A 112024-nucleotide genomic window follows, 5' to 3' on the forward strand; every position below is an offset into this window, starting at 1 on the left:
CCCGATTCCGGTCCCGGGTGACGCGAACGGCAAGCCCTACCCGGGTAACACCGGCCGCTGAGCCGCCGACCATACGTGTGGCGGGGCCGGACCGGAGCCGGCCCCGCCGTACTGCTGATGTGAACGAGGACAATGCAGCTCACCCTTGCCCTGCCCTGGTGGGCCCGGCTACTGCGCCGCGCCCGGACGACCTCCTCCGCTCCGGCGTCGGGCGCGCCGCACCCCGGCCGACGATTCCGGCACCTGCGTTCGGTGGCCGACCGGGACGGCGAGGAAGATTCCCCCACACTCGCCGATCTGTACCGGACCCGGCGGCTCGACATGGTCCGGCTGGCGGCCTTCCTGGTGGACGACCTGCACACCGCCGAGGACGTCGTCCAGGATGCCTTCGCCGCCGTCTGCCGTCGGCACGGCGAACGGCTGGACGACCTCCAGGACGCGCATGCCTACCTCCACACCGCGGTGGTCAACGCCGCCCGCTCGGTGCTGCGTCGGCGGCGCACCGCGCGCGCGTACACCCCGCCGTACCAGGGCCCGGGGGCGTCGGTCGACGAGCTGCTGCTGCTCGCCGAGGAGCACCGGGAGGTCTTCGACGCGCTGGCGCAGCTCACCGGACGCCAGCGCGAGGTACTCGTCCTGCGTTACTGGTCCGACCTGACCGAGGCGCAGATCGCAGAGACCCTCGGCGTGTCCCGTGGCACCGTTAAGTCGACCGCGAGCCGCGCGCTCGCCACTCTGGAGAAACTTTTGGAGGAGGACCGATGAGTAATCGGGCGCCGCTCGAGGAACGGCTGCGTGCTGCGCTTGAAGCGCGCGGGCGGCTCATCAGCGCCCACGACCTGTCACCGGCCCGCCCGCCCACCGGAAGTACCTGGGGCACACGCCGGGTTCGGCAGGTGCTGTCCGTTGCCGTCGCCGCCACCGCGGCGGCCGCAGCCGCCGTCGTCCTGCTGCTGTCCTCCAACAGCCCGGACCGCCTCCGCCCGGCACCGCCCGCACGACATTCCAGCCCCACCGTCGCCCCTACCTCCACCGTCCCGCACCCGGTGCCCTCCACTGTCCCGCACCCGGTGCCCTCCGCCGTCGCGTCCGGACCCTAGTGCCCCTCCCGGCAAGCTTTGCCCCGTCGCGCCGTCCAGCACGCACGCTCGCGGCGTTGGCCAAAAATCCTGGTAGCTCCGCTACAAGGACTTCCGGCCGCCTTGCGATCGCACGCACTGGACGACACTCCTTACGGGGCAAACATTGCCGGTCACGGCACTAGTACTACAGCCGGTTGTTCACGTGACGTGACGGCGGGTGCCTCGTTGCTCCATTCGTGGGACTGATGTTGACGCTGGGCGTGGTGCAGACGGGTGAGCTGCACGAGTTCGAGATCCGGTCACTGGATGGGGAGTTGGAAGCGCCGTGCGCCTCGGTGGACGATGTGTTCGCGCGTCCAGCCTCGCGGGAGAACCTGCGGGCGATGGTGCGCGGGCTGCTGAGCGAGGTGCCGCGCGAGAACATGTCCACCGGCCCCGGCGCGACTCTGGCCGCGCTGGTGACGGCCGCCGGGCAGCGCTGGATGGTGGAGGAGTCGTTCCAGGTGGCCAAGGGGCAGGTGGGGCTGGACGAGCACGAGGTGCGCAAGCGGTGCTCCTGGTAGCGGCACGCAACCGTGTGCATGCTCGCCATGGCCTTCCTGGTCGCCGTCCGGAGTCGGCTGATATCCCGGCGGCCGCCGACACCCGGGCTCCGACCGTGAATGAGATCCGCCGCCTGTACGACCGAATCGTCCTCGCCCCCGCCCGCGCCGCACGGACCTGGTCGGCCATGCACTGGCACCGCTGGCGCACCCGCCACCAGATCCTGGCCCGGACCAGCCACTACCGTGCCCGAGCTGCACGAACTCACTCACCGTGAAAACACCGGCCGTAACACTAAGGGCTGTCCCGTAACCCCTGGTGGAGCAGCGCGCGGCGTCGGATGCGGTGCATCGCAAGGCGTAGGGACGTCCGCATACTGGATGTATGCGGATGTTCCGACAACGCGGCGAGGTGCCGTAGGTGTCGTCGTGCGCCCGCCAGGGGTTACGGGACAGTCCTTAGTGGTGCCAAGCTTGCCCGCCCGTGTTATGGATGAACCGCTGCAACACCTTGAGGGTGGTCAGGTACTCCTCGTCGGAGATACCCGCGTGCCGTTCCGCCCAGAGCTCGTTCTGAAGGGCCGCGGCCTTGTCGTAGAACCCCCTGCCGTCAGCCGTGATACCCAGGCGTCCCTCGGCATCCTCGGTGATCCAGCCCTGGGCGATGATCGTGTCGATCTCCGACTCCATGGTTTCCGGGCCGACGTCGAGGTAGTGCCGAAGGAGGCGGGACACTTCGTCACGGGTCTTGACGGAGTCGGCCCTTGCCACCTGTGCGAGGGCCCACCATTGCGGTTGGGTGGTGCCGATCCCGGCGAGGGCGGCCCGGGTTCTGGCGATGACGGCCTTATAGGCCGCCCAACTCCAGTAGCCGATGGGCTGCTTGACCAGGTCGGTGTCACTGTGCGAATACTTCATGGCCGAAACCCCTGTCGTTGTCTGAGTCGGTTCGACGAGATCGACCGTAGAAACTCAACTGGACTTGAGGTCAAGGGCGTACCGGTTGATTCGTCCGAGAGGTCGCCTACTTGTTGCTCATGGGCCGGCAACCGGTCACTGGCGCCCCGCCCTCCAGCGCGGCGAGGGGTGCGGGACGGCGACCTTCGGCATGCGTTTGGACCGTATTGACCACCGCAGGAGGCGTGGGTGAGGTGCCGGGCGACATAGCCGCCCGTGTACCAGGCGTCGACATCAGCTTGTGTGCAGTCGGTGAGGGCCCTTCCACGCTTGGCAAGTTGATCGAGGAAGGCGGTCGCCAGGTGGATTTCACTGCGAAGCCTGCTGGATCTGCTTGCCGGTGAGTGGGCCGCGGCCAGACAGGGTGTTCAGGCGGCGCTGGATGTGCCAGGTGGCGAAAGGTGTGTCATTCGTTGGGGAGTAGGGTGCCGGTCGGCCGGCCGGTCGGTTTCCGTCTGGGGACGTGGGCGCGGTAGGGGCTGACGGTGGGGTCGCCGTCAATCCAGAAGCGCCAGGGGGTGGTTGCGCCCGCGCCGGAGACGCCGGTGCGCGGGCCAGTGCGGATGAGCGCGGTGGCGGCGGGTGTGCCGGTCAGAACGTTGAAGGGTATGCCGTCTCCGCAGGCATCGGCTCCGTTGAAGTTCCCCTTGACGCCGAGGGCCACGGTCAGTCTGGCGGGGCCCCGGGCGAGTTCATGGTCCCGGCGCGCGGTGGGGCGACGCTTGCGGGCAAGTTCGACACCGTCCAGGACCTCGCCCGCGCGCAGTAGCACGGCCGAGGAGTGTCCGTCCTGGCTGGTGACGAGGTTCATGCAGAAGTGCATACCGTAGGTGAAGTAGACGTAGATATGGCCGGGCGGCCCGAACATGACCTCATTGCGCGGGGTGCGGCCCCGGTAGGCATGTGAGCCGGGGTCGTCCCGGCCGTTGTACGCCTCGACTTCGGTAAGGCGCAGGGCGATCGTTCCCTCGGGCAGCGTGCAGACGAGGACGCGGCCCAGCAAGTCGGGTGCGACCTCGGCAACATGACGGTCGAAGAATTCACGGCCGAGCGGATGGTAGCCATCCGCCAGTGCGTCCTCACGGCATGGGCCACCGCTTTGAAGATCGTCAGACATGACCGAAAGGGTAACCTCCGCGCAACCTCAACCAACCCGTCTCAGGCGGGCGCCGGGACCGAAGCTGCGTACTTCCACGTACCCCGTGTCCCGTGATCAGGCCCCGACCCTGTACCCAGCCAACCCACGGCGACCGCACCACGGGTGCGGTCGGCTCTCCGGCGGGCGGCACGTTCCTGCTGTCCCTGGTGACGCGTGCTGTCCACCCGATCCGGCACTACGGTGTCTGCTCGGGCGCGGTCAACGGGGCGGAGAAGAAGGCGAATTCCCTGTCGAAACCGACCAGTAGCCCGCTGCCTGGCACCACCAGCAACGCCCCGACAGACTCGGGGAAGGACCAGAGGCGGGAGGTGACCTGCTCGCCGGTGGTCAGGTCCCACACCCGGACCATACGGTCCCGGCTGCCGGTGACGGCGACCGGCCGGCCATCGAGCACCGCCGTTGTCACGGAGCGTACTCCGCCGGTGTGGCCGGCAAGAGGCTCGCCGATCTGCTGGCCGGTGGTCAAGTCCCACACCCGCGCCGTGTTGTCCTTGCTGCCGGTGACGGCGACGGGTCGCTTGTCGATCACCGTCGTCGCGAGCACACCAACCATGTCGGTGTGGCCGGTGAGGGGTTCACCGACCTGCTGCCGGGTGGTCAAGTCCCATATCCGCACCGTATGGTCCTCGTTGCCGGTGACGGCGACGGGCCGGCCGTCCAGCGACGCGGTCGCCAGCGCATCCACCGAGCCGACGTGGGCGAGGGGTTCGCCGGACGGCTTCCTGGTGGTCAGGTCCCATATTCGCATGCCATCGAAGCTGCCGGTGACGGCGACGGGCCGGCCGTCGACCATCGCCGTCGCCACCCCGAGCACGATGCCGGTATGCCCGGCCAGGGGCCTGCCGAGGGGTCTGCCGGTGATCAGGTTCCACACCCGCACCTTCTTGTCCCAGCTGCCGGTGACGGCGACCGGTCGGCCGTTGACCACTGCCGTCGCCACCGCGCACACCCAGCCGGTGTGACCCACAAGGGGTTCACCGACGGGCCGGCCAGTCGTCGGGTCCCACATCCGCACCGTCTCGTCGGCGCTGCCGGTGACAGCGACGCAGCGTCCGTCCACCGTCGCTGTCGCCGCCCCGAGCACCGCGCCGGTATGGCTGGTCACGGGATTGCCAGCGGGCTGGCCAGTGGCCAGGTTCCACACTCGCAACACGTCATCCCGACCGCCGGTGACGGCGACGGGTCGGCCATCGACCACTGCTGTCGCCGCCCCGAGTACCCAGCCGGTGTGGCCGGTGAGCGGTTCGCCGACGGGCTGCCCGGTGGCCAGGTCCCACACCCGCACCGTCCCATCGACGCTGCCGGTCACGGCGACACATCGACCGTCCACGATCGCCGTCGCAACCGCATACACCCAGTGAGTGTGGCCGGCGAGAGGCTCGCCGACCTGCTGGCCAGTGGTCAGATCCCACAGCCGCACCGTGGCGTCGTCACTCCCGGTGACGGCGACCGGGCGGCCGTCCAGGACCGCGGTAGCCACCGCACGCACCACGTCGGTGTGGCCGGTGAGAGGCTCGCCCACTTGCTGGCCGTCAGCCAGATCCCACACTCGCACTTTCTTGTCACCGCCGCCCGTGACGGCGACCGGGCGCCCGTCCACCATCGCCGTCGCCACCGCCCACACATCGTTGGTGTGGCCGGTCAGGGGTTTGCCGATGGGCTGCCTGGTGGTCAGGTCCCACATTCGCACCTTCTTGTCACAGCTACCGGTGACGGCGACCGGGCGCCCGTCCACCATCGCCGTCGCCACCGCCCACACCGGGTGAGCGTGGCCCGTGAGGGGTTCGCCGATCTGCTTCCCTGTGGTCAGGTCCCACACCCGCGCGGTATCGTCATCGCCGCCGCTGACGGCGATGGGTCGACCGTCCAGCACCGTTGTGGCCACGGCACAGACCGTGCCGGTGTGGCCGGTGAGGGGTTCACCGATCTGCTTCCCGCTGGCCAGGTCCCACACCCGCACCGTTCTGTCCCAACTGCCGGTGACCGCGACCGGACGGCCGTCCAACGACGTGGTCGCTACCGCCTGCACGAAGTCGACGTGGCCCGTGAGGGCATGCCGGAACCGCGATGAAACCAGGCCACCCGTGGCCCATTCCACCCCCCATGGCGCTGTCGGTTTGCCCGCCACCGGCACAGCCGCGATCCGCGCCGACAACGCCACGTCTCCGTACCGGGCGGCGTCCAGCCCCAGCAACTGCCGCCGCACCCAGCTCTCCGCACCCTGGTGCAGGTGCGCAGAAGCCCGGTACACCGCCGCTGCCAACAGCTCCTCCGGCCCCAAGGCACCGTCGAGCATCGCCATGCCCCGCTCCGGATCGGTGTTCACCAGCCACTCCGGATCGGCCAACCACCCACCCGTCACGGCAACTTCATGACCCGGGCTATTGCTTTGGAGTTCGTCAGACATGATTGGCACGGTACCCGCCCCCACGCACCAACCCGCCCCCCAAGCACGCACCGGGAACGAAGTCGAGTACTTCTACGCACCCTTGCTACCAGCCACCAGCCACCAGCCACCAGCCCGGCCACGGGCGTCAGTACCGTACCCCCAAGCCTACAGCGCTGACCGCCCCAACCACACGCAATGATCACATTGAGTAACGACTGCCGGACTGCAGCACGGCCCCAATCGATCACCCCGACCGGCCTATTCGCGCGAGTTGTTACTCGTCCAGGTCAGGGCGCCCTTCGGGCGGCGCGTCTGCCGCAGGGCGTCAAACCTCGGAAACAGCTCGGCGCGGATGGAGCCGGTGCCGCTGTCAAGGAGGTCGTGGAGGCGTTCGGTCAGCACACATTGGCCGCAGATTCCTCGCCGGTAGCGCCTTGCTTCTCGTCCACACTGTTCGCAAGTGAAGTCGCCGAGGCTGCCGGCGCAGTCGGTGCAGAGCTTGCCACCGTCCGGCGCGAGGCCGGGAGTCAACCGCTCAGCACCGCAGGTGACGCAGGCACCGAAGGCCTCCAGCGCGTGGTCGTAGCAGGCGGCGCAGAGGTGGCCTTCGGGCCAGTGAGCCGTCCCGAGGCGGACGGCGCGGTGGCGGCGGGCGCAGAACAGGTCCTCGACGCGGAACCTGCCGCCCGCGAGCGGTCGGGCATTGCGCCAGGCCAGGCGGTGGTCGGACCTCTGATCAGCGTCTCCGACGGCACCCCTCGGGCCCGGTGACACCCCCCAGGTCATCAACTTCGACAGGGGGCAACAGCCGTGCCGGGCCCGGAGGCCAGCGGTCCTCTCGCAGGACCGCGAAAGACATATCGGGTCCTCCATGGTGCGGGCGGTCCGTTCGCAGGGCTGGCTCCGCAAAATCCGGTAGTTCTGCGGGACTTGGCGTTGATAGGTTCTTCGACGTGGCGAAACTCAATCAGATCATCGCAGTGGAGAAGGGCGTCAAGGCCAAGGCTCACCAGGACCTGACGGCGGCGCATCACGGCCTCCAGAAGACCGGTCTGCTGGCCGGGATCTCCCGGACGTATCAGCCCAAGGACGAGGAGGGCGAGCAGCTGCCGCCCGAGTCGACCCTGGTGCAGATCAAGGCCGAGGACGTGCTGCGGGAGACCGCGACGACCCTGACCCGGCTCTTCGATGTGACCGCCACGAAGGACTGGGCGAACTGCTCGGCCCGCGCGGACGTGAAGGTCGACGGACGGGTGCTCGTGAGCGAGGTGCCGGTGTCGTACCTGCTCTTCCTGGAGAAGCAGCTGACGGACCTCACCACCTTTGTCCGCAAGCTTCCGGTGCTCGACGCCTCCGAGGCCTGGACGCAGGACCCGTCTACGGACTCCTGGAAGACCGAGCCGGTGAAGACCCTCCGTACGAAGAAGGTGCCCCGCAACCACGTGAAGGCGGAGGCCACCGACAAGCATCCGGCGCAGGTCGAGGTGTACTACGAGGACATTCCGATCGGGTACTGGACGACGGTGAAGTTCTCCGGAGCCCTTCCCGCGCGACGGGTCAATGAACTGCTGGACCGGGTGGAGAAGCTCCAGCAGGCCGTGAAGTTCGCCCGTGAGGAGGCCAACGGCATGGACGTCAGCGACCAGCGGGTGGGTGATGCGGTATTCGGTTACCTCTTCGGGTGACCGACCATGGATTCCCCGGCCGTTCATTACGGCCGGGGTGCGCGAGGAGCGCAAGCTGAAACTGAGGCTTGTCGTGACGACGCGGTTCCAGTGGAGGTTCGAGTCCTCCCCCCGGCATTCGGTGCGTTCCCCGCACACGGACGGGCCGGGGTGGCCCAAATGGCAGAGGCAGACCGCGATCAATCTCAGACTCTTGCTCCAGACTCAGCATTCGCCACCGATCGCCGAATCAATCGGGCCCGTGCCCATGGGCGTCGAGATGCCGGTTCGACTCCGGCCCGCGGAGCTTCGATCTGCGGTCGTCTAAAGGCAGGACGCGACGACATAAACCTGACACGGGTCCTTAAAAGTGTCGGCGTGCCGTATGGGTGGCATCTACAGGGCTCGGGGGCCGGCTACGCCCCCGGGCCCGCTCCCGTTTCCGCGGGCGTCCCGCTCACGCCACCGCGGGCATCGACACACCGCGCCCCGCGAAGAAACCCTCGAAGTCGGGCAGCGCAAGCTCCCCGGCCCGCGTCCCCGCCGTCGTGCCGGACGGGTTGTGGAAATGGACGCCGGTGCCGTCGGCCGTACGGGACGTCAGCAGCACCAGATGCCCGCCCCGCCCCGGAGCGGGCCGCTGCGGATGCCGGATGCCGGGGTGCACCGAGGCCATGACCGTCCGGCCGCCGTCCAGCAGGCCGAGGATCTCCTGCGTCGAGAGATGGCGGTGGACCGTGGCGTCGAGGCCGTGCGCCTCCCGTGCGTACTGCGCGAAGGGGGCGTAGATCAGGCCCCGGATCACCCCTTCCGCATCCTCGGTGTACGCGCCGTACTTGAGCGCCCCGTCGCGCAGTGCGAACAGGGACGGGGCCCCGGCGCCGAGCGCCATGCGCAGGCAGGTCATACCGCAGAGATGTCCCGACCAGCGCGCGTACTCGGCCGGTGATGCCGCGCCCGAATCCGCCCAGGCAGGATCGGTGGCCGGATCGAGTCCGCCCTCCACGATCGGGCCGACGAGTTCGGGCGAGGCGAACTGGGTGTGGACGGGAACACGGCAGGCTGGGCAGGTCACCGGGGGCATCCGATCACTGGCGGTATCCGGTCAGGAAGCGGCCGATGCGGCTGATCGCCGCGTCGAGATCGTCAGCGTACGGGAGCGTCAGGATCCGGAAGTGGTCGGGGCGCGGCCAGTTGAAGCCCGTGCCCTGCACGACCTGGATCTTCTCCCGCAACAACAGATCCAGGACGAACTTCTCGTCGTCGACGATCCGATGCACCTTCGGGTCGATGCGCGGAAACGCGTACAGCGCGCCCTTCGGCTTCACGCACGACACGCCGGGGATCTCGTTCAGCTTCTCCCAGGCCCGGTTGCGCTGCTCGTAGAGCCTGCCGCCGGGCGCCACCAGTTCCCCGATCGACTGCCGGCCGCCGAGTGCCGCCTGAATGGCGTACTGCGCGGGCGCGTTGGGGCACAGACGCATGGAGGCGAGTGTGGTCAGCCCCTCCAGATAGCTGCGGGCGTGCTCCTGCGGTCCGGAGATCACCAGCCAGCCGGAGCGGAAGCCCGCCACGCGGTACGTCTTCGACAGGCCGCTGAAAGTGAGGCAGACCAGGTCGGGAGCGAGGGCCGCCACGCTGTGGTGCTCGGCGTCGTCGTAGAGGATCTGGTCGTAGATCTCGTCGGCGAACACCATCAGGCCGTGCCTGCGCGCCAGATCGAGGATTCCTTCGAGGACCTCGCGAGGATAGACCGCGCCGGTCGGGTTGTTCGGATTGATGATCACGACGGCCTTGGTGCGGTCGGTGATCTTCGAGGCCATGTCGGCGAGGTCGGGGTTCCAGTCCGAGGCCTCGTCACAGGTGTAGTGCACGGCCTTGCCGCCCGCGAGGGTGATCACCGCGGTCCACAACGGATAGTCGGGGGACGGGACGAGCACCTCGTCGCCGTCCTCCAGCAGCGCCTGGACGGCCATGGAGATCAGCTCGGAGACGCCGTTGCCGAGGAAGATGTCGTCGACCCCGACGTCCGCCAGCCCCATCGCCTGGTAGCGCTGCGCCACTGCCCGGCGGGCGGACAGGATGCCGCGCGAATCGGTGTAGCCGTGGGCCTGCGGAAGCATCCGGATCATGTCCTGGACGACCTCCTCCGGCGCCTCGAAGTCGAAGAGTGCCGGGTTGCCCGTGTTGAGGCGAAGGACGCTGTGGCCCGCCTCCTCCAGGGCGTTGGCGTGCTCGATGACCGGGCCCCGGATCTCGTAACAGACCTCGTCGAGCTTGCTGGACTGCCGGAATTCCATGCGGTGGCCTCCCCGACCTGATTGCGATACTTGGTTTTACCAAGCTCGGGCTTGGAAAGTCCAACAACATGTCTAGACTGCGTCGCATGCCACGTCAGCCACAGTCCCCAACCCGCCCGGCCCGCCGCCGGAGTTACGACCAGTTCTGTGCCACCGCACGCTCCCTCGACTTCGTGGGCGACCGGTGGACCCTGCTGATCGTCCGTGAACTGCTGGCGGGCCCCCGCCGCTACACCGACCTCCACGCCGACCTGCCGGGTGTCAGTACGGACGTCCTCGCCTCCCGGCTCAAGGACATGGAGCAGAGCGGACTGGTCACGCGCCGACGGCTTCCGCCGCCCGCCGCCGCCTCGGTGTACGAGTTGACGGAGCGCGGCCACGGGCTGCTGCCCGTGCTCGCCGCACTCGCCGAGTGGGGCGCGCCCGCGCTCACCGACCGGCGGCCCACGGACGCGGTGCGGGCGCACTGGTTCGCGCTTCCGCTGCTGCGCGCGCTGGACGGGCTGACCAATCCGGGAGTCGTCGAAGTCCGGCTGGACGAGGGCGTGTTCCATGTGCGAGCGGGTGGCGCCGAGGGCGGTGCCGCCGTGTACGGGGACGGCCCGGCCGCCCATGCCGATGTCCGTATCGCGCTCGACGTGGAGGTCTGCCTGGCGCTCGGACGGGGTGAGCTGACGCTCGCCGGGGCCGTCGAGGACGGACGTGTCGAGGTGTCGGGCGATGGGCCGCTCGCCACCGAACTGCGTGGCGGGTGACCGTCGATCAGCGAGGGTTCCGCCGATCAACTCAGGGGTAGCGTTGGGGCGTTCGGAATGTCCTGGGCACTTCCGGGGACGCTGAGGCAGAGGAGTCGCACATGAGGGACGGCGGGCGGCGGGGGAGCCGAGGACCGCGGATGAGGCAGGGGCGACTCGCCAAGTCCCTGGTCGTGGGCGGCTGTGTGGCCGCGCTCGGCTTCGTGCCGTCGGCGGCCGTCGCCACACCCGGCGGCGGGGTGAGCGGCACCGTGCTCGCGCAGGGCACATCGGCGGGGAAACTGAAGGTGAAGACCCCGAACGGCCCTACGGATGTGACCTTTCGGACCATCACCGTCGAGCCGGGCGGCTCCACCGGCTGGCACACCCACGGCGGACAGCTGATCGCAGTCGTCAAGTCCGGGACGCTGACGCGCACTCTGGACGACTGCTCGGTCGAGGTGACACCGGCGGGCTCGTCCTTCATCGAGCCGTCCGGCACCGGTCACCGCCACATCGGACGCAATCTGGGGACCGAGCCCGTCGTGCTCTGGGTGACCTATCTGCTGCCCGAGGGCAGCGCGCTCTCCGACGACGCCGACGCCGCGGACTGCGGCGCGAAGAAGCAGTGAGTACGGGGGCGAGGGGAGCGCACGGCCGTGGACGCGCGCGACGGGAGCGCACGGCTGTGGGCGCGGCGAGCCCGGAGGGCGACGCGAAGAGCGCGGATGATCTGGATCCGGCGCGACGCGACGCGTTCGCGCAGGCGCTGCTGCATGCGCTCGCCACCCACTGCCCCGGCTCGCGCGCTGAGCTGAAAGGCTCCCTCGCCCGTGGAACGGCCGATGCGTACAGCGACATCGACCTCGTCTGGACGGTGCCGGACGACCGCTTCGACGCCTGTGTCGCCGCCGCCGTGGAGGTGCTCGAAGCCGTCCGGCCCCTCGATTCCCTGCGTACGGATCCCGAGTTGCGGAACTCCCGTGAGCGGCGGCTGCTCTTTGCGGCCTTCCGCGGGCTTCCGCTCTTCTGGCGTGTGGATCTGGAGATCGGGGTGGCATCGGTCGCCCGGCCCGCCGGCCACGACCGGGACGGTCTCACGACGGACGATGACGACTGGTCGCGGCCGGCGAGCGCGCTGGCCAACGCGGTCGCCGCGACAAAGGCCGTACTGCGCGGGCAGCCGCAGACCGCCCGGGACCTGTTGGAGCGCGGCTACCGGCGTATCGACGCGCCGGACGCCGTCACCGGACGGTGGTGCGCCGACATCGGCCGTCTCGCAGAAGCCGCCGCCGACCGCGAACCGGGCCTGCGCTCCCTCGCCGATCGTGTGATGCGCTTGGCCGGGGATCACTTGGCGGGGGCCGATGAGGAAGAACGTGGCCAGGGGGACGGCCGGGGCCGGCGCACGGGGCAGGGGTGATGATGGTCGAGTGCGATGTGAAGCGATCACCTGGGAGCGGCTGGCCGAAGAGTTCGCCGCGCACGCCGACGGCCTGGGACCGGCCGACGCGAGCCCGTGGCTGAAGGTCGCCGTGGACGGCGCTCCGGCGGCCCGTACCGGGGAACTGGCCGGACAGGTCGCGCAGGCGCTGCGGGTCCGGGGACGCGCGGTGCTCGTCGTGTCCACCGAGGGGTTCCTGCGGCCCGCGAGCCTACGGTACGAGTACGGCAAACAGGACCCCGACTCGTACTACGACAGTTGGTTCGACACGGGCGCGCTGTGGCGTGAGGTGTTCGGGCCGCTGGAGGCGGGCGGGAGCGGGCGGGTGCTGCCCGACCTCTGGGATCCGGTGACGGACCGTGCCACGCGCAGTCCGTATCGGGCCCTGCCCGAGGGCGGTGTGCTGGTGGTGCACGGCCCGCTGCTGCTGGGGCACTGGTTCCCGTTCGATCTGAGCGTCCATCTGCGGTTGTCGCCGGGCGCGCTGCGGCGACGCACCGAGGAGGGCGAGCGGTGGACCCTGCCCGCCTTCGCGCGGTACGAGGACGAGGTGGCGCCCGGCGGCCGCGCGGCCGCGGTCGTACGGGCCGACGACCCGCTGCACCCCGCCTGGACCGGGTGGCGACGGGAGGAGTAGGGGCCGGGAGCCGTGGTGCGCCCGGTACGTCACGGACCGGGGCGGCCCCCCACGGTGGTGACCGCCTCCGCCCCCGACCGGCAGCCCGCCGCCACGGCCGAGGCGTCGTCCGCCCCCGACAGCCGGGCCGCGAGGAATCCGCCGGTGAACGCGTCGCCCGCCCCCGTCGTATCGACGGCGCCCCGCATCGGAACCGCCGGGATGCGCCGGGTCACCGCGCCCGCGGCGGCCAGCAGGGCGCCGTGGGCGCCGAGTGTGACGACCACCCGGGGCACCTGAAGGCTCAGCTCGGCAGCGGCCTCCGCCGGTTCGGGGAGTCCGGTCAGCAGCCGGGCCTCGTCCGCGTTGGGCAGCAGCAGATCCACGCCCTCCACCGAGGCCAGGAACCGGTCGGCGCCCAGCTCGGCGAGGAAGCCGGCCGAAGCCGGGTCGACGCTCACCGTGATCCGCCGCCGCCGGGCCTCCCGCAGGGCGAGCAGGGCCGTGGCCCGGCTCGTCGCGGCGAAGAGAAGGTACCCGGAGAGATGGAGATGGGCGATGCCGTCGAGCATCGACGGCGACCAGTCGTCGGGGGAGAGCCGGAGCACGGCGCCGCTGTCGGTGAGGAAGGTGCGCTCGGCGGCGGAATCGACGAGGGCGACGACGGTGGCGGTCGGTACGTCGTCGTCCACGGCCAGCAGGCAACGGACCCCTGCCCTGCGCAGTGCGTCCCGGTGCCAGGCCGCGCTGTCGGCGCCGACCCGGGCCAGCAGCCGTACGTCGCGGCAGCCCGAACGCGCCGCCCAGCAGGCGACGTTGGCGCCCGCCCCGCCGGGGAGGGTACGGATCCGGGCCGCGGTGTCCGTGCCGTGGATCAGGGCCCTTCCGTGGCGGGCCACCACGTCGGTGACCACGTCGCCGACGACGAGGAGGCCGCCGTCGGTCATCGGCCGGCCGCCGGACGGCGGGGCGATGCGGAATCCCGCGCGTCCGGGTGCGTCGCCGTGTCCTGGGCGGTGGCGGCCCACGCCGCGGAGATCCGCGCGGCTAGCGATACGTTCCCGCGCACGGCCGCCAGATTGGCCTCCAGCGAGGCGCCCCCGGTGCCCCGCATCAACCGGTCCAGCAGGAACGGCGTGACGGCCTGGCCCGCGATGCCGCGTTCCCGGCACGCGGCGAGTGCCTCGGCCAGCACACGGTCATGGAGTGCGGGATCCAACTGGTCCTCGACGGATACGGGGTTGGCCACGATCAGTGCCGAGCCGGGACCCTTGAGCGCGTCCTGGGCGCGCATCACCTCCGCGACCTCCTCGGGCGTCCGCACCGTCCAGTCGACCGGTTCGCCCGAGCTGTTCAGATAGAAGCCGGGGAAGCGGTCGGTGCCGTAGCCGAGCACCCCGACGCCGAGCGTTTCCAGACGCTGCAGCGTGGCGGGCACATCCAGGATCGACTTCACCCCCGCGCACACCACGGTGATGCCGGTCCGCGCGAGGAGCCGGAGGTCCGCGGACTCGTCCTGGGTCCGCGTCCATTCCCGGTGCACACCGCCGAGACCGCCGGTCGCGAAGACGCGCAGGCCCGCGCGCGCGGCCAGGAACGCCGTCGCGGACACGGTCGTCGCCCCGCTCGCTCCCGTCGCCAGGGCCGGTGCGAGGTCCCGGTGGCCCAGCTTCCGCATCGCCGGGTCGGCGGCGACCCGTTCCAACTGGTCCTTGCCCAGACCGATGTGGGCCCGGCCGTCGAGTACGGCGATCGTGGCGGGCACCGCGCCCGCGGACCGTACGAGCTCTTCGAGCTCCTCGGCGACCCGCAGATTGCGGGGGCGCGGCAGACCGTGGGCGATGATCGTCGACTCCAGGGCCACGACGGCGTGGTGCGTGGCGAGGGCGGCCCGGACCTCGGCGGAGAGGACGGGGGCGTAGGAGGACTGCGCGCCGTGCGACGCATTGAATGACATGTCCACATCCCTGTCGCGGGTGCGCCGACCTCAAACGTGCGGCCGGGACACCGGCCGGAAAGCCCACCGTCCGGCAGCGTTTCCCGGTCCTGGGGCGTGTTTCGAAACCGGCGTCGTCCGCCCGCAGGGCGGGCCAGGCGGCGTCCGGTGCGTGTGATCGCAAGGCGGAGGGTCGCCCCGATACCGGTCGTATCGGGGCGAGCCAGACAATGCAGCGAGCGTGCGTGCCGGACGCCGCCTGGCAGGCGGGACTTTCGAAACACGCCCTAGTGCCGAGCGGCCTCGAAGCGGTCGCTAGGGTGACCGGCCATGACCACATTTGATCAAGCTCCCGCCTCGTTCGCCGTCCACATTCCCGACGCCGAACTCGAACCGGAACCGCTCGACCCGGCACAGATCGTCTCGGGCGAGCCCGTGGTGACCGGCAAGGTGCTCTGGGAGTCGCCCGACGGCAAGCAGGTGCGCGGGATCTGGCAGATCACGCCCGGCGTGGTCACCGACACGGAGGCCAACGAGCTGTTCGTGGTCGTGAGCGGGCGTGCGACCGTGGTGGTCGAGGGCGGAGCGACGCTGGAGATCGGGCCGGGGGACGCCTGCGTGCTGCGCGAGGGCGACCGCACGACGTGGACCGTGCACGAGACGCTGCGCAAGGCGTATCACATCAGCCTCTGAGCCCTCAGGGTTCGGTGGGCGCAGTCGCTGCTGTCGGTGTGTCGGGTGTGGCGGGCACGGCCGGTGCGGCCGATCGTGTGAGCACCCGGCGCAGTGCGAGTGCTGCCATCGGAAGAAGCAGGCATGCTGCGACCGCGTTCAGCCAGCCGTAGCTCGCTCGGGCGACGATCACCCCGGCGATCACGCCGCCGACGCCCGCCGCCGTGTTCATGGTCAGGTCCGACAGGCCCTGCACGGCGGCGCGGGCGGGCTGCGGTACGGAGTCGGTGAGCAGCGCCGAGCCGGCGACCAGCCCGGCCGACCAGCCGAGCCCGAGCAGGAACAGGCCTGCCGCGGTCCGGCCGTGGCTCGGACCCGCGGTGCCGGCCAGAAGCGCGGCACAGGACAGCAGTCCGACCGCCAGACCGATCACGGTGAGCCGGCCGAAGCGGTCGGACAGCCAGCCCATCACCGGCGAGAACGCGTACATACCCGCGATGTGGCCGCTGATGACCAGGCCGATGAGCTGGAGACCGGCGCCGTGATGGCCCAGATCGACCGGGGTCATCACCATGATCGAGACCATCGCTGTGTGCGAGACGGCCACCGTGACCAGGGCGAGCCGCGCCGGCGCGGACGCCCGGACCGCCGCGATGCCGGACCGCAGTGAACGGCCCGAGGTGGACTCGTCGTTCTGCGGCGCCAACGCCCGTGCAGTGAGCAGTGGGTCCGGCCTCAGGAGCACCCCGACCACTACGGCGGCCAGCAGGAAGATCCCTGCCGCGAAGAAGAAGGGACCGGCCTTCTCGGATATCGCGGTGCCGCGGAAGACCTGTCCCACCGGCGCCGCTATGTTCGGCCCCAGAACCGAACCGATCGTCGTGGCCCAGATGACGGTGGAGATCGCCCGGCCGCGCCGGCCGGGCTCGACCAGATCCGCGGCGGCGAACCGGGCCTGCAGATTGGCCGAGGACCCGGCACCGAACCCGGCCATGCCGAGCAGCAGCAGCGGGAAGCTCTCCACGAGGGTGGACAGGACCACGAGTCCCGCACCGAGCGCACCGATCAGATACGCCAGTACGAGACCGGGGCGTCGGCCGCGCGAGGTCATCAGCGCCGCGAGCGGCAGTGAAAGCAGTGCTGTACCCGTCACCGACGCGGTCGGGGCCAGACCGGACAGTGCCTCGGAGCCGCTCACCTCCGTGGCGAGGACCGGGGCCAGGGCGATCCCGATGGGCACGCCGAGGCCGCCGAGTATCTGGCTGGCTATGAGTACCGCGGATGTTCTGCGCCGCAGCCGGGGCAGCTCGGCCGCCGTGACCCGGCCGGGGCCGTCGGGGGTGTCAGGTGCGTCGGAGGTGTTGGTCACTGACGCAGTGTGCCAGCCCGCACACGGGCACGAAACCGGGGCCGGGCCGCCGGGGACAAAGGATCAGGAGCGGCACGGTCGCCGGAGCCCGGATCGGAACGGTGGCGGGTGGCCGGGATCCCGATCGGGCAGCGGCAGGTCACCGGGATCCGGATCAGCACAGCGGCCGGGTCGGAAAAGCGGCCGGGTCGGAGTGCGGCCGGGTCAGAAGAGCGGTTGGGGAAGCACGCCCTCCAGCGCCAGCAGCTTCCGTTTGGTTTCGCGACCACCGCCGAACCCGCCGAGTCCGCCGTCGCTCTCCACCACGCGATGGCACGGCACCACCACCGGCAGGGGATTGGACCCCATGGCCGCCCCGACCGCCTGTGCCGCCCCCGGCTGCCCCACGCGCTCGGCGAGATCGCCGTACCCGACGACCGTCCCGTACGGCACCCCCGTCGCCAGCTCGCGGAGCACCTGGCGGTTGAAGCCGGACGTCAGCGACCAGTCCAGGTCGAGCGAGAACTCCCGCGACGCGCCCGCGAAGTACTCCGTGAGCTGGCGTATCGGCTCGGCGAGCCGCGCGGAGCCGGGACTCTCCTCCGGCTCCGCACCGAGTCGCGTCCGCAGCTGCTCGACCGCCCTCCTCCGCACCTCGGGACGGGCGTGGAACACCACGCTCACCAGGCCCGCGTCGGTCGCGGCGAGCAGCAGCGGGCCGATGTCGCTCTCGACGACGGCCCACTCGACGACCCCGTTGCTGTTCATGGGGACCACCGTACGACCGGCCACTGACAATGCGCTGTGGTGGCGGGGCGGTGGCGCTGTCAGCCCGTGGCCCCGCGCACCACGTCAGGGGTGTTGGTGATGATCCCGTCGACGCCGAAGCCCGCCACCCTGGTCGCGTTCGCCGCGTCGTTGACCGTCCAGGTGTTGACCCGCAGCTTCTTGCCGTGTGCGCCCTTCAGGGCGTGCACCGCCTTCACATAGTCGGCGGAGATCGATGTGTACGAGGGGTTGATCTGGTCGGTGAACGCCGCGTACGAGGGCAGATCGGTCACCGGGGGAGTGCCGAGGAAACCGGTCGTGACGTCCGGACGCCGCTGGTGCACCTTCTTCACACTGTCCGCGCCGAAACTCTGGATGACGAGCCTGTTCCTGACGTGGTCGCGGTCGAGCCACCCCTTCCGGCTCAGCACCCGCAGGGTCTCCTTCTCGATGCCCGGGTAGAGCTCCGGGCTCTTGATCTCCAGCAGCAGCTTCTGGTGATTGCGCTCGATCCGGTCCAGGTACTGCTTGAGGGTGGGCACCCGGGTTCCGGCGAACTGCGGACCGAACCAGCTGCCCGCGTCCAGCCGGGCGATCTCGGCGGCCGTGAAGTCCTTGACCGCCCACGGCGCGCGGTCCGGGAAGACCTCCTCCACATCGGTGGTCCGCTTCAGATCGGTGTCGTGCACGACCACCAGCACGCCGTCCTTGGTGAACTGGACGTCGTTCTCCACCCAGTCGAAGCCCAGGGCGTCGGCCTTGTCGACGGCGGCCAGGGTGTTCTCCGGCGCGTAGGCCGAGGCACCCCGGTGGGCGACGACGACCGGGGCGGCCCCCTTCATGTCCGTGGTCCGGGCACTGACGGTCCGAAGACCCGTGACCGTGCCCGTGTGCCCGGCTGCGGCCCGGCCCGTCGTCTGCGTGTCGGCGGTCGACATCAGCAACGCGCCGGCGCCCATGAGGGCGGCGGCTGCGACGGCGGCGGTGGCGGTGCGTGCGTACACGTGTACTCCTCGCGTCAGAGTTACGGACGGGCCGAGAGTGGCAGCCACCGCCGGACAAAGGACAGACGAAGGATGGCCACAACGTGAACGCCGCTGTTGAGACCGGGTCACGGGCCGATTTCCTTGTCGATAAAATGCGGCTGATCTGTTTGTCTGCCGGGCCGCGCGCCTTAGGGTCACCCCGAACCCGGGCTTCCGCGAAGGGCGTACGAGCATGCAGGGCACGATCGACGGTTTCAGCTACGGAGCGGTGACGCCCGTCGTGGCCTTCCTCATGGCCTGCCTCGGCGCGGCCCTCGGGCTGCGCTGCACGACCCGTTCGGTGCGCACCGGACGCTCCTTCAGGGCCGGCTGGCTGGCCCTCGGCGCGACCTCCATCGGCTCCGGCATATGGACGATGCACTTCATCGCGATGATGGGCTTCTCCGTCGAAGGGGTCACCATCGGCTACGACAAGCCGATCACCTTCGCCAGCCTCGCGGTCGCGATCGGCATGGTCGCCATCGGCATCTTCATCGTCGGGTACCGGGGCGCCACCCGTATGGCACTGGTGACGGGTGGCACGATCACCGGGCTGGGGGTCGCCACCATGCACTACCTGGGCATGGCCGGAATGCGCCTCGAAGGACAGTTCGAGTACGACACCGTCACCGTGGCCCTCTCCGTCGTCATCGCCGTGGTGGCCGCCACGACCGCGCTCTGGGCGGCCGTCTCCATCCACGGCTTCCTGTCCAGCCTCGGCGCCGCGGTCGTGATGGGCGTCGCGGTGAGCGGCATGCACTACACGGCCATGGCCGCGCTCAGCGTCCATCTGCACCCCGGCGCCCTCGCCGGCACCGCTTCGGCCGAGGGGCGCGGCGCCTCCCTCGTCCCCCTGCTGATCGGCCCGGGCTGCTTCCTGTTCCTGGCCGCGGTGGTCGTGATGTTCGACCCCCTGATGGTGATGGGCACCCCGGACCGGGACGAGCCCGGAGCCGCGAACGGGGCCGGACGCCCCCTCGGGATCCCGGCACAGCGGCACGTCCCGCGGTTCGGTACACACGCCGATCCGGCGTCGTTCCATTCCCGGCCGCGCGATCCCGCGCCGCCGTCGGAACGGTGACCCCGCTCCGGCACGACGGCTGACCCGGCCCGGTTGTCAGTGGGGGGTCGTACGGTGGTTGCATGCGGCCCGTTTCGAAGATCGAACGTTCGGTGGCGCCTTTCGAGGTCGTCAGTCCCTACCAGCCCAGCGGCGACCAGCCCGCGGCCATCGCCGAGCTGGAGCGACGCATTCGCGCGGACGAGAAGGATGTCGTCCTGCTCGGTGCGACCGGCACCGGCAAGTCGGCCACCACCGCCTGGATGATCGAGAAGCTGCAGCGCCCCACCCTCGTCATGGCGCCGAACAAGACGCTCGCGGCCCAGCTGGCGAACGAGTTCCGCGAGCTGCTCCCCAACAACGCCGTCGAGTACTTCGTCTCGTACTACGACTACTACCAGCCCGAGGCGTACGTCCCGCAGTCGGACACCTACATCGAGAAGGACTCCTCGATCAACGAGGAGGTCGAGCGGCTGCGTCACTCCGCGACGAATTCGCTGCTCACCCGGCGCGATGTCGTCGTGGTCGCCTCCGTCTCCTGCATCTACGGCCTGGGTACGCCCCAGGAGTACGTGGACCGGATGGTCCAGCTCAAGGTCGGCGACGAGATCGACCGCGACCAGCTGCTGCGCCGCTTCGTCGAGATCCAGTACACCCGCAATGACCTCGCGTTCACCCGCGGCACCTTCCGGGTGCGAGGCGACACCATCGAGATCTTCCCGGTCTACGAGGAGCTCGCCGTCCGCATCGAGATGTTCGGTGACGAGATCGAGGCGCTCTCCACCCTCCACCCGCTGACCGGCGAGGTCATCAGCGAGGACCAGTCCCTCCATGTCTTCCCCGCCAGCCACTACGTCGCGGGCCCCGAGCGCATGGAGAAGGCGGTCAACGGCATCGAGCGGGAGCTGGAGCAGCGACTCGCCGAGCTGGAGAAGCAGGGCAAGATGCTGGAGGCCCAGCGGCTGCGGATGCGCACCACGTACGACATCGAGATGCTCCGGCAGATCGGCACCTGCTCCGGTGTCGAGAACTACTCGATGCACTTCGACGGCCGCTCGCCCGGCACCGCCCCCAACACCCTCCTCGACTACTTCCCCGAGGACTTCCTCCTCGTTCTCGACGAGTCGCACGTCACCGTGCCGCAGATCGGAGCGATGTACGAGGGCGACGCCTCCCGAAAGCGCACCCTCGTCGACCACGGCTTCCGGCTCCCCTCCGCGCTCGACAACCGCCCGCTGAAGTGGGAGGAGTTCCTCGGCCGGATCGGCCAGACCGTCTATCTCTCCGCCACGCCGGGAAAGTACGAGCTGTCCAGGGGCGACGGCTTCGTGGAGCAGATCATCCGTCCCACCGGTCTCGTCGACCCGGAGGTCGTGGTCAAGCCCACCGAGGGCCAGATCGACGATCTGGTGCACGAGATCCGCACGCGCGCGGAGAAGGACGAGCGGGTCCTGGTCACCACTCTCACCAAGAAGATGGCCGAGGACCTCACCGACTACTTCCTGGAGCTCGGCATCCAGGTCCGCTACCTGCACAGCGACGTCGACACACTGCGCCGCATCGAGCTGCTGCGGGAGCTGCGCTCCGGCGAGTACGACGTACTGGTCGGCATCAACCTCCTGCGCGAGGGCCTGGACCTGCCCGAGGTGTCGCTCGTCGCCATCCTCGACGCGGACAAGCAGGGCTTCCTGCGCTCCGGGACGTCCCTGATCCAGACCATCGGGCGCGCCGCCCGAAACGTGTCGGGGCAGGTCCATATGTACGCGGACAAGATCACCCCGGCGATGGCGCAGGCCATCGACGAGACCAACCGCCGTCGCGAGAAGCAGATCGCCTACAACACCGAGCGCGGTCTCGACCCGCAGCCGCTGCGCAAGAAGATCAACGACATCGTCGCGACGATCGCCCGCGAGGAGGTCGACACCGAGCAACTGCTCGGCACCGGCTACCGCCAGGGGAAGGGGACCAAGGCCCCCGTACCCACGCTGGGCGCGAAGACGGCCGGAACCAAGAAGGCCACAACCAGGAAGGCCGGGGCTGCCGGTGCCGTGGTCACCGACCGTCCCGCCGCCGAACTCGCCGGGATCATCGAGGAGATGACCGACCGGATGCGAGCGGCCGCCGCGGACCTGCAGTTCGAGGTGGCGGCCCGACTGCGCGACGAGGTCGGTGAGTTGAAGAAGGAGCTGCGGCAGATGCGGGAGGCGGGTCTCGCCTGACCCTGCCACGTCCTGTGTGTTGCAGGACCGACACAAAAACGCCCCGAGCGGCCGTGCCTCCGGCGCGACTGCGTAGGGTGCTGGAAAGCCGCGCACGGACGGGCGCGGGGAAAGCGGAGAGGGGACAGCGCGTGACGGTCAACATGACCAAGGGTCAGGCCATCAGCCTGCAGAAGAACGACGGGGGGACCCTGACCGCGGTACGGATGGGGCTCGGCTGGCAGGCGGCGCCACGCCGTGGTCTGTTCGGTTCGCGTACGCGGGAGATCGACCTCGATGCGTCGGCGGTGCTGTTCGCCGACAAGCAGCCGGTCGACGTGGTCTTCTTCCGTCACCTGGTCAGTGACGACGGTTCGGTCAAGCACACCGGTGACAACCTGGTCGGCGGCGCCGGTTCGGGCGGGGACGACGAGGCGATCCTCGTCGACCTGCAGCGGGTGCCGGTCCACATCGACCAGATCGTCTTCACGGTGAACTCCTTCACCGGCCAGACGTTCCAGGAGGTACAGAACGCCTTCTGCCGCATCGTCGACGAGACCAACGGCCAGGAGCTCGCCCGCTACACGCTGGACGGCGGCGGGCAGTACACGGCCCAGATCATGGCGAAGGTGCACCGCGCGGGGAACGGCTGGCAGATGACCGCCCTCGGCAACCCGGCCAACGGCCGCACCTTCCAGGACCTGATGCCGGCGATCCTGCCGCACCTGTAGGCACGGCCGGACCGACCGGTCGACATCGGTACGCGCAGCTCCCGGAGGCATCGGCCGCCGGGAGCTGCATCACATGGCACCACGCCGCACCGCACCGCGCGGCGGCGACTCATCGAGGGGACAGAGCAATGACGGCCGAGCTGGTCCGAGGGCAGAACCACACCTTGCCCCAGACCCGTCTGGAGATCCGGGTATCGGCCGGCACGCCCGTCGTGGCCGGTGCCACGCTCGGCGACGAGCACGGCACCGTGCACGGCACCGAGGCGGTCGCGCACCCGGGGTCGCCCCAGTTGCCCGGGCTCGAAGTGTCCAGGCAGGCGGCGGCGGACCACCGGCTCGCTGTGGACCTCGATGCCCTGTCCCCTTCTGTGCACCGGGTCACCGTGCTGCTGGCCCTGCCCACGGGCGTCGGCGGCCCGGCCCGGTTCGGCGCGGTCTCCGCGCCGTTCGTCGCCGTCACCGGCCTCGACGGCACCGAGATCGCCACCTTCACCCTCACCGGCCTGGACACCGAGTCCGCGGTCTCCGCACTGGAGCTCTATCGCCGCCAGGGCGCCTGGAAGGTCCGCGCCGTCGGCCAGGGCTACGCGGGCGGCCTCGCCGCCATGCTCGCCGACCAGGGCCTGGCCCAGGCGGCCGAGCTGGCCCGCTCGATCCAGGACGCCGTCGCCCGGGGGATGGCCCGTTCGGTCGCTCCGCCCCCGCCGCGCACCCCGGGCGCGGACAGGGTCGGCCACGGCACGGGCTCCGTACCGCCCTCGGACGGCCGCAGGCCTCCCGTCGCACCGACGACGGCCGCGCAGCCCTCCCAGCCGCTCGCCGAGCCCGCCACCCCGACGCCCACGGCCGCTACGGGCGGCCCCATCGACTACACGCACCCGCGCCGCCAGACCTCCGCGCCCCCGCCGCCCCCGCCCACCGCGCCGCCCGCCGAGCCGGGCCGCCCCGCCCGACCCGTCGCCGGAGACGCGACCGGCTGGTCCATGGAGGAGCGCCTCTACAACCAGATCTGGGGCATGTTCGAAGACCTGGCCCGCACCACCGCCGCGTACCGCAGCGCCGTGGACTTCGCCGAGTCCCGCATGGACCAGGAGCTCGACCGGACGCTGTCCGATCCGCGCAACCGGATCGGCGGCGCCGGTGACCGGGCCCGCGAGCAGGCCCGCGCCAAGCGCGACGAGCTGACGGCCCGGGCCCGCGAGGTCCTCGACCGGGACCTCGCCCAGCTCGCGGCCGAGTCCGCCGTGGTCGAACCCGCTCTGCCCGCCGCGTTCGCGGGCTGGGACAACCCCGTCTGGCACGCCTATCGCGTCCCGATGGAGATCCCCATGGCGCTGCGCATCGGCGACCTCCATCTGCCCGAGAACACCGGGCTGCGCATCCCGCTGCTGGTCAGGCTCCCCCTGGAGCGCGGGCTCTGGATCGACAGCAGCCGTACGGCGTCCGAGGCCGCGTCCGTCATGGACAGCGCCCGACTGCGCCACCTGGCCATGGAGAACGCGGTCGCGCACGCGGCCCGGCTGCTGGCCGTGTACCCGGCCGACGAGTTCTCCGTCCACGTCATCGACCCCGCGGGTTCGGCGGCCGGAGCCCTCGCGCCGCTGGTCGGATCGGGGGCCCTCGCCGGGCCGCCCGCCACCGGAGCCGGGGGAGTGGCCCCGGTCCTCGCCCAGCTCACCCGGCGCGTCGACCTGGTGCAGATGGCGATCCGGGCCGGCGCCGCCGATTCGCTGCCGCCGGACCTGGACCTGGGCCAGCAACTGCTGATCGTCAACGACTTCCCGCACGGATTCGACGACCGGTCCGTCACCCAGCTGCGCTACCTGGCCGATGAGGGGCCCTCGGTCGGCGTCCATCTCCTGATGGTCGCGGACCGGGCGGACGCCAGTGCGTACGGGCCGGTGCTCGACCCCCTGTGGCGCTCGCTGCTCCGGATCACGCCGGTCGCCGACGACCACCTGGCCGATCCCTGGGTGGGCCACGCCTGGACGTACGAGCCGCTGAGGATGCCGCCCGGCAGCCGGGTCCTCGAACAGGTGCTCGCCAGCGTGGCCGCGGCTCGACGCCCCCGGCGACCCTGAGGTGTGACTGCGGCACTTCATCCTCTCCGACCTGCCCTTTTGGAGGATCTTTACCCTTCTCTTTACCTTTCCTTGGTGTTCCCTGTACTGTTCTTTGAGCGGAGGGGAGTACTCCCATACGCGGCGTGCCCGTCAGTACGGACTGTGACCGGTCCCGGGGCGCCGGCCCGTGGCGCGCAGCCCGTGCGCCCGGGTGGAAGAGACCTCCGGCAGCGACGACGCTGATCAGTAGCCGTAGCGAACTGCCGGAGGCGCAGTGGACGTTTCATGGACCCTTTGGGTGCTGACCATTCTCGGTCTGTCAGCCCTTGTCGCCGTCGACTTCTTCATCGGGCGCAAGCCCCATGACGTGACGACCAAGGAAGCCGGAATCTGGACGATCGTCTGGATCGCGCTGGCCGCGCTCTTCGGAATCGGTCTCCTGGTGTTCGGCGCGAGCCAGGCCTCGGGCGAGTTCTTCGCCGGCTTCATCACCGAGAAGTCGCTCAGCGTCGACAACCTCTTCGTCTTCGTCCTGATCATGGCGAAGTTCTCGGTCCCCTCCCACCTCCAGCAACGGGTGCTGCTCGTCGGTGTGCTGATCGCGCTGGTGCTGCGGGCGGTGTTCATCGCCGCCGGCGCGGCCGTCATCGCCAACTTCTCGTGGGTCTTCTACATCTTCGGCGCGTTCCTGATCTACACCGCCTGGAAGCTCATCCAGGAGGCGCGGGCCGACGAGGACGAGGAGGAGTTCGAGGAGAACCGCCTTCTCAAGACGATCGAGCGCCGCTTCGGCGTCGCCGACCGGTACCACGGCACCAAGCTCTTCATCCGTAACAACGGCAAGCGCGTCCTGACGCCGCTGATGGTCGTCATGCTCGCCATCGGTACGACCGATGTGCTGTTCGCGCTGGACTCCATCCCCGCGATCTTCGGCCTGACCCAGGACCCGTACATCGTCTTCACCGCCAACGCCTTCGCCCTGATGGGGCTGCGGCAGCTGTACTTCCTGATCGGCGGCCTGCTGAAGAAGCTGGTCCACCTCAGCTACGGCCTCTCGGTCATCCTCGGCTTCATCGGCGTGAAGCTGGTGCTGCACGCACTGCACGAGTCCGGAGTGCACGTTCCCGAGATCTCCATCCCGGTCTCGCTCGGCGTCATCTGCGGCGTACTGGTGATCACCACGATCACCAGCCTCGTCGCCAACAAGAAGCGGGAGCGGGCCGAGGCTGCCGCGGAAGCGGACGGGCCCGCGCACCGGGGTTCCAGCATCGACGCCTGATCGGGGCGGACGGGAACCGGCACCGGCCGGGGCGGACGACGGGTGGTCGCCCGCCCCGGCCGGTGCTCGTACGGGTGGAGAGCCCCCGGTCCGGGGGCGGTGGCCCATCGGCGGCGCTCAACTCCCGCGCGGGCCCGTCGGCCGCGGTACGGCTGCCGTCACCAGCCGCGGGCGCGCCACTGCGGCAGCTGCGGACGCTCGTCGCCGAGCGTGGTGTCGTGACCGTGGCCCGGGTAGACCCAGGTCTCGTCGGGCAACTGGTCGAAGAGCTTGGTCTCCACATCGTGGAGCAGGTTCGCGAAGGCTTCGGGGTCCCGATGGGTGTTGCCGACCCCGCCCGGGAAGAGGCAGTCCCCGGTGAACAGGTGCGGAGCGCCGTGCGGGTCGTCGTAGACCAGCGCGATGGAGCCCGGGGTGTGGCCGACGAGGTGACGGGCGGTCAGACGGACCCGGCCCACCTGGATCGTGTCGTCGTCGTCGACCAGGACATCGGTCGGGACCGGGATGCCCTCCGCGTCGTACCGCCCGGCGTACGTACGCGCGCCGGTGGCGGCCACCACCTCGCCGAGCGCCTGCCAGTGGTCGCCGTGCCGGTGGGTGGTGACGACGGAGGCGATGCCGTCGTCACCGATCAGCCGCAGCAGGGTCCCGGCCTCGTTGGCCGCGTCGATCAGGAGCTGCTCGCCGGTGGCCCGGCAGCGCAGCAGATAGGCGTTGTTGTCCATCGGGCCGACGGCGACCTTCGAGATCATCAGATCCGTCAACTCGTGTACATCCGCACGACCGCCGACCTTGACCGCTCCGCTGTACGTCATGCGTCTCAGCCTATAGCGGGGGCAGCGCGGGGAGGGGGCCGCCTTCGACGGTCAGCGCCGACCCGTCGCGACGCCCGCAGAGCCAGCCGAGCAGCTCGGGGGCCGTACCGCGGACCGAGACCGGACCGCCCTCCGCTCCGCCGCCCGTCGTCCACACCCGGCCCTCGTCGTCGGCCACGGCCGTGGACACGACATCGGGGTGACCGCCGAACCGCTCGGCGAGGAAGTCGATCTCCCGGGCGACGAACTCGTCGGAAAGATCCTCCAGCTCGTAACCGATTCCCAGGTCGACATGGTGCAGCTCGACCTCGACGCGGCGGCGGAAGGGGACCCGGGAGGCCGAGTCCGTCACGCCGTTGCGCAGTGTGACCGTGCGCGACCAGTCGGCCGGGGCCGAAGCGGCGGCCGCGAAGCGGGCCGCGCTCTCGGCCAGGTCGGCCAGCTGTCCGGCCCTCGGCCGGGTCGCGTCGCGCTCGATGTCGCGGTCGCGGGTTTCGCTGTCTGCGTACATGGGCCGGCCGTGGAGAACATTTACGAGCGCGTCGGCGTTACGAGAGAGGTGCGCAACGACATGGCCCCGGCTCCAGCCCGGCAGACGCGAGGGCCCGGCGAGCGAGGCGTCGTCCAATTTCCCTGTGGCGCTGAGCAGTCGATCAGTCGCTTCACGTAGGGCTTCCAGGTCGTGCGCGTGATCAATCATGGGGCTGAGCCTAGCCTCGCCACTCATTCGGGTGAAGGAGTCCATGGGCGTCCGTAAATCGAATGTGCGTGCTATACGCTCGGAGTCGAAAGCTTCGTACATCGCTGTGGCGCCCCCCATACCCTGGGACAGGGGCTCAGTTCCCCCATTTCTCTCTAGAAAGGTGCGGACCGGCGTGGCCGACCGTCTCATCGTCCGTGGCGCTCGCGAGCACAACCTCAAGAACGTCTCGCTCGACCTTCCCCGCGACTCCCTCATCGTCTTCACCGGGCTTTCCGGGTCGGGTAAGTCGTCTCTCGCGTTCGACACGATTTTCGCCGAGGGCCAGCGACGCTACGTGGAGTCCCTCTCCTCGTACGCCCGCCAGTTCCTCGGCCAGATGGACAAGCCGGACGTCGACTTCATCGAGGGCCTCTCGCCCGCCGTCTCCATCGACCAGAAGTCGACCTCGCGCAACCCGCGCTCGACGGTCGGCACCATCACCGAGGTCTACGACTACCTCCGGCTGCTCTTCGCCCGGATCGGCAAGCCGCACTGCCCCGAGTGCGGGCGGCCCATCTCGCGCCAGTCGCCGCAGGCCATCGTCGACAAGGTGCTCGGTCTGCCCGAGGGCAGCCGTTTCCAGGTGCTCTCGCCCCTGGTGCGCGAACGCAAGGGCGAGTTCGTCGATCTCTTCGCCGATCTGCAGACCAAGGGCTACAGCCGGGCCCGGGTCGACGGCGAGACCGTCCAGCTCTCCGAGCCGCCCAAGCTGAAGAAGCAGGAGAAGCACACCATCGAGGTGGTCATCGACCGTCTCACGGTGAAGGACAGCGCCAAGCGCCGGCTGACCGACTCGGTCGAGACCGCGCTCGGGCTCTCCGGCGGCATGGTCGTGCTCGACTTCGTCGACCTCCCCGAGGACGACCCCGAGCGTGAGCGGATGTACTCCGAGCATCTCTACTGCCCGTACGACGACCTCTCCTTCGAGGAGCTGGAGCCGCGATCCTTCTCCTTCAACTCACCCTTCGGCGCCTGCCCCGACTGCACGGGTATCGGTACGCGGATGGAGGTCGACCCGGAGCTGGTCGTCCCCGACGAGGAGAGGTCGCTCGACGCGGGCGCGATCCACCCCTGGTCGCACGGCCACACCAAGGAGTACTTCGGCCGGCTGATCGGCGCGCTCGCCGAGGCGCTCGGATTCCGTACGGACATCCCATGGGCCGGGCTGCCGCAGCGCGCCAAGAAGGCCCTGCTCTTCGGCCACAAGATCCAGACCGAGGTCCGCTACCGCAACCGCTACGGGCGCGAGCGCGCCTACACCACCCCCGCCTTCGAGGGCGCGGTCCAGTTCGTCAAGCGGCGGCACTCCGAGGCCGAGAGCGACTCCAGCCGGGAGCGCTTCGAGGGCTATATGCGTGAGGTGCCCTGCCCGACCTGTGAGGGCACCAGGCTCAAGCCCATCGTCCTCGCGGTGACGGTGATGGAGAAGTCCATCGCCGAGGTCTCCGCGATGTCGATCAGCGAGTGCGCCGAATTCCTCGGCCGGATGAAGCTGAACGCCCGCGACAAGAAGATCGCCGAGCGGGTGCTGAAGGAGGTCAACGAACGGCTGAGGTTCCTGGTCGACGTCGGCCTCGACTACCTCTCGCTGAACCGCGCGGCAGGCACCCTGTCCGGCGGCGAGGCCCAGCGCATCCGGCTGGCCACCCAGATCGGCTCCGGCCTGGTCGGCGTGCTGTACGTGCTGGACGAACCGTCCATCGGCCTGCACCAGCGGGACAACCACCGGTTGATCGAGACCCTGGTCCGGCTCCGTGACATGGGCAACACGCTCATCGTCGTCGAGCACGACGAGGACACCATCAAGGTCGCCGACTGGGTCGTCGACATCGGCCCCGGCGCCGGTGAGCACGGCGGGAAGGTGGTCCACTCCGGATCGCTCAAGGAACTGCTGGGCAACGACGATTCGATCACCGGCCAGTACCTGAACGGCAAGAAGTCGATCGCGATGCCCGACATCCGGCGCCCCGTCGACCCGGCGCGCAGGCTCACGGTGCACGGTGCCCGCGAGAACAACCTCCAGGACATCGACGTCTCCTTCCCGCTCGGTGTGCTCACGGCCGTCACGGGCGTCTCGGGTTCGGGGAAGTCGACGCTGGTCAACGACATCCTCTACACCCACCTGGCCCGCGAGCTGAACGGCGCGAAGTCGGTCCCCGGGCGGCACACCCGGGTCGACGGGGACGACCAGGTCGACAAGGTGGTCCACGTCGACCAGTCGCCCATCGGCCGTACGCCCCGGTCCAACCCGGCCACGTACACCGGTGTCTTCGACCACGTCCGCAAGCTGTTCGCGGAGACGATGGAGGCGAAGGTGCGCGGCTATCTGCCGGGCCGCTTCTCCTTCAACGTCAAGGGCGGCCGCTGCGAGAACTGCTCCGGCGACGGCACGATCAAGATCGAGATGAACTTCCTGCCGGATGTGTACGTCCCGTGCGAGGTCTGCCACGGGGCGCGCTACAACCGCGAGACCCTGGAGGTCCACTACAAGGGCAAGTCCATCGCCGAGGTGCTGGACATGCCGATCGAGGAGGGCCTGGAGTTCTTCGAGGCCGTCCCGACGATCGCCCGTCACCTCCGTACGCTGCACGAGGTCGGCCTCGGATACGTCAGGCTCGGCCAGTCCGCGCCGACGCTCTCCGGTGGTGAGGCCCAGCGTGTGAAGCTCGCGAGCGAGCTGCAGAAGCGCTCCACCGGCCGCACGGTCTACGTACTGGACGAGCCGACCACGGGTCTGCACTTCGAGGACATCAGCAAGCTCATCAAGGTGCTCTCCGGGCTGGTCGACAAGGGGAACTCGGTGATCGTCATCGAGCACAACCTCGATGTGATCAAGACCGCGGACTGGGTCATCGACATGGGCCCCGAAGGAGGCAACGGCGGCGGTCTGGTCGTCGCCGAGGGGACACCGGAGCAGGTCGCCGGGGTTCCGGCCAGCCACACCGGCAAGTTCCTCCAGGGCATCCTGGACCCGGACCGGGTGAGCGAAGCAGCGGTGCCCGCGGCCCGCAAGCCGGTGCGGAACGTGGTGGCGAAGAAGGCCGTCGCCGCGAAGTCGGCCCCGGCCAGGAAGACGGCCACGGCCAGGACGAGCGCGGGCCAGCCCGCCAAGTCCGCCACTGCCGGGACCGCCAAGACGGCAGCCGCGAAGAAGCCGGCTGCGAAGAAGGCGACGCGCAAGGCCTGAGGCCCGCGTACGGGCGGCGGCTCCGGAATCCGGGGCCGCCGCTTTCGTCGGCACGGGGGCGCCCCGGTGCTCGTTGTTGCGGCCGAGCGCCCCACAACACTCCGATCCGGGGCATACGACCCCTCCTGACCAGGGACGACCCGTCCGGGGTGGCCCGGCCGACGGGCCCCTGGTCCCCGCCGGTATCGTCGCTTCTGTCACCGATGGCGCTGATACCCGCGGTACCTCCGGTATTCGCGGTGCCTCAGTCGCCCGCGGTAACTCTCTGCACCCTGCACCCTCTGACCAGTGGAGACCGCATGCCCGGCCAGCCCGCCGCCCGCCGTACCGTGCTGAAGGGTGCCGCGCTCGCCGGCGCCGCCGGGCTGGGAGTCGCCGCCTGCTCGACCGAGTCGAAGCTCGGCCACGCCGTGACGCCGACGCCGACCGCGCCCGTCGAACTCGGTGCGCCGGAAGAGGTTCCGGTCGGCGGATCCAAGCTCTACCGGGACCAGCGGGTCATCGTCAGCTGCCCGGCCAAAGGGCAGTACAAGGCGTTCAGCGCCCAGTGCACCCACGCGGGCTGCCTGCTGAACAAGATCGAGGACAACGTGGGGGAGTGCCCCTGCCACGGCAGCCACTTCGACACGACCACCGGCGAGGCGCTGCACGGCCCGGCGACCGTGCCGCTGCCCGCGGTGCCGGTCCGGCTGGAGGGCGGGAAGCTCATCGCGGGCCCCGAGGCCTGACCTCCGCCGCGAACGGACTCACTCCCAGTCCCAGTCGATGCCGACCAGGCCGGGCCGTACCCCCTGCTCCACCAGGTGAACGGTCCGGTGCCGGCCGGTGAGGGTGAGATCCGTACGGGCACCGCGCGGTGCGCCCGCCGAGACCTGGGCGAAGCTCCGGCACCGCACCGGCAGCGCGGCCTCGTCGAATCCCACCTGCAGCACGTACTGTCCGCCGCCGAAGCTGAAGCCGCGGACGTACTCGCGGCACGGTCCTCCCGTCGCGTCGTCGAAGCCATAGCCGAAGAGGTACGTGTCACCCGGTCTCAGCCGGGTGTCGAAGAGCAGCTCCGCGACGAGCACCCCCGTCCCCCGGTCCCAGCGGACCCGCCCCGTCCGGCAGTTCTCCCGGGCCGACACCCCCACCCGCGCCGGATCGCAGCCCGGATCGCCCCGGTGGACGGCGAGATAGCGGTCGATGCCGTCCCGGTGCGCGCGCACCACATGCTGCGACCCCCGCCGCCGCAGCTCCCGGCCGGGCCCGATCCACACCCGCTCGTGATGCCCCACCGTGTGCAGCCCACCGTCCACCGGCGACCCCATCGCGGCGAGCAGCCGCTCCACCGCCCCGGACGCCTCCATCAGGGAACGGTAGGAACGCGCGGCCGGCCGGTCGGCATCCACACGCCCGCTCCCCAGCAGCCGCAGCAGCGAGTTCCCCGGTAGTTCCAGCACCTCCTCCAGCGCCTTCACGGCCCGCAGCGACTCGGCGCGCTGCGGACGCCTGGCCCCCTGTTGCCAGTAACTCAGGCTGGTCACCCCGACCTTGACCCCACGGTGTGCGAGATGGTGCTGCACCCGCTGGAGCGGCAGCCCGCGCACCGCGAGTGCGGTGCGCAGCGCCAGATGGAACGGGCCGGTGTGCAGCACCTGCGCCAGTTCGGCCTCGGTGTGCTGCATGAGGTCCTCCAGGTGAACGTTCACGACGCGGGGCCGGGAGACCACGTCGGTGCGGGGCGGTGCCGCAGGTGGCCGGGGCGGATCCGTTCACGTATCCGCCGCGCCGTTCACACCGCGCTGTTCCCCCGCATTGAAGCGTGTTGACCCGTCCCCGACAACGGTTGATGCTCCTCGAACAGCGTCCGGACGCGCTCCTCCGATCACACACCCCCTGCATTGGGAGGAACGCCATGCGCAACCGAAGAATCCGACCGGGACGACTCCCGGTCACGGCCGTCCTCGCAGCCGTCCTGCTCGCCGTACCGACGGCGACCGCCTCGGCGGAGCAGACTCCCGCCACGACCACCTCGGCGGCACGGCCCACCACCACCACCGCCGGCAGCGGCATCGCCGCCACCCAGCGTCTGAACATCACCATGCAGGCGCAGCAGAAGACCAACTGGTGCTGGGCGGCGTCCGGCAACACCATCGCCACCTGGTTCGGCCGCAACTACTCGCAGAACCAGTTCTGCAACGCCGCCTTCGGGCGTGCCCAGGGCTATGAGTGCCCCAACTCGCAGGCCACGCTGGGCAATGTCCAGAACGGACTCGACTGGGCCGGGATCAACCCCGGTTCGTACGTCACCGGCTGGCTGCGCTACCCCACCGTCCAGGCCGAGATCGCCGCGGGACGCCCCGTCGAGACCCGGATCCAGTGGTCGTCGGGCGGCGGTCACATGCATGTCCTGTACGGGTACGACGACGCGAACAGCTGGGCCTACTGGGGCGACCCCTGGCCCTCCGGCAACCGCTACAACTGGGCCTCGCACGCCTGGTACGTGAGCAACAACGAGTTCTCCTGGACCCATTCGCTCTACCGGATCGGAGCGTGACGAAATGATCTCCAGGACCACACGCACCGCTCGGTCCGCGGCCGCCGCGGCGGCCGCCACCGGTGTTCTGGCCGGTGCCGCCCTGCTGACCGTCACGGCTCCGCGGGCGGCAGCCGCCACCGGCCCCGCGTCCGATCCGGCCGCCCTGAGCGCCGCCCGCCGGGCGGCCACCGACCCCGCGACCCTGGACATCCTGTCCCGGTTCTTCGCCCGCGAGGGCACGATCACCCGGTCGGCGGCCGCACCGCGCATCGTGGGACCCGTCGTCCCGGTGCGCAGCCTCGCTCCGGACTTCGTCGCCGGGAAACCGGGAGCGCCCGTCGCCCGGCTGGACCACCTCGCCACCACGGCCGTCTCCTCGGACGGCCGGAAGGCATCCCTGTGGACCCTTCCGACGGAGGGGAAGGACGGCGCCTGGCAGGTGGTGAACATCGCCACCGGCAACGACGAGGCGCGGTACGCCGCCGCGGGCGCCCGCAAGCTCCCGGGCGGGACGGTGTTCCATGAGCCGCAGACGGACGCCTGGTACGTCCAGAAGGGGTCCAGGGTGCTCCCCCTGGACGACGACGCGGTCCGCGCGGTCGGTGCCCGCGGCACCACCCTGGCCGCCTACCGCACCCGGGTGCGGCGGGCCTACGGCGACAAGCTCCCGGGCTCCGGTTACGCCCACTCGGGCAAGGCGGGCGGCTACGGACCGTCCACCGGCACCTCCGGCCCCCGGGAGGACGCCGGAGGGGACCACGGGGTGGCGGCCGCGGGCGCGGCCTCCGACACGGCCCTGACCGCCACGTCGGCCGCCGCCGGAGCGGGGGCCCTCGCCGTGCTCGCCCTCGGCGGCCTCACGGCCCTGCGCAACCGTCGCCGCCACCGGGCAGCCCCCTGACCGGCGACCGCGCCCGTACCCCCTGACCCGTGCTCCGGGGCGCGTTTTCCCGTCCGCGCCCCGGAGCACGGCTCCACCGCCGACGGACAGCACTGTCACTGCCCGCAAGTAGGGTGGGACACATGGCAGACCCCTCCAGCTACCGCCCCAAGCCGGGACAGATCCCCGACTCCCCGGGGGTCTACAAATTCCGCGACGAACACCGCCGGGTGATCTACGTCGGCAAGGCCAAGAACCTGCGCCAGCGCCTGGCCAACTACTTCCAGGACCTGGCCGCGCTCCACCCGCGTACGCGCACGATGGTCACCACGGCCGCCTCGGTGGAGTGGACGGTCGTCTCCACGGAGGTCGAGGCGCTCCAGCTGGAGTACTCCTGGATCAAGGAGTTCGACCCCCGGTTCAACGTCAAGTACCGCGACGACAAGAGCTATCCGTATCTCGCGGTCACACTCAACGAGGAATTCCCGCGAGTCCAGGTCATGCGCGGGGCCAAGAAGAAGGGCGTGCGCTACTTCGGCCCCTACGGGCACGCCTGGGCGATCCGCGAGACGGTCGACCTGATGCTCCGGGTCTTCCCGGTGCGTACGTGCTCGGCAGGGGTCTTCAAGAACGCCGCCAGGACCGGCCGCCCGTGCCTCCTCGGCTACATCGGCAAGTGCTCGGCCCCCTGCGTGGGCCGGGTCACCCCCGAGGAGCACCGCGAACTCGCGGTCGACTTCTGCGACTTCATGGCCGGCCGCACCGGTACGTACATCCGCCGCCTGGAGAAGGACATGATGGCGGCGGCCGAGGAGATGGAGTACGAGCGGGCGGCCCGGCTCCGCGACGACGTGGAGGCCCTCAAGCGGGCCATGGAGAAGAGCGCCGTCGTCCTCGCCGACGCCACCGACGCCGACCTGATCGCGGTCGCCGAGGACGAACTCGAAGCCGCCGTCCAGATCTTCCATGTGCGCGGCGGGCGGGTGCGCGGTCAGCGCGGCTGGGTCACCGACAAGGTCGAGAACGTCGACACCCCGGGCCTGGTCGAGCACGCCCTGCAGCAGCTGTACGGCGAGGAGACGGGCGACTCCGTCCCCAAGGAGGTGCTCGTCCCGGCCCTCCCCGAGGACCCCGACTCGATCTCCCAGTGGCTCGCCGACCGCCGGGGCTCCCACGTCAGCCTGCGCATCCCGCAGCGCGGTGACAAGAAGGACCTGATGGCGACGGTCCAGCGCAACGCCCAGCAGGCCCTGGGGCTGCACAAGACCAAGCGCGCCTCGGACCTGACGACCCGCTCCCGCGCCCTGGAGGAGATCGCCGAGGCGCTCGGCCTCGACACGGCCCCGCTGCGCATCGAGTGCTTCGACATCTCCCACCTCCAGGGCGACGACGTGGTCGCGTCCATGGTCGTCTTCGAGGACGGACTGGCCCGCAAGAGCGAGTACCGCCGCTTCCAGATCAAGGGCTTCGAGGGCCAGGACGACGTCCGGTCGATGCACGAGGTGATCGGCCGCCGTTTCAAGCGCTACCTCCAGGAGAAGGAGCGGACGGGGGAGTGGGAGGAGACCCTCGCCCCGACCGGCCCCGTCCCGGCCGCCGACGGCGACACGGCCGCTCCCACCGGGGCCGCACGGGGTACGGGCACGGCTCTCCTCCCGGCCGTCGCCCCCGGCACGGACACCTCTCCCGGTCCGGGGACCGCACCCACCGGGGAGACCGTCCCCGGACCGGGTACCGGCCCCTTCCCGGACGGTGCCCCGGACCCGGACGCCGAGCCCCGTGAGGACGACGGCCGGCCCAAGCGGTTCGCGTATCCGCCGCAGCTCGTCGTGGTAGACGGCGGTCAGCCACAGGTCGCCGCGGCCAAGCGGGCCCTCGACGAGCTGGGGATCGACGACATCGCCGTCTGCGGCCTCGCCAAGCGCCTCGAAGAGGTCTGGCTGCCCGATGACGACGACCCCGTCGTCCTGCCCCGCTCCAGCGAGGGCCTCTACCTCCTCCAGCGCGTCCGCGACGAGGCCCACCGCTTCGCGATCACGTATCAGCGCGCCAAGCGGGCCAAGCGCATCCGTTCCAGCCCCCTGGACGCGGTCGCAGGCCTCGGAGAGACCCGGAAGCAGGCGTTGATCAAGCATTTCGGCTCCGTGAAGAAGCTGAGGCAGGCGACAATCGACGAGATCTGCGAGGTTCCGGGGATAGGCCGCAGAACGGCGGAATCAGTGGCTGTCGCCCTGGCCTCGGCCGCCCCGGCCGCGCCCGCCGTGAACACGGCGACAGGAGAGATCATTGAAGAGGACGACGGGGGCAGCACGCCATGACTGAGCACGAACACGAACACGAACGCGAACACGACATCGAGCAGGAACGCGATGCCGAGCACGAAAGCACCGACCGAACAGACGGAGCGGGACACGTGAGTACGGGCACCACCATCGACCCGGGCGACGGGAACGCGGCCATCCCCGAGCTGGTGATCATCTCGGGGATGTCGGGCGCCGGACGCAGCACGGCGGCCAAGTGTCTGGAGGACCTCGGCTGGTTCGTCGTCGACAACCTGCCACCCGCCCTGATCCCCACCATGGTCGAGCTCGGCGCCCGCTCGCAGGGCAACGTGGCCCGTATCGCCGTCGTCGTCGACGTGCGTGGCCGCCGCTTCTTCGACAACCTCCGTGACTCCCTCGCCGACCTGGAGGCCAAGCACGTCACCCGGCGGATCGTCTTCCTGGAGTCCTCCGACGACGCCCTGGTCCGCCGCTTCGAATCGGTCCGCCGCCCGCACCCGCTCCAGGGTGACGGCCGGATCGTCGACGGCATCGCCGCCGAGCGCGACCTGCTGCGCGAGCTGCGCGGCGACGCCGACCTGGTGATCGACACCTCCAGCCTCAATGTGCACGAACTACGCGCCAAGATGGATGCCCAGTTCGCCGGCGACGAGGAGCCGGAGCTGCGCGCCACGGTGATGTCCTTCGGCTTCAAGTACGGCCTGCCGGTCGACGCCGACCTGGTGGTCGACTGCCGCTTCCTGCCCAACCCGCACTGGGTTCCCGAGCTGCGGCCGTTCACCGGGCTCAACGAAGAGGTCTCCGCCTACGTCTTCGACCAGCCCGGCGCCAAGGAATTCCTCAACCAGTACACGGAACTGCTCCAGCTCATCGCCGCCGGGTACCGCCGCGAGGGCAAGCGCTACGTGACGATCGCCGTCGGCTGCACGGGCGGCAAGCACCGCTCCGTGGCCATGTCGGAGAAGCTCGCGGCCAGACTCGCGACCGAAGGCATCGAGACCGTCCTCGTCCACCGGGACATGGGGCGCGAGTGACCAGCCGTAATCTGCGCCTGCGGCGGCTGCGCAGAGCCACCGCAGCGCTGCCCGGCCGCAAGCGCGGCGCGCAGCCCAAGGTCGTCGCGCTCGGCGGCGGCATGGGTCTGTCCGCGTCCCTCGCCGCGCTCCGCCGGATCACCGGCGATCTCACGGCCGTGGTCACCGTCGCCGACGACGGCGGCTCCAGCGGCCGGCTCCGCGAGGAGCTCGGCGTCCTGCCGCCCGGCGACCTGCGCAAGGCGCTCGCCGCCCTGTGCGGTGACGACGACTGGGGCCAGACCTGGGCCCGGGTCATCCAGCACCGTTTCCAGTCCAAGGGCGATCTGCACGAGCACGCGGTCGGCAATCTGCTGATCGTCGCCCTGTGGGAGCAGCTCGGTGACCACGTCCAGGCCCTGGACCTGGTCGGCAAGCTCCTCGGGGCGCACGGCCGGGTGCTGCCCATGTCCGCCGTGCCGCTGGAGCTCCAGGCGCTCGTACGGGGCCACGACCCGGACCGCCCGGACGACGTGGACACGGTGCGCGGCCAGGCCACCGTGGCGCTCACCCCGGGCGAGGTGCAGTCCGTCCATCTCGTCCCGCACGACCCGCCGGCCGTTCCCGAGGCCGTCGCCGCCGTCCTGGACGCCGACTGGGTGGTGCTCGGTCCGGGGTCCTGGTTCTCCTCCGTGATCCCGCATCTGCTCGTCCCGGAACTGCTCGACGCGCTCGTCGAGACCAAGGCCCGCAAGGTCCTCTCGCTCAACCTCGCACCGCAACCCGGCGAAACTGATGGCTTCTCTCCGCAGCGTCATTTGGAGGTTTTGGGACGACACGCCCCTAAACTCGCCATGGACGTGGTGCTGGCCGACGAAGCCGCCGTGCCCGATCGTGAGTCCCTCGCCGACGCCGCCAAGCGGCTCGGCGCCGCGGTCGAGCTGGCGCCGGTGGCCTCACCCGACGGCGTTCCGATCCATGATCCGGAGCTGTTGGCCGCCGCGTACGACCGTATTTTTCGGATGCATGGAAGGATCGGCCCATGGCGATGACGCCGGCGGTGAAGGACGAAATCTCTCGGCTTCCCGTGACCCGGACCTGCTGCAGGAAGGCAGAAGTCTCGGCGATCCTCCGGTTCGCCGGCGGGCTGCACCTGGTGAGCGGTCGGATCGTGATCGAGGCGGAGCTGGACACCGCGATGGCGGCCCGTCGGCTGAAGCGGGACATCCTCGAGATCTTCGGGCACAGCTCGGAGCTGATCGTGATGGCTCCCGGCGGGCTGCGGCGCGGCTCCCGCTATGTCGTCCGGGTGGTGGCGGGAGGCGACCAGCTGGCCCGCCAGACCGGCCTGGTGGACGGTCGCGGCCGGCCCATCCGCGGTCTGCCGCCGCAGGTGGTCTCGGGGGCCACCTGCGATGCCGAGGCCGCCTGGCGCGGGGCCTTCCTGGCCCATGGCTCGCTCACCGAACCGGGCCGCTCCTCCTCGCTGGAGGTGACCTGCCCCGGTCCGGAAGCGGCTCTCGCGCTGGTCGGTGCAGCCCGCAGGCTCTCCATCGCGGCGAAGGCCCGCGAGGTGCGGGGGGTGGACCGCGTCGTCGTCCGCGACGGCGACGCGATCGGTGCGCTGCTCACCCGGCTCGGCGCCCATGAGTCGGTGCTGGCCTGGGAGGAGCGGCGGATGCGCCGCGAGGTCCGCGCCACGGCCAACCGGCTCGCCAACTTCGACGACGCCAACCTGCGCCGTTCCGCGCGGGCCGCGGTCGCCGCGGGCGCCCGGGTGGGGCGCGCGCTGGAGATCCTCGGCGAGGAGGTGCCCGAGCACCTCGCGGCGGCCGGACGGCTGCGCATGGAGCACAAGCAGGCCTCCCTGGAGGAGCTGGGCGCGCTCGCCGACCCGCCGCTGACGAAGGACGCGGTCGCCGGCCGGATCCGCCGACTCCTGGCGATGGCCGACAAGCGGGCCCAGGACCTGGGTATCCCGGGGACGGAATCGACCCTCAGCGAGGAGCTCGCCGACGGACTGGTGGGGTGACCCGCGAAGGCTGTGAAATCGGCCGAATTCAGAACGCCGGGAAATCCCCGGGGTGTTGACGATCCGTATTCGTGACTGCGTGTTCGACCGGGTATTCGCAGGCCCGTACCCCTACCGAGGGGTACGGGCCTTTGCGGCTCTTCCGGCCCCGCTCGATGTCACTCCCGCGCCATCGGAGAGGTAGGGTCGGAGGCGGTCGGGGACATCCCATACAACTCGCCGGCGTCGAAAACCGGCGTACCTAACGAGGAGATCGGTTCGTGACGATCCGCGTAGGCATCAACGGCTTTGGCCGCATCGGACGTAACTACTTCCGCGCGCTGCTGGAGCAGGGTGCGGACATCGAGATCGTGGCTGTCAACGACCTGGGTGACACTGCGACCACGGCCCACCTGCTGAAGTACGACACCATTCTGGGTCGTCTGAAGGCAGAGGTCAGCCACACCACCGACACCATCACCGTCGATGGTCACACCATCAAGGTGCTCTCCGAGCGCAACCCGGCCGACATCCCCTGGGGCGAACTGGGCGTCGACATCGTCATCGAGTCGACCGGCATCTTCACCAAGAAGGCCGACGCCGAGAAGCACATCGCCGGCGGTGCCAAGAAGGTCCTCATCTCGGCTCCGGCCAAGGGCGAGGACATCACCATCGTGATGGGTGTCAACCAGGAGAAGTACGACGCGGCCAACCACCACGTCATCTCCAACGCCTCCTGCACCACCAACTGTGTCGCGCCGATGGCCAAGGTCCTGGACGAGAACTTCGGCATCGTCAAGGGCCTGATGACGACGGTCCACGCCTACACGAACGACCAGCGCATCCTGGACTTCCCGCACTCGGACCTGCGTCGCGCCCGCGCCGCCGCCGAGAACATCATCCCGACCACCACCGGCGCGGCCAAGGCCACCGCCCTGGTGCTCCCGCAGCTGAAGGGCAAGCTGGACGGCATCGCCATGCGCGTCCCGGTCCCGACCGGCTCGGCCACCGACCTGGTCGTGGAGCTGCAGCGCGAGGTCACCAAGGACGAGGTCAACGCCGCGTTCAAGAAGGCCGCCGACGACGGCGACCTCAAGGGCATCCTCTACTACACCGAGGACCCGATCGTGTCCTCGGACATCGTCGGCGACCCGGCGTCCTGCACCTTCGACTCCTCGCTGACGATGGTTCAGGAGGGCAAGTCGGTGAAGATCCTCGGCTGGTACGACAACGAGTGGGGTTACTCCAACCGCCTTGTCGACCTGACCGTCTTCGTCGGCAACCAGCTCTGACCTCCGGGTCGGCAGGCATCTCGATGTGAGCACGGGGCTCGAACAGCGCAACGCCGCGCCGTTCGAGCCCCGTTGCATGCTCCCTCGTCCTTCCAAGGAGTCCAGCAAGATGAAGACGATCGACGAACTTCTCGCCGAAGGGGTCACCGGCAAGCGCGTATTCGTCCGCGCCGACCTCAACGTGCCGCTGAGCGGCACCACCATCACCGACGACGGCCGCATCCGCGCCGTCCAGCCGACCGTGGAGAAGCTCGCCGCGGCCGGGGCGCGGGTCATCGTCGCCTCGCACCTGGGCCGTCCCAAGGGGGCACCGGACCCCGCCTTCTCCCTGGCGCCCGCCGCCGCCCGCCTCGGTGAGCTCCTCGGTGCCGACGTGGCCTTCGCGACCGACACGGTCGGCGAGTCCGCCCGCGCCACGGTCGCCGCGCTCACCGACGGCCGGGTCGCCGTCATCGAGAACCTCCGCTTCAACCCCGGTGAGACCTCCAAGGACGACGCCGAGCGCGGCGCGTTCGCCGACCAGCTCGCCGAGCTCGCCGACGTGTACGTGGGCGACGGCTTCGGAGCGGTTCACCGCAAGCACGCCTCGGTCTTCGACCTTCCGGCCCGGCTGCCGCACGCCGCCGGTGACCTGATCGCCACCGAGGTCGGCGTCCTGAAGAAGCTCACCGAGAACGTCGAGCGCCCCTACGCCGTCGTGCTCGGCGGCTCCAAGGTCTCGGACAAGCTCGGCGTCATCGACCACCTGCTGGAGCGCGCCGACCGCATTCTCATCGGCGGCGGCATGGCGTACACCTTCCTCAAGGCCCAGGGGCACGAGGTCGGCAGCTCCCTCCTCCAGGAGGACCAGATCCCGGCGGTGCTGGAGTACCTCAGGCGCGCCGAGGAGAAGGGCGTGGAGTTCGTGCTCCCCGTCGACGTCGTGGTCTCCGAGCAGTTCCCGGACCTCGGGGCCAAGGCCCCGACGCAGCACCGCACCGTGCCCGCGGACGCCATCCCGGCCGGTTTCATGGGGCTGGACAACGGTCCCGAGACCAACAAGCTGTACGCCTCGAAGCTCGCCGACGCCGTCACCGTCTTCTGGAACGGTCCGATGGGCGTCTTCGAGCACCCCGACTACGCCGAGGGCACCCGGGCCGTCGCCCAGGCCCTCGTCGACTCCTCGGGCTTCAGCGTCGTCGGCGGTGGTGACTCCGCCGCCGCCGTCCGCATCCTGGGCTTCGACGAAAACGCATTCGGACACATCTCGACCGGTGGCGGCGCCAGCCTCGAATACCTTGAGGGCAAGACGCTTCCCGGCCTCGCCGCACTGGAGGACTGACCTTTCATGACCACTCGCACCCCGCTGATGGCGGGCAACTGGAAGATGAACCTCAACCACCTCGAGGCCATCGCCCACGTCCAGAAGCTCGCCTTCGCCCTGGCCGACAAGGACTACGAAGCCGTCGAGGTCGCCGTCCTGCCGCCCTTCACCGACCTGCGCTCCGTGCAGACGCTGGTCGACGGCGACAAGCTGAAGATCAAGTACGGCGCCCAGGACATCTCGGCGCACGACTCCGGCGCGTACACCGGTGAGATCTCCGGCCCGATGCTCGCCAAGCTGAAGTGCACGTACGTCGCCGTCGGCCACAGTGAGCGCCGCCAGTACCACGGCGAGACCGACGAGATCTGCAACAGCAAGGTGAAGGCCGCCTACAAGCACGGCCTGACCCCGATCCTCTGCGTCGGCGAGGAACTGGAGGTCCGTGACGCGGGCAACCACGTCGCGCACACGCTCGCCCAGGTCGACGGCGGTCTGCGGGACATCCCGGCCGACCAGGCCGAGTCGATCGTGATCGCGTACGAGCCGGTCTGGGCGATCGGGACCGGCAAGGTCTGCGGCGCCGACGACGCCCAGGAGGTCTGCGCGGCGATCCGTGGCCGCCTCGCCGAGCTGTACTCCCAGGAGCTGGCCGACAAGGTCCGCATCCAGTACGGCGGCTCCGTGAAGTCCGGGAACGTCGCCGAGATCATGTCGAAGCCGGATGTGGACGGCGCCCTCGTCGGCGGCGCGGCGCTGGACGCCGACGAGTTCGTCAAGATCGTCCGCTTCCGCGACCAGTGAGTATGCGGTAGCGCGGATCCGTCGTACCCTTGCGGGGGCCGGGGGAGGTGTAGCCTCCCGGCCCCCGTTGTTCGCACATGCAGTCCAGAGGAATTCCGGAAAGTAGGGACCAGCCGTGATTTTGGGGTTCGAGATCGCCCTGATCGTCTTCAGCCTGCTGCTGATGCTGCTGGTGCTGATGCACAAGGGAAAGGGCGGCGGTCTCTCCGACATGTTCGGTGGCGGCATGCAGTCGTCCGTGGGTGGCTCCTCGGTCGCCGAGCGGAACCTCGACCGGATCACCGTGTTCATCGGTCTGGCCTGGTTCGCGTGCATTGTTGTGCTTGGTCTGCTGATCAAGCTGGACAACTGACCCGTCGTACGCGATTCCCGGTGAGGGTGTAACTCCTTTCACTGGACGCGCGTTGGGCCTTACGTAGACTGGGGCATCTTCGAGCACCATCACGCAGGGAGTTACGACCGTGGCAAGTGGCAACGCGATCCGGGGAAGCCGGGTCGGAGCGGGGCCGATGGGGGAGGCCGAGCGTGGCGAGTCCGCGCCACGTCTCCGCATCTCCTTCTGGTGCTCGAACGGGCACGAGACGCAGCCGAGCTTCGCCAGTGACGCGCAGGTACCGGAGACTTGGGACTGTCCGCGCTGTGGTTTCCCGGCCGGCCAGGACCGGGACAGCCCGCCGGCCCCGCCGCGCACCGAGCCGTACAAGACGCACCTCGCGTACGTACGTGAGCGGCGGAGCGACGCGGACGGCGAGGCCATCCTCGCCGAGGCCCTGGCGAAACTCCGGGGCGAAATCTAGTGCCCCTCCCGGCAAGCTTTGCCCCGGGCAGGCATTGCCGGTCACGGCACTAGCGCCTCGCACCGGAAGTTCACCGGCCGGGCACCCACAGGGTGCCCGGCCGGACTGCTTTTGCCGTGCCGCAGCTTCCCATTGTCTCGTCAACCCCTCTGATCAATTAAGTTGGAGAGGCAGCGGGGCATCTGCAGGCACGAGAAGAAGTGGGCTGATATCCGGGATGAATACACTTAGCCGAACCAGGCTCAACCAGACGCCCGAATGGAACGCTCTGGGCAAGCACCGTGAGCAGCTCGGGACCACACATCTGCGGCAGCTCTTCGCGGACAATCCGCAGCGCGGTACCGGATACACCCTCCGGGTCGGCGATCTGTATGTCGACTACTCCAAGCACCTGGTCACCGACGAGACGCTCCGGCTGCTGCGCGAACTGGCCGCCACCACCGGGGTGGCACAGCTGCGGGACGCGATGTTCCGCGGCGAGAAGATCAACACCACCGAGGACCGCGCCGTCCTGCACACCGCGCTGCGTGCCCCGCGCGATGCGGTGATCGAGGTCGACGGCGAGAACGTGGTGCCCGGTGTGCACGCTGTGCTCGACAAGATGGCGTCCTTCTCCGACCGCATCAGGTCGGGGGAGTGGACCGGTCACACCGGCAAGCGCATCAAGAACGTCGTCAACATCGGCATCGGCGGCTCCGACCTCGGACCCGCCATGGCGTACGAGGTGCTGCGCTCCTTCACGGACCGCTCGCTCACCGTCCGCTTCGTGTCGAACGTCGACGGCGCCGACCTCCACGAGGCCGTGCGCGATCTCGACCCGGCCGAGACGCTCTTCGTCATCGCGTCGAAGACCTTCACCACGATCGAGACCATCACCAACGCCACCTCCGCCCGCGACTGGCTGCTGACCGGTCTGAGGGCCGGTCAGGAAGCGGTCGCCAAGCACTTCGTGGCGCTGTCGACGAACGCCGGCAAGGTCGCGGACTTCGGCATCGACACCGCCAACATGTTCGAGTTCTGGGACTGGGTCGGCGGCCGCTACTCGTACGACTCCGCCATCGGCCTCTCGCTGATGATCGCCATCGGTCCGGACCGGTTCCGCGAGATGCTCGACGGCTTCCACCTCGTCGACGAGCACTTCCGCACCGCCCCCGCCGAGGAGAACGTCCCGCTGCTGCTGGGCCTGTTGGGCGTCTGGTACGGAGCGTTCTTCGACGCCCAGTCGCACGCCGTGCTGCCGTACAGCCACTATCTGTCCAAGTTCACCGCGTACTTGCAGCAGCTGGACATGGAGTCCAACGGCAAGTCCGTGGACCGGGACGGCGAGCCGGTCGACTGGCAGACCGGACCGGTCGTCTGGGGCACCCCCGGCACCAACGGGCAGCACGCCTACTACCAGTTGATCCACCAGGGCACCAAGGTCATCCCGGCCGACTTCATCGGCTTCGCCGAGCCGGTCGCGGACCTGCTGCCCGGCCTGGTCGCCCAGCACGATCTGCTGATGGCCAACTTCTTCGCCCAGACGCAGGCGCTGGCCTTCGGCAAGACGCCGGACGAGGTCCGTGCCGAGGGCGTCGCCGAGGAGCTGGTGCCGCACAAGACCTTCAAGGGCAACCACCCGACGACGACGATCCTGGCCGACCGCCTGACCCCGTCCGTCCTCGGCCAGCTGATCGCCCTGTACGAGCACAAGGTCTTCGTCCAGGGCGCCGTCTGGAACATCGACTCCTTCGACCAGTGGGGCGTCGAACTGGGCAAGGTGCTCGCCAAGAGGATCGAGCCGGTGCTGACCGAAGGCCGGGGAGGCGAGGGGCTGGACAGCTCGACCGCCGCACTCGTCGAGGCGTACCGCGCCCGCAGGGGGCGCTGAGCCGATGACCACGGGGGAGCGGACGGTGCGGCTGAGGCCGCCGAACAGCACCCTGGACCCGAGGGCCGTCGGCTGGTGGCGGGCGCGGTGGCTGCTGCTGACCGCGGCACCGGTGGTGGTCCTGGTCGTGCTGGGCGCGCTCATCGAGTCCGCCCGGTTCTGGCTGCTGCTGCCCGCCGCGGTCCTCGCGGTCCTCGGCGGCGGCTGCGCCGTCCTCTTCCCCCTCTGGTGGTTCCGCACCCACCGCTGGGAGGTGACCGACGAAGCGGTGTACGTCAGAACCGGCGTGCTGCGTCAGGAGTGGCGGATCGTCCCGATGTCCCGGATCCAGACCGTGGACACCGTACGCGGCCCGCTCGAACAGCTCTACCGGCTCGCCACGGTCACCGTGACCACCGCGTCGTCCAAGGGCGCGGTGCGGATCGAGGGACTGGGCCATGAACCGGCGGCCGAGCTGGCCGAGCGGCTGACCCGGATAACCCAGGACACCCCCGGGGACGCCACATGAGCGCCGGGACGACCGTCTTCCCGGCGGCCGACGACGACGGCGCCGACGGCCCCGATGCCGCTGCCGACTGGCGGCGGCTGGACCGGCGTACGGTCCTCCTCAGCGCACTCCTCGCGGCCGGGGTGACGGCCGGCGCGGCCGTACCCACCACGCTGGGGCTCTCCGGGCGGTTCGGGTTCGGACCCGCGGTCGCCTGGGTACTGGCCGGTGCCGTCCTGCTGATCGCGGGCGCCGCGGCCGGCGACCACGTGCGGTGGCGCCGCACCCGCTACCGCATCGGAGCCGAACGGGTCGAACTCCACACCGGGCTGTTCCTGGTCAAGAAGCGCTCACTGGCCCGGCCGCGCATCCGCAGCGTCGACCTCACCGCCCACCTGCTGCAACGGGTCCTGGGCCTGGTCACGGTCCGCATCGGCACCGGCGAACACTCCGGCAGCGAATCCACCCTGGAACTGGACCCGGTCCCCAGGGCCGAGGGCGAACGGCTCCGCCGCGAACTGCTGGAACGTACGGCCACCGGAGCCCCGGGCACCCATCGCGAGGGCGAGCTCGCCGCCCTCGACCCGCGCTGGATCCGCTACGCACCGGTCTCGTTCGTCGCCCCCGCGCTCGGCGGCGCGGCGGCCGGCGGGGTGATGCAGGTCAGCGACTGGTTCGGGGCGCAGGGGCAGGTGATCGACTGGATCGGTGACCGGTTCCGGGACACCTCACTGATCACCATGATCGTGATCCTCGTCGTCGCCGCGGTCGCCGCCGGGGTCGTCGGCGCGCTCGGCCTGTGGGTCGAGATGTGGTGGGGCTACCGGCTGGAGCGCGAGCCCGGCGGCACCCTGCGCGTCCGAAGGGGACTGCTGACCTCCCGCTCCGTCTCCATCGAGGAGCGGCGGCTGCGCGGTGTCGACCTCGTCGAACCGCTCGGCGTGCGGCTGTTCGGCGCCGCCAGGGTCGACGCGATCACCACCGGGCTCGCCAAGGACGACGAGGAGCAGCACGGCGACCACAACACCCTGCTGCCCGCAGCGCCGCGCCGCGTCGCCGACGCGGTGGCCGCCGACGTCCTGCGCGAGGTCACGTCCCCGACGGGCGCCCCGCTGACCGGACACCCCCGCGCGGCCCGGGGCCGGCGGTTGCGCCGGGCGTGCGGGGCCGTCGTCGCCCCCGTCGCCGTCCTCGTCCTCCTGGGGGTGCTGCTGACACCCGTCCTGTTCTGGATCGCGCTCGCCTGCGCCGTGGTCGGGCTGCCCGTCGGGGTGCTCCTCGCCCGGGACGCGTACCGCGGCCTGGGACACACCGTCAACGGCGACTACCTGGTGGTCCGGTCCGGCACGGTGCGGCGCTCGACCGCCGCCCTGGAGCGGGCCGGTGTCATCGGCTGGACGGTCGGGCAGACGTACTTCCAGCGGCGGGCCGGGGTGCTGAGCCTCACCGCGACGACGGCCGCCGGAGCGGGCGCGTACACGGCGTACGACGCGGACGCGAACGAGGGGCTCGACTTCGCCTCCAAGGCTGTTCCGGGCCTGCTGGAGCCCTTCCTGGAGCGCACTCCGCCCGCCGGGTGACGGCGGGGTGAAGCCGTGCGCCGGTTCGACGAGCAGAGCCCGTCCGACGCCCTCGGCGCGTGTGCGTGTGCGTGTGCGTGCGTGCGTGCGGTGCCGGACCGGGTCCGGCCCCTGCTGAATCCCGCCGCTGACGCACACCGCGCCCGTCACCGCGGTCGCACCCGGGCCGTGCCCGGCACGCCACAGGCCCGGTTCGCTCCGAGGAACGAACCGGGCCTGTGCACAACGGCTGACGACCGCTCAGGAAGAGGCGGGCGGATACAGCGCGCGCGGCAGCCGCGAGGCCGCCGCCGCGTCCAGCAGCCACAGGGTGCGGCCGCGTCCGTACGCACCGGCCGCCGGGGCCTGGATCTCCCCGGCGCCCGAGAGCGCGATCTCCGCGGCCTCCGCCTTGTCCTCACCCGCGGCGAGCAGCCACACCTCGCGCGCCGCCCGGATCGCGGGCAGCGTGAGCGAGATGCGGGTGGGCGGCGGCTTGGGGGCGCCGTGCACACCGACGACGGTGCGCTCGGTCTCCCGTACCGCGGGCAGCTCCGGGAAGAGCGACGCGACATGCGTGTCCGGACCGACGCCCAGCATCAGGACGTCGAACGTCGGCACCGGACCGTGGTCCTCGGGGCCGGCCGCGGCGGCCAGTTCAGCGGCGTACGAGGCCGCCGCCGCGTCGGCGTCACCGCCGCACGGACCGTCCGAGGCGGGCATCGCGTGCACCCGTGACGGGGTCAGCGGCACCGAGTCCAGCAGGGCCTCGCGGGCCTGCGTGACATTGCGCTCCGGATCGCCCTCCGGCAGGAACCGCTCGTCGCCCCACCACAGGTCGAGCCGCGACCAGTCGATCGCGTCCCGGGCGGGCGCGTCGGCGAGGGCGGCCAGCAGGCCGTTGCCGTTGCGCCCGCCGGTGAGGACCACCGAGGCGTAACCGCGCGCCGCCTGGGCGTCCACGATCCTCGTGATCAGCCGGGCCGCGGCGGCCTGCGCCATCAGCTCCTTGTCGCGGTGCACGACAAGCTGAGGGGCACTCACTTCGCCGCCGCCTTCTTGGCCGCGGTCTTCTTCGCGGGGGCCGGGGCGGCGGCGGGAGCGGGCTCGGACGGCTTCTGTTCCGGTCCGGCGAGCTTCTCCACGCCGAACTTCACCGATGCCGCATAGGTGTTGTCCGGGTCCAGGCGCCGCAGCTCCTCGGCGAGCAGCTCGGCCGTGTCCCGCCGCTTGAGCGCCACCGCACGGTCCGGCTGGCCCTGCATCGAGAGCGTGGCCAGCGAACCGTCCGGCCGGTCCAGCACGATGACGCCGTTCTTGGTCTCCATCCGCACGGCCGTCAGACCGGGACCGTCGGACAGGGTGCGTGCCACCGGAACCTGGAGCCGGTCAGCGAGCCACATGGCGAGCAGCTCGCAGCTCGGGTTCTCCGACTCGCCCTCGACCGTCGCCGAGACCACCTCGACCTGCTGCTGGTCGAGCGCGGCCGCCAGCATCGAGCGCCACGGCGTGATGCGGGTCCAGGCCAGATCGGTGTCGCCCGGGGTGTACGACCGGGCGCGCACCGCGAGTTCGTCACCCGGGTGCTCCGAGGCGTACGCGTCGGTGATCCGGCGCTGGGCGAGTGCGCCCAGCGGGTCCTTCGCCGGGTCGTCGGGCGCGTCCTCGGGCCACCAGACCACGACCGGGGCGTCCGGCAGCAGCAGCGGCAGGACCACGGACTGGGCGTGGTTGGCCAGCTCGCCGTGGAGGCGCAGGACGACGGTCTCGCCGGTGCCGGCGTCGGAGCCGACCCGCACCTCGGCGTCGAGCCGGGCGTCGCGGCGGCTGCGCGGCGAGCGGCTGTGCCGCTTGATCACCGCGATGATCCGCGAGGGGTGCTCGCGCGAGGCGTCACCGGCCGACTTGAGCGCGTCGTACGCGTTCTCCTCGTCGGTGACGATGACCAGGGTCAGCACCATGCCGATGGCCGGGGTGCCGATGGCACGGCGGGCCGACACCAGCGCCTGGTTGATCTTGCTGGAAGTGGTTTCCGTGAGATCGATCTTCATGGCCGGCGCCAGCTCCGTCCGTCTCGTGCAAGCATCTCGTCCGCCTCGGCCGGGCCCCAGGTGCCCGCCGGGTACTGCGCGGGCTTGCCGTGCTTGTCCCAGTACTCCTCGATCGGGTCGAGGATGTTCCAGGAGAGTTCGACCTCCTGGTGCCGCGGGAAGAGGTTGGCGTCGCCGAGCAGCACATCGAGGATGAGCCGCTCGTACGCCTCCGGGCTGGACTCCGTGAAGGACTCGCCGTACGCGAAGTCCATCGTGACGTCCCGCACCTCCATCGAGGTGCCGGGCACCTTGGAGCCGAACCGCACGGTCACGCCCTCGTCCGGCTGGACCCGGATGACCAGGGCGTTGCCGCCCAGCTCCTCCGTCGCGCCGGACTCGAAGGGCAGGTACGGGGCGCGCTTGAAGACGACCGCGATCTCCGTGACCCGGCGGCCGAGCCGCTTTCCGGTCCGGAGGTAGAACGGCACGCCCGCCCAGCGGCGGTTGTTGATCGTCAGCTTGATCGCGGCGAAGGTGTCGGTCGTCGACTTGGGGTCGATGCCGTCCTCCTCCAGATAGCCGAGGACCTCCTCGCCGCCCTGCCACGCGTGCGCGTACTGGCCGCGCACCGTGTGCTTGCCCAGGTCCTCCGGCAGCTCCACCGCCGTGAGCACCTTGAGCTTCTCGGCGACCAGGGCCTTCGGGTGGAAGGAGCCGGGCTCCTCCATCGCCGTCAGCGCCAGCAGCTGGAGCAGGTGGTTCTGGATGACGTCACGGGCGGCGCCGATGCCGTCGTAGTAGCCGGCCCGGCCACCGATGCCGATGTCCTCGGCCATCGTGATCTGGACGTGGTCGACGTACGACCTGTTCCAGATCGGCTCGAACATCGTGTTGGCGAATCGCAGTGCCAGGATGTTCTGGACCGTCTCCTTGCCCAGGTAGTGGTCGATCCGGAAGACCTCGTTGGGCGGGAACACGTCGTGGACGATCTGGTTGAGCTCCTGTGCGCTCTTGAGATCGTGGCCGAAGGGCTTCTCGATGACGGCACGCCGCCAGGAGCCCTCCTTCTGGTCGGCGAGCCCGTGCTTCTTGAGCTGCTGGACGACCTTGGGGAAGAACTTCGGCGGCACGGAGAGGTAGAAGGCGAAGTTGCCGCCCGTGCCCTGTGCCTTGTCGAGGTCCTGGATCGTGGCCTTCAGGGTCTCGAAGGCGTCGTCGTCGTCGAAGTTGCCCTGGACGAAGCGCATCCCCTGGATGAGCTGCTGCCAGACCTCTTCACGGAACGGCGTACGCGCGTGTTGCTTGACGGCGTCGTGGACCTCCTGTGCGAAGTCCTCGTCGTGCCACTCGCGGCGCGCGAAGCCGATGAGGGAGAAGCCCGGCGGCAGCAGGCCGCGGTTGGCCAGGTCGTAGACGGCGGGCATCAGCTTTTTACGGGACAAATCGCCCGTGACGCCAAAGATCACCAGGCCCGACGGTCCCGCGATGCGCGGGAGCCGTCGGTCCTGGGGGTCACGAAGCGGGTTGGCTCCGGGAACACCAGACAAGGTGGTCAGCCCTCCGAAGGAGCGAGGCGCTTGAGCTCCGCCTCGGTCGAGTTGAGCAGGTCGATCCAGGACGCCTCGAACTTCTCGACGCCCTCGTCCTCGAGGAGCTGGACGACGTCGTCGTAGGAGATCCCGAGCTTCGCGACAGCGTCGAGCTCGGCACGGGCCTGCTCGTAGGTGCCGGCGATGGTGTTGCCCGTGATCTGCCCGTGGTCCGCCGTGGCGTCCAAAGTGGCCTCGGGCATGGTGTTCACCGTGCCGGGGGCGACCAGGTCGTCGACGTACAGGGTGTCCTTGTACGCGGGGTCCTTGACACCGGTCGAGGCCCACAGCGGACGCTGCTTGTTGGCCTGCGCCTTGTCCAGCGCGGCCCAGCGCTCCGAGCCGAAGACCTCTTCGTACGCCTGGTAGGCGAGCCGGGCGTTGGCGAGTGCCGCCTTGCCCTTGAGGGCCTTGGCCTCGTCGGTGCCGATCGCGTCGAGACGCTTGTCGATCTCGGTGTCCACGCGGGACACGAAGAAGGAGGCCACCGAGTGGATCTTGGAGAGGTCCAGGCCCGCGGCCTTCGCCTTCTCCAGACCCGCCAGGTAGGCGTCCATGACCTCGCGGTAGCGCTCCAGCGAGAAGATCAGCGTGACGTTGACGCTGATGCCCTTGCCGATGACCTCGGTGATCGCCGGGAGACCGGCCTTCGTCGCCGGGATCTTGATGAGCGTGTTGGGCCGGTCCACCAGCCACGCCAGCTGCTTGGCCTCGGCGACGGTGGCGGCGGTGCGGTGCGCCAGACGCGGGTCGACCTCGATGGAGACCCGGCCGTCCTGGCCGTCCGTGGCGTCGAAGACCGGACGCAGGATGTCCGCCGCATCCCGTACATCGGCCGTCGTGATCATGCGGATGGCCTCGTCGACCGTGACCTTGCGGGTGGCGAGGTCGGTGAGCTGCTGCTCGTAGCCGTCGCCGTGCGAGATCGCCTTCTGGAAGATCGACGGGTTGGTGGTGACGCCCACGACGTGCTGCTCGTCGATCAGCTCGGCGAGGTTGCCCGAGGTGATCCGCTTGCGCGACAGGTCATCGAGCCAGATCGCCACGCCCTCGTCGGAGAGGCGCTTGAGTGCGTCTGTCATGAGAATTGCATCTCCTACTAGTCGTATAACGGCGTCAGCGCGTGGCGGCGGCGAGAGATTCCCGCGCTGCGGCGGCGACGTGCTCGCCGGTGAAGCCGAACTCACGGAAGAGGACCTTGGCGTCGGCCGAGGCACCGAAGTGCTCCAGCGAGACGATCCGGCCTGCGTCTCCCACGTAACGGTGCCAGGTCAGACCGATACCGGCCTCGACCGCGACCCGGGCCTTCACGGACGGCGGCAGAACGCTGTCCTTGTAGGCCTGGTCCTGCTCCTCGAACCACTCGACCGACGGCATCGACACCACCCGGGTCGGGACGCCGGCCGCCTGCAGCCCCTCGCGCGCCTCGACGGCGAGGTGCACCTCGGAGCCCGTGCCGATCAGGAGGACCTGGGGCGCCGCGTTCTGCCCGTCGGGCCCTTCGGCCTCGAAGAGCACGTAGCCGCCCTTGGCCGCGTCCTCGTTCGCCTCGTACGTCGGCACGCCCTGGCGGGTCAGCGCCAGACCGTGCGGGGCCCCCTTGCCGAACACCTTGGTGTAGCGGCGCAGGATCTCGCGCCAGGCGATGGAGGTCTCGTTGGCGTCGGCCGGGCGGACGATGTTCAGGCCCGGGATGGCGCGCAGCGAGGCCAGGTGCTCGACCGGCTGGTGGGTCGGGCCGTCCTCGCCGAGACCGATCGAGTCGTGCGTCCACACGTACGTCACCGGCAGGTGCATCAGCGCGGACAGCCGAACGGCGTTGCGCATGTAGTCGGAGAACACCAGGAACGTGCCGCCGTAGATGCGGGTGTGGCCGTGCAGCGCGATACCGTTCATGGCCGCGGCCATGGCGTGCTCGCGGATGCCGAAGTGGATCGTGCGGCCGTACGGGTCGGCGCCGGGCAGCGGGTTGCCCGCCGGGAGGAACGACGACGTCTTGTCGATCGTCGTGTTGTTCGAGCCCGCAAGGTCGGCGGAGCCGCCCCACAGCTCGGGGATGACCTCGCCGAGCGACTGGAGCACCTTGCCGGAGGCGGCACGGGTGGCGACGCTCTTGCCCGGCTCGAAGACCGGAAGCCTGTCCTCCCAGCCCGTGGGCAGCTCGCCCGCGGAGATCCGGTCGAACTCGGCGGCGCGCTCCGGGTTGGCGGTGCGCCAGGCGGCGAGGGACTTCTCCCACTCGGCCTTGGCCTCGCGGCCGCGGTCCAGCGCCTGACGGGTGTGGGAGATGACCTCGTCGGAGACCTCGAAGGACTTCTCCGGGTCGAAGCCGAGGACCTTCTTCGTCGCGGCAACCTCTTCGTCACCGAGCGCCGAGCCGTGCGAGGCCTCGGTGTTCTGGGCGTTGGGGGCGGGCCAGGCGATGATCGAGCGGGCCGCGATGAACGAGGGGCGCCCGGTCTCGGCCTTGGCGGCCTGCAGCGCCTCGTACAGACCCGCCGCGTCCAGGTCGCCGCTGGGCAGCTGGTCGACGCGCTGGACGTGCCAGCCGTACGCCTCGTAACGCTTCAGGGTGTCCTCGGAGACCGCGGTCTCCGTGTCGCCCTCGATGGAGATGTGGTTGTCGTCCCACAGCACGACCAGGTTGCCGAGCTTCTGGTGGCCGGCCAGCGAGGACGCCTCCGCGGAGATGCCCTCCTGGAGGCAGCCGTCACCGGCGACGACCCAGACCATGTGGTCGAACGGGGAGGTGCCGGGGGCCGCCTCCGGGTCGAACAGGCCACGCTCGTAACGGGCGGCCATCGCCATGCCGACGGCGTTGGCGACACCCTGGCCCAGCGGGCCCGTGGTCGTCTCGACGCCGGTGGTGTGGCCGTACTCCGGGTGACCGGGGGTCTTCGAGCCCCAGGTGCGGAAGGCCTTGAGGTCGTCGAGCTCCAGGCCGTAGCCGGCCAGGTAGAGCTGGATGTAGAGGGTCAGGCTGCTGTGACCCGCGGAGAGCACGAACCGGTCGCGACCGGTCCACTCCGCGTCGGCGGGGTCGTGCCGCATCACCTTCTGGAAGAGGGTGTACGCGGCGGGAGCCAGGCTCATCGCCGTGCCCGGGTGGCCGTTTCCGACCTTCTGTACGGCGTCGGCGGCAAGGACGCGGACAGTGTCCACGGCCCGCTGGTCCAATTCGGTCCACTGGAGATCTGTGGTGGTCGGCTTGGTGCTCACCCTGAGTCAGGGCTCCTCTCCACTGTTTGAAAACCGGTGACTGTGACCGCACCGGGCGTTGTCGAGCCTACCCCCGTCGGAACACGCATTTTCCGGCTGCTTTCCAGGGTGCAGGCGGCCCGCGGAGTTCGCCTCCCGTATGAGCGCAACGGCTCACTTCTGGGCCCTCCGATGAGCGCACCCCGTTACCGATGCGCCCTCCGATGAGCGCATCCTCCTACTGATGCGCATCGACGGGCTTGTCCCCTTATCGGCGGTCTCCGCGTCCGGCTCCCCGCTCCCGCGTCGCTCCGGCGAGCGCGGGCACGCCTGCCCCCGCGCCACTCCGACGAGCCGGACGCCGTGCTCCCGCGCCACTTCAACACGACCCCACCCCCGCGAAGGGTGGCCTGTCCGCCAACGTCTACAGTGGTCTGGTTCGCGCAAGTCTTTACCGGGCCCTCACGCCCGGAGCTTGCTGGGATTTCTCTGTCAGGGGTGTGCGTGACGGCCGTCGAGTCCCGACCCGCAGGGGTCGCCTTGACTCCCAGCCCGGGGGGCCACCGCCCGTTCGGGGCCCGTGTCAAGGCATTCGTGGCGCTGACCAAGCCTCGGATCATCGAGCTGTTGCTGATCACCACTGTTCCGGTGATGTTCCTGGCCGCTCAGGGTGTACCCGATCTGTGGCTCGTTCTCACCACCACCATCGGGGGGTATCTCTCCGCGGGCGGCGCCAACGCGCTGAACATGTACATCGACCGCGACATCGACGCGTTGATGGACCGTACCTCGCAACGCCCGCTGGTCACCGGCATGGTGAGCCCGCGTGAGTGCCTGGCCTTCGGGTTCGCCCTCGCGGTGATCTCCACGGTCTGGTTCGGGGTGTTCGTCAACTGGCTGTCGGCCGCGCTCGCGCTCGGCGCGCTGCTGTTCTACGTCGTCGGCTACACGATGCTGCTGAAGCGCCGCACCTCGCAGAACATCGTCTGGGGCGGCATCGCCGGCTGCCTTCCGGTCCTCATCGGCTGGTCCGCCGTGACCAACTCGATGTCCTGGGCCGCGGTCATCCTCTTCGCCGTGATGTTCTTCTGGACGCCGCCGCACTACTGGCCGCTGTCCATGAAGGTGAAGGAGGACTACGCCAGGGTCGGTGTCCCGATGCTGCCGGTCATCGCCTCCAACCGGGTGGTGGCCCGCCAGATCGTCGTCTACAGCTGGGTGATGGTCGCCGTCTCACTGCTGCTGACCCCGCTGGGTTACACCGGCTGGTTCTACACGGCGGTGGCGCTGCTGACCGGTGGGTTCTGGCTCTGGGAGGCGCACGCCCTGCTCAACCGGGCCAAGGCCGGAGTGACCGGCGGGAAGCTCAAGGAGATGCGGCTGTTCCACTGGTCGATCACCTATGTCTCGCTGCTCTTCGTCGCCGTGGCGATCGACCCCTTCCTGCGGTAGTCCCGCTTCCTCGACTCCTGCCGACGGGCGGGGTACGTGGCCCACGCCACGTGCCCCGCCCGTCGCACGTCGATCTACCCGTCGGTAGCATCCTGAGCATGGCAGAGACGGCAGAGACCCAGGTGGAGAGCGGCAGGCAGGCGGCCCGCGCGGAGCGCAGGGCGGCGAGGCTCGCCAAGCAGATCGGTGCCTTCGCCAAGGCGCACGGCGGCGCGGAGGGCCAGCTCGCCTACATCGGGCAGATGGGCACCCGCATCGTTCTCGTGGGCGAGGACGGCGGCTGGGGCGATCTGGTGGCCCCGTCGTACGCGGTCGCCGAGAGCGCCACGCGCAAGGCCGGGATCACGATGCACGAGTCCTTCGACGGCGATTTCGCCGCGAAGGTCCGTACCGGCCCGTACGAGTGGACGCGAATGGCGGGCATCCAGGTGGGCGGTCCCTCCGACAAGGCCTGAGCGAACGGACCCCCATACGTCGATCGCCGGACGGACCCGCGTACGGGTCCGTCCGGCGATCGACGTATGGGGAGGGCTTCCGGGCGCCCGGAGCTCAGCCCGCCGCGGCGGGCTCCGGCTGCTCGGCGGCGGCGCCGGGTACCGGGGGGACGGCCACCGGGCGCTCACGCAGCGACAGCAGCACCCGCACGACCGCGATCCACACCAGGCACGAGCCGAACATGTGCAGGCCGACGAGGATCTCGGGGGTGTCGGTGAAGTACTGGACGTAACCGATGACGCCCTGACCCATCAGCACCAGGAAGAGGTCACGGGCGCGGTGGAGCGGGCCGATGGGTGCGTCCACCGCCTTCAGCACGAACCAGAGGGCCACGGTGAGCGCCACGACGGCCCAGGCCAGATCGGCGTGCAGCTGCGTGATCATCTTCCAGTCGATCGGGATGCGGTGGACGTCGCTGGAGTCACCCGCGTGCCGTCCGGCGCCGGTGACGACCGTGCCCACCGCGACCAGCAGCCCCGCCACGACCGCGAGCAGCCAGGCCAGCTGCGACACCGCCTTGCCCACCAGCGGACGCGGTGCGAAGTCCCCCTCGCGGACCCGCTGCCAGGTCACCATCGCGACGGTGAGCAGCGCCGTGGACAGCAGGAAGTGCGCCGCGACGGTGTACGGGTTGAGGCCGACCAGCACCACGATGCCGCCGAGCACCGCGTTGCCCATGACGACCCAGAACTGCGTCCAGCCGAGCCGGGTGAGGCTGCGGCGCCAGGGCTTCGCGGACCGGGCGGCGATGATCGCCCACCCGACGGCCGCGCACAGGACGTACGTCAGCATCCGGTTGCCGAACTCGATGGCGCCGTGGAAGCCCATCGCGCTCGTCGCCGTCAGGCTCTCGTCGGTGCACTTGGGCCAGGTCGGGCAGCCGAGGCCGGAGCCGGTCAGCCGCACCGCGCCGCCGGTCACGACGATGAGCACGGCCATGACGACGGCCGACATGGCCGCACGGCGCACCGTGCGGGGGGACGGAGTCCATCGCTCGGCGATGAAGAGGAGCGGGTTCCGCGCGGCTTGAGCGACTTCGGCTCGGGTCAGCTTGGGCACGCGCACCATCGTAGGCGGCGGCTTGTGCAAGCTTTCACGAGGGGGACGAGTTACCCCGAACCGGCGACGGAGCGCGCCCACGGGCTCACTCCCGGCCGAGGCGCCGGCTCACTCCCAGCGGAAGAACCGGGCCGCCGCGCCCAGCCCGAGCACCGCCCACGCCGCGAGGACGCCGAGGTCGCCCCACGGCATCGACGCGCCGTGCTGGAGCACGTCGCGCAGCCCGTCCGACAGGGCCGCGATCGGCAGCACGCCCAGCGCCGACTGCGCGGCGTCCGGGAACTTGTCGAGGGGCACGACGACCCCGCCGCCGACCAGCAGCAGCAGAAAGACCAGATTGGCCGCGGCGAGCGTCGCCTCCGCCTTCAGCGTCCCGGCCATCAGCAGACCGAGCCCGGAGAAGGCCGCGGTGCCGAGCACGAGCAGCAGCAGGACGGCGAAGGGGTTGCCGTGGGGCGACCAGCCCAGCGCGAACGCGATCACCGTGAGCAGCACCACCTGCAACACCTCGGTGACGAGCACCGCCAGCGTCTTGGCGGTCATCAGCGCCCAGCGGGGCAGCGGCGAGGCGGCCAGCCGCTTGAGCACCCCGTACCGCCGCTCGAAACCGGTGGCGATGGCCTGGCCGGTGAAGGCCGTGGACATCACGGCGAGCGCGAGGACGCCGGGCGTCAGGAAGTCGACCGACCTGCCCTCGCCCGTGTCCACGATGTCGACCGCGCTGAACAGCACCAGCAGCAGCGTCGGGATGATCACGGTCAGCAGCAGTTGCTCCCCGTTGCGCAGCAGCATCCGCGTCTCCAGCGCGGTCTGCGCGGCGATCATGCGGGAGAGCGGGGCGGCGCCCGGCCGCGGGGTGTACGTACCGGCGCTCATGCGCGCAGCTCCTTGCCGGTCAGTTCCAGGAAGACGTCCTCCAGGGTGTGCCGCTCCACGGAGATGCCGGACGGCATCACCCCGTGCTGCGCGCACCAGGAGGTGACGGTGGCCAGCAGCTGCGGGTCGACATCGCCGGTGATGCGGTACGTGCCCGGGGTGAGCTCCGCCGCCTCCGAGCCGTCGGGCAGTGCCTTCAGGAGGGAACCCAGGTCGAGACGGGGACGGCCGGTGAAGCGCAGAGTGTTCTCGGCGCCGCCGCGGCAGAGCGTCTCGGGGCTGCCCTGGGCGATGACCTTGCCCGCGTCGATGACGGCGACGTCGTCGGCGAGTTCCTCGGCCTCGTCCATGAAGTGGGTGGTCAGGACGATCGACACACCGTCGGCGCGGAGCTCGCGCACGAGGTCCCAGGTGGAGCGGCGGGCCTGCGGATCGAGGCCGGCGGTCGGCTCGTCGAGGAAGACCAGCTCGGGGCGGCCGACGACGGCCATGGCCAGGGCGAGCCGCTGCTGCTGGCCGCCGGAGAGCCTGCGGTAGGTCGTCCGGCCGCAGCTGCCGAGGCCGAGGCGCTCGATCAGCGTGTCGACGTCCAGCGGGTGGGCGTGGAGCTTCGCCATGTGCCGGAGCATCTCGTCGGCGCGTGCGCCGGAGTAGACACCACCCGACTGGAGCATCACGCCGATCCGGGGGCGGAGCTCTGCGGCGTCGGCGACCGGGTCGAGACCGAGGACCTTCACCGTTCCGCCGTCCGGACGGCGGTACCCCTCGCAGGTTTCGACGGTGGTGGTCTTCCCGGCGCCGTTGGGGCCGAGGACGGCGGTGACGGTGCCGGTGCGTACACACAGGTCGAGGCCGTCCACAGCGGTCTTGGGGCCGTACCGCTTCACCAGGTTCCTGACCTGTACGACGGACTCGCTCTTCATGGCCGGTAAGTGTAGGCAGGAGCGGAAAGGGGACGAGTCGCGGGGCCGAATTAGGTGACCCTAAGTGATGAACCGCACCGTAGATCGTTTCGGACCGTGGTTGTCAGGGCCCGGCGAATTACGCAACAATGGCGTTGTGAAAAACGTTGGCGAGGCTCCGCAGGAGGAACTCGCGACCGGTGAGCGCTCGACGCGCAACCGGGTCGCGCGCTCCATCCTGGACCACGGCCCGTCCACGGTGGCCGATCTCGCCAAGCGCCTCGGCCTCACCCAGGCCGCTGTCCGCCGCCATCTCGACGCCCTCGTCTCCGACGGCGTCGTCGAGGCCCGTGAGCAGCGGGTGTACGGCGCGCGGACCCGGGGCCGGCCGGCCAAGGTGTTCGCTCTGACGGACTGCGGGCGCGACGCCTTCGACCAGTCCTACGACAAGCTCGCGGCGGACGCCCTGCGGTGGATCGCCGAGACCTCGGGCGACGAAGCGGTCGTCGCTTTCGCGCGGGCCAGGATCGCGGCCCAGTCCGAGGCCTACCGCTCGGTGATCGAGGCCGCCGACCCCGAGGCGCGCACGGAGGCGTTGGCCAAGGCCTTGTCCGCCGACGGGTACGCTGCTACGGCGCGTAGCGCGCCCGGCCCGCAGCGGGGCGAACAGCTGTGCCAGCACCACTGCCCGGTCGCTCATGTCGCCGAGCAGTACCCGCAGCTGTGCGAGGCGGAGACGGAGTTCTTCTCCAGCCTCCTCGGGACGCATGTGCAGCGTCTGGCCACCATCGCCCACGGCGACGGTGTGTGCACGACGTACATCCCGCGCAGCGGCCACTCAGCACCACAGACCATCAATTCAGCATCTGCAAGCACGGCCGGGAGGAACCCCGCATGACGCTCCCTACGGAGACTGCCCACCCTGAGCTCGAGGGTCTGGGTACGTACGAATTCGGCTGGGCCGACTCCGACGCGGCAGGCGCCGCAGCCAAGCGCGGGCTCTCCGAGGAGGTCGTCCGCGACATCTCGGCGAAGAAGAACGAGCCCGAGTGGATGTTGAAGCTGCGCCTCAAGGGCCTCAGGCTCTTCGACAAGAAGCCCATGCCGAACTGGGGCTCCGACCTGTCGGGCATCGACTTCGACAACATCAAGTACTTCGTGCGGTCCACGGAGAAGCAGGCGGAGTCCTGGGAGGACCTGCCCGAGGACATCAAGAACACCTACGACAAGCTCGGCATCCCGGAGGCGGAGAAGCAGCGCCTGGTCGCCGGTGTCGCCGCGCAGTACGAGTCCGAGGTCGTCTACCACCAGATCCGTGAGGACCTGGAGGAGCAGGGCGTCATCTTCCTGGACACCGACACCGCGCTGAAGGAGCACCCGGAGCTCTTCAAGGAGTACTTCGGCACCGTCATCCCGGTCGGCGACAACAAGTTCGCCTCGCTGAACTCGGCCGTGTGGTCCGGCGGCTCGTTCATCTACGTGCCCAAGGGTGTCCACGTCGACATCCCGCTGCAGGCCTACTTCCGTATCAACACGGAGAACATGGGCCAGTTCGAGCGGACGCTGATCATCGTCGACGAGGACGCCTACGTCCACTACGTCGAGGGCTGCACCGCCCCGATCTACTCCTCCGACTCGCTGCACTCCGCGGTCGTCGAGATCATCGTGAAGAAGGGCGGCCGCTGCCGCTACACGACGATCCAGAACTGGTCGAACAACGTCTACAACCTGGTCACCAAGCGTGCCGTGGCCTACGAGGGCGCGACCATGGAGTGGGTCGACGGCAACATCGGCTCCAAGGTCACCATGAAGTACCCGGCCGTCTACCTGATGGGTGAGCACGCCAAGGGCGAGACCCTGTCCATCGCCTTCGCGGGCGAGGGCCAGCACCAGGACGCCGGCGCCAAGATGGTCCACATGGCGCCGAACACCTCCTCCAACATCGTCTCCAAGTCGGTGGCGCGAGGCGGCGGCCGTACCTCCTACCGCGGTCTGATCGAGATCGGCGAAGGCGCGCCGGGCGCGAAGTCCAACGTCCTGTGCGACGCCCTGCTGGTCGACACGATCTCGCGCTCCGACACCTACCCGTACGTGGACGTCCGCGAGGACGACGTGTCGATGGGGCACGAGGCCACCGTCTCCAAGGTCTCCGAGGATCAGCTCTTCTACCTGATGAGCCGCGGTCTGACGGAGTTCGAGGCGATGGCGATGATCGTGCGCGGCTTCGTCGAGCCGATCGCGAAGGAGCTGCCGATGGAGTACGCCCTCGAACTCAACCGGCTGATCGAGCTGCAGATGGAGGGTTCGGTCGGCTGACAGGGCCCGCACGGCCCGACGACCGAATCCCCCGACTTTTGACAGAGAAAGCGAGCACTACGACAGCCATGGCTGAGGCTCAGAACATTCCGGCGGGGTCCACCACCACCGGCTCCATCGCGGTGGCCGCCGAGTCGACCGTCGCCACACGCATGAGCGCGCCCCCGTCCTTCGACGTCGCGGACTTCCCCGTCCCGCACGGTCGTGAGGAGGAGTGGCGGTTCACGCCGCTGGAGCGGCTGCGCGGACTGCACGACGGCACCGCCGTCGCCACCGGCGGCGCCGTGAAGGTCGCGATCGAGGCCCCCGAGGGCGTCACGGTCGAGACCGTCGGCCGCGACGACTCCCGGCTCGGGAAGGCCGGCACCCCGGTGGACCGCGTCGCCGCCCAGGCGTACACGTCCTTCGAGCAGGCGTCCGTCGTCACGGTCGCCAAGGAGGCCGTGCTCACCGAGCCGATCCGCATCGCGGTGCACGGCGAGGGCGGTGTGGCCTACGGCCACCAGGTCGTCGAGCTGGGAGCCTTCGCCGAGGCCGTCGTCGTCATCGACCACACCGGTGACGCGGTGCTCGCCGCCAACGTGGACTACGTCCTCGGCGACGGCGCGAAGCTCACCGTCGTCTCCGTGCAGGACTGGGACGAGAACGCGGTCCACGTCGGCCAGCACAACGCGCTGGTCGGCCGGGACGCCTCGTTCAAGTCGATCGTCGTCACCTTCGGCGGTGACCTCGTCCGTCTCCACCCGCGCGTCAGCTACGCGGGCACCGGCGGCGAGGCCGAGCTCTTCGGCCTGTACTTCACCGACAGGGGCCAGCACCAGGAGCACCGTCTCCTGGTCGACCACAACACCCCGCACTGCAAGTCCAACGCCGCCTACAAGGGCGCGCTCCAGGGCGACGACGCGCACGCGGTGTGGATCGGTGACGTCCTCATCCAGGCCAGGGCCGAGGGCACCGACACCTACGAGATGAACCGCAACCTCGTCCTCACCGACGGCGCGCGGGTCGACTCGGTGCCGAACCTGGAGATCGAGACCGGCGAGATCGTCGGCGCCGGCCACGCCTCCGCCACCGGCCGCTTCGACGACGAGCAGCTCTTCTACCTGATGTCCCGCGGCATCCCCGCCGAGGAGGCCCGTCGGCTCGTCGTGCGCGGCTTCTTCGCCGAGCTGGTCCAGCAGATCGGGCTGCCGGACGTCGAGGCACGGCTGCTCGACAAGATCGAGGCCGAGCTGAAGGCGTCCGTCTGATGGCCTTCGTCAAAGCCTGTGCGCTGAGCGAGCTGGAGGACGACACCCCGAAGAGGGTGGAGCTCGACGGCATTCCGGTGTCCGTCGTCCGTACCGAGGGCGAGGTGTTCGCGATCAACGACATCTGCTCGCACGCGAACGTCTCACTGTCCGAGGGAGAGGTCGAGGACTGCATGATCGAGTGCTGGCTGCACGGCTCCAGCTTCGACCTCCGCACCGGCAAGCCGTCCGGTCTTCCCGCGACGCGCCCCGTCCCCGTATACCCCGTCAAGATCGAAGGGGACGATGTGCTCGTCTCCGTCACCCAGGAGTCCTGAGTCACCCATGGCAACGCTTGAAATCCGCGACCTGCACGTCTCCGTCGAGGCCGACAACGCCACGAAGGAGATCCTCAAGGGCGTCGACCTGATCGTGAAGCAGGGCGAGACCCACGCCATCATGGGCCCCAACGGGTCCGGCAAGTCCACCCTCGCGTACTCCCTCGCGGGTCACCCCAAGTACACGATCACCAGCGGTTCGGTGACCCTGGACGGCGAGGACGTCCTGGAGATGACCGTCGACGAGCGGGCCCGCGCCGGTCTGTTCCTCGCGATGCAGTACCCGGTCGAGATCCCCGGTGTCTCGGTCTCCAACTTCCTGCGCACCTCCGCCACCGCCGTCCGCGGCGAGGCGCCCAAGCTGCGTACCTGGGTGAAGGAGGTCAAGGAGACGATGGGCCGGCTCCAGATGGACCCGGCGTTCGCCGAGCGCAACGTGAACGAAGGCTTCTCCGGCGGTGAGAAGAAGCGCCACGAGATCCTTCAGCTGGAGCTTCTCAAGCCGAAGGTCGCGATCCTCGACGAGACCGACTCCGGCCTGGACGTCGACGCCCTGCGCATCGTTTCCGAGGGCGTCAACCGGGTCCGCGAGACCGGCGAGGTCGGCACCCTGCTGATCACGCACTACACGCGGATCCTCCGCTACATCAAGCCCGACTTCGTGCACGTCTTCGCCAACGGCCGTATTGCCGAGTCCGGCGGCGCCGAGCTCGCCGACAAGCTGGAGAACGAGGGCTACGAGGCATATGTGAAGGGTGGCGCTTCCGCGTGACACAGCTGCCGGGCCTCCTCGACACCGAGGCGATCCGCAAGGACTTCCCCCTGCTGGATCGTACGGTCCACGACGGAAAGAAGGTCGTCTACCTGGACAGTGCGGCGACCTCGCAGAAGCCGCGCCAGGTGCTCGACGCCCTCAACGAGTACTACGAGCGGCACAACGCCAACGTGCACCGCGGCGTGTACACGATCGCGGAGGAGGCCACGGCGCTGTACGAAGGCGCCCGTGACAAGGTCGCCGCGTTCATCAACGCGCCCAGTCGCAACGAGGTGATCTTCACCAAGAACGCCTCCGAGTCGCTGAACCTCGTGGCCAACATGCTCGGCTGGGCCGACGAGCCCTACCGGGTCGACCACGACACCGAGATCGTCACCACGGAGATGGAGCACCACTCCAACATCGTGCCGTGGCAGCTGCTCTCGCAGCGCACCGGCGCGAAGCTGAAGTGGTTCGGCATCACCGACGACGGCCGGCTCGACCTGTCCAACATCGACGAGATCATCACGGAGAAGACGAAGATCGTCTCCTTCACCCTGGTCTCCAACATCATGGGCACGATCAACCCGGTCGAGAAGATCATCCGCCGTGCCCAGCAGGTCGGCGCGCTGGTCTGCATCGACGCCTCGCAGGCCGCCCCGCACATGGTGCTGGACGTGCAGGCGCTGCAGGCCGACTTCGTGGCCTTCACCGGCCACAAGATGGTCGGCCCGACCGGCATCGGTGTGCTCTGGGGACGGCAGGAGCTCCTGGAGGACCTGCCGCCGTTCCTCGGCGGTGGCGAGATGATCGAGACCGTGTCGATGCACTCGTCGACCTACGCCCCCGCGCCGCACAAGTTCGAGGCCGGTACGCCCCCGATCGCCCAGGCCGTCGGCCTCGGCGCGGCCGTGGACTACCTCTCGGCGATCGGCATGGAGAACATCTACCGGCACGAGCACGCGATCACCGAGTACGCGGTGAAGCGGCTGCTGGAGGTGCCGGACCTCAGGATCATCGGTCCTGCGACGGCCGAGGACCGCGGCGCCACGATCTCCTTCACGCTCGGTGACATCCACCCCCACGACGTGGGTCAGGTACTCGACGAGCAGGGCATCGCGGTCCGGGTCGGACACCACTGTGCGCGGCCGGTCTGCCTGAGGTACGGAATTCCTGCGACGACGCGAGCGTCGTTCTATCTGTACTCCACGCCCGCCGAGGTCGACGCCCTGGTGGACGGTCTGGAGCACGTACGGAACTTTTTCGGGTAATAGGCAGAGCGGCTGAGGGTTGACTGGTGAAGCTTGATTCCATGTACCAGGAAGTGATCCTGGACCACTACAAGCACCCCCACGGGCGCGGCCTGCGGGACGGCGACGCCGAGGTGCACCACGTCAACCCGACGTGCGGCGACGAGATCACTCTCCGGGTGAAGTACGACGGCGAGACCATCACCGATGTGTCGTACGAGGGTCAGGGCTGCTCCATCAGCCAGGCCAGCGCCTCCGTGCTGAACGATCTATTGGTCGGCAAGGAGCTGGGCGAGGCGCAGAAGATCCAGGAGACCTTCCTGGAGCTGATGCAGTCGAAGGGCCAGCTGGAGCCGGACGACGCGATGGAGGAGGTACTGGAGGACGCGGTCGCGTTCGCCGGTGTCTCGAAGTACCCGGCCCGGGTGAAATGCGCGCTACTGAGCTGGATGGCGTGGAAGGACGCGACGGCGAAAGCGCTGTCCGAAGGGAAGACGGCATGAGCGAGAACACGGTGACATCCAACGAGGACCTGACGACCAAGCCGGCCTCAGAGGAAGAGGTCCGCGAAGCCCTGTACGACGTCGTCGACCCCGAGCTGGGCATCGACGTCGTCAACCTGGGCCTGATCTACGGCATCCACATCGATGACGCCAACATCGCCACCCTCGACATGACCCTGACGTCCGCGGCGTGCCCGCTGACCGACGTCATCGAGGACCAGGCGAAGTCCGCGACCGACGGCATCGTCAACGAGCTGCGGATCAACTGGGTCTGGATGCCGCCGTGGGGCCCGGACAAGATCACGGACGACGGGCGCGAGCAGCTGCGCGCGCTCGGCTTCAACGTCTGAGAGCCTGTCGGGTGGCCTGCGACCGGGCGGACGCGGTCACCCGACAAGCTCTGAGCCATCCGTGTCTGCGAACGGCCCCCGGCAACCGCCGGGGGCCGTTCGTCGTTGTTCGTCGGCCGTACGCGTGATGTGTGTCCGTTGTTGGCGAGGGAACGGGAGTCTGAACGCGAACCCACGCCGACGAGAGGCACGCTGTGTCGCATCAGCTTTCGCTCCACAACCGCCGGGCGGCCATCGCCGCGAGCGGAGTTCTCGTACTGGCCGCCCTGGGCGTCGACGCCCCCGCGCACGCCGCGGGTTACGGCACGCCGACGATCGGGCTCTCGGTCTCCTATCTCTCCGGTGCCGTCGGCGCGACCGGTGACCCGGTGGTGACCGTCACCGTCGCGCAGAGCGGCGCCGATGCCGCCGCGCTCGGGGTGGTGGCGTCCGCCAGCTCCAAGCCGTCCGTCGCCGCAACCGGTGATGTGACCGTGACCGGGACCGGCGCCACCCGGCAGCTCGCGGTCGCCGCGCGCGGGCGTGGCTACACGGACCTCACGATCAAGGTCACCGGACTCGGCGGCAGGACCGCCACCAGGACGCTGCACTACGCCGCGTCCGCCGCCGTGCAGAACGCCGCCGACACGCGCTACCTCACCGGCTCGTCGGACGCCTCGGCCGCCGTCGACGCGGGCGGCGGGTATGTGGTCGTCGCCGACGACGAGTCCAACACGCTGCGCCTGTACGACCGTTCGGCGTCCGGTGCGCCCGTGCGGAGCTGGGACGTCGGCTCGGCGCTCGGGGTGTCGAAGGAGATCGACATCGAGGCCGGAGCCCGGGTCGGGAACACCATCTACTGGACCGGATCGCTGGGCAACAACAAGGACGGTGTGTACAAGGCCGACCGCAACACCGTCTTCACCACGACGGTGACCGGCTCGGGGGCCACCACCCGGCTGACGGTGGGCGGTTCGTACAAGAAGCTCCGTGACGACCTCGTCGCCTGGGACAGGGCGAACGGCAACCGGTACGGCTTCGCCGCAGGGACGGCGGACGGTGAAGCGCCCAAGCAGATCGACGGATTCAACATCGAGGGGCTGGAGTTCGCCCCCGGTTCGACGACCACCGCGTACCTCGGCTTCCGGGCGCCGCTCGTACCGCCGAAGGCGGGGGGCAAGGCGCTCGTCGTGCCCGTCACCAACTTCGACAAGGTGGCCGGCAGCGGGGCGAAGGCGGTCATCGGTACGCCGATCGAGCTGGACCTCGGCGGACTCAGCATCCGGGACATCCGTAGGAACGCGGCCGACCAGTATCTGATCGTGGCCGGTTCCTGGGCGGCCGACGACAATTCCGACCCGTACGCCCTCTACAGCTGGGACGGGGTCGCCGCGCACGCGCCGGTCGAGCGGGCCGAGCTGCCGACCGCCGACCCGGGTGGCTGGGAGGCCGTCGTCGACGTTCCGGACCTGACGGTTCCGGGCGCCCGTGCGCAGCTGATCACGGATGCCGGATCGGCCGATCTGTACGGGGACGGCACGGAGGCGAAGGATCTCGACCACGCGGAGTGGAAGAAGTCCCGGGCCACCTGGTTCACCGTCGGCGGCTGACGGATCGGGCACCTTCGCGATTGGGGATGGTCAACGGTCATGCCCGTCGAGCAGACTGGCGGCATGACCGTTTCTTTCCACAGCGTCGTCGTCGACACTCACGATCTCCCGTCGCTCGCCAGCTTCTGGTGCCAGGTGCTCGACTGGAAGGTGCTCTTCGAGGCCGACGGCGAAATCGTGATCGGCGCCGACAAGTCGGCGCTTCCCGGGATCTGCTTCGTCTCCGTGCCGGAGCGGAAGGCGGGCAAGAACCGGCTCCACATCGACCTCGCCCCCGATGACCAGGCCGCCGAGGTCGAGCGCATCATCGGGCTCGGGGCGCGGCGGGCGGACATCGGGCAGCAGGCGGAGGCGAGTTGGGTGGTGCTGGAGGACCCCGAGGGGAACGAGTTCTGTGTGCTGAGTCCGAAGAACTCGCTCATCGACTGAGGAGCCCCGGCCCGATCCGACGGGAGAACTCAAGAGGTGTCCCGTGATCCATGGGATCACGGGACAACCCTCAATAAGTGCCGTACGGGGACGGCGGTACGGCCGCCGCCTCGGCGAGGACCGGGCCCAGGTTCTCCGCGCGCATGCGCCGGTCGACGTAGAGAAGTCCGGTCACCAGCTGCGGGAACGTCGACGAGAGGAGCTGACCGATGAGCTGCCCCAGCACGAGGATCACCAGGTAGCCGCTCATGGCGAAGGCGATCGACGCCGGGTTCGGGTCCTCGTCCAGGGTCGAGCCGCCGATGACGCCGGAGAACATGCCGAGGAACGAGAACGGGATCTGGATGACGTAGTTCGCCACGGCCGCCATCACGAAGGCCAGCAGACTGATCCCGAAGACCCGCCACCAGTCGCCCCGCACCAGCTGCGACGAACGGCGCAGGGCCGCCACCGGGCTCTGCCGCTCGAAGACCGCGGCCGGGGCGGCCAGGCTGAACTTCACCCAGAGCCAGGCCGCCAGGGGAGCGGTGGCCAGGGCGCCGAGGAGGCCGAGCGCGGTCCACACCGCGGCACCGGACTCGTGGGTCAGGGTGATCGCACTGATCACGAGGGCGCAGAAGCCGACCATCATGAGCACGATCGGGATCATCGCGATCAGGCTGGACAGGATCACCGTGCCGATCACCGCCGGAACGCGCGCCCAGGCCCGTCGCCAGACGACGGAGAAGGTGGTGGGCCTGCCCAGCACCGCCTCCTGCAGGATCACGGGAACGGCCGCGTACATCAGGGCCGTACAGAGCATGAGGGCGACCATGGCGACCAGCCAGATGGCGCCGAAGGCGATCAGTACCGGCGCGAGGTCGTCCGACGACGGGTCCTGGTCGGCGCTGAGCGAGATGATCCGGTGCAGATGGTCACTGGTCGCGGAGTACGCGATCGACGTCGCCGCCCCCACGACGACCAGCGCCACGCCGTACACGGCCACGCCGACGCCGAAGAGCTGCTTCCAGTAGCGGCCTATCGTGCTGAAGGCGCCGCCGAATATGTCCCCGAGCCTCAGGGGTGCCAGCGGTATCACTCCGGGCTTCGGCGGTGGCATCCAGCCACCCCATCCCGGTGGCCCTCCGTACGGTGCTCCTCCGTACGGCGCACCGCCGCCCCACCCTGCGTCCTGCGTCACTGCGGCTCCGTTGTGTCGTCGTCCTGTGTGCCCGTCGGGACACCGTAGCGTCCCGAGTGGCGTGAATCCGTCGTACCGTGGCGCGAGCGGCGATGCGTACACTCGTACACATGGGATATGGACTGCTTGCAGCGGCGATTGCGGCGGAGGTGGCCGGCACGACGGCCATGAAGTACAGCGAGGGCTTCACCCGGCTCTGGCCCTCGCTGATCACCGTCGCGGGTTATCTCATAGCCTTCACCCTGCTCGCCCAGACGCTGAAGACGCTGTCCATGGGCACCGCCTATGCCATCTGGGCCGGGATCGGCACCGCCGCCGTCGCCGCCATCGGCATCCTCTTCATGGGGGAGTCCGGGAACCTGGTCAAGCTGGCGGGCATAGCGCTGGTCATCGCCGGAGTGGTGGTGCTGAATCTGGGAGGGGCCCACTGATGACACGTCGTTACGATCCCGAGCGGCGCGAACGCATCATCGACGCCGCGATCCGGGTCGTCGGCGCCAAGGGCATCGCGGGGCTCAGCCACCGCTCCGTCGCGGCCGAGGCGGACGTGCCGCTCGGCTCGACGACCTATCACTTCGCCTCCCTGGACGAGCTGTTGACCGCCGCGCTGCGCCGGTCGAACGAGAATTTCGCCGAGGTCATGCGGGCGAGCGAGGCCCTGGCCGACCCGGCGGCCGACCTCGCCGAGGAGCTGGCCCGGCTGCTGGGGGAGTACTTCTCCGGCGGGCGCGCGCGGGCCGAGCTGGAGTACGAGCTGTATCTCGCCGCGCTGCGCAGGCCCGCGCTGCGGCCCGTCGCCGCCGAGTGGACCGACGGCACGGCCGAGTTGCTGTCCCGGCGCACCGATCCGGCCACGGCGCGGGCGCTGATCGCGCTCATGGACGGTATCTGCCTGCAGGTGCTGCTCACCGGCGGCGACTACGACGAGGCGTACACCAGGGAGATGATGAGCCGGATCGTCGGCTGACCGCTTTGGTCCCGGGTGCCGGACCGGCCCGGCACCCGGCCGCACGTGCCCCTCACTCGACCGAGGGGCCCGCGTCCCGGACCGCGGCCAGGGCCGCCCGCACGCTCGCCTCGATGTCCGTGACCGGGTACAGCGCCTCGCGGATCGTCCGGTCCCGGTCGACCACCAGCGTCAGCCGCTTCAATCTGCTCGTTCCCGCCGCGCGGAAGGTCGGCAGCCGCAGGGCCGCCACCAGGTCCAGCTCCGCGTCGGACAGCAGCAGGAAGCGCAGCCGTTCCGCCTCCGCGAACGCCCGCTGTTCGTCCGGCCGTTGGGTCGAGACCCCGTGCACGCTCGCTCCTGCCGCCGTGAACTCGGCCAACCGGTCGCGGTACGTGCAGGATTCGAGGGTGCAGCCGCTCGCGCCGGGGATCTCGGCCCAGCCCGGCGGGTAGGCGTCCCGGCGGGCGTAGGCGCCGGGGAAGCAGTACAGGACGGTGTACGGCGTGTCGGCGACCGGGTCGCGCGACGTGCCCTCATGGTCCAGCAGGCGCAGCTCGGGCAGGCGGGTGCCCACCAGGGCGTGCACCCGGGCCGCCTCCTTCGACGCCTCCGCGGCCGTCGCCATCGTTTCCCCTTCCCCCATCACCCAGGTGTCGCCCCAGTCCTGGAGCGCGATCAGTACGGGCAGCAGCGCGTGTCCGCGCCGGGTGAGCCGGTACTCGTACCGGGGCGGCCGGTCCTGGTACGGCTCCCGGGACAGCACGCCCGCGTCGACCAGCAGCCGCAGCCGCTCGGTCAGTACTTTGCGGGAGACGCCCAGCTCTTGTCGGAGTGCGTCGAAGCGATGCACCCCGCGTGCCGTGTCCCGCACGATCAGCAGGGTCCACCAGTCGCCGACGACATCGAGTGCCTGGGCGATGGCGCAGTCGGCGTCGGCCAGGCTGGTGCGCTGGGGCATGGGTCCTCCTTCGTGCTCCCGCGGCCGTATCTCACCGGATTGACCTGCAGGAAAGCATGATGCCATAGTCCGTTCCCAAGAGAGACTCACTTGGGGAGGGTGTTGCGGATGGGGCTCTTCGGGATGGTGCGGGACGTACCACGCACGGTACGGCTGCTGGCCCTCGGCTCCTTCCTCAATGGGGTCGTCAGCTTCACCTTCGTCTATCTCTTCGTCTATCTGACCGGCCCGCGCGGGCTGACCGTCCCCCAGGCCGGCGTGATCGCGGGCGTCGGCGGCATCGGCCTGGTCGCGGGGAACTTCACCGGTGGCTGGTTCGGCGATCACTACGGTCACCGCCGGATGCTTCTGACCGGTGCGCTGGTCGGCGGGGCGGCGCTCGCCACCCTGCCGGTCCTGCCCGTCGCGGCCATGTACGGGGTGCTGCCGCTCGCGCAGTACGCGGCGGGCGTCGTGCGCGCCGCCAACGCCGCACTCGTCGCAGTCTCCGTCCCCGAGGGCGGACGGCGTCAGAGCTTCGCCCTCGTGCGGGCCGGGGGCAACGCGGCCTTCGCCGTCGGCCCGCCGCTCGGCGCGCTGGTCGCCGCCCGCTTCTCGTACGACTGGCTGTTCGTCGCCGACGGTCTCGGGACGCTGCTCTTCGCGGGGTACGCGGCCATGGTGCTGCCGGCGCACGGCACCGCGCACAGCCGGCCGGCCCGTGAGCCCGGTGCGCCCGGGCTCCTGCGGGAGCTGCGGGCCAGGCCCGCGGTGCTGGTCCTGCTCGCCGCGATCCTCTGCGTCGACCTCGTCTACCGCCAGCAGTACTCGACCCTGCCCGTCTTCCTGTCCGAGCACGGCCACGGCGCCCAGTTCTACGGCTGGCTGCTCGCGATCAACGGTGGCCTCATCCTCCTGCTGGAGCTTCCCGCCGCGCACGCGCTGCGCCGACGGGAGCCGCTGGGCATCGTGGGCACCGGACTGTTGCTCGTGGGGCTGGGCTACGCGGTGCTCGTCCCGGGGGCCGGAGCGTTGTTCGCCGTCACCATGATGGCGGCCTTGACCGCGGGCGAGATCCTGTACAAGACCACCGCGACGGCGTACGTCGCCGACCGGGCTCCCGACCATGCGCAGGGCCGCTTCCAGAGCCTGTACGCGGGTGCCTCCATCAGCGGTCAGGTGCTGGCGCCACCGCTCGGCGGCGCCCTCTACGCCGCCGCGCCCGGCCTGCTCTGGCCGGCCTGCGCCGTGCTGGCCGGCGGCGCGGGGGCGGCGGTGCTGGCGGCCCGGCGGCTGCGGGCGGCGGAACCGGGGCCGGTGGCGGTGCGTCCGCCGGTGCGCGAGGAGGCCTCCGCACCGGCGCCCGGACGGCAGGCACGGTCCGGCTGACCGGCTGGTCATGGGTTCGGGGCGACCACCCGGCGAGACCGGTTGGCTCCGACGGCGCCCCGCCGGTTAGGTTTTCTGCCATGACCGACACGACTCCTGCTCGCACCACCGGCGCCGTCGCCGCCGGCCTCGCCACCATCGCCGGCGACGGTTCCGTTCTCGACACCTGGTTCCCCGCCCCCGAGCTCACCGCCGACCCGGGCCCGGCCGGAACCGAACGGCTCACCCCCGACCGGGCCGTCGACCTCCTGGGCGCGGGTGCCGCCAAGGCCGTCGGTGTGGACGCCCGCCGCGGTGTCGAGATCGTCGCCGTCCGTACGGTCATCGCCTCGCTCGACGACAAGCCGCTCGACGCCCACGACGCGTACCTGCGTCTGCACCTCCTCTCGCACCGCCTCGTCCGGCCGCACGGCCAGAACCTGGACGGCCTCTTCGGCCTCCTCTCCAACGTCGCCTGGACCTCGCTCGGCCCGGTCGCCGTGGACGATGTGGAGAAGGTCCGGCTGAACGCCCGCGCCGAGGGCCTGCACCTGCAGGTCACCTCGGTCGACAAGTTCCCCCGGATGACGGACTACGTCGCGCCCAAGGGCGTGCGGATCGCCGACGCCGACCGGGTCAGGCTCGGCGCGCACCTCGCCTCCGGCACCACCGTCATGCACGAGGGCTTCGTCAACTTCAACGCGGGCACCCTCGGCACGTCGATGGTCGAGGGCCGGATCTCCGCGGGTGTCGTCGTCGGCAACGGCTCCGACATCGGTGGCGGCGCCTCCACCATGGGCACCCTCTCCGGCGGTGGCAAGGAACGCATCGTCATCGGCGAGCGCTGCCTGATCGGCGCCGAGGCCGGTGTCGGGATCGCGCTCGGCGACGAGTGTGTCGTCGAGGCCGGGCTCTACATCACGGCCGGCAGCCGCATCACCCTGCCGGACGGACAGATCGTCAAGGCCCGTGAGCTCTCCGGCGCCTCGAACATCCTCTTCCGTCGCAACTCGGTCACCGGAGCCGTGGAGGCGCGGCCGAACAACGCGGTCTGGGACGGCCTCAACGACGTCCTGCACAGCCACAACTAGTGCCGTGACCGGCAGTGTTTGCCCCGTGAGGAGTGTCGTCCGGTGCGTGCGATCGCAAGGCGGCCGGAGGTCCTTGTAGCGGAGCTGCCAGGACTTTTGGCCAACGCCCGGCACGCATTCTCGCCGCACCGGCCGAAAGCCCAAGTGCGTCCAGTACGAGGGCTTCCGGCCGACACGTCGAGAGCATGCACCGGACACCGCTCCCTCACGGGCAAACATCGCCTGCGCGGCACTAGCTCGTAGCGGCGAGAAGTTCCTCGTACACCCTCCGCAGCCCGTCGGTCGCCTCGCGTCCGGCGGGCTGCAGCGGTTCCCGGACCGGTCCGGCGTCGAGCAGTGCCTTCGCCGTGACCGTGCCGGGCAGCCCGGACGCCATCATCAGCTCGGTGAGCGGGACCGTCAGCCCGTTGAGCCGGGCGGCCCCGGCGGTGTCCCCGGCGTCGAACGCGTCCAGGATGGCCCTCAGCTGCCGGGGCGCCACATTGGCGACCGTGCTGACATAGCCCGCCGCGCCCACCGCGTACAACGGCAGATTCAGCTCCTCGCAGCCCGAGTAGTACGCCAGCGAGGTCGCGCCGATCACCTTCGTGGAGCCGAGCAGGTCGTACGCGCAGTCCTTCACGGCCACGACGCGCGGGTGTTCCGCGAGGTTCAGCAGGGTCTCCGGCTCGATGCGGGTGCCGGTGCGGCCGGGGATATCGTACAGCATCAGCGGCAGGCCGGTGGCGTCGGCGACGCGCCGGAAGTGCGCCTCGACTGCGGCCTGCGGCGGCCTGCTGTAGTAGGGCGTCACCACCAACAGGCCGTCCGCGCCCGCCTGTTCGGCCTGCTGGGCAAGGGCCACGGTGTGCCGGGTGTCCGGGCCGCCGATCCCGGCGACGATCGGCACACCGTCGCCGACCGCCGCCCTGACCGCGCGCAACAGTGCGGTCTTCTCGGCATCGGTCGTGGTCGGGGACTCGCCCGTGGTGCCGCTGAGCACCAGACCGTCGCAGCCGTCGGCGACCAGTGAGGCGGCATGCTTCCCGGCCGCGTCCGGGTCCAGTGCGCCGGAGGCGGTGAACGGCGTGATCATCGCGCAGAGCGCGCGGCCGAAAGGTGCTGAAGGTGCTGTCATACCCGAAGTGTCAGCCGACCGGACCGTGAAGGTCCACTTAGTTCTTCTTGAGGTGAAAGGGAAGAATCGCTGAACAGTCGCGAGGGGGAGGGCATGCGCTCTGGCATGATCGAACGTCTATGCGGAAGTCCGATGTGGGGGGCGGGAGCATGAGCGTGCGGGATCTGACAGGGGCGGGGACCGGGCCGGGGGCGTGGAGACGCGGACCGGTGGTGGCCGTGCTCATGACCGGGGCGCTGGCCCTGTCGCTCTCGGGCTGCGCCGGGTTTCTCGTGCCGGCGGGCGAGGGCGAGCCGGAACCGACACCGAGTGCCCCGTACAGGGTGCACGCCGACAAGCTGCCGACCCCGTTCCCGACCGTCTCGGCCCCGCTCCCCGACCGGCCGCCGCCCTCGGCGCAGGGGCCCGGCCCCACGCCCTCCGCCGGCCGGGCCGGCTGCCCGTCCTCCGGGGTGGTCGTCGACATGGGCGAGGTGCAGGCCGCGCTGGGCCACCGGGCCGTCGGCCTCACCCTCACCAACTGCGGCAGTGAGCCGTACCGCGTCAAGGGCTATCCGTCCGTCCGGGCCCTGGACGACGCCGGTGACCCCCTGCCGGTCCCGGTCAATCCGGGCTCCTCCTACATGGGGAGCGACGAGGGGCCTCAGGAGGCCGTGCTGAAGCCGGGAGGAACGATGCGGTCGCTTCTCGCCTGGGTCTCCACCCCGACCGGCGGCGACCTCGTCGAGGGCGACGCGCTGGAGATCGCACCGGCTCCCGGCCTGGAGGCGCGTGTCTTCCCGTTGGAGGGGAGCGACGTACGGCTGCTCGACGAGCTGAACATGACCGCCTGGCGGACCGAACCGGCGCGACAGCGTCGCGACGCGTCGGATCAGAGGGCGAGCTTGAAGCCCTCGTGACTGCGGGCGAAACCCAGTGACTCGTAGAACCGGTGCGCGTCGGTGCGTCGCTTGTTGCTGGTCAGCTGCATCAGTCCGCACCCCCGCAGCCGGGCCCGGTCGACGGCCTGCTTCATCAGTTCCCGGCCCAGCCCGCCGCCCCGCCGGTCGGCCCTGATGCGCACCGCCTCGATCAGAGCCCGCTCCTCACCGTGCTTGCCGAGCCCCGGTATGTACGTCGCCTGCAGACAGCCCACCACGGTGTCCCCCTCCATCAGGACGAGCATCTCGTTGCGCGGGTCGCTCTCGATGGCGGCGAAGGCCTTCTCGTACGTCTCGTCGACCACGACCGAGGCCGGGTCGACGACCCGCTCCTCGTCCGCGAGCAGCGCGAGGACGGCGGGCAGGTCGGCGCGGGTGGCGGTGCGAAGGAGCATGCTCGGGAGTCTGGCACGGACGCCCGAGCGCCCGGTACCCGGGCATGGGCGCGTGAGCGGCCCGCGCGGTGTGCGTGACCCGGGGCGCAGGCGGCGCGTCGCCCCGGAGACGGAGCGGGAACGACGCCGGCTCGCGCAGACGGCCGGGCACCACGTCGCGCAGCGCGCGACCGCGCCGCAGGAACGTGCCGGGAGCGAGCGCCGGTGGATGGTGCACCCCGGCGCCGGGCCCGTTGACCGCCACCGCGGTCAGCGACGTGCCATGTAGAGCGCGAAGGCCTTGTGCAGCACCTTGTTGATCGGATAGTCCCACTCGCCGACGTATTCGACGGCCCGGCCGCCGGTGCCGACCTTGAAGCGGAGCAGGCCGAGGAGGTGGTTGCCCTCGTCCAGGGTGTCGGTGATGCCGCGCAGGTCGTACACGGCCGCGCCCCGCTCGTGCGCGTCGCTCATCATGCGCCACTGGATGGCGTTGCTGGGCTGGACCTCGCGCTTGCGGCCGGTCGAGGCGCCGTAGGAGTACCAGACGTGGTTCCCGACGGTCAGCATCGTCGCCGCGGCGAGCGCTTCACCGTCGTGGTGGGCGAGGTAGAGCCGCATCCGGCCCGGGTCCTCGGCCCGCAGCGCGGTCCACATGCGCTCGAAGTAGTCGAGCGGGCGGGGGATGAAACGGTCGCGCCCCGCCGTCTCGCGGTACAGCTCGTAGAAGGCGGGAAGGTCCTCGTAGCCGCCCTCGACGACCTTGACGCCCGCCTTCTCCGCCTTCTTGATGTTGCGCCGCCACTGCTGGTTCAGATTGCGCCGGATCTCCTCCAGCGGCAGCCCGGCGAACGGCACCTGGAACACGTACCGGGGCTGCCCGGCACCGAAACCGTCCCCGCTGTCCGCCTCGCCCTGCCGCCAGCCAAGTGCGCGCAACTGCTCCACGACCTCGGCCGCCTGCGGCTCGTTCGAGTCCGCGGCCACGTCGCGCAACCGCCCGGCGGACGGTTCGGCGATGGCGTCCTTGACGGTCTCGGCGTCCCAGCGCCGGACGACCACAGGCGGGCCCATGCGCACCGAGAACGCCCCCTGCGCCTTCAGATGCGCCAGCATCGGCTCCAGCCACCGCCGCAGGGCGGTGTCGTGCCAGTCGATGACGGGGCCCTCCGGCAGATAGGCCAGGGTGCGCCCCGTCCGGGGGATCGGCCGGTGGAGGACGAGCCCGGCGCCCACGATCCGCTCCCCGCCGGTGGAGTCCCGGTCGAACCAGCCGATGCTCTCCGCGCGCCAGTCGGGCTTCACATCGCCCCACGACGGAACCTGCATATGGCTCACGGCGGGCCGGCTCGCGACGAACGCCAGATGTTCCTCGCGGGTGATCGCCCTGACATGCGGATCCATGAGGTGCTCCGTTCGTGGTTCTGTCGAGTCGTTGTTCTTCCGAGGGACCTGACGGGGGCGACGCGGGAGTGGTGTTGACCTCAAGCGCACTTGACGTACCAGTGTGGTCGGCAGTGATGCGCCGCAGGGGTGCACCGGTCAGGAGGGCTCGTCATGAGCGTCCGGTTCCAGTCCCGTCCCGATCTTGCCCGCAACGACGTCGGACTGGTCAAGGCAAGCACCTGGGACGTCGGCACGCCCGAGCGGCAGCGGCGGACGATCGAGGCCGTCCGCAGGGCGTGGGCCGGCCGGGAGTGGCCGCACCCGGGGCTGCTCTCGTACACGGTCCATGCGGGTGAGGACGGGAAGACGTTGTTCCACTACAGCCAGTGGAGTGGGGAGCAGGCCTATCAGGACTTCTTCCGGCACGGCCGGGACGAGCGCAACGCGGAAATCGACGCCGCCGTGCCGGGCATCCGGCGGCTCGGTCTGCACACCCTTGAGCCGTACCGCTCCACGCTGCCGGGGGAGGGGGACGTGCGGGAGCCGGGGTGCGTCGTGATCGTCGACGTCGAGTTCGACGGTGCGGACAAGGCGCGGCAGCGGGACTGGGTGGACACCGTGTTCGAGGCCCTGGGGACCGATCCGGCGCCTGCCCCCGGAGGCATCTCCGCGCACTTCCATGTGAGCGTCGACGGAACGCGCGTGCTCAATTACGCCGAATGGGAGAGCGCGCAGGCCCATGTCGACGCGCTGGCCGCCCCGGGGGACGGGGTCGGATCGAGGACGCCGCAGTGGGAGCGGGTGCAGTCGTACCCGGGTGTGACCGGCGGCGGCGTGCGCCGCTACGCGCCCGCGCTCGCCATGAGGCCGGGGGCGGGCGCGTAGGGGCGCGACGGGCTATGGGCGGAAGCGGAGCACCCGCGGGTCGTGATCGCTGTTCTGCGCGGCGAACCCGGCGTTGATGTGCACGCTGCCGTACGACATCGGTCGCGGTCGTCGCGTCGCCGCCCGCACGGTCGGTGGACGACACCCGTGCGGGGTCGAAGAGGAACACCTGACGGATGTTGCCGCCGGGCTCGCCGCCGTCCTTCCTGTCCTCCGGGGCGATGGAACGCCACTGGTACGCCGGGCCACCCGCGGCCACGACCGCGTCGGTGAACGTCCTGACCGTCCGGTCGGCGCAGACCGTACCGGCGTCCTTCGCGCCGTTGTCGTCCCGGCTCTCCAGCGCGACGATGTCGGGCGAGGCGAGGTCGTCGACCACCGCGGCGGCCGGCGCGTCGAACTTCTCCTGCGGATCGGTGGGGCCGGGGTTCTCGACGTCGTACCGTCGCCACCGCGAGCTCGCCGCTGCGCTGCTTGCGGGTCGTCTCCCGGCGCAGGCCCTTGCCGGAGACCGTGCCCAGGGTGCGGGCGGCCGGCGTGCAGCCGCCGTACTGGTTGAAGTCGGGCGGGCCCTCGGCCATACCGGAGAGCACGTCACCGACGTCGGCGGCCGGGAAGGGCAACCGGGCGGCATGGGGCGAAATGCGTCTACGCTTGGGCCGCCCGACCCCGTACGCCCCGTACGTCACGAGGAGAACCACCTGATGTCCGCAGAGCGCTCCACCCTGCCGCCCGTACGGCTGCACTCCGAGGCCGAGCTGGCACGGGACGCGCTCGCCGCGCCGCTGCTCGCCCGCGCCGTCCGGCTCGCCCGCTGGGCGGGCCCCGGGACCCGGGTCGGTGCCGGTGGCGAGCTCGTCGACGCACAACTGCCCGCGGCGGCCGAGCACCTCGGCCTCGCGGCGGACGAGGACGGTGCGGCGGAGGCGAGCGAGGCGTGGCGGCTCGCGGTCGACGCGGGGCTCGTGGACGTCGAGGACCCGGACGAGCAGGCGGGGGAGGACGCGGAGGGGACTGCCGCCGCGGGCGAGAACCTGGCGCTGATCACCGGCGGTTCACCGCAGGACGTCCTCTCGATCTGGCTCGACGGACTGGAAGCCGTGTTCGCCGACGCCACCGCTCCCGTCTTCGAGGACTTCGCCGATCTCATCGGCGAGGACGGCTCGGTCGACTTCGAATCCCTGGACTGGGACCCCGAGGTGGAGGCGGAGTTCCTCGACGGGGTCCTCGCCAATCTGTATCTGCTCACCGTCGGCGACGGCGGCACGGACACGGATCTCGTACCGCTGCCCGCACTCGCCGCGTCCGTGATCGTGCCCGACGACATGAGCGAGCCCACCGACGACATTCTTGAGCAGGTGTCGGAGGCGATGATGCGCCTCGACGACCAGTTCCGGGTCCTCGAACCCATCGGGATCGTCGAATACCGCCCGATGGACGAGGCGTTGCTGGTCGAGGAGGGCGAGGACACCGCTGCGCGGTCCGACGACGAGGACATCACCCGGTACGGAATGGTGAAGCTGACCCCACTCGGCCTGTACGGCATCCGGGCCCGGATGCTGGAGGCCGGAGTGGACGCCCCCATGATCGGCGACCTCGCGGAGAAGGGTGCCGACGCACTTCTCGGCGGCATCGCCCACTACCCCGAGACGGCGGCCCGCGACGAGTTCGGGCTGTGGCTCGCCCGGCGCGGCGCGGACGACGCCGCGGCCGAACTCCTGGCGGCGGCCCGCGGAACGGACGAACAGGCGCCGCTGCGCCGGCTCCACTGCCAGCAGGCGCTCGCGCTGGTCGGCGCGGAGGCGGAGCCCGCGGTCCGCGCGGTGCTGGACGACCCCGAGCTGGGCGGGCTGGCGCGGGTCTGGCTCGCGGAGCTGGGCGCGGCGGATGTTCCCGCGCCGCCCGAGCCGATGATCTTCTGGCTCGCCATCGACACGATCGCGGCCCAGTTGGCGGCCGAGGGCGATCTGGATGAGCTCCAGGGCCTGGTCGAGGGGCTCGCGGGCCAGCACGGCGGCTTCTTCGACGAGGCGTGGCGGGTGGAGCACCCGGCGACGGCGGACGTCCTCGAAGCGATGGGGCGGCTGCACAGCGACAAAAAGAAGGCCAAGGAGGCCCGCAAGGCGGCGTTCAAGGCGCGGTCGCGGACGGGGGCCTGAGGCCGGACGGGCGCGCGGACCGCGCGCCCGCGCAACCGCGGGCGGCGCGCGGCGGTCCGTGACGGGCAGTGTGGAACGGGCGCGGCCGGCACTCCGGTCGGTTCCATCAGGCCGACCGCATCCGGCCAACTGCACAGGAAGGATGCCCCTCGACGTCGCCCGTGGTTCAACTGGTGTTGGCACAGGGGCGCGACTGTGGGCGCGCCAACAACCCGCCCAGTCGCTCCAGGAGTACGTGATGCCCTTCACGCGCAGGGAATTCACCAGACAGTCCGCTCTCACCGGTGCCGGCATCGCCCTGACCGGCACTGTCGCCGCGCTGGCCACCGCGCCCGGTGCCCTGGCCGCCGAGGACTCGAAGCACGGACACGGACACGACCACGGTCACCACGACGCGCCGGGATACGGACCGCTGGTCACCGACCCCGAGGGTCTTCTCTCGCTGCCGGCCGGATTCTCGTACGAGGTCATCACCCACAGCGGTGTCACCAAGCTGGAGACCGGGGAGTACACCCCCTCCAACCACGACGGGACGGCCACCTTCGAGGGCCCGCGCGGCGTCACGCTGCTCGTCAACAACCACGAGCTGAGCGGCACCCGCGCCGGCTGGGAGTACCCCGTGCCGCTCACCGAGGGCCTCGTGTACGACCCGGTCGCGGCAGGCGGCTGCACCGTCGTGGAGACCCGCCGCGACGGCCGTACCGCCGAGTGGGTCGGCATCGCCGGTACGTCCACCAACTGCGCCGGTGGCGCCTCCCCGTGGGGCACCTGGCTCACCTGCGAGGAGACCGAGGACAAGGCGGGCAAGAACGGCCTGCTCAAGGACCACGGCTACGTCTTCGAGGTCGACCCGTACGACAGGCGTGCCAACCGCGACCCGCGCCCGATCAAGGCACTCGGCCGGTACGCCCACGAGGCCGTCGTCATCGACCCCAAGCAGGGGCACGCCTATCTGACCGAGGACGCCGCGGGCCCCAACGGGCTGCTGTACCGCTGGGTCCCGCCGCACGGCTTCCGGCACGGCCGCGGCAAGCTCCGCACGCTCGCCGACGACGCGGGTGTCCTCCAGGCCGCCAAGTGCTTCGACAGCGGCGGCAAGTTCGTCGACGACCTGTCCCGTGCCACGAAGACCGGCACGGTGTACGGCGTGGACTGGACCGATGTGCCCGACCGTGACGCGAAGACCGTCTCGGTGCGCAAGCAGTTCACGGACGGCCAGGTCACCCGGGCCCGCAAGCTCGAAGGCATGTGGTGGGGCGACGGCGGTGCGTACATCGTCTCCTCGTTCGCCCGCGCCGAGAGCCCCGTCCAGCACGACGGCCAGGTCTGGTTCTACGACCCGAAGCGCCGGACGCTGACGCTGAAGGTGCTCCTGGGCGTGAACGCCGACCCGTCGAAGGACGGTGCCTTCGACGGCCCGGACAACATCACCGTCTCGCCGTACGGCGGTCTGGTCATCGCCGAGGACGGCAACGGCATCCAGCACCTCTTCGGGGCGACCGAGAGCGGCCGCACGTACCCGATCGCGCGCAACGAGCTGAACATCGGCAGCGAAGAGGAGCCGGAGTACAGCGAGTTCACCGGTGTCACCTTCTCGCCCGACGGCAGGACGCTGTACGCGAACATCCAGACGCCGGGCATCATGCTCGCCATCACCGGTCCGTGGAAGCGCCAGCCGAACCGCCACTGACGGCCGGTGGCGCCGGAAGGCCCCGGAGGGTGTTTCGGCGCGGTTGAGACCGACCGGTGAACGGAGGGCGGCGTCGCGGGGTCCCACCCTCCATTCGCCGGTCGGTCTCTAATTCCCTCGCGCGCCCCACAGTCCCCCTCTAGAGTCCTGTCTGTGCCCAGGTGCGCAGGCAGGACCTACTTCCACTGATAATGGGGATGTCGCGGGTTCGAGTCCCGTCACCGGATCCCGTTCCGGTGTAGCTCAGTCGGCAGAGCACCTTCGTCGGTTCCGCCGACCCTGATTTCTGGGCACATCAACAACTTCATCAGCAAGAAATGCATGCACCTCCCGGTGCGCAGGCAGCGGCTACTTCCTTCCAAGAAATCGCCGCCGCCGACTCTGATCTCGGGAGGCACAGATGCCGGGGGTGCCCGGTGCGCAGGTGACGGCTACTTCTGGGATTCGACGGTTGCGGGTTCAAGTCCCGTCCGGCCACGGCCGGTAGCTCAAAGCGGTAGAGCATCGGGCAAGTCCGTCACCGACTCCTGATCTCGGGCACCTTTTCCGCTGTGCCTTCTCCCAATGAATTCGGGGGAATTCACATGGCACGCTTCAACATCCGCGCCGTCCGGTCTCGCGTCACCTCACCCGTGAAGTCGTCCGGGCGGACGGCGCAGACCCATCAGGGCGGCCGAGGACATCTCCGCGACAATCGCTCCGAACTCTTTCTGCTTGCGGTCGCCAATTTCGTTTCGCAGCAGACCTTCTACGAGGACGGCGAGCAGCGCGACGACCGGTTCGCCCAGCTGGTGCGGGTACTCGCCGTCGGTGACCCCGAGTGGACCGCCGGTCTGCTCCACTGGCTGCGCCGCGACGGCCAGATGCGTACCGCCTCGATCGTCGGCGCCGCCGAGTACGTGAAGGCGCGGCTCGACGCGGGCGCCGAGGACGGTCCGTCCAACCGACAGGTCGTCGACTCCGTCCTGCTGCGTGCCGACGAACCCGGGGAACTCCTCGGCTACTGGACCTCGCGCTACGGCCGTGCCGTGCCCAAGCCCGTCAAGCGCGGCATCGCCGATGCCGTACGCCGTCTCTACCACGGCAAGTCGCTGCTGAAGTACGACACCGCGTCCAAGGGCTACCGCTTCGGCGACATCCTGAACATCGTGCACGCCTCGCCCGACCCCGAGAAGCCGTGGCAGGGCGAGCTGTTCCGGTACGCCCTCGACCGTCGCCACCACCCGGAGGCGGCCGTGGTGCCGGCCTCCGACCGCACCCTCACCGCCCACCGCGCGCTGATGGAACTGCCGGTCGAGGAGCGTCGGGCCGTCGTCACCGGCGAGGACGGCGCGGACCGGCTGGCTGCCGCGGGCATGACCTGGGAGGCGCTGGCCGGGTGGCTGCAGGGGCCCATGGACGCCGCGGCCTGGGAAGCGGTCATTCCGTCGATGGGCGCGATGGCGCTCCTGCGTAATCTGCGCAACTTCGACGAGGCGGGCGTTTCGGACGAGGTCGCCGCGCGGGTGGCGGCGAAGATCTGCGACCCGGACGTGGTCGCCGCGTCGCGACAGTTCCCGTTCCGCTATCTCGCCGCCTATCGGCACGCGCCCTCACTGCGCTGGGCCCACCCGCTGGAGAAGGCGCTCGGTCACTCCCTGCGCAATGTGCCCGCACTGCCGGGGCGGACGCTGATCCTGGTCGACCGCTCGGGCTCGATGTGGTCGCCGCTCTCGGACCGTTCGCAGCTCAACCGGGCCGACGCCGCCGCGATCTTCGGTACGGCACTGGCGCTGCGGGCGTCCCATGCCGATCTGGTGCAATTCGGAACGAACAGCGCGCCGGTGACGTATCGACGCCGCGAGTCCGTGCTGAAGGTGCTGGAGCGTTTCGGCGACCTCGGCGGCACCAACACCGCGGAGGCGGTGCGTCTGCACTACCGGGGCCACGACCGCGTACTGATCGTCACGGACGAGCAGGCGGCGTTCTCGTACGCCGCGGACGCCACCGCGGCCGTGCCGTCCACCGTGCCCGTGTACACCTGGAACCTCGCCGGACACCGGGTGGGACACGCTCCGTCGGGAGGTGCGAACCGCCACACCTTCGGGGGCCTTTCGGACGCGGCGTTCCGCATGGTGCCGCTGCTGGAAGCCGGCCGGGACGCGGACTGGCCCTGGAACGGCTGACGTCGAATCCGGCGTCCGTACGCCCCCAGGAGTGGACGGGCATGGCGTCGGGCCTTTCCAGGGCGCATACTCAAGGCGATGAAACAGTCAGCCGGATCCCGGCGCCACCTGCCCTCCAGTCCCTTCAACCGCCCGGCCCAGGCGGCCCCACCGGTCGAATTGTTCGATGTGGGCGACAGGGTGTCGCACGATCAGTTCGGACTCGGCCGTGTTCTTGCCGTCGAGGGCGACAACGACGCGGTGCTCATCGACTTCTCGGGGCGACAGGGGAGGATCCTGAGCCCGTACTCCAAGCTGACCAAGCTCTGAGCGGGCCGGCGAGCGCGCGGCTTCCGCGTCCCGCCGGACTCCGAGCTCTTCAGGGGCACCTGGCATCCGCAGGTGCCCCTGAAGTCGCGTCGCGGGTGCCTTCGCGGCGTCAGAGCGCCTGGGCGGCGGGCTTCACCATGCCGCGGACGGTGCGCGACTTCACGAAGTCACCCATGGCCGTCATCTCCCACTCGCCGGAGAACTGTTTGATCAGCTTGGCCATCATCACGCCGGTCTGCGGTTCCGCGCCGGTCAGGTCGAAGCGGACCAGCTCCTCGTCGGTGGTGGCGTCGACCAGCCGGCAGTAGGCCTTGGCGACCTCGGTGAACTTCTGGCCGGTGAACGAGTTGACCGTGAAGACCAGACCGGTCGCCTCCGCCGGGATCCGGCCCAGGTCGACGACGATCACCTCGTCGTCACCCGCGCCCTCCCCCGTGAGGTTGTCGCCGGAGTGCTTGATCGCGCCGTTCAGGATGGAGAGCTTGCCGAAGTAGCAGCTGTCCAGGTGGTTCCGGTTGGGGCCGTAGGCGATCACCGAGGCGTCCAGGTCGATGTCCTTGCCCCGGAACGCGGGCTCCCAGCCGAGGCCCATCTTGACCCGCGAGAGCAGCGGCCGGCCGGCCTTGACCAGCGAGACCGTCTGGTTCTTCTGGAGGCTGACCCGGCCCTTGTCGAGGTTGATCCTGCCGGAGGCGGCGGGCGCGGGCGGGGTGGCGGGAGCCGGAGGCGCGGCGGGGACCGGAGGCGCGGCGATCCGCGGGTCCACGGGCGGAGCGGCGGGCATCGGCGGCGCGGCGGGCACAGGCGCGGGTGCGGGCGCGGCGGCGGGCTCCTCCTCGACCGAGACGCCGAAGTCCGTGGCGATGCCGGCCAGTCCGTTCGCGTAGCCCTGGCCGACCGCGCGGGCCTTCCAGGCGCCGTTGCGGAGGTAGACCTCGATGACCACGAGCGCCGTCTCGGTGCCGAGCCGCGGCGGGGTGAACGTGGCGAGCACGCTGCCGTCGTCGGCGTTGCGCACGGTCGCGGTGGGCTCGATCCCCTGGAAGCTCCGGCCCGCCTCGTCCGGGCTCGCCGTGATGACGATCTTCTCGATGCCGGGCGGGACGGCGGTGGTGTCCACCAGGATCGCGTCCGGCGCGGTCCCGCCGCCGGAGCGGTAGGTCACCCCGGGGCCGGCGGGCTGGTTGTAGAAGATGAAGTCGTCGTCGGAACGCACCTTGCCGTCGACGGTGAGCAGCAGGCCCGAGACGTCGAGCCGCACCGGAGCGGAGACGTCCACTGCCACGCGGGCGGCGGAGAGAGGGATGTTCGAGCCGGGGGTCATTGCGGTCATGCACGGGGTAACGAACGACCGGGCTTTGCCGTTCCCTTACCTTCACCCGCCTTGGCGCACTCTTGACACGACCACCCTGACCGTACCGGCCGCCCGGACCCCGCCTCAGTGCGGCCAGATCGGCGGATTGGTGCAGAAATGGCCGCCGAGGTGGGCGTGGTCGGGGTTGTCCGGGTCCAGCTCCCCCTGCGCGGCGACGAGTGCGGCCGCGTACGGCTCCGAGTCGTCCTTCGGCTCGTACCCGAGCGAACGGGCCGTCGTCAGGTCCCACCACAGCCGGGTGTTGTCGGAGGAGCCGTGGACGACGGTGTGCCGCACGTTCTCGGCGGTGAGTGCGGCGTGGAGGAGCCGGGCGCCGTCCTCGGGGCTCATCCAGACCGAGAGCATCCGTACGGACGTCGGTTCCGGGAAGCAGGAGCCTATGCGTACGGAGACGGTCTCCATGCCGTGCCGGTCCCAGTACAGCTGGGCGAGGTCCTCGCCGAAGGACTTGGACAGGCCGTAGAAGGTGTCGGGGCGGCGCGGCGTCCCGACGGGGATGAGCGGATCGCCGGGCAGCGGACGGGGTGTGTAGCCGACGACATGGTTCGAGGAGGCGAACACGATGCGCCCGACGCCCTCTTCGCGCGCGGCCTCGTAGAGGTTGTACGTCCCCTCGATGTTCGCCTTGAGGATCTTGTCGAACGAGGCTTCCAGGGAGATGCCCGCGAGGTGGATGATCGCGTCGACGCCCCGCACGGCCTCGCGCAGCGCCGCCCTGTCGCCGAGGTCGGCCGTGATCGCGTCGGGTTCGCCCTCGACGGGGACGAGGTCGAGGAGGCGGAGCTCGTAGCCGTACGCGGGCAGCAGTGCGCGCATCAGGGTGCCGAGGCCGCCGGCGGCGCCGGTGAGCAGGACGGTGCGGGGAGCGGGCATACGCGGATCTCCTCGGTACATAGGCCCACGCGCGCGGCCCGCGCGTGTGGACGACCCCGGCGGTGCCTGTGGCACGCGGCCCGGGGCATCAAATCCATGGATGACATTCATATGCGTGGACAAGCTAAGAAGTCACCGCGTTTCGCGTCAAGTGTCGGGGGCTTCCTGGTGGAGCCGCTCGCAAAGTCGGCGACTCCGGGTTTGGGGCCGGACGGGCCGCGCACCCCCTTCTTGACCTGCGCCGGGCGGCTCCCTTAGCGTGAAGGCGTTCACGAATATGGACGTCGATCAGAATTGTGCACGCCTGAACTCGCTCAGGGAGCGCCCGTGACCTCAGTCCCCCTTGCCGCCCGACTCAGCCGCGTCGCCGGGCCGCTCTTCTTCCCCGTCACCGCGTACGGGCCGGACGGCTCCGTCGACCTCGATGCCTTCCGGGCGCATGTGCGCACCGGTGTCGACGCCGGTGCGGCGGCCGTCTTCGCCTGCTGCGGCACCGGTGAGTTCCACGCGCTGACGCCCGAGGAGTTCCGTCTCGTCGTCGCCGCGGCCGTCGAGGAGACCGCCGGAGAGGTGCCCGTCGTCGCGGGGGCCGGATACGGCACGGCGCTCGCGATCCAGTACGCGCGGCTGGCGGAGGAGGCGGGCGCGGACGGGCTCCTCGCCATGCCCCCGTACCTCGTCGTCGCCGACCAGGCGGGGCTGCTGGGCCACTACGCGGCACTCGCCGCGGCCACCGGTCTGGAGACGATCGTCTACCAGCGCGACAACGCCGTCTTCACCCCGGAGACCGTCGTCGCCCTGGCCGGAACACCCGGTGTCATCGGCCTCAAGGACGGCTACGGCGACCTCGATCTGATGCAGCGCATCGTCAGCGCCGTCCGCACCGCACTGCCCGGCCGGGACTTCCTGTACTTCAACGGGCTGCCCACCGCCGAACTCACCGGGCTCGCCTACCGGGGCATCGGCGTGACGCTCTACTCCTCCGCCGTCTTCGCCTTCGCGCCCGACATCGCGCTGGCCTTCTACCGGGCGCTGGACTCCGGCGACGACGACCTGGCGGGCGCGCTCCTGGACCACTTCTACCGGCCGCTCGTCGAACTGCGCGCCAAGGGCCGCGGCTACGCCGTCTCACTCGTCAAGGCCGCGGTCCGGCTGGGCGGTCTGGACGTGGGCGGGGTCCGGACCCCGCTCACCGAGCCGTCCGCCGCCCACATCGAGGAACTGGCCGGGATCATCGCGCGCGGCCGTGCCCTGCTGGAGAAGTACGGACAGGAGCGGCGCGGATGAGGACTTCTGCCTTCCTCTATCCCTGGGACGTCGTCGGCGACCCGGACGCGGCCGCCCGCGTCGCGGACCTGGGTGTCCAGCAGGTGACGCTCGCCGCCGCCTACCACTCCACCCGGGCGCTCACCCCGCGCCACCCCGGCCGTCGCATCGTCACCGCCGAACACGCCGCGGTGCTCTACCCGCCCGACGCCGCACGGTGGGCCGGGCGCGCACTGCGCCCGTACGAGCAGTCCTGGGTGGCCTCGGACGATCCGTACGCCGAGGCCGCGCAGGCCCTGACCGACGCCGGTCTCCAGGTGCACACCTGGGTGGTCCTCGCGCACAACTCCCGGATGGGCGCCGAGCATCCGGAGACCTCCGTGGTCAACGCGTACGGCGACCGCTATCCCTGGGCACCCTGCATCGCGCAGCCCGCGGTCCGCGCCCATCTGGTGGATCTGGCGGCGGAGGCGGCGGTGCGCGGCGGTGCGTACGGCACCGAGCTGGAGTCCTGCGGCTGGTACGGCTTCGCGCATCTGCACGCCCACGACAAGATCGCGGGCGTCGGTCTGGGGGACGCGGCGCAGTATCTGATGTCGCTCTGCTTCTGCCCCGACTGCCGGAACGGCTACGCCGAACACGGCCTGGAAGCAGTCGAGCTGGCCACCTCCGTGCGCCGGGCGCTGGAGCCGGTCTGGGCCGGTTCCGGTTCTTCGGAGGCCGGGTGGGCAGGCGTCGAGAAGCTCCTCGGCGCCGACCTCGCCGCCACCACCCTCCAGTGGCGCGGCCGGGTCGCCCGTACGCTCCAGGAGTCCGCGGTCGCCGCCGTGCGGGCGGCGGCGGGGCCGGACTTCCAGGTGTTGCTGCACGCCGACCCCGCCCCGTACCGCTCCGGTGCGAACGTCGGAGTCGACCCGGAGCACATCGTGTCGGTGGCGGACGGGGTGGTGCTGCCCTGCACCGGCGGCGACGCTGTGCGCGAGGCGGTGCTCGGCCCGTTCGCCGGGCGCGAGGGGGTGCTCGCGGCCAACTTCACCGTGGTCTCCGGGATGGGGGGCAGCCCCGCCACGCTGGAGCGGGACGCGGCGCACGCGGCCTCGCTCGGCGCGAACCAACTGCGCCTCTACCATGCCGGGCTCGCCTCCGACCCGGATCTTCGCGCCGTCGCCGGAGCGCTCTCACGCCTCGGGCGGTGAGGGGACCGGGCCGGTGGGGCCTTTGCCGGCCGTCCCCGGCCCTCCCTCCTGTCCGAGCAGGGGAGACCTCGTTCGCCGGCCCGTGACCAGCAGGACCGCGGTCAGCAGCGCCGCCGCACCGACCACCGGCAGCAGCACCCGGATGTCCACCAGTGCGATCAGCCCCGCGCCGAGCGCCAGCGCCACCGCGTTCGGCACCGTCATCAGTGTGTTGGCGGTCGCGGTGGTGCTGCCCAGTGCAGCGTCCGGGGTCTCCCGCTGCACCGCCGTCACCGCGGCGATCAGCACACACGGCAGCCCGAACCCGATGGCCGCGCTCGCCACCAGCGCCACCGCGTCGTACGGCAGCGCCCGCGACGCCACCGCCACCGCGAACAGCGCGACCCCCGCCGCCGTGAACACCCGCTCGGGCAGCCGCCGCAGCAGCGGCCCGGCCAGCAGCCCGACGGCGACCGACCCGACGCCCTGCGCCGCGTACAAGACCCCCGCGTACGCGGGGGAGTGCCCGAGACCCTCGTCGACGACGGCATAGATCGCGGCCCCGTTGAGCCCCGCGCAGAGCATCGTCACCGAACCCGTCAGCACCAGGGGCCGCAGCACCGGAGACGTCCACACCGACCGTATGCCGGCGGCGAGTTCGCCCCGTCGGGCGGCCGGAGCGGCCCCGGTGGGCTCCCGCGCCGGCAGCATCGCGCAGACCCCGGCCGCCAGCGCGAACGACACCGCGTCCAGCAGCGCCACGGTGCCGCCCCCGAAGCGGGCGTACAGTCCGGCGCCGGCCAGCGGCGCCAGCAGCTTCATGCCCTCGCTCGCCGTCATCCGCAGCCCGTTGAAATCACCCAGCAGACGGCTGTCGACGGCTCCGGCGATCAGTGCCGACTCGGCCGCCCCCGTCAGGACGAAACTCGCACCGTACAGGACGAGCACGGTGAACAGGATCCAGATCCGCCCCGCCGAATCGACGAGGAGCAGCGAGGTCAGCAGCCCGGCCATGACGAGGTTCGACCAGACCAGGAGCGGTTTCCTGGGGAGCCGGTCGGCGATCGTCCCCAGCACGGGCCCGATGAGCACCGGCAGCCACATGGCGAAGACGGCGAGCGCCGCCAGACTGTCCGACCCGGTGAGCGACTTGACCCAGACCCCGGCCGCCAGCCACATCGCGGACGTCCCGAAACCGGAGACGACGACCGCCGCCAGAAACAGCCCCGCCGTACGGTCCCGCAGCACCCGTACCGTTGCCGACCCCGTCACCGCACCCACCACAACCCTCCCGACCCGCGCTTTCGTCACGTCATCAGGATGGTGACCAAGGACGCCCGGCGGCATCGGGCGGATGTCCTACCCCGGCCCGCCCCGGCCCGTCGTCCTCCCGTGGGCCCTACGGCGCATGCCGGATGCGGGGAACCGAGGAGGAGGACGGGACGGGGGTGATGAGTGAGCGGGGCGGGGGCCGTGGCCGGCCCGGCGACGGCCCCCGCCCCGCTCACTCAGCCCGCCAGCGCCGCCTTCATCATCTTCTGGGCGATCGGCGCCGCCAGCCCGTTGCCGCTGACCTCCGCGCGGGCCGCGCCCGAGTCCTCGACGACGACCGCCACCGCGACCTCCTTGCCGCTGGACTTGTCCTTCGCGTACGAGGTGAACCAGGCGTACGGGGTCTTGCTGTTGCCCACGCCGTTCTGCGCGGTACCCGTCTTGCCACCCACCTCGGCCCCGGCGATCTTGGCGTTGCTGCCGGTGCCCTCCTCGACGACGGTCACCATCGCGCTGCGCAACTGCTCCGCGGTCGACTGCGAGACGACGCGCCTGGTGTCCCCGTCCGCGAAGTCCTGCAACGTGTTGCCCTTGGAGTCCGTCACCGCGGACACCATGTGGGGTGCCGCCAGCTCGCCGCCGTTGGCGAGCGTGGCCGAGACCATGGCGATCTGCAGCGGCGTCGCGGTGACCTCGAACTGGCCGATGCCCGACAGGGCCGTCTGCGGCTTGTCCATGCCGGACGGGTAGATGCTCTTGGAGGCCCGCACCGGCATGTCGAGCTTCTCGGTGTTGAAGCCGAACTTCTCCGCCATCGCCCGGACCTTGTCCTGGCCGAGGTCGACGGCGAGCTTCCCGAAGACGTTGTTGCAGGAGTACTGGAGCGCGGTGCGCAGTGTGGCGTTCTCGCAGGGGGCCGAGGCGTTCTCGTTCTCCAGGTTCCGGCTGGTGTCGGGCAGCGGGTACGGATTGGGGCTGTCCGTGGGCACGTCGACCGAGCTGTACAGCCCGTCCTCCAGCGCCGCGGCCGCCACCACCAGCTTGAACGTCGAGCCGGGCGCCAGCGGCTGCCGCAGCGCGCGGTTGACCGTCGGCTTGTCCTTGTCGTCCAGCAGCTTCTTCCAGGCGTCGCCGTCCCCCGTCCCGCTGATCTTCGACGGGTCGTACGAGGGGGTGGACACCACGCCGAGGACCCTGCCGGTCTTCGGATCGATCGCAACTGCCGCGCCCTTGTCGTTGCCGAGCGCCTCGTACGCCGCCTTCTGCACGGCGGGGTCGATCGTGGTCAGGACGTTGCCGGGGGCCGCCTGCTTGCCCGTCACCACGTCCATCGGGTTCTTCAGCCGGTTGTCGGTGCCGTCCAGCACATGGCTGTAGATCCCTTCGAGCTGCGTGGCGCCGTACGCCTGCGAGCTGTAGCCGGTGACGGCCGCATAGAGCTCGCCCTGCGTGTAGGTGCGCTTGTAAGCCAGGTCGCTGCCCACCGTCCCCTTCGATCCGGTGACCGGGTTCCCGGCCACGATGATGTCGCCGAGCGGCTGCGCGTACTGCGCGATCGTCTTCCGCCGGTTGTGGTCGTTGTCTGCGAGCGCCTGTGCCTGGTAAGCCTGCACCCAGGTCGCCCGAACCAGCAGCGCGAGGACCAGCAGCAGGCAGAAGACCGAGGTGTGCCTGATCGTCTTGTTCATCCCTTCAAAGGACGAGCCGGGCACAGCGTGGGTTTCCGGTTGTACCGTTTCTCACCCATTCCTCATGATCGGCCGGGGGTGAGGGGTGAGGGGCGAGGGGCGAGGGGCGAGGGGTGCGGCGGGGTCCGCGCCGCGCCTGCCGGGTCCGGGAGATCACGGACCGCGATCCGTGGCGGCGTCCCCTCCGCCGCGTGGCGGGCGGGCCGTCGCCGCGTCACCCCGGCAGGGTGAACAGCAGCTCGTCGGTCTCCTCGCCGCGGACGTGCGAGAAACCGTGGTCCTCGCCGGTGACGGCGAACCCGCACTTCTCCAGCACCCGGCGCGAACCGGTGTTGTCGGCCGCGGCCCGTGCGTGCAGCGGGCGTTCCGGTACGGCTTCGAGCAGCGCGCGCAGCGCGGCCGTCGCGAGCCCGCGGCCCCAGTGCGCCCGGTCGATCCAGTAGGTGACCTGGCGGTCGTCCGGCGGTCCGTACACCCCGGCGTTGCCGACCACCACGCCGTCCACGACCACCGTCCGTATCACGACGGACCCGTCGGCCAGGATCCTGCGCCAGTGGGCGTCGAACGCATGCCGGTCGGTGGGGTCCTCGCTGGTGAAGGCCGCCGTCCTGACCGACTCCGGATCGGACATGAAGGCGAAGAACAGCGGCAGATCCCCGTCGCGCACCTCGCGCAGTGCCACTCGCATGATTCAGAGCCTCCGGGTGGCAAGCGTCAGCCGGTCCCGCGCGTCGAACAGCGCGTCCTTCACCATCTGCTCGTGCGCGGGCGTGAGCCGGGCCACCGGCACCGAGCAGCTGATGGCGTCGCGGGCGGGGGTGCGGTACGGGATGGCCACGCCGAAGCAGCGCAGACCGAGGGTGTTCTCCTCGCGGTCCACCGCGTATCCCTGCTCGCGGACGAGGTGCAGCTCCTCGATGAGCTTCTCGCGGTCGGTGATGGTGTGTTCGGTCAGCGCGGGCAGGGTCTCCGGGAGCATCTTGCGGACCTGCTCGTCGCTGTGGGTGGCCAGGAGCGCCTTGCCGAGCGAGGTGGAGTGGGCGGGCAGCCGGCGGCCGACGCGGGTGAAGGGGCGCAAATAGTGCTGGGACTGCCGGGTGGCGAGGTACACCACGTTCGTGCCGTCGAGGCGGGCGAGGTGGATGGTCTCCGTCGTGTCGTCGGAGAGCCGGTCCAGGGTCGGGCGGGAGGCCGCGACGACCTCGTCGCCGTCGATGTACGAGGTGCCGACCAGCAGGGCGCGTACGCCGATCCCGTACCGTGTGCCCGTTGCGTCGGTCTCCACCCAGCCCAGCTCGACCAGCGTGCGCAGCAGCATGTAGAGGCTCGACTTCGGGTAGCCGACGGCCTCCTGCACCGCCGCGAGCGAGTGCATGCCGGGCCGCCCGGCGAAGTATTCGAGCAGTTCCACCGTCCGCACGGCGGATTTGACCTGTGCACCACCAGACTCGGCAGCCGACATCGCCCTACGCCCCTTCCAGCCCACTTACGAAACCCTGCGACTTCTTGACCTCAGTGACTTCTTGCCAACACTGAACGCCCGGAAATAGAGTCGCCCCATATTCACGATCGGGAACTCTGTTCAGAATAGCGAACAACTTCTGATGTGTGGCAGCGGAGCGGAAGGAATCACGGTGGCAGCAGCACCAGTCTGGAGCGTCGACCCCCGCACCGGGAACCCGCGTGAGCAGGTTGCGGTGGAGGCTACAGCCGAGGAGGTCGACCGCGCGGTCCGGGCCTCCCACGCGGTACGCGAATCGCTCGCCGATCGCACCCTGCGCGCCGCGTTCCTGCGCGCCGCGGCCGATCTGCTCACCGCGGCCGGGGAGCACGTCATCGAGGCCGCCGACGCGGAGACCGCGCTCGGACCGGCTCGGCTCACCGGCGAACTCGCCCGAACAGCAGCCCAGTTGAGGGCATTCGCGGAGGTCGTCGACGAGGGTGCCTTCCTCGACATCCACATCGACCACGAGGACGCCACCCGCACTCCGCCCTGGCCCGACCTGCGCCGCTACAAGATCCCGCTCGGCGTCGTCGCCGTGTACGCGGCCAGCAACTTCCCGCTCGCCTTCTCCGTCCCCGGCGGCGACACCGCCAGCGCTCTGGCGGCCGGCTGTCCGGTCGTCGTCAAGGCGCACCCCGACCACCCCGCCACCTCCGAACTGTGCGCCTCCCTCCTGCGCCGGGCGGCGGCGCAGGTCGGCCTGCCCGAGGACGTGCTGATCCTGGTGCACGGCTTCGAGGCGGGCGTCGAACTGATCAAGCACCCGCTCGTCGCCGCCGCCGGTTTCACCGGCTCCGTACGCGGCGGCCGTGCCCTGTTCGACGCGGCGGCGGCCCGTCCGGCCCCGATCCCCTTCCACGGCGAGCTGGGCTCCCTCAACCCCGTCGTCGTCACGGAGTCGGCAGCCGCTGAACGCGGCGAGCAGATCGGCGCCGGGCTCGCCGGCTCGATGACCATGGGGGCGGGCCAGTTCTGCACCAAGCCCGGCTTCGTCCTGGCCCCGGCGGGCGAGAAGGGCGACCGGCTGCTGAAGTCGCTGACCGACGCCGTCAGCGACACCGAGGCCGCGGTGCTGCTCGACCACCGGATGCGCGACGCCTTCGTCGCGGGGGTACGGGAGCGGGCCGAACTCCCCGGTGTGGAGGCCCCGGTCACCCCCGGATCGGGCGGCGACCACACCGTCTCGGCCGGTTTCCTCACCGTGCCGGCGCATCTCCTGGCCGCACCGGGCCCGCACGACGCGCTTCTGGAGGAGTGCTTCGGGCCGGTCACGGTCGTCGCCCGCTACGCATCCGACGACGAGATCACCGCCGTCCTCTCCCGGCTCCCCGGCAACCTCACCGCCACCCTCCAGATCGCCACGGACGACGCCGACGCCGACGCTCCCGGACTTCTCGCGGCCCTCACGCCCCTGGCAGGCCGGGTCCTCGTCAACGGCTGGCCGACCGGTGTCGCCGTCGCCCCCGCCCAGCACCACGGCGGCCCCTACCCGGCCACCACCTCCACATCCACCTCGGTCGGCGCCACCGCCGTCGAACGCTGGCTGCGCCCGGTCACCTACCAGACCACCCCCGAGGTCCTGCTCCCTCCGGAGCTCCGAGACAACAACCCCCTGAACCTGCCCCGTCGAGTGAACGGCCGCCGCGCATGACCCCGCACCTTCCCGAACTCCCCTTTGAGCTGCGCCCGTTCGGCCCCGAGGCCGACTGGACGTACGAGAACGGCACGCTGACCGGCCGGGCCGGAGCCCGCCAGGACCGGTTCGTACCACCCGGCGGCGAAGCCCTGGACTCCCTGAGCGACGCACCCCGCCTCCTCGGCACCGCACCCCGGGGCGACTTCCAACTGCTCGCCCGGGTCGAGGTCGACTTCGCCGCGGCCTTCGACGCGGGGGTCCTCTACCTCCACGTCGGGGAACGGGAGTGGGCCAAGATCTGCCTGGAACTCTCCCCGGGCCTGCCCACCGTCTGCACGGTCGTCACCCGTGGCCAATCCGACGACGTCAACTCCTTCGTCGTGGACGGCAACAGCTGCTGGCTGCGCCTCAGTCGCACCGGCGACGCGTTCGCCTTCCACGCCTCGGCCGACGGCGAGAAGTGGACCTTCGTCCGCGTCTTCGCCCTCGGCGAGCCGGAGCGCGCGGCCGAGGCGTCGGTCGGTTTCCTGGTCCAGTCACCGACGGGCGAGGGCTGCGAGGCGAGGTTCGACCGGATCGCGTTCCGTGCGACGGGACTTGAGGATCTGCGCGACGGGAGCTGAGTTCTCCCGAACATTCTTCGAACCATCGAATGAATGAGCGCAGGTACTCAGCGGAAACGAGTACCGGCCCCCAACCCTCCGGCGTACGCGGAGGGTTGGGTGGACGGCATGAACGCCACACCCGCCCGCACCGAGGTCCGCACGGCCCACGCCGAACCCACCGACCATGAACGCACGGACCGCAGTATCCGCACGGCCTCCTGGTTCGCCCTGTGCATGTTCGTGCCCGTGCTGATCGGTTGCGGCCTCTTCGTGCTGAGCACAACCCGGGCGTCCGGCTGTGTGACGTACGGCGTGGACTGCGCCCACGTCCCCCAGGGCTGGATTCCCGGGTGCTTCGTGGCGGCGGCCGTGCTCGGCATCGCGGCGGTCGCGTGGCCGAGAAGGTGGCTGCCGTTCGTCCGCGCACGCGCCTGGCTGCTGTTCCTGCACATCGTGGCGCAGTTCATGACGGCAGTGCTGATCCTCAGCTACGCCTGACCTCCCAGTGGCCCGACAGGCCGTACCGGCCCCGGCGGCTCCGCCCGCGGGGATGCCCGTGCCGTGCTGTGCGGCCTGTGGCCGGGCGACCTGCCGGGCGAAACCGCCCGCTCGATGCCCATGCCGACGCCCGGATCCCGTGGCCGGAACCGGGCGATGTCCGAGCCCGCTGGTAGCGTGCCGTGTCCAGCCGGAAAGATCACGGGAGGACGGCAGCTGTGCAGGAAGTGACGCGCCATGAGGTCGGCGGACAGCGGATGGACCAGGCGCTCGACGACATCCGCCCGCGAACCCGAGGGCGGTGGCACGGGATGCGCTACGACGACGCGTCGCCGGAGAAGCTGCACGAGATGCGTGACGAACTCCTCGACCACGTAGCCGCCCGCACCGTTGCGGAACCGGTGCTCGACGAGCAGGCGCACGCGGCACTGCGGACCGCGGCGGAGTGCTCTTTGGGCGTGCTGAGCATCGGCTGCTTCCCCGAGGGTGACCAGGAGATCGTCTTCCCGCTCATCGACGAGGGGCTCAGCAGCGAGAACATCGCTTTCGGCGACATCGTCGAGCACGCCCCCACGGCCAGGACATGGATCGAAACGTTCGAAATGTCTTTGGTCAGCGGCCTGGTGTGGGACTGGCGGCGGGTGATCGGCCTGCTGCTGCGGGACGACTACGCGCCCGCGATCCGGGAGGGAGTGCCGTACTCGAAGCTGACCTCGACGTCGGATCCGGCGGACCTCGCGGCGATGGACGCGTTGTGCGGCTACCTGGCCGAGTCGCGCGGGCACCTGCCCCGCGACTGGCCCACGGTGACCTTGCGCAAGCCGGACGCCGACGAGCGCGCCGAGGCGGCCCGGCAACTCGACGCGGCCGGCCCCATGACACCGGACCAGCGCCTCCTCCGTGTGCTCCTCGACGACGATCAGCACGCCTTCGAGCAGGCCCTCGTGGCCAGGCTCATCGAGCACCGGGAGAGTACGGGCCCCGATCCCGCCCCCAGGACCCTTCTGCCGCTCGGCACCCTTGCCCTGGCCGCCCTCGCGGTCCAGGCGCACGGGTGGGAGCTGGGCGTCCGGTCCGGTTATCTGCCGGCCGGCATGCTGGGTTCCCCGAAGGCGCTGCAGCGGGCGGCGGACTCCGAGGTGAACGACCTGGGCCTTTGGACCGCCAAGTAGGACAGGACCCCGGCCTCGGCCCCGGCCACTCGGCCGAGGCCGCAAAACGCCGGTGACTACCGAGATTTCTCCCACGCGGTCCGGGTGAGTTCGTATTCGACCTCGCCGTGCTCGGAACCCTCGATCGCCTCCGGCCAGTCCCCGGTGAAGTTCCGGACGAAGGACAGGCCCGACTTCTCCATGACCCGGCGGGAACGGGCGTTGACGGCCATGGTGTTCGCCGTGACCCGCTCGACCCCCAGTTCCGTGAACCCCTTGTGGATCAGGGCCCGGGATCCCTCGGTGGCACAGCCCCGCCCCCATGCCGTCCGGTTCAGCCGGTAGCCGAGTTCGACGACGGCGGGGCTGTCCTGTCGCAGCGGCCGGAACTCGAACCAGCCCAGGAAGGCGCCGGTGGCCCTGTCCTGCGCGGCCCAGTAGCCGCGGGCCCCCCAGCAGGGGTGGTCGAGCAGGAGCCGGGGCAGGGTCCGCTCTTGGATCGCCTCACGGCTGGTGGGACGGCCGCCGTTGATGAAGCGCATGACCTCGGGGTCGTTGTCCAGCGCGACCAGGTGGTCGGTGTCGGCCGCCGTGAACTCGCGCAGGATGAGCCGGTCGGTCTCCAGGAAGATGGGCATGCCGCGATCTTCACCACGGACGGGCCCGGCCGCCACCGGATTTCCTGTCGGCGGGCGACGGCCCGCGGATGAACGCCCGGCTCGTGCGACCGGCACCGGGCGGTCCCGACGTTCAGGCCCCGGCCGCGTACCGCACGAAGTGTGTCCAGCCGGTGCGGTCGAGTGTGAGGTGGGGGAGGGCCGCGTCTTTGGAGTCGCGGACGAGGACCGCCTGTCCGGCGACGGATACCTCGACGCACTCGCCGCCCTCGTTGGAGCTGTAGCTGCTCTTGAACCACGAGTTGTCTGTCGGCCTCTGAACGCGGACGTCGGGCTTCATTGGTCTTTCAGCAACCTTTCGATGAGCGCCGAGGACTTGCGCGGTGTGAGTGCCTGAGACCGGATGCATCCGTATCGTGACGCCAGGATACGAACCTCCTCCGGGTCGGTGATCAGCCGACTGATGTTCTGCACCTCAAGGTAGCCGACCTGGGGTTTGCGCGCCGGAGTGAGGAGGATGAACGGGCCGCCCAGACCGGCGTGTTCAGAGTGCTCCAAGGGCATGACCTGCAGCTCGACGTTGCGCAGCCTACTCAGCCTGATCAGCTCGTCGAGCTGTTCCTTGTGAACGTCCCGTTCACCGATCGGGCGTCGCAGGACAGCCTCCTCGATGACGCAGTTCACCATCGGAACCGGTCGTTTCGTCAGCACCACCTGCCGTGCCAGGCGTGCCGCGACCCGTTGCTCGATCAGGTCGTCGTCCAGTAACGGCTTACGCATGGCATACAGGGCGCGAGCATGAGCCTCGGTCTGGAACAGGCCGGGCACCGTGTGGTTGCTGTAGTACGAGAGCTCGACGGCATCCGCCTCCAGCTTCGCGTAGTCCTTGAACCACGCCGGATGCTTCACCCGGGCTCGCGCCTTCGCCCGTGCCACCTGCTCCTTCGCCGCCCGCAGCAGGCCGCCCGCCGCCAGCAGGCCGTCCGCCGCGTCCAGGAATTCGGGCTGCGGCGTCCTGCGTCCCCGTTCCAGCGAACGGATCAGGTCCTCGCTGTATCCGAGCCGGTCGCCCAGCTCGCGCTGGGTGAGCCCGGCCCGCTCGCGCAGCAGCCGGAGCTGGCTGCCGATCACGTGGAACAGGTCCGCGGCCTCCTCCGAGTCGTCGTTGTCACCGATCGCACCGTCCAGCTCCATCGCTGCCCGCCTTCGTTCCATGGGGCCGACCGCGTTCGTCGCCCCGGTACGGGGGACAACCGGTACCGGTCGCCGTAAGTACCGGTACAAGCACGCTACGTACCGCTGTCGTTGCTGGTCAGCGTACGGTCGCTTGGCCACGCTGAGTGCCGTGACGAGCGAATCCGCAGAGATCGAAATTCCACAACCAGTCCCCTGTGCACCGCAGTTCACCCAGCTGTTCAGTGCCACCCGCCGGGGTGCCCGGCTTGCCCGCCTGCTTGCCGTGGAACAACTGGCGGCGTGGGGATGGCCGCGTGACGGCGAGCGCACCGACGTGGCCGCGCTGGTCGTCGCCGAACTGGCGGCGAACGCGGTCACGCACGGGCGGCTGGACGGCCGGGGATTCCGTCTCGGGCTCGCCCTCCTCCCGGCCGGGCGGTTGCGGATCGAGGTCACCGACCCGCGTGGCGAACGGCTTCTCCCCGCCGAGCAGCGGGAAGCGGCCGAAGGAGGCCGGGGGCTCGTCATCGTCGACGCTCTCGCCGCGGACTGGGGCGTGCGACCGACCCCGCCGTCCGGGAAGACGGTCTGGGCCGAGATCTCCGCGCGGCGCCCCGATGGCCCTTACGAGTTGGTGCGTGATGGCGGGTGAAGCGTCCGCGCTGATGGATGACGTGATCCATCTGTGACGATCAAGGTCGATCTGTGTGCACGGTGTCCACGTCACGGTGCACACATGGCGTTCCCACGGGTGCGGCGAGCGAACCTGCCGCGTATTGCCTGAGTGCCAGCCGCTCAGGCTGCCGCGACGATGACGGGCAGGAGGAAGCCGAACAGGCCAGTGCACAGGCCCAGGGTGCAGGAGCGGCGCGGGGACCCGACGGCGAAGCCGATGACGGAGAGCGTGACCGCCAGGGCGCCGAAGATGACGGGGATTCCGGCTCCGATGTAGCCGGCGAACAGGGAGATGAGGCAGGCGAGGATGCCGAGAGCGGAAGAGGCGCCACCGTAGAGCGACGCGGGGCTGTCGGTTTGTCCGGTGGGCATGTCTTTGTCCTTGTCCTGGCTCCGTTGTGCGGGAACGGTATCCCGTGAGTCCCATCATGGCAGGCGCGGGTAGCGCGATCAGGGGTGTGCCCTTTGGTGCAGTGCCCGATCGGTCAATATCCGCTGATGCAATTTCTCCCTAGTGTGGCGCCGACCACATGAGACGCGAGACACGGGGAGAAGTCTGTGAAGCTGGACGGTCGTGCCCTGAAGTTGACATCACTGACTGTGTCCACTCTGGCACTCCTGGCGATCGAATTCCCGGCCTCCGCCTCACCGGAGCCTCACCCTCGCCCGGACGCCTCCGCCTTCTCCCTGTCTGCGGTGCGTGAGCACGGGCTGACGGACGTGAGTGGCTTCTCCCCCTCCAGCGCAACGGGACGCCTGCTCGACAACCAGGGATTCGCCGTTCTGCGGACCTCGTCGAGCCGTACGGCGGTGGTCGACCGCTCAATGACCGACCAGGGAATCACCGCCGCGACTGGCATCTCCTTCGTGGACATCTCCTGGCAGGGCTACGACCGGGAGGCCCGCTACGTTGTCAGCCGCGACGGCAAGGCCATCGCGTCGCTTGGCGCCGGAGTCACGTCCTTCCGCGACACCGGACTGCGGGCGGGCAGCCGCCACACCTACCGGGTCGCCCCCATCCTTCCCAAGGGTGGCAATCCGAAGGCCCGCGTATGGGGTATGCAGGTGTCCATCCCCATGGTCCGCGGCGGAGAGGGCCAGTTGAGCGCGCTGCGCCGGCAGGCAGTGCAGCAGGCGACGGCGGCGGCGGTCGCCAAAACCACCACGGTGACGTGGATGACGTTCATCCCCCAGAAGAAGATCAATGCGCCCAAGGCGGGCTGCGACTACGGGTCCAACTTCCAGTTCGGCGGTGACGGTCACGGTTATGACTGGAAGTCGTCGAAGTACCGCACGGTCCTGAACGCGATGATCACGTGGAAGTCGAAGAAGGTCGACGGCTACAAGGACATCGGTGCCAGCCATGTCTACGTCAAGAAGACGGGCAAGCTGGTCGCCACCAAGACCGCCTCCGGCAAGGACATGAAAGCCAAGAAGATGGGGTCGGGCGGCAACTACGTGGACGTCCGGCTTCTCACGCATGCCACGAACCCCTTCTGCAAGGGCTTGGGCGGCGTCAAGGGTGCGATCGACGGCGCTCTTTCGATGCACGTGACGACCGGCGGGAACTGGTCGATCATATCCGGCAAGCACCGGCTGATGCCGAACCATCACATATACATCTACAACGGCGGAAAAGTCACGGACATCTACAAGCGTAGCTACGCGAACGAGCTCTGCCTGATCGGCTCGGCGGCCTGCCCGGAGGCCGATCTCACGGGCTACTACGGCAAGTTCAAGTAACCGACTGTGCGCGCTGCGCAATGGGAGCCCTGCACCGTCCGGTGCGGGGCTTCGGCGCCGCCCTATTCGCCTGGCTGGCTGACAGGCCCCCTTTCGGTCCATGTCCTTATGGGCACCTGAAAGTCGCGTCGGTCAGAATGTTGTGAACGTCGTATGAGCTGGCAGGTAGGTTGGCCGGTGGCCGCCGCAGCAACCAGGCCACGGGGGTCTGCTGGGAATCGCGGCGTCCAGAAAGGGACCGGCATGACCACACGGTCCGACGCGGCAGACACCGCATGTTCCTACCGGCGAACCGGCCATGACCCGGAAGCCGGCGTCTGGCGGCTGAAGACCCTGACCGGCCGCGAAAGAGAGGTTCTTCTGTTGCTGGGCACGGGCCTGGGCAACCGGGAGCTGTCAAGGGAGCTGGGGATCGCCGAACGTACGGTGAAGGCGCACACCGCGAACATCGTGGCCAAGTTGGGACAGCAGACGCGGACACAGGCTGCGATCGTCTCTGCCCTGGTCCACGGCTCGCTGTGTACCGATCTGTCATGCTCCGGGCATCGCGGCAAGATCCCAGACTGCTGGCTTGAGTCTACTGTCGCCTGAGCTGAGGTGGCCGGGTCCGCCCACGGGCGGACCCGGCGTCGAACGTCAGTGGGCTGGCAGCAGGCCGAGCCCGGCGGCGAGGGCGGCTTCGCCGCGGACCAGCCGTGCTACGTCTTCGAAGTGCCCTTCCCGGGGCCGTCGTTGAAGGAGATTCAGCGGGGCTCAACCAGCAGTGGTGCCGCAACATCAAGAAGGTGAAGAGGCCGGCGTCAAAGCAGTCCAGGGTGAATACGAGGACGTGCCCGCCTTCTACGACATCTATGTGGAGACCGCCGAGCAGGACCGCTTCATTTCGAGTAATTGTCAAGATCTGGGGATCGATGGCTATGTGCGGTGTCCGGCTCGAAGAGGTTGCTGTTGGCGGTGACGGTGTGGGCATGCGGAAATTTGGGGTGCCGGAACCGGGCGCGCATCCCTACCCTCGGCCCCATGCGCGACGAATCCGCCCTGCTGAACGTCATCGATGTGGAAGCCACCTGCTGGGACGGGCAACCGCCGCCCGGCTCCGTGAACGAGATCATCGAGATCGGTCTCACCGTCGTGGACGTGTCGGCACGGCGCCGCGTGTCCCGGCACCGTGTCCTGGTTCGCCCCGCCCGGTCGGCGGTGAGCGACTTCTGCGCCGAACTGACCGGACTGACGCAGGCCGAGGTGGAACGGGGCGTCACCTTCGCCGAGGCATGCCGGATCCTCGTCGAGGAGTACGAGGTCGGTGAGCGCCCCTGGGCGAGCTGGGGCGAGTACGACCGCCGGCAATTCGCTCGGCAGAGCCAGGCCGACGGGGTGGCATACCCGTTCGGCTATCCAACGGAGCGCACCCACACCAACGCCAAGGCCGTATTCGCCGCAGCCTACGGGCTGCGCAAGAAACCCGGCATGGACCACGCCCTGCAGATCGCCGGACTGCCGCTCGAAGGACGCCATCACCGCGGCGAGGACGACGCGTGGAACATCGCCGCACTCGTCCTCGATCTTTTGGGCCGTGGTGCATGGCCAGTCACGGCCACAGCTCTTGGGCGATCGATTCCAAGGGTTCAGTGATCACTGCGCCTCACGGACGGCCTCCACCGCCTCCCGGACGTCCGGGTGCAGGTCGTCAGCGAGATCGTCCAGCAGCTCGGCGACCCCAGGGGTGGACCAGCGGGCGACCGCCCACACCAGGTCCTTTCGCACGCCGGGGTCGGGGTGGGCGGCAAGGCGGGTCAGCTGGGCAAGCGGGCCCCGTCGGCGCATACCGAACCAATGCAGTGCCTCCCGCAACATGGTCGGGTCCCCGGGGTCGCCGGCTGCCGCGACCCTGGCGAGCAGCACTCCGGCCGGTGGCGGCGGCCCGTCGAGCGGATGCGGCAGCCGCTCGCGCAGGCGCCGCGCCCCGTACTCTCCCCTCACCCGGCATCCGAAGCAGGTGCAGGGCCGGACGCCGTGCGCGCCCGGCCAGTACCGCCAGCCGACAACCTGTGGCGCGGTGCGGACCCGGTGTATTTCGCGCGGCCGGATCGCCCGAGGTACGAACACCTCCCACCCTCGCGGGTCGTCCAGTGCGGCGATCCGCCGCACCGCCTCGGCTGCGGGAACGGTGGACTGGGCGTCCCGCGTCCGGTCCGTATAGCGCCCGACCAGCACGTGCTGGTCGTCGTCCAGCCGTACATGGACGGCCACAAGCCCGCCCCGGCTGCCGAAACGGGCCAGTTCGCGCAGCCATTGGTGGGTGAGGGTGTACGACGGCAGCACGGGAAAGCAGTACACCCCGCGCACACTGCCTTGTCCCTGACTGACTGCCCGGATCCCGGACCGTCGGATGCGCTGTGCGTTCGCCGCCGACGCCAAGTGCACAAACATCGCCATGACCGGGCATGGTACTTGCACGGTTCCATGGGATCTTCAGGGAATGAAACGAAGAGGCGTCCAACATTCCTGTGTGGAACATGAGTTGGACATTTCGATGCGTCCGCGCATTCAGCGCTGCCTCGGCCGCCCGCCCGGCGCGTACCGCGCGTCGCCCGGCGCGCCGACCGCGGCGCCCGTCGGGGCGGCAGCGCCGTGACCGCCCGGAGCGGTGAGACGTTCGCGACCGGCCGGGCGGTGTCCGACATCGAGACGCTGCTCGCCGGGCCCGTACCGGCCGTGGGGCCGACGGCCGACGAGGGCGAGCCGGGCACCGGGGAGTGGTCCGCGACCGAGGGCGAGGGCTTCCGGATCCTGCCGCTCTGGGAGAGCGACGGCCTCGTGGGGGTGTACGGGCCCGAATGGAACGAGGCCGAGGAGGCCGCAACGGGCCATCTGGCCGACCTCGTGGGCGAGTTGGACCGTCGATGGGGTGGGCATCGGACGGCGGGCATGCGGGTGCCGATCTTCCGCGACCTCGCGGGCGAGCCCATGCCGCCGCTGTACCGGGCACTGTGCGACCGGGACTGTCTCGGTGATCTTGCGGTGTGGGGGCCGGTGGCCGGCCGATGGGTGGCGGTTTCCCTCAACCAGAGCGACGGCGACGCACCGATGGTCATCGTGGCCGTGGTCGCCGACCGCCCGGTCGTCGAGCTCGACGACCGGAGCACCCCGGCGGGGGAGCCGCCGCACGGAGGCGGGGAATGAGGAAGTCCGCTCCCGTGTTGTGCATCGGGAGCGGAGGGTGGCTCTGTGCTGCCCCGGCCGTAGTGACGAGAACACGGAGAGAAGAAGAGACATGCGCGTCGAGATCTGGAGCGACATCGCCTGCCCCTGGTGCTACATAGGCAAGGCCCGCTTCGAGAAGGGCCTGGCGGGGTTCGCCCACCGCGACGAGGTCGAGGTCGTGCACCGGTCCTTCGAGCTCGACCCGGGGCACGCCAAGGGCGACACCGCGCAGGTGATCGACATGCTGGCGCAGAAGTACGGCCGCACCCGCGAAGAGGCGCGGGCCATGGAGGCGAACGTCGCGGCCAACGCGCAGGCCGAAGGACTCGGCTACCTCACCGAGGGCCGTGACCACGGCAACACCTTCGACATCCACCGGCTGCTCCACCTGGCCAAGGCCCGCGGCCGTCAGGACGAGCTGCTGAACCGCGCCTACCGGGCGAACTTCGCCGAGGAGCGTTCCGTCTACGACGGTGACGTGCTGGTCGAGCTGGCCGTCGAGGCCGGGCTCGACGCCGATGAGGCACGCGCCGTTCTCGCCGACCCGGAGGCGTACGCCGCCGAGGTGCGGGCCGATGAGCGCGAGGCGTCCGAGCTGGGGGCGAACGCGGTGCCGTTCTTCGTGTTCGACCGGCGGTACGGGATCTCCGGCGGTCAGCCCGCCGAGGTCTTCACCCAGGCGCTCGAACAGGCGTGGAAGGACCGGCCGCTGACCGTGATCGGCGGCGACGCCGCGGCCTGCGACGCCGATGGTGCCTGCGAGGTCCCGCAGACGGGAAACGGCGCCTGAGAGCCTGCGGGCAGACTGGCGATTGCCCGGCCCGGCGGCGGCGCCCGAACGGGTCCGCGAGCCGGGCGGTGCGGTTGACCGCAGGGCCCGTGGGCGGGCGGCGGCGTCGCCTGCGCGGCCCGTACGCCGGGGGGCGACGTCCGACGGTCCGTCCTGAGCCGCATGCATGAGCATGAGACCGACCGGCGAATGGGGGCGGCGTCGCGGGGCTGGGCACGCGCATCTGCGGCGTTGTCGTCGGTCGACAACTCCCCCATAGCCCGAAAGGCATGGGAGGGGCCCCCTCCGCGTTGCCTCCCTCCTCCGCCTTGCAGCCGCACGCACCCAGCCCCGCTCCCTATGTGCTGGTCGGCCTTACTCGGGTGCACCCCTTGATCCGTGGTGATTGACGATGAATCAAGGGGGCTCCAGGCTGGGCTCATGGAGACTACTTCGCTCAGCCGTGCGGTGGCCGACGAGTTCGCGCCGGAGACCACCTACCTCAACACCTCCAGCTGCGGACTGCTGCCCCGGCGCACGGTGGCGGCGGTCGGGGCGCTCGCCGGGGCGCTCGCCACGGGGCACAGGAACGGTTCCGGTGACTTCGAGGCGGTGGACGCCGCCCGTGCCGGGTTCGCCCGCCTCGCCGGAGTCGACGCCGACCGGGTCGCCATCGGCAGCTCGGTCTCCGTGCACGTCGGGCTGATCGCGGCCTCGCTGCCGCCGGGGGCCGAAGTCGTCACGCCCGAGGGGGAGTTCAGCTCCGTCGTCAGTCCGTTCGCGGTGCGCGGCGATCTCAGGATGCGCTATGTCCCGCTGGACGGGCTGGCCGAAGCGGTACGGCCCGGCACCGCGCTGGTCGCCCTTTCCTCCGTGCAGTCCGCCGACGGCCGGATCGCCGATCTGGACGCGGTACGCGAAGCGGCTGCCGCCCACGGCGCCCGGACACTGCTCGACGCCACCCAGTCGGCCGGCTGGCTTCCGCTGGACGCCGGGGCGTACGACTACACGGTCACCGGCGGCTTCAAGTTCCTGCTCTGTCCGCGGGGCGCGTCGTTCCTCACCGTCACCGAGGAGGCCCAGCGCGGCCTGCCCGCCGTCTTCGCCGCGTGGGCCGCCTCCGACGGCCCCTGGAACAGCATGTACGGCCCGGTCGGGCGGCTCGCCCCGAGCGCCCGCCGCTACGACGAGCCGCCCGCCTTCCTCTCGTACCACGGTGCCGAGCGCTCCCTCGCACTGCTGGGCGAGGTCGGGATCGACGCCGTGCATGCCCACGCCACCGGTCTCGCGGCCCGCATGCGGGCGGGGCTGGCCGGAATCGGGCACGAGGCGGTGCCGGGGGAGTCGGCGATCGTCGCCGTGCCCGGACTCGGCGGGCGGGCGCCGGAGTTGGCGCGGGCCGGAGTGATGGTCTCGGACCGGGCCGGCAGTCTGCGCGCGGCTTTCCACCTGTACAACACGGAGGCGGATGTGGACCGGGCCCTGGACGTGCTCTCGGGCTGAGCCCGCCCGGATGCCGGGGGGTCAGCGGCGCTCGGGGCAGTCCGCGGTCTCCTGGCAGAGGTTCGCCTCGACCTTGCCGAGCAGCCGCGCCAACTCCTCGCGCTCGGCCGCGTCCAGTCCGGCGAGGGTGTGCTCCTCCAGATTCGTCCAGGCCCGCTCGACGGCGGTGTGCAGCGCACAGCTGTCGTCGGTGGCCTCGACCAGGACGGCCCGGCGGTCGTCCGGGTCGGGGGAACGGCGGACGTGCCCGGTCTGTTCGAGGCGCTGGAGCATCTTGGTGACGGTGGACGGGTCGAGGTCCATGGTCTTGATCAGCTCGGACTGGCGCACCGCACCCGCGTCCCACAGGTACATCATCAGGAACTCCTGGCCGGGGTAGAGCCCGAGCCCCTTGAGCAGTTTGCCCGCGGTGATCCGGTGCAGCCGGGCGACCCGTGAGACGGCATGGCTGACAGGACCGCCGAGGGCGGCGCTCGGCAGGTCGGTACAGGCGGGATCGGCCTTCATCGGGACTCCTCGGGATGGTGCCGGGCCGGCGCTCCCGGCGGTGCGGGGCGGGCCGGAAGCGTGGATCCGGGTACTTTCTGCGAACTTTACCTTGGTCGGCCAATTAATGGGCTACAGTGGCGCACACGGAAAATAGTTGGCCGACCATGTAAATTTTCTGGGAGCTCTCATGACCACCGCTTTCGACCCGATCGACCTGTCCGGCACCCGGCTCACCAACCGCATAGCGATGGCTCCGATGACCCGCAGCCGGGCCGGCGAGGGCGGTACCGCCACGGATCTCGTCGTCGAGTACTACGCCCAGCGCGCGTCGGCGGGCCTGATCATCACGGAGGGCATCCAGCCGTCGGTGGTGGGGCAGGGCTACCCCGACACCCCGGGACTGCACAGCGCGGAGCAGATCGCGTCCTGGCGCAAGGTCACCGACGCGGTGCACGCGGCGGGCGGCCGGATCTTCGCCCAGCTCATGCACGCGGGCCGGATCGGCCACCCGGTCCTGCTGCCGGACGGACTCACCCCGGTCAGCGCCTCCGCGGTCAAGCCCGCCGGTCAGCTCTACACCGGCGCGGGACTGGAGGACTTCACCACCCCGCGCGAACTGACCGGCGACGAAGTGCGGCAGACCATCGCCGACTACGCGACGGCCGCCCGCAACGCGATCGACGCCGGCTTCGACGGGGTCGAGCTGCACGGCGCCAACGGCTACCTCATCCACCAGTTCCTCTCGCCCAACACCAACCTGCGCGACGACGAGTGGGGCGGCTCCGAGGAGGCCCGCATCCGGTTCGCCGTCGAGGTGGTCAAGGCCGTCGCCGCCGAGATCGGCGCGGAGCGGACCGGGCTGCGCATCTCGCCCGGAAACACGTACAACGACATCGACGAGCCCGTGCTGGACTCCGTCTACACCGCGCTGGTGCGGGAGATCGAGCCGCTCGGCCTCGCCTATCTGCACGTCCTGGAGGCGGCGGAGATCCGCGAGCTGACCCTCGCGCTGCGCAAGCAGTTCTCCGGCACGTTCGTTCTCAACGTGCTGTCGGACGGGCCGACCGGGCCGGACGACCACTCGGTGATCGACGACGGGATCGCCGACATCATCTCGTACGGCGCCCTGTTCATCGCCAACCCGGACCTGCCCGCCCGACTGAAGGCCGGCGGCCCGTTCAACACCCCGGACACGTCGACCTTCTTCGGCGGGGACGCGAAGGGGTACATCGACTACCCGGCCCTGGACGCCGATCGCTCCTGAGACCGGGAGGCGCACCAGGGCCCTTCGTTCGGATCAGGCCGGGCTCGCGTGCCCCGCTCCCTCATCCGGCCCGATCCGAACGAAAGGCCCTAAGGGCTGTCCCGTGATCCCCGGCGGGCACGCGACGACAGCTACGGCACCTCGCCGCGTTGTCGGAACGTCCACATACATATCCGGTATGCGGACGCCCCTCCGCCTTGCGATGCACCGCATCCGACGCCGCGCGCTGCTCCACCGCGGATCACGGGACAGCCCTTAGTCCAGCGGCGCGCTGTGCCACTTCCACGACGTGACCCGCGGCCGGCCGGGCAGCTCGGCGCGGCCGGTGGCCCAGAGCAGGACGGCCCACCGGTCGGCGTCCTTCGGCGCGTCCGGGAACAGCCGGGCCAGCACCCGGTCGCAGAGGTCGGCGGGCGGTGCCCAGGCGATGTCCAGGCTGGCGGCGAGGTCCTGCGTGTGCACCAGGGTCTCCACGATGCCCATGGCGGCGAAGCCCTCCGGGTCGGACACCCCGTAGGAGTGGTACGAGCGGACCTCCGGCGAGGCCGTCCGCACCATCGCCGTGAGCAGCGCGCCGTTCGCCTCCAGTGTCTGGAGCAGTCCGGCCGGTCCGGCCGACGGGTCCGCGAAGACCGCGTTCGCCGGACCGCCCTCGCGAGTGGCTCCCCAGCGGTACGGCATGTACGCGTCCAGTGCCGGCCGCCGCGGGCCCAGCTGGGCGGCGTAGGAGAAGAGGTCGTCGCTCAGGTGCTCCGCGGTCTCCCAGCAGTTCCACTCCAACGACCCGGCCGGGACGAGCCAGTCGTCCACCGGGGACTCCCGGAGCGCGTCGACCGCGAGACGGACCGCGGTGGTCACGTCGTCGGCGGTGACCGGCAGCCGGGTTCCGGTCAGCGACGCCCGCTCCGCCGCGCTGCACTCCACGCAGAACTCGTTGCCCTCCGGGTCGGCCAGCGTCGCCCAGCCCCGGCCGTCGGGCTTGCGGTGGTCGGCCACGAGGGTGGCGCCCAGGCCCAGCAGCCGCTCCACTTCCTCGTCGCGAGCGCGGTCCTGCGGCTGTATGTCCAGGTGCAGACGGTTCTTGGTGCCCTTGGGCTCCGGCACCGTGATGAACAGCAACGCGGCGCCGGGGGCTTCGACGAGCGCCTCGGGATCGCCGGGGGCGTCCTCGTCGGAGAGCGGGGCGTCGAGTACGCGGGACCAGAAGCCGGCGAGCTCGTAGGCGTCGGCGCAGTCGATCGTGATGTGACGGACGAGTGAAGTCATGGGCCCCACTCTTGCCGCAGGCAGCCGCCGCGGTCCACCGAGTTCGGAGCGGGGTGGGGCGACGGACGCCGCCCCACCCCGCTCCGGCCCTCACCTCATCTCACCGGCGTGAAGTCGCGCGCCCCGATGAACTCCGGACGCCGCGCCGGAGCCGCGAAAGGCTCCTCGGCGGCGTTCTCCACGCTGTTGAAGACGATGAAGACATTGCTGCGCGGGTAGGGGGTGATGTTGTCCCCCGAGCCGTGCATGCAGTTGCAGTCGAACCAGGTGGCCGAACCCGGCCTGCCCGTGAAGAGCTTGATGCCGTGCCGGTCCGCCAGCTTCGTCAGCGCCTCGTCGGACGGGGTGCCGGCGTCCTGCATCCTCAGGGACTTCTTGTAGTTGTCCTTCGGTGTCCCGCCCGCACAGCCGAGGAACGACTTGTGCGAACCGGGCATGATCATCAGCCCGCCGTTGGTGTCGTGGTTCTCGGTCAGCGCGATCGACACGGACACCGCCCGCATGTTCGGCAGACCGTCCTCGGCGTGCCAGGTCTCGAAGTCCGAGTGCCAGTAGAAGCCCGAGGCACCGAAGCCCGGCTTGACGTTGATCCGCGACTGGTGGACGTACACGTCCGAGCCGAGGATCTGCCGGGCCCGGCCCACCACGCGCTCGTCGCGGACCAGCCGGGCGAAGACCTCGCTGATCCGGTGGACGTCGAAGACCGACCGCACCTTCTGCGACTTCGGCTCCACGATCGAGCGCTCGTCGGCCCGCACCGCGGGATCGGTGATCAGCCGCTCCAGTTCGGCGTGGTGGACGGCGACCTCGTCCGGCGTGATCAGCTGGTCGACGGTGAGGAACCCGTCGCGCTCGAAGCCCTGCAGGTCCTTCACGGAGACCGGCCCCGGGGCTCCGGGCGGGGACCAGATGACCGGGTCCTGGCGGGGAGTGGTCATCTCGGCCGCACCGCGTGTGGGGTACAGATCGGCGCGTACATCGGTGGTCATGGTTCAGCCCTCCTCGGTCAGCAGGGGATAGACACCGTTCTCGTCGTGCTCCTCCCGTCCGGTGACCGGAGGGTTGAAGACGCAGACGCAGCGGAAGTCGGTCTTCGGCCGCATGGTGTGGTGCTCATGGCCGTCCAGCAGGTACATCGTGCCGGGGGTGATCCAGTGCTTCTCGCCGGTCTCGTCATTGGTGAGCTCGGCCTCGCCCTCGACGCACAGGACGGCCTCGATGTGGTTCGCGTACCACATCGACGTCTCGGTGCCCGCGTACATCGTGGTCTCGTGGAGCGAGAAGCCCACCTTCTCCCGGGCGAGCACGATGCGCTTGCTCTCCCAGGTTCCGGAGGCGGCCTTCACATGCCGGTCGGTGTTCTCGATGTCACTGAACGATCGGACGATCACGGTGGGTCGGTGCCTTTCTCTCTGTGGCGGTGCTCGTGGTGCGTACCTGTCCGGGACGGGAGGGCCCGGACAGGTGGTCAGGCGGTCTCGCGGACCGCGCGGGCCAGCGTCCGCAGGCCCTCGTCCAGCTCCTCGGGAGTGGTGGTCAGCGGCGGCAGCAGCTTCACGACCTCGCTCCGCGGACCGGAGGTCTCGACCAGGAGCCCCAGCTCGAAGGCGCGGGCGCAGACGGCGGCGGCGCGCGACGTGTCGGTGAACTCCACGCCCCAGACCAGGCCGCGGCCCCGGAACCGCGCACCCAGCCGGGCGTGTTCGTCGCAGATCGCGAGCAGCGCCTGCTCGATCTGCTCGCCCCTGGTCAGGGTCTGCTTCTCCATCTGCCCGTCCGCCCAGTAGGCGTCCAGCGCGGCGGCGGCCGTGACGAACGCCGGGTTGTTGCCGCGGAAGGTGCCGTTGTGCTCGCCC

At 70.3% G+C, this 112024-nt stretch carries 111 protein-coding genes, 1 tRNA gene and 2 pseudogenes (1 of these 114 only partly in view); 70 read left to right on the top strand and 44 right to left on the bottom strand.

Annotated features, from left to right (window positions below):
• The first annotated feature begins 132 nt into the window (after positions 1-132).
• From ACIQCZ_RS22725 to ACIQCZ_RS22740, 4 genes are all read left to right on the top strand, one after another.
• Complete coding sequence (locus tag ACIQCZ_RS22725; protein WP_402284522.1) at positions 133-765, top strand: SigE family RNA polymerase sigma factor; 633 nt, start codon at positions 133-135, stop codon at positions 763-765.
• Positions 762-1100, top strand: a complete 339-nt coding sequence (locus tag ACIQCZ_RS22730) for a hypothetical protein (RefSeq protein WP_402284523.1) — start codon at positions 762-764, stop codon at positions 1098-1100. Before ACIQCZ_RS22725 ends, ACIQCZ_RS22730 begins: the two co-directional genes overlap by 4 nt.
• Before the next feature lie 218 nt (positions 1101-1318).
• Positions 1319-1645, top strand: coding sequence for a hypothetical protein (locus tag ACIQCZ_RS22735; protein ID WP_402284524.1), 327 nt, complete (start codon positions 1319-1321; stop codon positions 1643-1645).
• Between the two features lie 95 nt (positions 1646-1740).
• Entirely contained in the window at positions 1741-1902 is a 162-nt protein-coding gene (locus ACIQCZ_RS22740) for a hypothetical protein (protein WP_402284525.1), read from the top strand.
• Between the two features lie 181 nt (positions 1903-2083).
• Here the strand turns inward: ACIQCZ_RS22740 and ACIQCZ_RS22745 are convergent, their stop codons facing one another.
• The 4 genes from ACIQCZ_RS22745 to ACIQCZ_RS22760 all read right to left on the bottom strand — a co-directional run bounded on the left by ACIQCZ_RS22745 (position 2084) and on the right by ACIQCZ_RS22760 (position 6531).
• On the bottom strand, positions 2084-2542 hold the full coding sequence (locus tag ACIQCZ_RS22745; RefSeq protein WP_402284526.1) for a MarR family winged helix-turn-helix transcriptional regulator: 459 nt from the start codon (positions 2540-2542) through the stop codon (positions 2084-2086).
• A gap of 445 nt (positions 2543-2987) precedes the next feature.
• Entirely contained in the window at positions 2988-3698 is a 711-nt protein-coding gene (locus ACIQCZ_RS22750; RefSeq protein WP_402284527.1) for a DNA-3-methyladenine glycosylase, read from the bottom strand.
• A gap of 217 nt (positions 3699-3915) precedes the next feature.
• On the bottom strand, positions 3916-6066 hold the full coding sequence (locus ACIQCZ_RS22755; RefSeq protein ID WP_402284528.1) for a WD40 repeat domain-containing protein: 2151 nt from the start codon (positions 6064-6066) through the stop codon (positions 3916-3918).
• Positions 6067-6387: 321 nt separating this feature from the next.
• A complete protein-coding gene (locus ACIQCZ_RS22760) occupies positions 6388-6531 on the bottom strand; it encodes a hypothetical protein (protein ID WP_402284529.1) in 144 nt (47 codons plus the stop codon).
• 213 nt (positions 6532-6744) lie between these two features.
• Here ACIQCZ_RS22760 and ACIQCZ_RS22765 point away from each other — a divergent pair, with 213 nt between their 5' ends.
• From ACIQCZ_RS22765 to ACIQCZ_RS22775, 3 genes are all read left to right on the top strand, one after another.
• Positions 6745-6900: a hypothetical protein gene (locus ACIQCZ_RS22765; protein ID WP_402284530.1), complete on the top strand. Its 156-nt coding sequence runs from the start codon at positions 6745-6747 to the stop codon at positions 6898-6900.
• Between the two features lie 182 nt (positions 6901-7082).
• Positions 7083-7814, top strand: a complete 732-nt coding sequence (locus ACIQCZ_RS22770) for a hypothetical protein (RefSeq protein ID WP_402284531.1) — start codon at positions 7083-7085, stop codon at positions 7812-7814.
• 31 nt (positions 7815-7845) lie between these two features.
• Positions 7846-7931 (top strand) — tRNA-OTHER (locus ACIQCZ_RS22775).
• Between the two features lie 319 nt (positions 7932-8250).
• On the opposite strand, the gene ACIQCZ_RS22780 is transcribed toward ACIQCZ_RS22775, so the two are convergent.
• Together ACIQCZ_RS22780 and ACIQCZ_RS22785 are read right to left on the bottom strand one after the other, a co-directional pair.
• On the bottom strand, positions 8251-8877 hold the full coding sequence (locus ACIQCZ_RS22780) for a peptidase (RefSeq protein WP_402284532.1): 627 nt from the start codon (positions 8875-8877) through the stop codon (positions 8251-8253).
• Between the two features lie 4 nt (positions 8878-8881).
• The gene (locus ACIQCZ_RS22785; protein ID WP_402284533.1) at positions 8882-10093 is read right to left on the bottom strand and encodes a pyridoxal phosphate-dependent aminotransferase; all 1212 of its coding nucleotides are present in this window, start codon (positions 10091-10093) and stop codon (positions 8882-8884) included.
• 86 nt (positions 10094-10179) lie between these two features.
• Between ACIQCZ_RS22785 and ACIQCZ_RS22790 the strand changes: the two genes are divergently transcribed.
• The 4 genes from ACIQCZ_RS22790 to ACIQCZ_RS22805 all read left to right on the top strand — a co-directional run bounded on the left by ACIQCZ_RS22790 (position 10180) and on the right by ACIQCZ_RS22805 (position 12908).
• A complete protein-coding gene (locus ACIQCZ_RS22790) occupies positions 10180-10848 on the top strand; it encodes a winged helix-turn-helix transcriptional regulator (protein ID WP_402284534.1) in 669 nt (222 codons plus the stop codon).
• Between the two features lie 140 nt (positions 10849-10988).
• Entirely contained in the window at positions 10989-11459 is a 471-nt protein-coding gene (locus ACIQCZ_RS22795) for a cupin domain-containing protein (RefSeq protein WP_402284535.1), read from the top strand.
• A 56-nt stretch (positions 11460-11515) separates the two neighbouring features.
• Complete coding sequence (locus ACIQCZ_RS22800) at positions 11516-12250, top strand: nucleotidyltransferase domain-containing protein (protein ID WP_402284536.1); 735 nt, start codon at positions 11516-11518, stop codon at positions 12248-12250.
• A gap of 10 nt (positions 12251-12260) precedes the next feature.
• The gene (locus tag ACIQCZ_RS22805; protein WP_402284537.1) at positions 12261-12908 is read left to right on the top strand and encodes a uridine kinase; all 648 of its coding nucleotides are present in this window, start codon (positions 12261-12263) and stop codon (positions 12906-12908) included.
• Between the two features lie 29 nt (positions 12909-12937).
• On the opposite strand, the gene ACIQCZ_RS22810 is transcribed toward ACIQCZ_RS22805, so the two are convergent.
• Positions 12938-13834: a carbohydrate kinase family protein gene (locus tag ACIQCZ_RS22810; protein ID WP_402284538.1), complete on the bottom strand. Its 897-nt coding sequence runs from the start codon at positions 13832-13834 to the stop codon at positions 12938-12940.
• Positions 13831-14844, bottom strand: a complete 1014-nt coding sequence (locus ACIQCZ_RS22815) for a pseudouridine-5'-phosphate glycosidase (RefSeq protein WP_402284539.1) — start codon at positions 14842-14844, stop codon at positions 13831-13833. The genes ACIQCZ_RS22810 and ACIQCZ_RS22815 overlap by 4 nt, the downstream gene beginning before the upstream one ends.
• A gap of 309 nt (positions 14845-15153) precedes the next feature.
• Between ACIQCZ_RS22815 and ACIQCZ_RS22820 the strand changes: the two genes are divergently transcribed.
• Positions 15154-15516 (top strand): cupin domain-containing protein, encoded by a 363-nt coding sequence (locus ACIQCZ_RS22820; RefSeq protein WP_259929375.1) that lies wholly within the window; start codon positions 15154-15156, stop codon positions 15514-15516.
• Between the two features lie 4 nt (positions 15517-15520).
• Here ACIQCZ_RS22820 and ACIQCZ_RS22825 read toward each other — a convergent pair whose 3' ends face one another.
• The 3 genes from ACIQCZ_RS22825 to ACIQCZ_RS22835 form a co-directional block, all read right to left on the bottom strand.
• Positions 15521-16864: an MFS transporter gene (locus ACIQCZ_RS22825; RefSeq protein ID WP_402284540.1), complete on the bottom strand. Its 1344-nt coding sequence runs from the start codon at positions 16862-16864 to the stop codon at positions 15521-15523.
• A gap of 204 nt (positions 16865-17068) precedes the next feature.
• Positions 17069-17611, bottom strand: coding sequence for a methylated-DNA--[protein]-cysteine S-methyltransferase (locus tag ACIQCZ_RS22830; RefSeq protein WP_402284541.1), 543 nt, complete (start codon positions 17609-17611; stop codon positions 17069-17071).
• A gap of 59 nt (positions 17612-17670) precedes the next feature.
• Entirely contained in the window at positions 17671-18615 is a 945-nt protein-coding gene (locus ACIQCZ_RS22835; RefSeq protein WP_402284542.1) for a glycerophosphodiester phosphodiesterase, read from the bottom strand.
• A 214-nt stretch (positions 18616-18829) separates the two neighbouring features.
• Here ACIQCZ_RS22835 and ACIQCZ_RS22840 point away from each other — a divergent pair, with 214 nt between their 5' ends.
• The 5 genes from ACIQCZ_RS22840 to ACIQCZ_RS22860 all read left to right on the top strand — a co-directional run bounded on the left by ACIQCZ_RS22840 (position 18830) and on the right by ACIQCZ_RS22860 (position 25967).
• Positions 18830-19717 (top strand): MHYT domain-containing protein, encoded by an 888-nt coding sequence (locus ACIQCZ_RS22840; RefSeq protein ID WP_402284543.1) that lies wholly within the window; start codon positions 18830-18832, stop codon positions 19715-19717.
• 62 nt (positions 19718-19779) lie between these two features.
• Complete coding sequence (uvrB, locus tag ACIQCZ_RS22845) at positions 19780-21915, top strand: excinuclease ABC subunit UvrB (RefSeq protein ID WP_402284544.1); 2136 nt, start codon at positions 19780-19782, stop codon at positions 21913-21915.
• 131 nt (positions 21916-22046) lie between these two features.
• A complete protein-coding gene (locus ACIQCZ_RS22850; RefSeq protein ID WP_402284545.1) occupies positions 22047-22625 on the top strand; it encodes a TerD family protein in 579 nt (192 codons plus the stop codon).
• A 128-nt stretch (positions 22626-22753) separates the two neighbouring features.
• The gene (locus ACIQCZ_RS22855; RefSeq protein ID WP_402284546.1) at positions 22754-24706 is read left to right on the top strand and encodes a TerD family protein; all 1953 of its coding nucleotides are present in this window, start codon (positions 22754-22756) and stop codon (positions 24704-24706) included.
• A 256-nt stretch (positions 24707-24962) separates the two neighbouring features.
• Positions 24963-25967 carry a TerC family protein gene (locus ACIQCZ_RS22860; RefSeq protein WP_402284547.1) on the top strand — a complete coding sequence of 335 codons (1005 nt, stop codon included), beginning with the start codon at positions 24963-24965 and terminating at the stop codon, positions 25965-25967.
• A gap of 158 nt (positions 25968-26125) precedes the next feature.
• Here the strand turns inward: ACIQCZ_RS22860 and ACIQCZ_RS22865 are convergent, their stop codons facing one another.
• Both ACIQCZ_RS22865 and ACIQCZ_RS22870 read right to left on the bottom strand, forming a co-directional pair.
• A complete protein-coding gene (locus ACIQCZ_RS22865) occupies positions 26126-26782 on the bottom strand; it encodes an MBL fold metallo-hydrolase (RefSeq protein WP_402284548.1) in 657 nt (218 codons plus the stop codon).
• 10 nt (positions 26783-26792) lie between these two features.
• On the bottom strand, positions 26793-27482 hold the full coding sequence (locus ACIQCZ_RS22870) for a maleylpyruvate isomerase family mycothiol-dependent enzyme (protein WP_402284549.1): 690 nt from the start codon (positions 27480-27482) through the stop codon (positions 26793-26795).
• A 175-nt stretch (positions 27483-27657) separates the two neighbouring features.
• Here ACIQCZ_RS22870 and uvrA point away from each other — a divergent pair, with 175 nt between their 5' ends.
• Both uvrA and ACIQCZ_RS22880 read left to right on the top strand, forming a co-directional pair.
• Positions 27658-30711, top strand: coding sequence for an excinuclease ABC subunit UvrA (uvrA, locus tag ACIQCZ_RS22875; RefSeq protein ID WP_402284550.1), 3054 nt, complete (start codon positions 27658-27660; stop codon positions 30709-30711).
• Between the two features lie 299 nt (positions 30712-31010).
• On the top strand, positions 31011-31439 hold the full coding sequence (locus ACIQCZ_RS22880; RefSeq protein WP_376221324.1) for a Rieske (2Fe-2S) protein: 429 nt from the start codon (positions 31011-31013) through the stop codon (positions 31437-31439).
• A gap of 18 nt (positions 31440-31457) precedes the next feature.
• Here the strand turns inward: ACIQCZ_RS22880 and ACIQCZ_RS22885 are convergent, their stop codons facing one another.
• The gene (locus ACIQCZ_RS22885) at positions 31458-32378 is read right to left on the bottom strand and encodes a hypothetical protein (protein WP_402284551.1); all 921 of its coding nucleotides are present in this window, start codon (positions 32376-32378) and stop codon (positions 31458-31460) included.
• 230 nt (positions 32379-32608) lie between these two features.
• Here ACIQCZ_RS22885 and ACIQCZ_RS22890 point away from each other — a divergent pair, with 230 nt between their 5' ends.
• The 14 genes from ACIQCZ_RS22890 (at position 32609) to ACIQCZ_RS22955 (ending at position 47548) form a co-directional block, all read left to right on the top strand.
• Positions 32609-33250, top strand: coding sequence for a papain-like cysteine protease family protein (locus ACIQCZ_RS22890; RefSeq protein WP_402284552.1), 642 nt, complete (start codon positions 32609-32611; stop codon positions 33248-33250).
• Positions 33251-33254: 4 nt separating this feature from the next.
• Complete coding sequence (locus ACIQCZ_RS22895; RefSeq protein WP_402284553.1) at positions 33255-34133, top strand: hypothetical protein; 879 nt, start codon at positions 33255-33257, stop codon at positions 34131-34133.
• Between the two features lie 122 nt (positions 34134-34255).
• Complete coding sequence (uvrC, locus tag ACIQCZ_RS22900) at positions 34256-36430, top strand: excinuclease ABC subunit UvrC (RefSeq protein ID WP_402284554.1); 2175 nt, start codon at positions 34256-34258, stop codon at positions 36428-36430.
• A complete protein-coding gene (gene rapZ / locus ACIQCZ_RS22905) occupies positions 36427-37428 on the top strand; it encodes an RNase adapter RapZ (RefSeq protein WP_402284555.1) in 1002 nt (333 codons plus the stop codon). The genes uvrC and rapZ overlap by 4 nt, the downstream gene beginning before the upstream one ends.
• Complete coding sequence (yvcK, locus tag ACIQCZ_RS22910) at positions 37425-38459, top strand: uridine diphosphate-N-acetylglucosamine-binding protein YvcK (RefSeq protein ID WP_376221333.1); 1035 nt, start codon at positions 37425-37427, stop codon at positions 38457-38459. The genes rapZ and yvcK overlap by 4 nt, the downstream gene beginning before the upstream one ends.
• Entirely contained in the window at positions 38450-39439 is a 990-nt protein-coding gene (gene whiA, locus ACIQCZ_RS22915) for a DNA-binding protein WhiA (protein WP_030919772.1), read from the top strand. The genes yvcK and whiA overlap by 10 nt, the downstream gene beginning before the upstream one ends.
• Positions 39440-39699: 260 nt before the next feature.
• Entirely contained in the window at positions 39700-40710 is a 1011-nt protein-coding gene (gene gap, locus ACIQCZ_RS22920) for a type I glyceraldehyde-3-phosphate dehydrogenase (RefSeq protein WP_351085063.1), read from the top strand.
• Positions 40711-40819: 109 nt separating this feature from the next.
• Positions 40820-42031, top strand: a complete 1212-nt coding sequence (locus tag ACIQCZ_RS22925) for a phosphoglycerate kinase (RefSeq protein WP_402284556.1) — start codon at positions 40820-40822, stop codon at positions 42029-42031.
• Positions 42032-42037: 6 nt separating this feature from the next.
• The gene (tpiA, locus tag ACIQCZ_RS22930) at positions 42038-42814 is read left to right on the top strand and encodes a triose-phosphate isomerase (protein ID WP_351085059.1); all 777 of its coding nucleotides are present in this window, start codon (positions 42038-42040) and stop codon (positions 42812-42814) included.
• A gap of 115 nt (positions 42815-42929) precedes the next feature.
• The gene (gene secG / locus ACIQCZ_RS22935; RefSeq protein ID WP_402284557.1) at positions 42930-43166 is read left to right on the top strand and encodes a preprotein translocase subunit SecG; all 237 of its coding nucleotides are present in this window, start codon (positions 42930-42932) and stop codon (positions 43164-43166) included.
• Between the two features lie 109 nt (positions 43167-43275).
• Positions 43276-43611 (top strand): RNA polymerase-binding protein RbpA, encoded by a 336-nt coding sequence (locus ACIQCZ_RS22940; protein ID WP_266720873.1) that lies wholly within the window; start codon positions 43276-43278, stop codon positions 43609-43611.
• A gap of 217 nt (positions 43612-43828) precedes the next feature.
• Positions 43829-45481: a glucose-6-phosphate isomerase gene (gene pgi, locus ACIQCZ_RS22945; RefSeq protein WP_402284558.1), complete on the top strand. Its 1653-nt coding sequence runs from the start codon at positions 43829-43831 to the stop codon at positions 45479-45481.
• Positions 45482-45485: 4 nt separating this feature from the next.
• A complete protein-coding gene (locus ACIQCZ_RS22950) occupies positions 45486-45989 on the top strand; it encodes a PH domain-containing protein (protein WP_402284559.1) in 504 nt (167 codons plus the stop codon).
• Positions 45986-47548, top strand: a complete 1563-nt coding sequence (locus ACIQCZ_RS22955; protein ID WP_402284560.1) for a PH domain-containing protein — start codon at positions 45986-45988, stop codon at positions 47546-47548. The genes ACIQCZ_RS22950 and ACIQCZ_RS22955 overlap by 4 nt, the downstream gene beginning before the upstream one ends.
• 240 nt (positions 47549-47788) lie before the next feature.
• Here ACIQCZ_RS22955 and pgl read toward each other — a convergent pair whose 3' ends face one another.
• From pgl to tkt, 5 genes are read right to left on the bottom strand one after another with little or no spacing between them, the layout of a single operon-like run.
• A complete protein-coding gene (gene pgl, locus ACIQCZ_RS22960; protein WP_402284561.1) occupies positions 47789-48571 on the bottom strand; it encodes a 6-phosphogluconolactonase in 783 nt (260 codons plus the stop codon).
• Complete coding sequence (opcA, locus tag ACIQCZ_RS22965; RefSeq protein ID WP_376222728.1) at positions 48568-49578, bottom strand: glucose-6-phosphate dehydrogenase assembly protein OpcA; 1011 nt, start codon at positions 49576-49578, stop codon at positions 48568-48570. The genes pgl and opcA overlap by 4 nt, the downstream gene beginning before the upstream one ends.
• Complete coding sequence (gene zwf, locus ACIQCZ_RS22970) at positions 49575-51107, bottom strand: glucose-6-phosphate dehydrogenase (RefSeq protein WP_376282907.1); 1533 nt, start codon at positions 51105-51107, stop codon at positions 49575-49577. Before zwf ends, opcA begins: the two co-directional genes overlap by 4 nt.
• A gap of 5 nt (positions 51108-51112) precedes the next feature.
• Positions 51113-52231: a transaldolase gene (gene tal, locus ACIQCZ_RS22975; protein ID WP_376222722.1), complete on the bottom strand. Its 1119-nt coding sequence runs from the start codon at positions 52229-52231 to the stop codon at positions 51113-51115.
• 34 nt (positions 52232-52265) lie between these two features.
• Positions 52266-54368: a transketolase gene (gene tkt, locus ACIQCZ_RS22980; RefSeq protein WP_402284562.1), complete on the bottom strand. Its 2103-nt coding sequence runs from the start codon at positions 54366-54368 to the stop codon at positions 52266-52268.
• 477 nt (positions 54369-54845) lie between these two features.
• Between tkt and ACIQCZ_RS22985 the strand changes: the two genes are divergently transcribed.
• Together ACIQCZ_RS22985 and ACIQCZ_RS22990 are read left to right on the top strand one after the other, a co-directional pair.
• Entirely contained in the window at positions 54846-55799 is a 954-nt protein-coding gene (locus ACIQCZ_RS22985) for a heme o synthase (RefSeq protein WP_402284563.1), read from the top strand.
• 98 nt (positions 55800-55897) lie between these two features.
• The gene (locus ACIQCZ_RS22990; protein WP_402284564.1) at positions 55898-56254 is read left to right on the top strand and encodes a hypothetical protein; all 357 of its coding nucleotides are present in this window, start codon (positions 55898-55900) and stop codon (positions 56252-56254) included.
• A 94-nt stretch (positions 56255-56348) separates the two neighbouring features.
• Here ACIQCZ_RS22990 and ACIQCZ_RS22995 read toward each other — a convergent pair whose 3' ends face one another.
• The 3 genes from ACIQCZ_RS22995 to ACIQCZ_RS23005 form a co-directional block, all read right to left on the bottom strand.
• Positions 56349-57362 (bottom strand): heme A synthase, encoded by a 1014-nt coding sequence (locus tag ACIQCZ_RS22995; protein WP_402284565.1) that lies wholly within the window; start codon positions 57360-57362, stop codon positions 56349-56351.
• 99 nt (positions 57363-57461) lie between these two features.
• The gene (locus ACIQCZ_RS23000; RefSeq protein WP_402284566.1) at positions 57462-58229 is read right to left on the bottom strand and encodes an ABC transporter permease; all 768 of its coding nucleotides are present in this window, start codon (positions 58227-58229) and stop codon (positions 57462-57464) included.
• Positions 58226-59152 (bottom strand): ABC transporter ATP-binding protein, encoded by a 927-nt coding sequence (locus ACIQCZ_RS23005; protein WP_402284567.1) that lies wholly within the window; start codon positions 59150-59152, stop codon positions 58226-58228. Before ACIQCZ_RS23005 ends, ACIQCZ_RS23000 begins: the two co-directional genes overlap by 4 nt.
• Positions 59153-59288: 136 nt before the next feature.
• On the opposite strand from ACIQCZ_RS23005, the gene ACIQCZ_RS23010 reads away from it, so the two are divergent.
• From ACIQCZ_RS23010 to ACIQCZ_RS23055, 10 genes are all read left to right on the top strand, one after another.
• Positions 59289-60029, top strand: coding sequence for a helix-turn-helix transcriptional regulator (locus ACIQCZ_RS23010; RefSeq protein WP_402284568.1), 741 nt, complete (start codon positions 59289-59291; stop codon positions 60027-60029).
• The gene (gene sufB / locus ACIQCZ_RS23015) at positions 60026-61447 is read left to right on the top strand and encodes a Fe-S cluster assembly protein SufB (protein WP_266736472.1); all 1422 of its coding nucleotides are present in this window, start codon (positions 60026-60028) and stop codon (positions 61445-61447) included. The genes ACIQCZ_RS23010 and sufB overlap by 4 nt, the downstream gene beginning before the upstream one ends.
• 68 nt (positions 61448-61515) lie before the next feature.
• Positions 61516-62697 (top strand): Fe-S cluster assembly protein SufD, encoded by a 1182-nt coding sequence (sufD, locus tag ACIQCZ_RS23020; RefSeq protein WP_351078831.1) that lies wholly within the window; start codon positions 61516-61518, stop codon positions 62695-62697.
• A complete protein-coding gene (locus tag ACIQCZ_RS23025) occupies positions 62697-63014 on the top strand; it encodes a bifunctional 3-phenylpropionate/cinnamic acid dioxygenase ferredoxin subunit (protein ID WP_093899509.1) in 318 nt (105 codons plus the stop codon). The genes sufD and ACIQCZ_RS23025 overlap by 1 nt, the downstream gene beginning before the upstream one ends.
• A gap of 7 nt (positions 63015-63021) precedes the next feature.
• Positions 63022-63786, top strand: a complete 765-nt coding sequence (sufC, locus tag ACIQCZ_RS23030) for a Fe-S cluster assembly ATPase SufC (RefSeq protein ID WP_351078837.1) — start codon at positions 63022-63024, stop codon at positions 63784-63786.
• Entirely contained in the window at positions 63783-65039 is a 1257-nt protein-coding gene (locus ACIQCZ_RS23035) for a cysteine desulfurase (protein WP_351078840.1), read from the top strand. The genes sufC and ACIQCZ_RS23035 overlap by 4 nt, the downstream gene beginning before the upstream one ends.
• Before the next feature lie 26 nt (positions 65040-65065).
• The gene (sufU, locus tag ACIQCZ_RS23040; RefSeq protein ID WP_114243911.1) at positions 65066-65521 is read left to right on the top strand and encodes a Fe-S cluster assembly sulfur transfer protein SufU; all 456 of its coding nucleotides are present in this window, start codon (positions 65066-65068) and stop codon (positions 65519-65521) included.
• Positions 65518-65871 (top strand): metal-sulfur cluster assembly factor, encoded by a 354-nt coding sequence (locus ACIQCZ_RS23045; protein ID WP_402284569.1) that lies wholly within the window; start codon positions 65518-65520, stop codon positions 65869-65871. The genes sufU and ACIQCZ_RS23045 overlap by 4 nt, the downstream gene beginning before the upstream one ends.
• Positions 65872-66065: 194 nt before the next feature.
• Entirely contained in the window at positions 66066-67460 is a 1395-nt protein-coding gene (locus ACIQCZ_RS23050) for a hypothetical protein (RefSeq protein ID WP_402284570.1), read from the top strand.
• 63 nt (positions 67461-67523) lie between these two features.
• Positions 67524-67889, top strand: a complete 366-nt coding sequence (locus ACIQCZ_RS23055; RefSeq protein ID WP_402284571.1) for a VOC family protein — start codon at positions 67524-67526, stop codon at positions 67887-67889.
• Between the two features lie 70 nt (positions 67890-67959).
• Here the strand turns inward: ACIQCZ_RS23055 and ACIQCZ_RS23060 are convergent, their stop codons facing one another.
• Positions 67960-68988 (bottom strand): hypothetical protein, encoded by a 1029-nt coding sequence (locus ACIQCZ_RS23060; protein WP_402284572.1) that lies wholly within the window; start codon positions 68986-68988, stop codon positions 67960-67962.
• 191 nt (positions 68989-69179) lie between these two features.
• Here ACIQCZ_RS23060 and ACIQCZ_RS23065 point away from each other — a divergent pair, with 191 nt between their 5' ends.
• Together ACIQCZ_RS23065 and ACIQCZ_RS23070 are read left to right on the top strand one after the other, a co-directional pair.
• Complete coding sequence (locus ACIQCZ_RS23065; RefSeq protein WP_351078852.1) at positions 69180-69500, top strand: multidrug efflux SMR transporter; 321 nt, start codon at positions 69180-69182, stop codon at positions 69498-69500.
• Positions 69500-70036, top strand: coding sequence for a TetR/AcrR family transcriptional regulator (locus ACIQCZ_RS23070; protein WP_402284573.1), 537 nt, complete (start codon positions 69500-69502; stop codon positions 70034-70036). The genes ACIQCZ_RS23065 and ACIQCZ_RS23070 overlap by 1 nt, the downstream gene beginning before the upstream one ends.
• 52 nt (positions 70037-70088) lie before the next feature.
• Here ACIQCZ_RS23070 and ACIQCZ_RS23075 read toward each other — a convergent pair whose 3' ends face one another.
• Entirely contained in the window at positions 70089-70976 is an 888-nt protein-coding gene (locus ACIQCZ_RS23075) for a winged helix-turn-helix transcriptional regulator (protein ID WP_402284574.1), read from the bottom strand.
• Between the two features lie 108 nt (positions 70977-71084).
• Here ACIQCZ_RS23075 and ACIQCZ_RS23080 point away from each other — a divergent pair, with 108 nt between their 5' ends.
• Together ACIQCZ_RS23080 and dapD are read left to right on the top strand one after the other, a co-directional pair.
• A complete protein-coding gene (locus ACIQCZ_RS23080; RefSeq protein ID WP_402284575.1) occupies positions 71085-72344 on the top strand; it encodes an MFS transporter in 1260 nt (419 codons plus the stop codon).
• Positions 72345-72424: 80 nt separating this feature from the next.
• On the top strand, positions 72425-73414 hold the full coding sequence (dapD, locus tag ACIQCZ_RS23085) for a 2,3,4,5-tetrahydropyridine-2,6-dicarboxylate N-succinyltransferase (RefSeq protein ID WP_402284576.1): 990 nt from the start codon (positions 72425-72427) through the stop codon (positions 73412-73414).
• Between the two features lie 232 nt (positions 73415-73646).
• Here the strand turns inward: dapD and dapA are convergent, their stop codons facing one another.
• Positions 73647-74531 (bottom strand): 4-hydroxy-tetrahydrodipicolinate synthase, encoded by an 885-nt coding sequence (gene dapA, locus ACIQCZ_RS23090; RefSeq protein ID WP_402284577.1) that lies wholly within the window; start codon positions 74529-74531, stop codon positions 73647-73649.
• A 224-nt stretch (positions 74532-74755) separates the two neighbouring features.
• Between dapA and ACIQCZ_RS23095 the strand changes: the two genes are divergently transcribed.
• A complete protein-coding gene (locus tag ACIQCZ_RS23095; RefSeq protein WP_402284683.1) occupies positions 74756-75430 on the top strand; it encodes a DUF4232 domain-containing protein in 675 nt (224 codons plus the stop codon).
• Here the strand turns inward: ACIQCZ_RS23095 and ACIQCZ_RS23100 are convergent.
• Entirely contained in the window at positions 75403-75846 is a 444-nt protein-coding gene (locus ACIQCZ_RS23100; protein ID WP_402284578.1) for a GNAT family N-acetyltransferase, read from the bottom strand. The two genes, ACIQCZ_RS23095 and ACIQCZ_RS23100, sit on opposite strands and share 28 nt — an antisense overlap.
• Positions 75847-76095: 249 nt before the next feature.
• Complete coding sequence (locus ACIQCZ_RS23105) at positions 76096-77229, bottom strand: lipid II:glycine glycyltransferase FemX (protein WP_402284579.1); 1134 nt, start codon at positions 77227-77229, stop codon at positions 76096-76098.
• A 153-nt stretch (positions 77230-77382) separates the two neighbouring features.
• Between ACIQCZ_RS23105 and ACIQCZ_RS23110 the strand changes: the two genes are divergently transcribed.
• The gene (locus ACIQCZ_RS23110) at positions 77383-78096 is read left to right on the top strand and encodes an antibiotic biosynthesis monooxygenase (RefSeq protein ID WP_402284580.1); all 714 of its coding nucleotides are present in this window, start codon (positions 77383-77385) and stop codon (positions 78094-78096) included.
• An 82-nt stretch (positions 78097-78178) separates the two neighbouring features.
• Here the strand turns inward: ACIQCZ_RS23110 and ACIQCZ_RS23115 are convergent.
• Positions 78179-78845 (bottom strand): annotated as a pseudogene (locus ACIQCZ_RS23115) (endonuclease/exonuclease/phosphatase); the annotation flags it as partial.
• On the opposite strand from ACIQCZ_RS23115, the gene ACIQCZ_RS23120 reads away from it, so the two are divergent.
• The 4 genes from ACIQCZ_RS23120 (at position 78801) to ACIQCZ_RS23135 (ending at position 84419) form a co-directional block, all read left to right on the top strand.
• Positions 78801-80255: a hypothetical protein gene (locus tag ACIQCZ_RS23120; protein ID WP_402284581.1), complete on the top strand. Its 1455-nt coding sequence runs from the start codon at positions 78801-78803 to the stop codon at positions 80253-80255. The pseudogene ACIQCZ_RS23115 and the gene ACIQCZ_RS23120 sit on opposite strands and share 45 nt — an antisense overlap.
• Before the next feature lie 238 nt (positions 80256-80493).
• Positions 80494-81945 carry an alkaline phosphatase PhoX gene (locus ACIQCZ_RS23125; RefSeq protein ID WP_402284582.1) on the top strand — a complete coding sequence of 484 codons (1452 nt, stop codon included), beginning with the start codon at positions 80494-80496 and terminating at the stop codon, positions 81943-81945.
• 584 nt (positions 81946-82529) lie between these two features.
• Positions 82530-84110, top strand: coding sequence for a TROVE domain-containing protein (locus tag ACIQCZ_RS23130; RefSeq protein ID WP_402284583.1), 1581 nt, complete (start codon positions 82530-82532; stop codon positions 84108-84110).
• 78 nt (positions 84111-84188) lie between these two features.
• Positions 84189-84419: a hypothetical protein gene (locus ACIQCZ_RS23135; protein ID WP_037711258.1), complete on the top strand. Its 231-nt coding sequence runs from the start codon at positions 84189-84191 to the stop codon at positions 84417-84419.
• Positions 84420-84528: 109 nt separating this feature from the next.
• Here the strand turns inward: ACIQCZ_RS23135 and ACIQCZ_RS23140 are convergent, their stop codons facing one another.
• The gene (locus ACIQCZ_RS23140; protein WP_402284584.1) at positions 84529-85752 is read right to left on the bottom strand and encodes a TerD family protein; all 1224 of its coding nucleotides are present in this window, start codon (positions 85750-85752) and stop codon (positions 84529-84531) included.
• Positions 85753-85857: 105 nt separating this feature from the next.
• Positions 85858-86667 (bottom strand): NAD-dependent epimerase/dehydratase family protein, encoded by an 810-nt coding sequence (locus ACIQCZ_RS23145; protein WP_402284585.1) that lies wholly within the window; start codon positions 86665-86667, stop codon positions 85858-85860.
• Between the two features lie 327 nt (positions 86668-86994).
• Here ACIQCZ_RS23145 and ACIQCZ_RS23150 point away from each other — a divergent pair, with 327 nt between their 5' ends.
• Complete coding sequence (locus tag ACIQCZ_RS23150) at positions 86995-87954, top strand: 5-dehydro-4-deoxyglucarate dehydratase (protein WP_402284586.1); 960 nt, start codon at positions 86995-86997, stop codon at positions 87952-87954.
• Positions 87951-89129: a hypothetical protein gene (locus ACIQCZ_RS23155; protein WP_402284587.1), complete on the top strand. Its 1179-nt coding sequence runs from the start codon at positions 87951-87953 to the stop codon at positions 89127-89129. The genes ACIQCZ_RS23150 and ACIQCZ_RS23155 overlap by 4 nt, the downstream gene beginning before the upstream one ends.
• Here the strand turns inward: ACIQCZ_RS23155 and ACIQCZ_RS23160 are convergent.
• From ACIQCZ_RS23160 to ACIQCZ_RS23175, 4 genes are all read right to left on the bottom strand, one after another.
• Positions 89112-90380 (bottom strand): MFS transporter, encoded by a 1269-nt coding sequence (locus ACIQCZ_RS23160; RefSeq protein ID WP_402284684.1) that lies wholly within the window; start codon positions 90378-90380, stop codon positions 89112-89114. The two genes, ACIQCZ_RS23155 and ACIQCZ_RS23160, sit on opposite strands and share 18 nt — an antisense overlap.
• Before the next feature lie 236 nt (positions 90381-90616).
• Complete coding sequence (locus ACIQCZ_RS23165) at positions 90617-92068, bottom strand: penicillin-binding transpeptidase domain-containing protein (protein ID WP_402284588.1); 1452 nt, start codon at positions 92066-92068, stop codon at positions 90617-90619.
• 214 nt (positions 92069-92282) lie between these two features.
• Positions 92283-92756 carry a GNAT family N-acetyltransferase gene (locus ACIQCZ_RS23170; protein WP_402284589.1) on the bottom strand — a complete coding sequence of 158 codons (474 nt, stop codon included), beginning with the start codon at positions 92754-92756 and terminating at the stop codon, positions 92283-92285.
• A 3-nt stretch (positions 92757-92759) separates the two neighbouring features.
• Entirely contained in the window at positions 92760-93530 is a 771-nt protein-coding gene (locus tag ACIQCZ_RS23175) for an IclR family transcriptional regulator (RefSeq protein ID WP_402284590.1), read from the bottom strand.
• A gap of 172 nt (positions 93531-93702) precedes the next feature.
• On the opposite strand from ACIQCZ_RS23175, the gene ACIQCZ_RS23180 reads away from it, so the two are divergent.
• The 4 genes from ACIQCZ_RS23180 to ACIQCZ_RS23195 all read left to right on the top strand — a co-directional run bounded on the left by ACIQCZ_RS23180 (position 93703) and on the right by ACIQCZ_RS23195 (position 97483).
• Positions 93703-95223, top strand: a complete 1521-nt coding sequence (locus ACIQCZ_RS23180; protein WP_402284591.1) for an aldehyde dehydrogenase (NADP(+)) — start codon at positions 93703-93705, stop codon at positions 95221-95223.
• Positions 95220-95831, top strand: coding sequence for a DUF1349 domain-containing protein (locus ACIQCZ_RS23185; protein WP_402284592.1), 612 nt, complete (start codon positions 95220-95222; stop codon positions 95829-95831). The genes ACIQCZ_RS23180 and ACIQCZ_RS23185 overlap by 4 nt, the downstream gene beginning before the upstream one ends.
• A gap of 108 nt (positions 95832-95939) precedes the next feature.
• Complete coding sequence (locus tag ACIQCZ_RS23190; RefSeq protein WP_402284593.1) at positions 95940-96311, top strand: hypothetical protein; 372 nt, start codon at positions 95940-95942, stop codon at positions 96309-96311.
• 218 nt (positions 96312-96529) lie between these two features.
• Complete coding sequence (locus ACIQCZ_RS23195) at positions 96530-97483, top strand: immunity 49 family protein (protein ID WP_402284594.1); 954 nt, start codon at positions 96530-96532, stop codon at positions 97481-97483.
• 56 nt (positions 97484-97539) lie between these two features.
• Here the strand turns inward: ACIQCZ_RS23195 and ACIQCZ_RS23200 are convergent, their stop codons facing one another.
• The 3 genes from ACIQCZ_RS23200 to ACIQCZ_RS23210 form a co-directional block, all read right to left on the bottom strand.
• Entirely contained in the window at positions 97540-98100 is a 561-nt protein-coding gene (locus tag ACIQCZ_RS23200) for a GNAT family N-acetyltransferase (RefSeq protein WP_376462128.1), read from the bottom strand.
• 112 nt (positions 98101-98212) lie between these two features.
• Positions 98213-98419, bottom strand: coding sequence for a DUF397 domain-containing protein (locus ACIQCZ_RS23205; RefSeq protein WP_402284595.1), 207 nt, complete (start codon positions 98417-98419; stop codon positions 98213-98215).
• Complete coding sequence (locus tag ACIQCZ_RS23210) at positions 98416-99273, bottom strand: Scr1 family TA system antitoxin-like transcriptional regulator (protein WP_402284596.1); 858 nt, start codon at positions 99271-99273, stop codon at positions 98416-98418. The genes ACIQCZ_RS23205 and ACIQCZ_RS23210 overlap by 4 nt, the downstream gene beginning before the upstream one ends.
• Positions 99274-99424: 151 nt before the next feature.
• On the opposite strand from ACIQCZ_RS23210, the gene ACIQCZ_RS23215 reads away from it, so the two are divergent.
• Positions 99425-99907 carry an ATP-binding protein gene (locus tag ACIQCZ_RS23215; protein WP_402284597.1) on the top strand — a complete coding sequence of 161 codons (483 nt, stop codon included), beginning with the start codon at positions 99425-99427 and terminating at the stop codon, positions 99905-99907.
• 143 nt (positions 99908-100050) lie between these two features.
• Here the strand turns inward: ACIQCZ_RS23215 and ACIQCZ_RS23220 are convergent, their stop codons facing one another.
• A complete protein-coding gene (locus ACIQCZ_RS23220) occupies positions 100051-100302 on the bottom strand; it encodes a hypothetical protein (protein ID WP_361455749.1) in 252 nt (83 codons plus the stop codon).
• 228 nt (positions 100303-100530) lie between these two features.
• Between ACIQCZ_RS23220 and ACIQCZ_RS23225 the strand changes: the two genes are divergently transcribed.
• The 4 genes and pseudogenes from ACIQCZ_RS23225 (at position 100531) to ACIQCZ_RS23240 (ending at position 103305) form a co-directional block, all read left to right on the top strand.
• On the top strand, positions 100531-101673 hold the full coding sequence (locus ACIQCZ_RS23225; RefSeq protein ID WP_402284598.1) for a hypothetical protein: 1143 nt from the start codon (positions 100531-100533) through the stop codon (positions 101671-101673).
• Between the two features lie 243 nt (positions 101674-101916).
• The gene (locus ACIQCZ_RS23230; RefSeq protein ID WP_402284599.1) at positions 101917-102264 is read left to right on the top strand and encodes a LuxR C-terminal-related transcriptional regulator; all 348 of its coding nucleotides are present in this window, start codon (positions 101917-101919) and stop codon (positions 102262-102264) included.
• A gap of 45 nt (positions 102265-102309) precedes the next feature.
• Positions 102310-102556: pseudogene (locus ACIQCZ_RS23235) on the top strand (peptidoglycan bridge formation glycyltransferase FemA/FemB family protein); the annotation flags it as partial.
• Between the two features lie 137 nt (positions 102557-102693).
• Positions 102694-103305: an exonuclease domain-containing protein gene (locus ACIQCZ_RS23240; protein WP_402284600.1), complete on the top strand. Its 612-nt coding sequence runs from the start codon at positions 102694-102696 to the stop codon at positions 103303-103305.
• Here ACIQCZ_RS23240 and ACIQCZ_RS23245 read toward each other — a convergent pair whose 3' ends face one another.
• On the bottom strand, positions 103306-104109 hold the full coding sequence (locus ACIQCZ_RS23245; RefSeq protein WP_402284601.1) for a HEAT repeat domain-containing protein: 804 nt from the start codon (positions 104107-104109) through the stop codon (positions 103306-103308).
• A 195-nt stretch (positions 104110-104304) separates the two neighbouring features.
• Here ACIQCZ_RS23245 and ACIQCZ_RS23250 point away from each other — a divergent pair, with 195 nt between their 5' ends.
• From ACIQCZ_RS23250 to ACIQCZ_RS23260, 3 genes are all read left to right on the top strand, one after another.
• Complete coding sequence (locus tag ACIQCZ_RS23250) at positions 104305-104856, top strand: hypothetical protein (protein WP_402284602.1); 552 nt, start codon at positions 104305-104307, stop codon at positions 104854-104856.
• 91 nt (positions 104857-104947) lie between these two features.
• Complete coding sequence (locus tag ACIQCZ_RS23255) at positions 104948-105667, top strand: DsbA family oxidoreductase (RefSeq protein ID WP_402284603.1); 720 nt, start codon at positions 104948-104950, stop codon at positions 105665-105667.
• A gap of 420 nt (positions 105668-106087) precedes the next feature.
• Positions 106088-107149: an aminotransferase class V-fold PLP-dependent enzyme gene (locus ACIQCZ_RS23260; protein ID WP_402284604.1), complete on the top strand. Its 1062-nt coding sequence runs from the start codon at positions 106088-106090 to the stop codon at positions 107147-107149.
• Positions 107150-107170: 21 nt separating this feature from the next.
• On the opposite strand, the gene ACIQCZ_RS23265 is transcribed toward ACIQCZ_RS23260, so the two are convergent.
• On the bottom strand, positions 107171-107656 hold the full coding sequence (locus tag ACIQCZ_RS23265) for a MarR family winged helix-turn-helix transcriptional regulator (protein WP_402284605.1): 486 nt from the start codon (positions 107654-107656) through the stop codon (positions 107171-107173).
• Between the two features lie 169 nt (positions 107657-107825).
• Here ACIQCZ_RS23265 and ACIQCZ_RS23270 point away from each other — a divergent pair, with 169 nt between their 5' ends.
• Entirely contained in the window at positions 107826-108902 is a 1077-nt protein-coding gene (locus ACIQCZ_RS23270; RefSeq protein ID WP_402284606.1) for an alkene reductase, read from the top strand.
• Positions 108903-109157: 255 nt separating this feature from the next.
• On the opposite strand, the gene ACIQCZ_RS23275 is transcribed toward ACIQCZ_RS23270, so the two are convergent.
• From ACIQCZ_RS23275 to ectB, 4 genes are all read right to left on the bottom strand, one after another.
• The gene (locus tag ACIQCZ_RS23275) at positions 109158-110168 is read right to left on the bottom strand and encodes a VOC family protein (protein WP_402284607.1); all 1011 of its coding nucleotides are present in this window, start codon (positions 110166-110168) and stop codon (positions 109158-109160) included.
• A 95-nt stretch (positions 110169-110263) separates the two neighbouring features.
• Positions 110264-111157 carry an ectoine hydroxylase gene (gene thpD / locus ACIQCZ_RS23280; RefSeq protein WP_402284608.1) on the bottom strand — a complete coding sequence of 298 codons (894 nt, stop codon included), beginning with the start codon at positions 111155-111157 and terminating at the stop codon, positions 110264-110266.
• A 3-nt stretch (positions 111158-111160) separates the two neighbouring features.
• On the bottom strand, positions 111161-111559 hold the full coding sequence (locus tag ACIQCZ_RS23285; protein WP_376210064.1) for an ectoine synthase: 399 nt from the start codon (positions 111557-111559) through the stop codon (positions 111161-111163).
• Positions 111560-111636: 77 nt separating this feature from the next.
• Positions 111637-112024: the 3' portion of a diaminobutyrate--2-oxoglutarate transaminase gene (ectB, locus tag ACIQCZ_RS23290; protein WP_402284609.1), read on the bottom strand. It continues 881 nt past the right edge of the window; the window shows 388 of its 1269 coding nt (coding positions 882-1269); its start codon lies beyond the right edge, outside the window; its stop codon occupies positions 111637-111639.

This window comes from Streptomyces sp. NPDC093149 (assembly GCF_044754145.1).
Taxonomy (GTDB): domain Bacteria; phylum Actinomycetota; class Actinomycetes; order Streptomycetales; family Streptomycetaceae; genus Streptomyces.

Coding starts and splice junctions, on each gene's coding strand:
- ACIQCZ_RS23000 (WP_402284566.1), bottom strand. CDS start 58,229: ATGAGCGCCGGTACGTACACCCCGCGGCCGGGCGCCGCCCCGCTCTCC.
- ACIQCZ_RS23275 (WP_402284607.1), bottom strand. CDS start 110,168: ATGACTTCACTCGTCCGTCACATCACGATCGACTGCGCCGACGCCTAC.
- sufD (WP_351078831.1), top strand. CDS start 61,516: ATGGCTGAGGCTCAGAACATTCCGGCGGGGTCCACCACCACCGGCTCC.
- ACIQCZ_RS23255 (WP_402284603.1), top strand. CDS start 104,948: ATGCGCGTCGAGATCTGGAGCGACATCGCCTGCCCCTGGTGCTACATA.
- rapZ (WP_402284555.1), top strand. CDS start 36,427: ATGACTGAGCACGAACACGAACACGAACGCGAACACGACATCGAGCAG.
- ACIQCZ_RS23185 (WP_402284592.1), top strand. CDS start 95,220: ATGACCCCGCACCTTCCCGAACTCCCCTTTGAGCTGCGCCCGTTCGGC.
- ACIQCZ_RS22725 (WP_402284522.1), top strand. CDS start 133: ATGCAGCTCACCCTTGCCCTGCCCTGGTGGGCCCGGCTACTGCGCCGC.
- ACIQCZ_RS22890 (WP_402284552.1), top strand. CDS start 32,609: ATGCGCAACCGAAGAATCCGACCGGGACGACTCCCGGTCACGGCCGTC.
- tal (WP_376222722.1), bottom strand. CDS start 52,231: ATGACAGACGCACTCAAGCGCCTCTCCGACGAGGGCGTGGCGATCTGG.
- ACIQCZ_RS23100 (WP_402284578.1), bottom strand. CDS start 75,846: ATGCTCCTTCGCACCGCCACCCGCGCCGACCTGCCCGCCGTCCTCGCG.
- ACIQCZ_RS22855 (WP_402284546.1), top strand. CDS start 22,754: ATGACGGCCGAGCTGGTCCGAGGGCAGAACCACACCTTGCCCCAGACC.
- ACIQCZ_RS23165 (WP_402284588.1), bottom strand. CDS start 92,068: ATGAACAAGACGATCAGGCACACCTCGGTCTTCTGCCTGCTGCTGGTC.
- ACIQCZ_RS23240 (WP_402284600.1), top strand. CDS start 102,694: ATGCGCGACGAATCCGCCCTGCTGAACGTCATCGATGTGGAAGCCACC.
- sufC (WP_351078837.1), top strand. CDS start 63,022: ATGGCAACGCTTGAAATCCGCGACCTGCACGTCTCCGTCGAGGCCGAC.
- pgi (WP_402284558.1), top strand. CDS start 43,829: ATGAATACACTTAGCCGAACCAGGCTCAACCAGACGCCCGAATGGAAC.
- ACIQCZ_RS23265 (WP_402284605.1), bottom strand. CDS start 107,656: ATGAAGGCCGATCCCGCCTGTACCGACCTGCCGAGCGCCGCCCTCGGC.
- ACIQCZ_RS23110 (WP_402284580.1), top strand. CDS start 77,383: ATGAGCGTCCGGTTCCAGTCCCGTCCCGATCTTGCCCGCAACGACGTC.
- ACIQCZ_RS23210 (WP_402284596.1), bottom strand. CDS start 99,273: ATGGAGCTGGACGGTGCGATCGGTGACAACGACGACTCGGAGGAGGCC.
- tpiA (WP_351085059.1), top strand. CDS start 42,038: ATGACCACTCGCACCCCGCTGATGGCGGGCAACTGGAAGATGAACCTC.
- ACIQCZ_RS23200 (WP_376462128.1), bottom strand. CDS start 98,100: ATGCCCATCTTCCTGGAGACCGACCGGCTCATCCTGCGCGAGTTCACG.
- ACIQCZ_RS22785 (WP_402284533.1), bottom strand. CDS start 10,093: ATGGAATTCCGGCAGTCCAGCAAGCTCGACGAGGTCTGTTACGAGATC.
- ACIQCZ_RS23095 (WP_402284683.1), top strand. CDS start 74,756: ATGACCGGGGCGCTGGCCCTGTCGCTCTCGGGCTGCGCCGGGTTTCTC.
- ACIQCZ_RS23060 (WP_402284572.1), bottom strand. CDS start 68,988: ATGCCACCGCCGAAGCCCGGAGTGATACCGCTGGCACCCCTGAGGCTC.
- ACIQCZ_RS23075 (WP_402284574.1), bottom strand. CDS start 70,976: ATGCCCCAGCGCACCAGCCTGGCCGACGCCGACTGCGCCATCGCCCAG.
- ACIQCZ_RS23145 (WP_402284585.1), bottom strand. CDS start 86,667: ATGCCCGCTCCCCGCACCGTCCTGCTCACCGGCGCCGCCGGCGGCCTC.
- ACIQCZ_RS22750 (WP_402284527.1), bottom strand. CDS start 3,698: ATGTCTGACGATCTTCAAAGCGGTGGCCCATGCCGTGAGGACGCACTG.
- ACIQCZ_RS23025 (WP_093899509.1), top strand. CDS start 62,697: ATGGCCTTCGTCAAAGCCTGTGCGCTGAGCGAGCTGGAGGACGACACC.
- ACIQCZ_RS22815 (WP_402284539.1), bottom strand. CDS start 14,844: ATGTCATTCAATGCGTCGCACGGCGCGCAGTCCTCCTACGCCCCCGTC.
- ACIQCZ_RS23130 (WP_402284583.1), top strand. CDS start 82,530: ATGGCACGCTTCAACATCCGCGCCGTCCGGTCTCGCGTCACCTCACCC.
- dapA (WP_402284577.1), bottom strand. CDS start 74,531: ATGACAGCACCTTCAGCACCTTTCGGCCGCGCGCTCTGCGCGATGATC.
- ACIQCZ_RS22820 (WP_259929375.1), top strand. CDS start 15,154: ATGACCACATTTGATCAAGCTCCCGCCTCGTTCGCCGTCCACATTCCC.
- sufB (WP_266736472.1), top strand. CDS start 60,026: ATGACGCTCCCTACGGAGACTGCCCACCCTGAGCTCGAGGGTCTGGGT.
- ACIQCZ_RS22790 (WP_402284534.1), top strand. CDS start 10,180: ATGCCACGTCAGCCACAGTCCCCAACCCGCCCGGCCCGCCGCCGGAGT.
- ACIQCZ_RS23045 (WP_402284569.1), top strand. CDS start 65,518: ATGAGCGAGAACACGGTGACATCCAACGAGGACCTGACGACCAAGCCG.
- ACIQCZ_RS22895 (WP_402284553.1), top strand. CDS start 33,255: ATGATCTCCAGGACCACACGCACCGCTCGGTCCGCGGCCGCCGCGGCG.
- ACIQCZ_RS22925 (WP_402284556.1), top strand. CDS start 40,820: ATGAAGACGATCGACGAACTTCTCGCCGAAGGGGTCACCGGCAAGCGC.
- ACIQCZ_RS23120 (WP_402284581.1), top strand. CDS start 78,801: ATGTCCGCAGAGCGCTCCACCCTGCCGCCCGTACGGCTGCACTCCGAG.
- dapD (WP_402284576.1), top strand. CDS start 72,425: ATGACCGACACGACTCCTGCTCGCACCACCGGCGCCGTCGCCGCCGGC.
- ACIQCZ_RS23080 (WP_402284575.1), top strand. CDS start 71,085: ATGGGGCTCTTCGGGATGGTGCGGGACGTACCACGCACGGTACGGCTG.
- ACIQCZ_RS23190 (WP_402284593.1), top strand. CDS start 95,940: ATGAACGCCACACCCGCCCGCACCGAGGTCCGCACGGCCCACGCCGAA.
- ACIQCZ_RS22865 (WP_402284548.1), bottom strand. CDS start 26,782: ATGACGTACAGCGGAGCGGTCAAGGTCGGCGGTCGTGCGGATGTACAC.
- ACIQCZ_RS23220 (WP_361455749.1), bottom strand. CDS start 100,302: ATGCCCACCGGACAAACCGACAGCCCCGCGTCGCTCTACGGTGGCGCC.
- ACIQCZ_RS22745 (WP_402284526.1), bottom strand. CDS start 2,542: ATGAAGTATTCGCACAGTGACACCGACCTGGTCAAGCAGCCCATCGGC.
- ACIQCZ_RS22810 (WP_402284538.1), bottom strand. CDS start 13,834: ATGACCGACGGCGGCCTCCTCGTCGTCGGCGACGTGGTCACCGACGTG.
- ACIQCZ_RS23135 (WP_037711258.1), top strand. CDS start 84,189: ATGAAACAGTCAGCCGGATCCCGGCGCCACCTGCCCTCCAGTCCCTTC.
- ACIQCZ_RS23230 (WP_402284599.1), top strand. CDS start 101,917: ATGACCACACGGTCCGACGCGGCAGACACCGCATGTTCCTACCGGCGA.
- ACIQCZ_RS23065 (WP_351078852.1), top strand. CDS start 69,180: ATGGGATATGGACTGCTTGCAGCGGCGATTGCGGCGGAGGTGGCCGGC.
- ACIQCZ_RS23125 (WP_402284582.1), top strand. CDS start 80,494: ATGCCCTTCACGCGCAGGGAATTCACCAGACAGTCCGCTCTCACCGGT.
- ACIQCZ_RS23260 (WP_402284604.1), top strand. CDS start 106,088: ATGGAGACTACTTCGCTCAGCCGTGCGGTGGCCGACGAGTTCGCGCCG.
- ACIQCZ_RS22730 (WP_402284523.1), top strand. CDS start 762: ATGAGTAATCGGGCGCCGCTCGAGGAACGGCTGCGTGCTGCGCTTGAA.
- ACIQCZ_RS22830 (WP_402284541.1), bottom strand. CDS start 17,611: ATGAACAGCAACGGGGTCGTCGAGTGGGCCGTCGTCGAGAGCGACATC.
- ACIQCZ_RS23270 (WP_402284606.1), top strand. CDS start 107,826: ATGACCACCGCTTTCGACCCGATCGACCTGTCCGGCACCCGGCTCACC.
- ACIQCZ_RS22885 (WP_402284551.1), bottom strand. CDS start 32,378: ATGCAGCACACCGAGGCCGAACTGGCGCAGGTGCTGCACACCGGCCCG.
- ACIQCZ_RS23105 (WP_402284579.1), bottom strand. CDS start 77,229: ATGGATCCGCATGTCAGGGCGATCACCCGCGAGGAACATCTGGCGTTC.
- ACIQCZ_RS23175 (WP_402284590.1), bottom strand. CDS start 93,530: ATGTCGGCTGCCGAGTCTGGTGGTGCACAGGTCAAATCCGCCGTGCGG.
- uvrC (WP_402284554.1), top strand. CDS start 34,256: ATGGCAGACCCCTCCAGCTACCGCCCCAAGCCGGGACAGATCCCCGAC.
- ACIQCZ_RS23205 (WP_402284595.1), bottom strand. CDS start 98,419: ATGAAGCCCGACGTCCGCGTTCAGAGGCCGACAGACAACTCGTGGTTC.
- ACIQCZ_RS23155 (WP_402284587.1), top strand. CDS start 87,951: ATGAGGACTTCTGCCTTCCTCTATCCCTGGGACGTCGTCGGCGACCCG.
- ACIQCZ_RS22880 (WP_376221324.1), top strand. CDS start 31,011: ATGCCCGGCCAGCCCGCCGCCCGCCGTACCGTGCTGAAGGGTGCCGCG.
- ACIQCZ_RS22990 (WP_402284564.1), top strand. CDS start 55,898: ATGGCAGAGACGGCAGAGACCCAGGTGGAGAGCGGCAGGCAGGCGGCC.
- ACIQCZ_RS22840 (WP_402284543.1), top strand. CDS start 18,830: ATGCAGGGCACGATCGACGGTTTCAGCTACGGAGCGGTGACGCCCGTC.
- ACIQCZ_RS22780 (WP_402284532.1), bottom strand. CDS start 8,877: ATGCCCCCGGTGACCTGCCCAGCCTGCCGTGTTCCCGTCCACACCCAG.
- uvrB (WP_402284544.1), top strand. CDS start 19,780: ATGCGGCCCGTTTCGAAGATCGAACGTTCGGTGGCGCCTTTCGAGGTC.
- ACIQCZ_RS23245 (WP_402284601.1), bottom strand. CDS start 104,109: ATGGCGATGTTTGTGCACTTGGCGTCGGCGGCGAACGCACAGCGCATC.
- ACIQCZ_RS23055 (WP_402284571.1), top strand. CDS start 67,524: ATGACCGTTTCTTTCCACAGCGTCGTCGTCGACACTCACGATCTCCCG.
- whiA (WP_030919772.1), top strand. CDS start 38,450: ATGGCGATGACGCCGGCGGTGAAGGACGAAATCTCTCGGCTTCCCGTG.
- ACIQCZ_RS23070 (WP_402284573.1), top strand. CDS start 69,500: ATGACACGTCGTTACGATCCCGAGCGGCGCGAACGCATCATCGACGCC.
- ACIQCZ_RS22955 (WP_402284560.1), top strand. CDS start 45,986: ATGAGCGCCGGGACGACCGTCTTCCCGGCGGCCGACGACGACGGCGCC.
- ACIQCZ_RS23140 (WP_402284584.1), bottom strand. CDS start 85,752: ATGACCGCAATGACCCCCGGCTCGAACATCCCTCTCTCCGCCGCCCGC.
- thpD (WP_402284608.1), bottom strand. CDS start 111,157: ATGACCACCGATGTACGCGCCGATCTGTACCCCACACGCGGTGCGGCC.
- ACIQCZ_RS22870 (WP_402284549.1), bottom strand. CDS start 27,482: ATGATTGATCACGCGCACGACCTGGAAGCCCTACGTGAAGCGACTGAT.
- ACIQCZ_RS22995 (WP_402284565.1), bottom strand. CDS start 57,362: ATGGTGCGCGTGCCCAAGCTGACCCGAGCCGAAGTCGCTCAAGCCGCG.
- ACIQCZ_RS22950 (WP_402284559.1), top strand. CDS start 45,486: ATGACCACGGGGGAGCGGACGGTGCGGCTGAGGCCGCCGAACAGCACC.
- ACIQCZ_RS23005 (WP_402284567.1), bottom strand. CDS start 59,152: ATGAAGAGCGAGTCCGTCGTACAGGTCAGGAACCTGGTGAAGCGGTAC.
- ACIQCZ_RS23170 (WP_402284589.1), bottom strand. CDS start 92,756: ATGCGAGTGGCACTGCGCGAGGTGCGCGACGGGGATCTGCCGCTGTTC.
- opcA (WP_376222728.1), bottom strand. CDS start 49,578: ATGAAGATCGATCTCACGGAAACCACTTCCAGCAAGATCAACCAGGCG.
- ACIQCZ_RS22795 (WP_402284535.1), top strand. CDS start 10,989: ATGAGGCAGGGGCGACTCGCCAAGTCCCTGGTCGTGGGCGGCTGTGTG.